The organism is Methylobacterium brachiatum (genome assembly GCF_020523825.1).
GTDB lineage: Bacteria > Pseudomonadota > Alphaproteobacteria > Rhizobiales > Beijerinckiaceae > Methylobacterium > Methylobacterium brachiatum.
The window spans coordinates 1-108,926 of the sequence record NZ_JAJALK010000011.1 but is presented as its reverse complement, the minus strand read 5'-3'; the positions used below and the strand labels follow the sequence as shown (position 1 = coordinate 108,926).

The window sequence follows — 108,926 nt, the reverse complement described above, 5'->3', positions numbered from 1 at the left end:
AGGAGATCCGCGGCGAGGGCCTGATGCTCGGCCTCAAGCTCGGCGTGCCGAACACCGATTTCGCCGCCGCCGCCCGGGCTGCCCATCTCCTGGTCATCCCGGCCGGCGACAACATCGTCCGCCTGCTGCCGCCGCTGATCGTCAGCGACAGCGAGATCGACGAGGCGGTCCGGCGGCTCGACGAGGCCGCCGCATCCTTCGAAGCCCTGCGCGGGGCCGCCGAATAGCACGTCGATCCCGCAGTTTCAGAATCACCGCCCTGCGCCGCGTTCCGGCGCAGGGCGGTGCGAAGCATTTTCGGGCGCGGTCGATCCCCGCCGCGCGTGACGAGAATGCCCCTCACCAGGAGATAGAGTGTCGTTCATGATCAGGTGATCGTGGAGCAGGCTCTAGCGAACGTGACGCGATGAAAGCCCAGATTGACGGCCGGGCGCGTGCCCCAGTCCCGCACCTGAACGGTGCCGGCCCCCGCCACTTCCTCGACCTCAAGGACTTCTCCGGGGCGGAGCTGCGCGGGGTGCTCGATGCGAGCGCCGCCATGAAGGCGCGCCGCCGCAAGGGCGAGCGCGCCGCCGAGCGCCCGCTCGTGGGCAAGACCCTCGCCATGGTGTTCGACCGGCCCTCGACCCGGACCCGCGTCTCGTTCGACGTGGCGATGCGCGAACTCGGCGGTGAGACCCTGATGCTCACCGGATCCGAGATGCAGCTCGGCCGGGGCGAGACCATCGGCGACACCGCCCAGGTGCTGTCGCGCTTCGTCGACGCGATCATGATCCGCATCCTCGACCACGGTCAGATGCTGGAGCTGGCCGAGTACGCCACCGTGCCGGTCATCAACGCCCTGACCAAGGTGTCGCATCCCTGCCAGATCATGGCCGACGTGATGACCTTCGAGGAGCATCGCGGGCCGATCAAGGGCCGCAAGGTGGCCTGGTCGGGCGATTCCAACAATGTCCTGGCGAGCTGGGTCCACGCCGCCGCGCGGCTCGATTTCAGCCTCGACATCGCCAGCCCGCCCGAACTCGCGCCCCCGCCGGCTCTGGTCGCCTGGGCCAAGCGCGAGGGCGCGAAGATCAACGTCACCACAGACGCCTTCGCGGCCGTCCAGGGCGCCGATGCCGTGGTGACGGATTGCTGGGTCTCGATGGGCGACGACGACGAGGGCCACCGCCACAACCTGCTGAGCCCCTACCAGGTGAACGCCAAGCTGATGGCGGCCGCCAACCCGGACGCGATCTTCATGCACTGCCTGCCCGCCCATCGCGGCGAGGAGGTCACGGCCGACGTCATGGACGGGCCGCGCTCCGTGGTGTTCGACGAGGCCGAGAACCGCCTGCACGCGCAGAAGGGGATCCTGGCCTGGTGCCTGAGCGCGGGCACGCCCTGATCCCGGGCTCGCGCTTTTCGGGACCGCGCCCCATATGGGGGTGAGCGGGCGGCTCTCGCGGCCCGCCTCCCCATCACGGCTGCCGGACGGCAGCACCCCGGCGACGGATGTGGCGCGACGCGCCTCCTCTCCCGTGCGGGCGCGGGCGGGGTGAGGGATCAGATCGTTCCGAACGGGCCCTGTTCCTCACGCCATCCCGCTCCTCGCCGGAGCGGGATCTGCGCCCCGGCACGTCGGAGCGGCCGCCGCCGGAGCCGGGCGTATCGATCGGAGCGGGCATGACCTCAGGACCAGAGTCGCAATCCCAGATGCAGGCCGGGCAACCTGTCGGCAACGGCCATGGCGGTACGGATGACGCCGTGCTGCCCTTCGCGGTCGAGGCGCTCGACGTGCGCGGGCGCCTGGTCCGGCTGGGGCCCTCGGTGGACACGATCCTGCGCCGCCACGGCTACCCGGATTCCGTCGCCCGGCTCCTGGGCGAGGCCGCCGCGCTGACGGTGCTGCTCGGCTCGTCGCTCAAGTTCGAGGGCCGGTTCCAGCTCCAGACCAAGACCGACGGCCCGGTGGCGATGATCGTGGTCGATTTCGAGGCGCCCGACCGCCTGCGCGCCACCGCGCGGTTCGACGCGGAAAAGGTGGCCGCCCTGGGCGCGCGTCCGCTGAAGGATGCCGACCTGATCGGTGCCGGCCATCTGGCCATGACCATCGACCAGGGCTCCGCCGCCAGCCGCTACCAGGGCGTCGTCGCCCTGGAAGGCCAGAGCCTGGAGGAGGCCGCGCACCAGTATTTCCGCCAGTCGGAGCAGATCCCCACGCAGGTGCGCCTCGCGGTCGCCGAGGCCGTGGAGGAGGGCGCCGGGCATTGGCGCGCCGGCGGCTTGATCGTGCAGTTCCTGCCCCAGTCGACCGACCGGGCTCGCCTCGCCGACCTGCCGCCGGGCGACATCCCGGAGGGCCACACGCACCTGTCCGGGCAGGCGGTCGAGGACGATGCCTGGGTCGAGGCGCGCTCGCTCGTCGGCACCGTTGAGGATCACGAGTTGGTCGATCCGAGCGTGTCGAGCGAGCGCCTGCTCTACCGGCTGTTCCACGAACGCGGCGTGCGGGTGTTCGACCGCCAGTCGGTGCACGAGGCCTGCCGCTGCTCGCGGGAGCGCGTCATGGGCATGATCCGCTCGTTCTCGCCCGAGGAGCGGCGCGACATCGTGGCGGATGACGGGCGCATCGTCATCACCTGCGAATTCTGCTCCCGCCGCTACGATCTCGACCCGCAGGAGGTCGAGGCCGAGATCGGCGCGCAGCCGAACCAGTAGAAGCCCGGGCCGCGCGCGATCGGCCCGGTTCCTCAGCCAACAATGGCTAAGCTTCTGCACGCGAAACGCGGATGCATCAGTATTCGTTGCGTGAATTTTTGAGGATTGCGAACCGAACCGTTTCCGGACCTTCGACGTTGCGTGGCTGCTTCAATATCGGAGGAGACGCCATGCGAACGTTGTCGATCGGGTTGGCCGCGCTGCTGATCAGCACCTCGGCCTATGCGCAGCAATCGGCGGGAGCCGATCGCGGTGGCGGGATGGCCGGCCGGGCCGGGGCGGGCGGCTCGGAATCGAGCATGCGGAGCGGGGCCGACCGGAGCGGATCGCAGAATGGCGACCAAGCTGCCTCGGGTCGCGCCGGCGCCGAAACCGGACGGGCCGCGCAGGGCCGGGATGACGGGCGGGAATCCGGCGACCGGATGGCCCAGGATCGCGGCCGAGCCGGCCCGGAAGCCGGCGAGCGCCGCGGCGACCGCGCCGAGCGGGATGCGCGCGGTGACCGGGATGGCGCGCGCGCCGAACGGGGCGACCGCGCCGATATCCGTGGCCGGACGGAGAGCCGTACGGAGCGCCGGACCGATATCCGGTCGGACCGAGTCGAAGGCGGTCTGCGCCGCGAGGGCCGGTTCGTGTTCATCGGCGGTCGCCGGGTCGTGTACGGCTCGCCCGAGTACCGGCGCCTCGTCGTCACCGAGAATCGCGGCCCCCGGGTCCGCTACGTCGTGATCCGCGGCCAGCGGGTCCTCTACGGCTCACCCGAGTACCGCCGCCTTGTCAGCACCCGTGAGAGCCGACCGCGCGAGCGCTTCGTGACCATCCGGGGCCAGCGCGTCGTCTACGGCTCGCCCGAATACCGCCGTCTGGTATCGGTGCGCGAGGAGCGCTTCGTGACGATCCGCGGCCAGCGGGTGCGCTACGGTTCGGATGAATATCGCCGGCTGAGCGGCGGCGGCACGGTCAATGCCAGCTTCCGGACCGAGACCCGCGCCGGCATCCGCAGCGACCGCCGCGACTTGCGCGACGGCACCCGCAACGCGGTGCGCAATGAGGGGCGCGACACGGACCGGGCCGCCAACCGCGAAGGTCGGAACGACGGTACCCGCAACAGCGACATGCGGGGCGGCCAGCAGGACGGTATCCGCAACGCCTCGGAGCGCGGTGACCCGCAGGGCGGCGCGCGGCCGGCCGGCACCGACAGCGGCCGGATGGGCGGCGCCGAGCGCGGCGGCCTGAATGCCGGCCCGTCTCAGGGCGGCGCAGCGCAGGGCGCCGGCAAGGCCGGCCGCAACTGAGCACGAATGGGGAGGGGCCTCGGTGGCCCCTCCCGCATCGGCGGGTCAGACCTTCAGCACCGGCTCGGCGATGTCGCCGCCGCCGCGGGCCTTCAGATAATCCGGCTGGAACAGGCACATCCGCACGGCGTCGCGATAGCGGCCGTTCACGAAGAACTCGTCCTTCAGCACGCCCTCGGGCCGGAAGCCGCAGCGCTCGTAGATGCGCACCGCCCGGGCATTGTCCCGGTCCACATGCAGGTACAGCTTGTGGATGTTGAGCACGCTGAACGCGTAATCCATGGCGATCCGGGTCGCCTGCCAGGCATAGCCCCGGCCCTGGAAGCTCGGGTGGATCGCGATCTGGAACTCGCAGCGCCGGTGCAGGTGGTTGATCTCGACGAGCTCGATCAGCCCTGCGGGCTCGCCGGTCGGATCGGCCACGATGAAGCGGCGCTCGGTCTGGTTGTGGATGTTGCGCTCGTAGAGCTGCTGCAGTTCGGCGAAGGACTCGTAGGCCTCCTCGAACCAGTAGCGCATGATGCTGTCGTTGTTGTTGAGCTGGTGGACGAAGCGCAGGTCCTCGCGTTCCAGCGGTCGCAGCTTGATGGTGATGCCGGTAAGCGCGTTCATGACGCGGAAGCCTCGATCAGGGCCCTCAGGAACCGCTCGCCCTTGCCGAGCGCGTCGAGGGTGATGAATTCGTCGGGTTGGTGGGCCTGGGCGATGTCGCCGGGTCCGCACACGACCGTCGGGATCCCGGCCCGCTGGAACCGCCCGGCCTCGGTGGCGTAGGGCACAGCGATGGTGCGGTTGCGCCCCGCGAGCCGCAGGCACAGCCGCTCGGCCTCGGAGCCGGGTTCGGGTGCGAGCCCGGGAATGTCGACCTCCTCGATCGTCTCGATTCGCCCGTAATCACCGTACCGGTTCAGGCGCTCCCGCGTCACCCGTTCGACCTCCTCGGCGAACAGGCGCGGGATCTCGCCCGGGTCGAGGTCGGGCAGGCCGCGATACTCCCAGTGGAAGCGACACTCCTTGGCGAGGATGTTGCGCGCCGTGCCGCCCTGGATCGTGCCGACATGGATTGTGGTGGCGGCCGGATCGAACCGCCCCGAAGCGTCGCCGCGCTCGACCATCCGGTCGGCGATCCGGCTGAGGCCGGCGACCAGCTCGCAGGCCGCCGCCACCGCGTTCGCCCCGAGCGCCGGCCGGGCCGAATGGGCCTCGTGGCCGTGCACGATGGTCAGGCAGGTGACGATGCTCTTGTGCGCGTCGGCAACCTCCATCCCGGTCGGCTCGCCGACGATCACCGCATTAGGCCGCGGCAGGTCGGCGCCGAACCGCGTGATCGCATCCATCGAGCCGAGGCAGGTGGTCTCCTCGTCGTAGGAGAGCAGGATGTGGATCGGCCGCCTGAGATCGGCGGCCAGCATGTCGGGCACCAGAGCCAGAGCCAGGGCATCGAACGCCTTCATGTCGACGGCGCCGCGCCCATAGGCCCGGCCGTCGGCGACGCGCAGGGTGAAGGGGTCGCTGGTCCAGGCCTGGCCCGCCACCGGGACCACGTCGGTATGGCCGGAGAGGACGACGCCGCCGTCGACCATCGGGCCGATCGTGGCGAACAGGGCCGCCTTGTCGCCGGCGGCGTTCGGCAGGCGGAGATACGGGACACCCCAGCCGTCGAGATAGGCGCAGACGGAATCGATCAGGGCGAGGTTCGACTTGTCGCTCTCGGTATCGAACGACACGAGGCGGGCGAGCATGTCGAGCGGGCTGAGCCGCTCGCCGATCCCAGACATAAATCCCTCCGGAGCGAAGCCCCGGGCTCGGGACCTCAGTGCAGGCTGCGGCGGACGTGCGGACTGTCGAGGGAGAAGGCGGGAATCTCGGCCTCGAAGCTTTCGCCGGCCACCGTCGCCATGGTGTAGCTGCCGGCCATCAGGCCATCGGGCGTGTTGAGCGGGCAGCCGCTGGTGTAGCAGAAGGACTCGCCCGGCTCCAGCACGGGCTGCTTGCCGACCACGCCGGTCCCGCGCACTTCCTGGCAGGCCCCGTGCCCGTCGATGATGCGCCAATGGCGGGAGCGCAGCTGGACCTGCTCGCTGCCGGTGTTCACGATCTCGACCGTGTAGGCAAAGAAATACCGGCTCTCATTCGGCGAGGATTCCTCCTCGACGAAGCGAGGCTGAACGGTCACTCGAATTCCTCGCGTCTCGGCCTTGTACATCGCCCTATAAGGCCCTTCTTCGAACGGTGCGATCCGATGAACACGGATTGAACACGCTTCACTGGCGGTGGTAGTGGGCGGTGAAATCGCCGTCAATTGCGGCGGACTACCTCGCGCGGATGATGCCGCAGGCCGGTTGGACGGGGACGGAGCGCGGTACCGGGCGTGTCGCGCACCCGGTTAAGCCGGCATTAGCCAGTCCCGGCGGAGAACGTTTCCGGACGCGGATCCACCCGGAGGCGCGCGAAGGAGTCGAGGCGCGATGAACGCGGGCGCAGGCATGGATGCCGCCGATTCGCAGGCCGCCGATTCGGCCGTAGAGACCCGCTCCGGCATCCTGCCGGCCGAGGCGATCGCGGCCCTGGCCCAGGCGGGCGGCATCCGCGCGGCCGAGCCCTTCGCGGGCGACCAGATCCAGCCGGCCAGTCTCGACCTGCGCCTCGGCGCCACGGCCTACCGGGTCCGGACCAGCTTCCTTCCCGGCGCCGCCCGCACGGTCCAGGCCTGCGTCGAGCGCCTGTCGCTGCACCGGATCGACCTGCGGCCGGGCGCGGTGCTGGAGACGGGCTGCGTCTACATTGCCGAGTTGCAGGAAAGCCTGGCGCTGCCGGGCGACCTGGCCGCGGCCGCGAACCCGAAGAGCTCCACCGGACGCATCGACGTGTTCACCCGGGTGATCACCGACCGCGGCGAGGCGTTCGACCAGGTCGAGCCGGGCTATACCGGGCCCCTCTACGCCGAGATCTCGCCGCGCACCTTCCCGGTCCTGGTCCGGACCGGCTCACGCCTGTCGCAGATTCGGTTCCGCCAGGGTTCGCCGCGCCTCAACGAGGCGGAACTCGGCCAGCTGCATCTGCGCTCGCCGCTGGTCGATTCCGACGCCCCGTCCTTCCAGGGCGGCGTCGCGGTCTCGGTGGACCTGTCCGGGTTCGACGGGCTGATCGGCTACCGGGCCAAGCGCCATACCGGGCTGGTCGATGTCGACGCCCCGGGTCGCCACCGGGCCGTGGATTTCTGGGAGCCGCTGCCGGCCGACGGCTCGGGCGCCCTGATCCTCGATCCCGGCCAGTTCTACATCCTGGCCTCGAAGGAATCGGTGCAGGTCCCCCCGGACCACGCCGCCGAGATGGTGCCGTTCGATCCCCTGGTCGGCGAGTTCCGGGTCCATTACGCCGGCTTCTTCGATCCCGGCTTCGGCCATGCCGGGGCCGGCGGCGCGGGCGCCCGCGCGGTGCTCGAGGTCCGATCACGCGACGTGCCGTTCCTGCTGGAAGACGGCCAGATCGTCGGCCGGCTCGTCTACGAGCGGATGCTGGCCATCCCCGGCACGCTCTACGGCGCCGGGGCCGGCTCGAACTACCAGGCCCAGGGGCTGAAGCTCTCGAAGCACTTCTTCCTGTAGCCCCGGCAGCCTGGACCCCGCGCGGGAGCAGCTTTCGCATGGACGCGGTGGACCGAAAGATTCTCGACGTCCTTCAGCAGGACGCGACGCTGCCGGTCGCCGAGCTGGCCGAGCGGGTCGGGGTGAGCGCCGCCCCGTGCTGGCGCCGGGTCAAGAAGCTGGAGGCGTCGGGGGTGATCCGGGGCCGGGTCGCCCTGGTGGATCGCCGGAAGGTCAACGTCCCGACGACGGTGTTCGTGGCGGTGAAGGCGCCGCGCCACGCGGCCGACTGGTCCGACGCGTTCCGCCGGGTCGTCGCGGGCTTCCCGGAAATCGTCGAGGCCTGGCGCCTGACCGGCGAGATCGACTACCTGCTGCGCATCGTCGTGCCCGATATCGAGGCCTACGACGCCGTCTACCAGCGGCTCATCGCCAAGCTCGAATTCTCGAACCTGTCCTCGTCCATCGCCATGGAGGAGATGAAGTACACGACCGCCGTGCCGACGATCTACATGGATTGACGGTTTCGACTTGGAGCGTCGGCGCCATCGCGAGCGCGACGCGGCACCCCGGCGCTCTGAAACCGCGCGCTGCGCCGGCCATGACGGCGCGGGTCTCACATCACCCCGGCGCGACCTCGTAGGTCCGGTGGATCGACGAGGCCTGCTCCCGGTGATCGTAGCCGTAGACGTGGATCGAGATCGCCGTGTCTGGACCCGCGTTGGCGATCCGGTGCAGGTTCGGGCCGGTGGGCATCATGCAGGCCACGTAGCCGGGGACCCGGACCGCATCCAGGGTCGCGACCGCGTGGGTGTCGCTGATCGGGCGATACCACGTTTCCCGCAGGCTGCCGCTGAGCAGGCCGAAGCAGCAGGAGCAATGGTGATCGTGGACCGGCGTGACCGCTCCCGGGCTCCACACCATGGCCCAGACGCTGATCGCCCGCGTGCCGAACAACAGGTTGCGGCCGAGCCCTCCCGGCGGCGCGACCAGTCGCGTCCGGTCCAGCAGATCGGGCCGCGCCAGGATTTTCAGCAGGGTCGCCCGGGCCGAGGCCAGATAGGCGTCCGCCGAGCTTTCAGCCGAGAGAGCGAGATCCGCCATCATGGCTTCGACGTCAGCCGGCTGGGTCAGCGGGGTCATGCGCGGCCTCCTCAAATGCCCTCCGTCAGGCTGGGCGAAGCCTAGCGCGGCGGGGCCGGAGACGGATTGCGAAGTTCAGGCTCGGATCGCTCGGGCGAGCAATGACATTTCGTCAGATCGCGGAAGAGCCGAAAGCTGTTTCCCGACGGTCGACAAACCCGCTGTCTGCTGGCGCGAGGGGGCTAACCGACGCAACGATGGCGCGGACGAGTCGACGGGGTGACCGGTCGATCCGTTCGCGGCCCGTCGTTGCGCGCGCAGCGCGATCGATCCGTCGGCGCGCCCCGGGGCAGCGCCGCCGGATCAGACCGGAATGTGCGGTCGGGGGCTCAGCCGGCGGCGGCCTCGTCGAGCAGCCAGGCCACGTCGCCCTGGCTGGTCACCCGGCCGGCGGGCAATGCCTCGCCCGCGGCAAGCCGGGCCAAGGCGCGGCGCTTGCCGGCACCGGTCACCAGGAACAGCACGTGCCGGGAGGAGGCCAGGGCCGGGAAGGTCAGGGTGATGCGCGGCACGAACGGCTCCAGGCCGGCCTCGGGCACCGGAGTGACCAGCCGGTCCGTCTCGCCGAGCGCCGGCTTGCCGGGGAACAGCGACGCGGTGTGCCCGTCCTCGCCGATGCCGAGCAGGACGAGATCGAACAGCGGACGGGCGGGATCGAGCCTGTCGGCTCCGTAGAAGTCGAGCAGGATCCGCTCGTAGGCCCGCGCCCCGGCTTCGGCGCCCGCGTCGGAGGGGATGAAATGCAGGTGGGTCGCGGGGATCCGGGATCCGTGGCCGAACGCCTCGCGGACCATCCGGACATTGCTGCGCTCATCATCCCAGGGGACCACCCGGTCGTCGCCGAAGAACCAGTGGATCCGCTCCCACGGCACCCGGGCGGCGTAGTCCGGCCCGGCGAGCAGGCCGTAGAGCACTTTCGGGGTCGAGCCGCCGGCCAGGCAGATCGCGATCCGCTCGGATCCGGTCTCGCTGCAGGCCACGATCAGCCGCTCGGCCGCCTCGCGGGCGACCGCCTGCGGATCGGGCAGGACATGGGTTCCGGTGGGAAGGCTCATCGGCGAATCTCGGCGTGTCCCGGCCTCATGACTTCTTCGGTTCCTGGTGGCCGCCGAACCCCTTGCGCATGGCCGAGAGCAGCTTGTCGGCGTAGCTCTCCTGCTCGCGGGAGCGGAAGCGCCGGTACAGGGCGGCGGACAGCACCGTCGCCGGGACGCTCTCCTCGATGGCGGCGTTGATCGTCCAGCGGCCCTCGCCGGAATCCTCCACGTAGCCGGAGAAATCGTGGAGGCTCTCGTCGCCGGCCAGGGCCTGGGCGGTCAGGTCGAGGAGCCAGGAGGAGACGACGCTGCCGCGCCGCCAGACCTCCGCGATGTCGCCCATGTTCAGGTCGAACCGCCGCTCGGCCGGGAGCGCCTCCGAATTGGCGTGCTTCAGGATGTCGAAGCCCTCGGCATAGGCCTGCATCAGGCCGTACTCGATGCCGTTATGGACCATCTTGACGAAGTGGCCGGCCCCGGTCGGCCCGGCATGGATGTAGCCCTGCTCGGCGCGCGGGTCGCGGCCCTCGCGGCCGGGCGTCTTCGGGATGTCGCCGATGCCCGGCGCCAGGGTCTTGAAGATCGGATCGAGGCGGTCGACGGTCTCGGTGTCGCCGCCGATCATCATGCAATAGCCGCGCTCCAGCCCCCAGACGCCGCCCGAGGTGCCGACATCGACGTAGTGCAGACCCTTGGCCTTGAGTTCGATGCCCCGGCGCACGTCGTCGCCGTAGAAGGAATTGCCGCCGTCGATGATGCAATCGCCCGCCTGCATCAGGCCGCCCAAAGTGGTGACCGCCTCCTCAGTGATCGCGCCCGCCGGCAGCATCACCCAGGCGGTGCGGGGGGCTTCGAGCTTGGAGACCAGATCCTCCAGGCTCGACGCGCCGATTGCCCCGGCCTCGACCAGTCCGGCCACCGCCGCCGGGTTCTGGTCGAACACCACGGCCGTGTGCCCGTCGCGCAGGAGGCGCCGGACGATATTGCCGCCCATCCGGCCGAGGCCGATCATGCCGAGTTGCATCTTTGATCTCCTCAGGATTGCCCCACGCCGTCGCGGCGCGGGGCGGGTGCCGTCGCCTAGGCCACCGCGGCCTTGAGCGCCGCCGCAATGCGCTTCAGCCCGGTATCGAGATCACCCTTGATATGGACCCGCAGCGCCCGGCGGCCGCGCTCGGCCAGCACCGCGAAGTCGCCGCGCGCCTGCGCGGCCACCACGGTGCTGAAGCCCAGAGCCCGGCCGGGGATCGGCAGGTCCTCGGATGGGGCCGAGGTGATCTGAAGGAACACGCCGGTGTTCGGGCCGCCCTTGTAGGCCTGCCCGGTCGAGTGGAGGAACCGCGGCCCGAATTCCAGGCAGGTCGCGACCTTGCGGGCATCGCGCACCGCAAGCCGGGCCTCCTGGAGGATGCCGGCCGTCTTCGGGTCGCGGGGGACGTAGGCGAGGAGCCCGAGATAGTCGCCATCCTTCAGGCGGGCGACCTGAGCCTTCAACGCCGCTTCCAGGCCGTCGGAAGCCTGGGGCAGGGCCTCGGCGTTCTTCGGGTCGGCGAACAGGGCGATGGCGTCGTCCTCGAACAGCGGCGTCTCGGCGGGGAGGGCGCCGTTGCGCTCGGCCTCCGAGAACAGCTTCTTCGTCTCGATCTTGCTGGCCTCGACATCGGGCTGGTCGAACGGGTTGATGCCGAGCACCGCGCCGGCCACCGCGGTGGCCATTTCCAGGCGGTAGAATTCCTGCGGCAGCTGCTCGATCGAGTCGAGGGTGATGCGGGCGATCGGATGGCCGTCGCGCTCCAGGGCGCGCAGGGCCTCGTCCTGGGCCTCCTGCGCCTGGCCGTCGAGGCGCAGGTAGATGAAGAACCGGTCGCGGCCGTAGACCGCCGGGACGCTCGCCGGCTCACCGTCCACGGGCACGAGGCCCTTGCCCTGCTTGCCGGTCGATTCGGCGATGAGCTGCTCCGCCCAGGCGCCGAAGCTGTCGATGCCCGGCGAGGCGATGACCGTGACCTTGTCGCGTCCGGCGAGACCGGCCGCGCCCATCGCGGTGCCGAGCAGCACGCCCGGGTTCTGGGCCGGCGGCACCACCGGCCCGCAGGAGCGGACCATGATCCGGGCCGTCTCCAGAAGCGCCTTCACGTCGAGGCCGAGGGCGGCCGCCGGTACGAGGCCGAAGGCCGACAGCACCGAGTAGCGGCCGCCGATCTGCTTCACGCCGTAAAAGATCGTTTTGAATTTATCGGATTGCGCGGCGCGCTCCATGTCGGAGCCGGGGTCCGTCACGGCGACGAAATGGTCGCCCGCCCGGTCACCCAGCGTCTCCTTCACGCGTCCCAAAAAGTAGTCGCGAAAGACGTTGGGCTCCAGCGTCGAGCCGGACTTGGACGAGACGATGAACAGGGTCCGGCCGAGATCGATGCTCGCCTCCAGGGCGCGCACCTGATCCGGATGGGTCGAGTCCAGGATCTGAAGCTTCGGGAAGCCCTCGCGCTGGCCGTAGGTCAGGCTCAGCACCTCGGGACCGAGGCTGGAGCCGCCCATGCCCAGCACGACCGCATCGGTGAAGCCTTCCTGCTTCACCCAGTCGGAGAAGGCGGCGTAGTCCGCGGCCTTCTTGAGCTCGTCCTCGACGATGTGCAGCCAGCCGAGCCAGTTCGCCTCGTCGTGGCCGGACCAGACCGTGGCATCGCCGGCCCAAAGCCGGCGGATCGCGCCGCTCGCCCGCCAGGCTTCGACGGTCTTCTTCGCCTCGGCCGCGAGGGTGTCGTCCATGACGAGGCTCTGGCCGTCGAGGCGCTGGCCGAGGAGCGCGGCGCGCTTGCCGGCGACCGCACCGAGCAGGTTATCGGCGGCGTCGATGAAGAGCTGCACGCCCTCCTTCACCAGCTGCTCGGCCACCGCCTCGATATCGATGCCGGCGCGGGCGAGCCGGGCCATGACGGCCTCGGCGCCGGGCACGTCCTCCTCGATCGTCGCCCGCACAGTGCCGTGGTCGCGGAACGCGTCCATGGTGGCGGGCGGCATGGTGTTGACGGTGTTCGGCCCGATCAGCTCCTCGACATAGAGCACGTCGGAATAGGCCTTGTTCTTCACCCCCGTGGAGGCCCAGAGCAGCCGCTGAGCCTTGGCGCCCTTCTCCGATAGCGACGTCCACTTCGCCTCGGAAAAGATCTTCCGGTAGCGCTGGTAGGCGAGCTTGGCGTTGGCGATCGCCACCTTGCCCTTGAGCTGGCCGAGCGCCGCCTTCTCGTCGGGGTCGTTGGCCTCGGCGATCTTCTCGTCGAGCAGCTTGTCGACCAGCACGTCGATCCGGCTGATGAAGAAGCTCGCGACGCTCGCCACCTTCGCTACGTCGTGGCCGGCCTTCGCCCGTTCGTCGAGCCCGTCGATGAAGGCGCGGGCGACCGCCTCGTAGGCCTCCTGCGAGAACAGGAGCGTCACGTTGATCGAGATGCCCTCGCTGGTCAGCTGGCGGATCGCCGGGATGCCCTCGGGGGTGGCCGGCACCTTCACCATCAGGTTGTCGCGGGCCACCGCCTTGTGCAGCCGTCGCGCCTCGACGAGGGTCGCCTCGGTGTCGAGCGCCAGGTAGGGCGACACTTCGAGGCTGACATAGCCGTCCGCTCCGTCGCTCGCCTCGTAGACCGGGCGGAGCACGTCGGCGGCGGCCTGGATGTCGGCGATGGCCAGGCCCTCGTAGAGGTCGATGACGCGGCTGTCGCCGGTCTCCTGCACGGCCTTCAGGCTGGCATCGTACTCGTCCGAGTGGCCGATCGCCTTCTCGAAGATCGACGGGTTGGACGTCACCCCGCGCAGGCCATCCTCCTCGACGAGGCGCTTCAGCTCACCCTTCTGGATGAAGCCCCGGGCCACGAAGTCCAGCCAAACCGCCTGATCCTGTTCGTCGTGCAGGGCCTTGAGCGCGTTCATGTCGGTTCCTCGTTGTCCCGTACCGCGTTCTCTCGTCCGGAACGCTCTGATTCGCCGATAGGCAGGCCTTGGTTCCTACCGATCAGGGCCACGGCCGGCAGAACCGGCCGCGACAGGCCCCTCTCCCGTGTGGGAGTGGGTTGGGGTGAGCGTCGAGACCTTTCCGCGAAAGTCCCATCCCTCACCCTGTCCCCCTCCCTCCAGGAGAGGGGACCCGGACATGGTGCGACGATCACCGCCCAAGCCCCGATCGGGGCAACGGATCACGCCGCGCACGGCCCGTTATGCCTTATGCTTGGCCAGCTGCGCCCGGGCGGCTTCCAGAACCTTGTCGGGGGTAAAGCCGAACTTGGTCTGGAGGTCCTTGATCGGCGCGGAGGCCCCGAACGTGTTCATGCCGATGACCGTACCCTCGGTGCCGGCGTAGCGGTCCCAGCCGATCATGCTGCCCTGCTCGACGGTGACCCGCGCCTTGACGGCGGGGGGCAGGACGGAATGCCGGTAGGCCTCGTCCTGTCGCTCGAACAGGTCCCAGGACGGCATCGAGACGACGCGCGCCTTCACGCCCTCGGCCTTCAAGGCCTCGTAGGCGCTGACGCAGAGCTGCACCTCCGACCCGGTGCCGATCAGGATCACCTCCGGGGTGCCGTCGCAATCGCCCAGGATGTACCCGCCCTTGGCGGTGCCGGCGGCGGCGCCGTACTTGGTGCGGTCCAACGTCGGCAGCGGCTGGCGGGACAGCGCCAGCACCGCCGGCTGGTTCTTCAGCGAGAAGATCACCCGATAGGCCTCGGCGACCTCGTTGGCGTCGGCCGGGCGCAGGGTGACGAGGCCCGGGATGCAGCGCAGCGACAGGAGCTGCTCCACCGGCTGGTGGGTCGGCCCATCCTCGCCCACGCCGATCGAGTCGTGGGTGAAGATGTGGAAGATCGGCAGCTCCATCAGCGAGGCCAGCCGGATCGGGGGGCGCATGTAGTCGGCAAACACCAGGAAGGTGGCGCCGTAGGCCCGCAGACCGGAGAGGCCGAGCCCGTTCACGATCGAGCCCATCGCGTGCTCGCGCACGCCGAAATGCAGGTTGCGCCCGCCCGGCGAGAACGGCCCGAACGAGCCGGCGCCCTCGAAGGTGAGGTTCGACTTGTTGGACGGCGCCAGATCGGCCGAGCCGCCGAGCATGAACGGCACGTGCTGCGCGATGGCGTTGAGCACCTTCCCGGAGGATTCCCGGGTGGCCATGCCCTTGGCGTCGGGCTCGAAGAACGGGATGTCCTTGTCCCAGCCGTCGGGCAGGCGGCCTTCCAGCAGGGCGGCGAGATCCTCGGCATGGTCGGCATCGGCCGCCCGCGCCTTGGCGAGCAGTTCCTGCCAGGTATCGTAGAGGGCGGCGCCGCGCTTGCCGATGCCGTCGCGGAAATTCTCGTGCACGCCGTCCGGCACCAGGAATTGCGCGTCCTCGGGCCAGCCATAGGCGCGCTTGGCGCCCTTGACCTCGTCCTCGCCCAGCGCGTCCGAATGCGCCTTCGGGGTCCCCTGCTTCTTCGGGGCGCCGTAGCCGATCACCGACTTGACGACGATCAGGGTCGGCCGGTCGTTGGTGGCCAGGAACGTCTCGAGGGCGCCCGAGATCGCGTGCAGGTCGTTGGCGTCGGCCACCCGCAGCACCTGCCAGCCATAGGCCAGGAACCGGGTCGCGACCTCCTCGCCGAAGGCCAGCTCGGTGTGGCCCTCGATGGTGATGGTGTTGTCGTCGTAGATCCAGCAGAGGTTGGCGAGCCGCAGGTGGCCGGCCAGCGAGGCGGCCTCGGAGGCCACGCCTTCCATCAGGTCGCCGTCCGAGCAGATCGCGTAGACGTTGTAGTCGAACAGCGGCAGCTCGGGCCGGTTGAGGCGCGAGCCGAGGAAGCGGCCGCCGATCGCCATGCCGACCGAGTTCGCCACGCCCTGGCCGAGCGGGCCCGTGGTGGTCTCGACGCCGGTGGTGAAATGATACTCCGGATGGCCCGGGGTCCGGCTGTCGAGCTGCCGGAACTTCTTGATCTCCTCCAGGGTCACCGCGGGCGCGTTGCCGCCGTCGCTCTCGGCCACATTCGCGAGGTGCAGGAGCGCGTAGAGCAGCATCGAGGCGTGGCCGCAGGACAGCACGAAGCGGTCGCGGTTCGGCCAGTGCGGATGGGCCGGATCGTAGCGGAGGTAGTGGTTCCACAACGTGTAGGCGACCGGGGCGAGGCCCATCGGCGCGCCGGCATGGCCGGAATTGGCCTTCTGCACCGCGTCGATCGCGAGCGTCCGGATGGTGTTGATGCTGAGCGTGTCGATCTCAGCGAAATCCGCCTTGGTGGGGGTGTCTGCGCCGCTCATGATGTCGCGTCTTCCAGTTCGCCTCTTGCGTGCCGCTTGTCGGCTTCACGCTGCCGAAGGACGGCGGGAGGGGCTCCGTTGGCCTTACCACCCTGCCGATCCGCCGGCCCTTCGCCGCGCGTATAGCTGAGCAGCGTGTTGACGAGCGCGACATGGGTGAACGCCTGGGGGAAGTTACCCACAAGGCGCTTGGCTTGCACGTCGTATTCCTCGCTGACCAGGCCGAGATCGGTGCAAATGCCGAGCAAGCGCTCGATCAGCGCCCGCGCCTCGTCCCGCCGGCCGAGGCCGATCAGGTTGTCGGCATACCAGAACGTGCAGGGCAGGAACGCCCCCTCGTTGCCGGACAGGCCGTCGGTGGTCTGGCCCTCGGTCTCGTAGCGGAGGATGAAGCCGTCGCGCATCAAGCCTTTGCCGATCGCCTCGACGGTGCCGACCACCCGGGGATCGTCCTGCGGCAGGAAGCCGGTATGGGCGATGAGCAGCAGGCTCGCGTCGAGCGCCTTCAACCCGTAGGATTGGACGAAGCTGTTGAGCGCGGGATCGAAGCCCTTGGCGCAGACCTCGGCGTGGATCTCGTCCCGGACGGCGCGCCAGCGCGCAGCCTGTTCCTCGGTGGCGCCCGATTCGTGCATCTCGTGCATGCGCAGCGCCCGGTCGAACGCGACCCAGGCCATCACCTTCGAATGGGTGAAGTGGCGCCGCCCGCCGCGGACCTCCCAGATGCCTTCATCCGGATCCCGCCAGGCCTTCTCGAGATGGCCGAGGATCGCCAGCCCGACCCGCAACCCGTCCTTGCTGATCGGCAGGCCCCGGGCATGGGCCTGGTAGAGCGCGTCGAACAGCTCGCCGTAGACGTCAATCTGGAACTGCGAGGCGGCGGCGTTGCCGATCCGGACGGGCCGCGAGTTCTCGTAGCCGGGCAACCAGTCGAGCTCGATCTCCGGCAGCAGCCGCTCGCCGGCGATGCCGTAGAGGATGTGCGCCTGTTCCGGGTTGCCGGCCACCGCCCGCAACAGCCAGCCCAGCCAGTCGCGCGCCTCGTCGATGTAGCCACCGTCCATCAGGGCGATCAGCGTCAGGGTCGAGTCGCGCAGCCAGCAGAACCGGTAATCCCAGTTGCGCTCGCCGCCGAGCCCCTCGGGCAGGGACGCGGTCGGCGCCGCGACGATGCCGCCGGTGGGCTCGTAGATCAGCGCCTTCAGGGTCAGGAGCGAGCGCTGCAGCATCCGGTCCCAGGCCGTGCCGCCGGCGCAGCGCGCCGACCATTCGCGCCAGGCCTGGTCGGTCGCCTCGAGCGTCTTGCGCGGCTCGATCGGGTGCGGGTCGTCCTCGTGGGAGGCGCCGTAGCTCAGGACGAAGCGGTGCCGCTCGCCGGCATGGACGGTGAACTCGGACACGGTGGTCTGCGCGTCCGACCCCTTCAGGTGGACGTCCGTGCGCAGGACGACCTTGTGCGGGCCCGAGACCGCGCGCAGGTCGCCCAGCTCCGAGCGCGAGACCCAGGGCACCGCGGAGCCGTAATCGAACCGCACCGCCATCTCCATGCGCATGGCGACGCGCCCGTGCACGCCCTCGACCAGGCGCACGAGATGGGAGCCGTCGCCGACCGGCATGAAATCGGTGACCAGGACCTCGCCGAGCCGGGTCTTGTGCCGGGTCTCCAGCACGAGGCTCCCCGGGCGGTAGGCCCAGCTGGTCTCGACATTCTCGGCCTCGGGGAAGATCTTCCAGAAGCCGTGCGCCTCGGTGCCGAGCAGGCTCGTGAACAGGGCGGCGGCATCGAAGCGCGGCCAGCACAGCCAATCGACGCTGCCCTGCCGGCTGATCAGCGCGGCGCTGCGGCAATCGCCGACCAGTGCGTAATCCTCGATGCGTGCAGCCATCCGGCCCCGGCTCCAGCGCGGAGCCAGGCGCCCCGGCCATCCGCTGCAACGCACCTAGGACGCCCGGTTGCGAGGTCCAGAGGCTGCGTGCGGACGGCCAAGCCTGACGTTATGCGCCGTCGGATGGCCGGTCGCGCCTCAGCGCAGGCACTCAGCCACAGCCAGGGCGACCGAGCCCTGCATGGCCGCCGCGCCGTCCCGCATCAGGCTGGCGGCATCGCCCACCGCGCGGGCGGCGGGCACCAGCTGTCCGACCACCGACGCCGCGAAGGGCAGGGCGGAGGGCGGAAGCAGCCCGGCCTCGTCCGACTCGGCGGCCTCGGCACGGCCGGCGGCGAGCGGATCGGTCACGCGCAGCGGCGTCTCGGGGCAGCGGCGACCGGGGCAGGGGTGCCGGCCCGCGACCGCGACATGCGGATTCGGCCGCCCGGCGAGCGCCGGCCGGGCCGCCGACGGGACGGGGTGCGCGGTGGACGGCGCGGCCAGCGGATAGGCCTCGGCGAAGGCGAGGGAAGCCGGACGGCGGACCGGCACCGGGATGGGCGCGGCCTTGGCGAAGGCGGTGGCCGAGGGGGCGGCGGGCGCGCTCAGGGCGGCGCGGGCCTCCGGGTTCGTCGTCTGCGACGAGGGGCAGTAGATCGAGGCGACACCCAGGATCGCCACGACCACCAGGGTCGGCAGGAACGGCATCGACACGCGTCCGGCGACAGCGTCCGTCAGGGCAAGCGGGTCTGGCCTGCGCATCCGTGTCACCGATCCCCACCGTCGTTCCGTGAGCGCCAGGATGCCCCCAGCATTGCGGCGGAAGCTAGACCGTTTGTTTGCGCGGCGGTAACGATGGGGCCGGTTGCAGGGCATACACCTTGCTTGGCCGACGAGGCCCGAGCCGGGCCGCCCCGCGAGAAGACCCGCCCGACCGGGCCACGATGACCGAATCCAATCTCACCGTCGCCGTGATCGACCCGAGCCGCGCCCGCGCGGCGATCCTGGAGGAGGGCCTGCGCGCGGCCGGCATCGGCCGGATCGTGGTGATCCCCGACACGGCCGACCTGCTGGAGCGGATCACCGCCCTCAAGCCGGACGTGGTGGTGATCCATCTGGAAAGCCCGAGCCGCGATATCCTGGAACAGATGTCGGGGGTCTCCCGGCAGGTCGAGCGGCCGGTGGCGATGTTCGTCGACCGGTCGGACACGACCATGATGCAGGCCGCGGTCGATGCCGGGATCTCGGCCTACGTGGTCGACGGGCTGCGGGCCGAGCGGATCAAGTCGATCCTCGACATCGCGATCCTGCGCTTCAACGCCTTCGCACGTCTGCAGCGGGAATTGTCGGAGGCGCGCGGCGAGCTGGCCGACCGCAAGCTGATCGAGCGGGCCAAGGGCATCCTCATGAACCTGAAGGGGCTCACCGAGGATGAGGCCTACAAGCAGCTCCGGCGCAAGGCCATGAACGAGAAGCGCAAGATCGCCGACATTGCCCGGGCCATCGTCACCACGGCGGATCTGCTCGGATGAGGCTCCAGCTCGGCTACGTCCCGCTCTGCGATGCCGCGCCGCTGATCGCGGCCCATGAATTCGGCTTCGCCCGGTCCGAGGGGCTGGAGCTCGACCTGTCCGCCGAACCGTCCTGGGCGACCCTGCGGGACCGCCTCGCCCTCGGGCATCTCGACGGCGCGCATATGCTGGCGCCGCTCGCCTTGGCGAGCCGGCTGGCTCTGTCCGGGCCGCCCTCCGACCTCATCGTGCCGCTGCAGCTCAGCGCCAACGGCAACGCCATCACGGTCTCGCGCGATCTCTGGGCGGCCATGGCACCGGCGAGCGAGGACCTGGCCGACGTCGCCCGGGCCTTCGCCCGGGTCGCGGCCGAGCGCCGGGACGCGGGCCGGCCGCTGACGCTCGGGACCGTGCATCCCTTCTCCTGCCACAGCTACCAGCTGCGGCTGTTCGCGGAGGCCGGCGGTCTCGATCCCGCAGCCTTCCGGACCGTCGTGGTTCCGCCCCAGCACAGCGTCGAGGCCTTGGCCCGCGGCTTGGTCGACGGCTACTGCGCCGGCGCGCCTTGGAACGCCGTCGCCGTGGCGGCGGGCCATGGGCGGATCGCGGCGCTCGGCTGCGACCTCGCGCCCGATGCCCCCGAGAAGGTCCTGGCCGTGTCGGCCCGCCTCGACGGCGCGACGCTGCCCCTGGTCCGGGCGGTGGCGCGCGCGGGGCACTGGTGCGCCGACCCGGATAACCGTGCCGACCTCGTCCACCGCCTCGCGCACCGGACCTATCTCAACCTGGATGTCGACCTGATCGACCGGGCGTTCCGGAGCGTCGCGGTTCTGGACGCAGCGGGCGCGACGCGGCCGATGCCGGGACCTCTGGACGTCGGCGCGCGGGTCCAGGAGCCGCGCGCCGAGGCCGTCCACTGGCTCGTGGCGCAGATGCGCGCATCGCGACAGATCCCGCAGGACAGCCGCCCGGAGGTGGAGGCGGCGGCCGTCTTCAGGCCCGACCTGTACCGTGCCGCCACGGCCGTTTAAGCCGCGGAAGACAAACCGACCCTTTCGTCATTTGCGGTCTGTATAGACTTCAGCGGGCTGGGAACGTTGCCGGGTCTCGGCCGTTACATCGCTGCCATGCCCGGATGCCGTAAACTCGATACCGAATCGTCGACATCGCATCCGCGCAGCCGGATCGAGCTTCGACGTTATGTTCGCCGCGGTGCCAAGGCGCCGCGCGCCAGCAACGATAACCGCCGTCCCGGCGGCATCCCGTCGTGGTACTGGGTCCTCGTGGCCGGCGCGATGCCGACCCTCGGCCTGCTGGCGATGCTCTCGACGTTGATCTGATCGCACCCGAGCGTCGGGCCTGACGCCGTCGCGTCGGCCGAAGCCCCGCCGTGATCCCGTCCGCCGCGAAGCATCATAGCGTCATGCGCAATCTCCGACTGAGGTGCCTCACAGGCACGCTGTGATCGCGATGAGGCCGTCACGCGATCCGGCCGCGCTCGGCGCTCAGTTCTGACCAGCGATCCACCGCCTGCCCGCGCTGACCTTTTAAGTGACCCGCCGCCTGCTTTTTGTGCAGCGCGTCTAGAGTGCTTTCGGCGCCAGCGAGCCTCAGCAGCGGCGCCGATTGATCAATGATCCCAACATTCTAGCGCCGCGTGCCGCAATTGGCACGGAACCTGCTCTACTGATCGTGTCCGTCAACGACGACGGGCAGCGCCGTCAGCGAGGCCGCTGATCCGGTTCTCCTGAGGCTTCAAGCCTGCTTCGGGGGATGACCGGCAGCGGCTTTTTCGTGGGCGGTCCGCCGACGACCCTGCACTCGAGGTCTCAGACGCGATCCAGAGATGGCGACATCCCCGCTCGACACCAGCGCACAGGATGCGCGCGCCCAAACCGGTCTGCCGCGCGAGCGGCTCGTCGTGGTCGGCAACGGCATGGCCTCGCTCCGGTTTCTGGAGCGGCTGACCGAAGGGTCGCCCGGCCGCTTCGACGTCACCTGCGTCGGCGCAGAGCCCAAGGCCGCCTATAACCGGGTCCTGCTCTCCTCGCTGCTCGGCGGCGAGGTCGATGAGGCGGCCTGCGAATTTCGCGGCCTCGATTGGTACGCGGCCCACGGCATCCGCCTGATCACCGGCGCTCCGGTCACCCAGATCGACCGCGAGAATGGCCTCGTCCTGGTCGGCGAGACCCACGTCCTGCCCTTCGACAAGCTGGTCCTCGCCGTCGGCTCCCTGCCGATCCGCCTGCCGGAGCCCGGCATGGATCTTCCCGGGGTCATCACCTTCCGCGATCTCGCCGACGTGGCTACAATCCGCCGGGCGGCCGTGCAGCACGCCCGGGCGATCGTGATCGGCGGCGGGCTGCTCGGGCTCGAGGCGGCGGTCGGCCTCGCGCGGCTGGGCGTCGACACGACCCTGCTCCACGTCATGGACCGGCTGATGGAGCGCCAGCTTGATCACCATGCAGCCGCCCTGGTGAAGCGCGCCATGGAGGCCCGCGGCGTCCGGGTGATGCTCAAGGCCGACACGTCTCGCATCGAGGGCGACGGCAAGGTCGAGCGCCTGATCCTCGCAGACGGGACCGTGCTGCCAGCCGATCTCGTGGTCATGTCGGTGGGCGTGCGCCCCTCCGTGGCCCTGGCGCAGGGGGCGGGGCTGGAGATCGGCCGGGGCATCCAGGTTGACGACCGGATGACCACCTCGGACCCGCGCATCTTCGCGCTCGGCGAATGCGCTGAGCATCGGGGCCAGATCTACGGGCTGGTCGAGCCGGCCTACGAGCAGGCCGACACCCTGGCCCGGCATCTGGCCGGCGGGAGCGCCGCCTATGCCGGCACCTCGCTCGCCACCAGCCTCAAGGTCTCCGGCCTGCCGGTTTTTTCCGCCGGCCTCGTGGACAGCCCCGAGGATGCCGAGGCCGTCGTCCTGTCCGATCCCGGGGCCGGCCTTTACCGCAAGCTGCTGGTGCGGGACGGCCGGCTGATCGGGGCCGTGTTCGTCGGCGACATCGCCGAGCAGGGCGCGTGCAAGGGCCTGATCCGCTCCGGCGATCCGGTCGAGAGCGTCGAAGATCTGATGTTCGGGCGCCCGGCGCCCGAGCCGCTGGCGGCTTAGGGAGGCGCAGATGGCCGAGACCACCACACCGCACGCCCTGGACGGCTTCAATGCCGAGCAGAAGCGCTACCTCGAAGGCTTCGCCTCGGGCATCGCGGCGGCGCGCCTGACCGGCGGCCTGGCGATCGGGCAGGGCCCGGCCGCACCGGCGGAGCCGACCGGGCCGGACGCGATCCACATCAAGGCGCAGGACCGGACCGTCAAGGACGGCGGCAAGCTCTGCGAGCAGGAGAAGTGGAAGCGCGCCGAGCACCCGTTCGACAGCCACAACCGGCTGATCGCGGACGCGACCGCCGGCAAGCAGCCCAAGCCCGAAGACAATTTCCGCTGGCGCTATCACGGCCTGTTCTGGGTCGCCCCGAACCAGGTGAGCTACATGGCCCGCCTGCGGATCCCCAACGGTATCCTGCAGCATTGGCAATTCGCGGGCGTCGCCGACCTCGCCGACCGGCACGGCGGCGGCTACGTTCACGTCACCACGCGGGCCAATCTCCAGGTGCGCGAGATCGGCCCCGAGCACGCCCAGCCGTTCCTCGACGGGCTCGTCGATATCGGCCTCACCGCCCGCGGCGCGGGGGCCGACAACATCCGCAACGTCACCGGCTCGTCCACCGCCGGCATCGACGCCCAGGAATTGCTGGATACCCGCCCGCTGGCGAAATCCTGGAACAACTGGATCATCAACGACCGCTCGCTCTACGGCCTGCCGCGCAAGTTCAACGTCGCCTTCGACGGCGGCGGCGTGATGCCGACCCTGGAGGAGACCAACGATATCGGGTTCCAGGCGATCGAGGTGCTGGACGGCGCCGCGGTGGCGCCCGGAATCTACATGCGCCTCGTGCTCGGCGGCATCTCCGGCCACCGGGACCTCGCCCGCGACACCGGCATCGTCCTCAAGCCCGAGGATTGCAACGCGGTGGCGGACGCGATCATCCGGGTGTTCATCGAGAACGGCGACCGGACCAACCGCAACAAGAGCCGGATGAAGTACGTCCTCGACGCCTGGGGCTTCGACAAGTACCTCACCGCCGTCGAGGACAAGCTCGGCCGCAAGCTCGACCGGGTCGACCCCGCCCATGTCGCGCCGCGCCGGCCCACCGACCGGTTCGCCCATGTCGGTGTGCACGCCCAGAAGCAGGCCGGCCTCAACTGGATCGGTGTCGTCCTGCCGGTGGGCAAGATGACCAGCGACCAGGTCCGGGCGCTCGCCGAGATCGCCCGGGAGTGCGGCGATGGCCAGATCCGCCTCACCGTCTGGCAGAACTTCATTTTTTCCGGTGTTCCGGACGCCAAGGTCGCTGAGGTCGAAAGCCGTGTGGACGCGCTCGGGCTCACCATCAAGGCGGCCGGCATCCGCTCCGGCCTCGTGGCCTGCACCGGCGCCCGGGGCTGCAAGTTCGCCGCCTCCGACACCAAGGGCCACGCCCTGATCATCGCCGACCATGTCGAGCGTGCCGTCACCGAGCTCGACGTGCCGGTGAACGTCCACCTCACCGGCTGCCACCATTCCTGCGCCCAGCACTACATCGGCGATATCGGGCTGATCGGCGCCAAGGTGGTCGTCTCGGAGGAGGGCGACACGGTCGAGGGCTACGACATCGTGGTCGGCGGCGGCTTCGCCGAGAACCCGAAGATCGGCACCGAGATCTGGAAGGCCGTCAGAGCCGAGGACGCGCCCTTCCGCGTCGAGGCGCTGCTGCGCACCTACCTGGCCCGCCGGCAAGGCCCGGACGAGAGCTTCCAGGCCTTCACCGCCCGCACCGGCGCCGAAGCCCTGCGGGATGCCGCCGAGGAACAGCCAGCCCTGAAGGCCGCAGCATGAGCGAGCACGTCGCGCCCCCCCTCGTCCTGATCCCCGAGACCGCGCCCTTCGACGCCGACCAGCGCTCGTGGCTCTCGGGCTACTTCGCGGCCCTGCTCGGCCCCACGGTGACGGGAGCGACCGCGCTCGCACCGGGCGAGGCGCCCCCCGGCGGCCCCAAGCTTGCCGACAACGACGACGCGCCCTGGCACGACCCCTCGGTGCCGATCGGCGACCGGATGGCCCTGGCCAAGGACCGGCCGGAGCCGCAGAAGCTGATGGCCGCCATGGCTCAGCAGGATTGCGGCCAGTGCGGCTATAACTGCGCCGACTACGCCAACGCGATCTTCCTGAAGAACGAGGAGCGCCTGAATCTTTGCCAGCCCGGCGGCAAGGAGACCCTGCGCATGCTCAAGAAGCTGGAGGAGGAGTTCGGCGCCTCGTCCGGCGCGCCCGCCGCCCCCAAGGCCGAGGGCGACGCCCCGAAGCCGGCGGCCGATCTCGGTCCCCTGGGCTTCTGCCGGGAGAACCCGGTCGAGGCGTTGTTCCTGTCCCGCCGGCGCCTCAACGACCCGGGTGGCGAGAAGGAGACCTGGCATATCGAGATCGGGCTGGACGGCACGCCGATCACCTACGAGGCCGGTGACTCCCTCGGCCTGTTCCCGGCCAACGCCCCGGCCCTGGTCGACGCGGTGATCGCCGAGCTCGGCGCCCGGCCCGAGCGGGTGATCGGCGACAAGACTTTGCGCGACCACCTGCTCAAGGATTACGCGCTCGGCGCGGCGCCCGACAACCTCTACCAGCTGCTGTCGCTGCTCACCTCGGGCGCGGCCCGCAAGAAGGCGCAGGCCCTGGCCTCCGGCGAGGACCCGGACGGCGACGCCGCCTATCTCGACGTGCTCGGCGCCCTGCACAAGTTCCCCGGCGCCCGGCCCGACGCGGAGGTCTTCCTGGAGGCGCTCGACGAGCTGCAGCCGCGGCTCTACTCGATCTCGTCCTCGCCGAAGATGGATGCCGGGATCGTGTCCCTGACCGTGGACGCGGTGCGCTACAACCACCGCTCCCGGCTGCGGCTGGGCGTGGCCTCGACCCATCTCGGCGAGCGCTTGCCCGAGCAGACCAAGGTCAAGATCTACCTGCAGAAGGCCCACGGCTTCGGACTGCCGGCGGATCTCTCCAAGGACGTGATCATGTGCGGCCCCGGCACCGGCATCGCGCCGTTCCGGTCGTTCCTGCGCGAGCGCGCCGCCACCCGGGCGCCCGGCCGCAACTGGCTGTTCTACGGCCACCAGCGCCAGGCCACCGACTTCTTCTACAAGGACGAGCTGACCAAGCTGAAGGACGACAAGATCCTGACCCGCCTGTCGCTCGCCTGGTCCCGGGACGGCAGCGAGAAGACCTACGTCCAGGACCGGATGCGCGAGAACGGCGCCGATCTCTGGGAGTGGCTCGAAGGCGGCGCGCATTTCTACGTCTGCGGCGATGCCAAGCGCATGGCCAAGGACGTCGAGCGGGCGATCATCGACGTGGCGGCCCAGTTCGGCGGCAAGAGCCCCGAGGACGCGGTCGCCTACCTCGCCGCGCTCAAGAAGACCGGCCGCTACCAGGCCGACGTGTACTAGCCGCGCCTTCTCCGTGCGGGCCGCGGCCCATGCGGAACGCGACGCGCCCCCTCTCCCGCACGGGAGAGGGGACCCGCGCCCATCCGGCAACGGGGACGATCCACGCGCTGTCAGGTGACAGGTAGCGCGGCCCACCTCTTGCGGCGGATGTCGAACAAAAACTTTCGAGGACCGAGCCATGACCCTGTCCGTGGCAGACCCGACGGTGCGGACGACCTGCCCCTATTGCGGGGTCGGGTGCGGCGTGCTCGCGACCCCGGACGGGAGCGGCGGCGTGGCCATCGCGGGCGATACCGAGCATCCGGCCAATTTCGGCCGGCTGTGCTCGAAGGGCTCGGCCCTCGGCGAGACCGTGTCGCTGGAGAACCGGCTGCTCCACCCGCATGTCGACGGGGCCCGGGTCTCCTGGGACGCCGCACTCGGCACGGTTTCGGACAAACTCCGCGTGGTGGCCGAGACCCACGGGCCGGACGCGATCGCCTTCTACCTCTCGGGGCAGCTCCTCACCGAGGATTATTACGTCGCCAACAAGCTGGCGAAGGGCTTCATCGGCACGCCGCATGTCGACACCAATTCGCGGCTGTGCATGTCGAGCGCGGTGGCGGCGCACCGGCGCGCCTTCGGCTCCGACACGGTGCCGGGCTGCTACGAGGATCTGGACGAGGCCGACCTGATCGTCATGGTCGGGTCGAACACCGCATGGTGCCACCCGATCCTGTTCCGCCGGATGGCTGACGCCAAGGCGCGGCGCGGCACCAAGTTCGTGGTGATCGACCCGCGCCGGACCCAGACCGGCCAGGAGGCCGACCTGTTCCTCGGGATCCGGCCCGGCAGCGACGTGGCGTTGTTCTCGGGGTTGCTCGTCCACTTGGCGGATAACGGGTTCCGCGACCGGGCCTTCGTGGACTCCCACACCGCCGGGCTCGACGCGGCCCTCGACCGCGCCCGCCTCATCGCGCCGAACCTCGCCGCGGTCGCGGCGGCCACCGGCGTGCCGGACTCCGACATCGCCGCCTTCTACGACCTGTTCGCCGGCACCCGCCGGGTGGTCACCGCCTTCTCGATGGGGGTGAACCAGTCGGCCCAGGGCACCGACAAGGGCAACAGCATCATCAACTGCCACCTCATCACCGGCCGCATCGGCGAGACCGGGATGGGCCCGTTCTCCCTCACCGGCCAGCCCAACGCCATGGGCGGGCGCGAGGTCGGAGGCCTGGCCAACATGCTGGCCGCGCACATGCACTTCTCCCCCGAGGAGGTGGACCGGGTGCGCCGGTTCTGGGGCGCCCCCCGGATCATCACCGGCGAGGGCATGAAGGCGGTGGCGCTGTTCGAGGCGGTCAGCCGGGGCAAAATCAAGGCCCTGTGGGTGATGGGCACCAACCCGCTGGTCTCGATGCCGCGGGCCGACCTGATCCGCCAAGGCCTCGAGGGGCTCGACCTCTACGTCGTCTCCGAGGTGATGGCCGATTCCGACACGGTGCGGGGCCTCGGCAAGACCACGGTGCTGCTCCCGGCGCTCGCCTGGGGCGAGAAGGACGGCACGGTCACCAATTCCGAGCGGCGGATCTCCCGGCAGCGCCGGTTCCTGGCCGCCCCCGGCGAGGCGCGCGCCGACTGGGCGGTGCTGTCCGAGGTCGGCCGCCGGCTCGGCCACGAGAAGGCCTTCGCGTTCCCCTCGGCCGCCGCGGTGTTCCGCGAGCATGCCGGCCTCTCGGCCTACGAGAACAACGGCACCCGCGACTTCGATCTGGGTGCCCTGACCGACATCAGCGACGCCGCCTACGACATCAACCTGCCGGTGCAATGGCCGATCCCGAAGCGCTCCGGCCCCCGGGGCGCGCCGCAGGGCAAGGCAAGGCTGTTCGGTGACGGGCGGTTCTACACCTTCGACCGGCGCGCGCGCTTCGTGGCGGTGCAGCCGCCGGGCTTGGCGCAGGCGGTCTCGGAGGATTTCCCCTTCGTGCTCAATACCGGCCGGGTGCGCGACCACTGGCACACGATGACCCGCACCGGGAAGAGCCAGCGCCTCTCGGCCCACCGCGCCGTCCCGTTCGTCGAGGTGCATCCCGACGACGCGGCCAGGCTCGGCCTGACGGAGGGCAGCATCGCGCGTCTGCGCACCGAGCACGGCGAGGCCGAGCTGGAGGTAATGATCACCGACAGCGTGGTGCCGGGCTGCCTGTTCATGCCGATGCATTGGGGCAGCGCCTACGCGTCGAAGGCCCGGGTCGGCGCCCTGGTGCGCGGCGTGCCGGATCCCGTCTCGGGCCAGCCCGAGCTGAAGGCGACCCCGGCCGCGCTGGAGCCCGTCGCGTATCGCGCCCGCGGCTACCTGTTGTCGCGCCGGCAGGTGGCGCTGCCGGAGGGCTGGTGGTGGGCGCGGGCGGCGATCACCGGCGGCTGGGGCGTGCAATTCGCCACGGCGGCGAGCTCCAGCGCCGTCGCTCTGATGGTCCGCGGGCTGATCCAGAGCGAGGCGCTGGCCGGCTTCGAGCTCGCCGAATATGCCGACCACGCCCGCGACCGCTACCGCTGCGCCGTCTATGACGGTGCGCGGCTCATTGCCTGCCTCGCCTACGCTCCCGCAGGAGCCCGCCCCGATTGGGAGGCGGCCAAAGCCCTGTTCGCCGTCGCGGAGCCCGAGGCGGCCGAGCGCCGGGCCCTGCTCTCGGGCCGCGCCGCCACGGCGCCGGCAGGCCCGGTGGTCTGCGCCTGCCACGGCGTCGGCGCCGACGTGATCGCGGCCACGATCGCGGCGGGGGCCGGCTCGGTCGAGGCGGTGGGCGCCGCCTGCAAGGCGGGCACGAATTGCGGCTCCTGCATCCCGGAGATCCGCAAGATGCTCCCCGGCCAGACCGCCCGCGCCGCGTGATTTTCTGATATGCTGGCGAGAGAAGAGTGGCTGGCTGCTCCTGCTAGATCCCCTCATCCTGAGGTGACCGCGTCAGCGGGCCTCGAAGGAGACCTCCAGACGGCCGCGCGATCTCTGGAGGCCTCCTTCGAGGCCTCCGCTGCGCTCCGGCACCTCAGGATGAGGGGGCGGACGGGACCATCCGGCTCAGGACGATCAGGACAGACTCGTGACCGATTCCCCCGTCCCCCTGCGCGCAGCCCGCGCCCCCCGCGAGACCCAATCCGCCGGCCTCGAGCCCCTGGCGGTGCTGCCCGTGTTCGTGCCCCTGCGCGGCAAGCGGGTCGTGCTCGCCGGCTCCTCGGGCGGGGCGCCCTGGAAGGTGAAGGTCCTGGCTGCGGCCGGCGCCCATGTCGACGTCTACGCGCCCGAGCCCAGCGACGAGCTGCGCGCCGTTCCGGGCGAGATCGTCGACGGCAGCGTCGCGCTGCACGCGCGCGCCTGGACGCCGGACGACCTCTGGGGCGCGGCCTTCTGCATCGGCGCCCTAGAGGACGAGGCCGACTGCGTCGCCTTCGTGGTCGCGGCCCGGGGCGCCGGCGCCATCGTCAACGCGGTCGACCGGCCGCATCTCTGCGACGTGAAGTTCGGCGCCATCGTCAACCGCTCGCCGCTGGTGGTCGGCATCTCCACGGAAGGTGCGGCCCCGGTCTTCGGCCAGACTGTGCGCGCGCGGATCGAGGCGATGCTGCCCCGCGGGTTCGCCCGCTGGGTCGGGGCCGCCCGCGACTGGCGCGACGGCGTCACCGCGCGGTTCCACGGCTTTGCCGAGCGGCGCAGCTTCTGGGAGCGCTTCACCGACCGCGCCTTCGCGGAGCCCGACCGGGCGCCGACGCAGCAGGATCTGGCCGAGCTGCTCGGCGACACGGAGGCGGCCCCGAAGGGCGGCGCGGTGACGCTGGTCGGGGCGGGCCCCGGCGACGCGGAGCTCCTGACCCTCAAGGCCCTGCGGGCGCTGCGCAACGCCGACGTGATCCTGTACGACGACCTCGTCGCCCCCGAGATCCTGGACTATGCCCGGCGCGAGGCGCGGACCATGCTGGTCGGCAAGACCGGGCACGGTCCCTCCTGCCGGCAGGACGACATCAACGCCCTGATGGTGCAGCTCGCCCGCACCGGCAAGCAGGTGGTGCGGCTGAAATCCGGCGACCCGCTGGTCTTCGGCCGGGCCGGCGAGGAGATCGAGGCCTGCCGGGCCGCCGGCATCCCGGTGACCGTGGTGCCGGGCATCTCGGCCGCACAGGGGGCTGCGGCGGCGCTGGGCCTGTCGCTGACCCATCGCGACGCCGCCCGCCGCCTGCAATTCGTCACCGGTCACGACCGCCGCGGCGCCCTGCCGGACGATTTGAACTGGGGCGCGCTCGCCGATCCGAGCGTGACCACGGTGGTCTACATGCCCAAGCGCACCCTGCGTGCGCTGCTCGCCCGGGCGGTGGACGAGGGCCTGGCGCCGACGACTCCGGCCCTGCTGGTCTTCAACGTCAGCCGCCCGAACCAGGCTTCGCTGCGCGGCACCGCCGCCGATCTCGCCGACCGGGTCGAAACCGCCGGCCTCGACGGCCCGGCGCTCCTGATGGTCGGCGAGGCGTTCTCGGAGATGCGGGCCGCGGTGCCGGCCGAGGCGGGACCGGCGCGGTTGGCGATCTGAGCGCTTCTTCGATCTCACGCTCCCGCCTGCCTGAAGCTGGTCCGGATCTCGTCAGACGTTCCGGTCCGTCATTGCGAGCGCAGCGAAGCAACCCAGGGAAGCACCACCTCCGGAGATCGCGCGCAGCACTCGATTGCTTCGCTGCGCTCGCAATGACGGGAAAGGCCGCGACGATCTGCGCCAGCGCCCGTGCCTGGGAAACCGCCAGGCCGGCCCCAGAAAAGGCCTGCGCGGCGAAAGACGTCCGCGGGATCCGGGAGGCGCTCCATGACGACAGGTTCTTGGCTCGGTGTTGCGGCCATGCTCCTCATGGCCGGGCCTGCCCTGGCCGCGGAGCACGACGCGCCCGGGATGGTGGTCAAGCCCGATGCGGCGTCGGTAGTCTACGGGCCGGGGCCGGCGAACCTGCCGAAGGGCACGCAGATCAGCCAGGTCGCCGGGGATCCGGCCAAGCCCGGGCCGTTCGTGCTGCGGCTGAAATTCCCGGCCAACACGGTGATCGCCCCGCACACGCATTCCAAGCCGGAGACGCTGACGATCCTGTCGGGCTCGATCCACCACGCGCATGGGAGGACCCTGGACAAGGCGCAGGGCGCGGCGCTGAAGGCCGGCGGCTTCGTCTACCTGCCGGAGGACATGCCCCATTCCCTCTGGACCACCGACGAGCCGGTCGAGCTGCAGGTCAACGGCTCAGGCCCGTTCGGGCTGAACTACATCAACCCGGCCGACGACCCGAGCCGGCCGAGCGGCGGAAAGGGCTGAGCCCTTGCGGCGCGATCAGGTCTCGCCGGCCACGAAGGCGCGCATCAGGTAATTGGCGATCGCCATGGGCGGCGGGGCCTGGATCCCCTCGGGATGGGTCCCGTCCAGCATGGCGGCGACGGAAGCGCGGTCGAACCAGCGGGCATCCTCCAGCTCGCTCGGATCGGTCACGATGGCGCCGTCCAGCGCCTCGGCCGCGCAGCCCAGCATCAGCGAGGAGGGGAACGGCCAGGGCTGCGAAGTCCGGTAGGTGACCGCGCCGACCCGGATCCGGGTCTCCTCGAAGACCTCCCGGCGGACCGCGTCCTCGATGGTCTCGCCGGGCTCCAGGAAGCCGGCAAGGCAGGAATACATGTTGGGCCGGAAATGCGGGCCGCGGCCGAGCAGGCAGGTCTCGCCCCGGCGCACCAGCATGATCACCACGGGATCGACCCGGGGGAAATGGTGGGCGTTGCAGGCCGGGCATTCCCGCCGGAAGCCGCCCGCCTTCGCGACGGTGGCGGTGCCGCAATTGGCACAGAAGCCGTGCCGGGTGTGCCAGTCGAGCATCGACTTGGCCACCGCCAGCAGGCCCAGCTCCTCGGCCTCCACGGCGGATTCGGTCGCGATGCTGCGCAGGTCGAGAGTGCGGGTCTCGCCGGCAGCAAACCCCTCCGCGGCTTCGGCCGGTGCGGAGGCCGCGAAGACCGGCCGGCCGTCCCGGTGCCCCAGGAAGATCCGCGTCCCGGAAAGCTCGGATGCGTCGGCGGGGGTGATCAGCGCGGTCGGCCCGCGCAGCACGATCCGGTCGCCGCAGATCAGGACGAGGCGGGCATCCGGCGCGTCGAAGGCGGGCACGGCCTCCTCGGGCTGCTCGGCCGAGTGCCGGTCGAGGCGATTGCGGACGAAGCCGAGGGTGTCGCGGGGATCTGTCATTCGGGTTCAGGCCGCGGAGAACAGGGCGCCGGCGCGCTCGATCAGCTGGGCGCGGGCATGGAACGGGTAGGGTTTGCGGGTCTCGAAGCCCCAGACCGGCCCCGGCCAGGCCGGGTCGGAGCGGAAGCGGCCGATTACGTGGACGTGGAGCTGCGCCACGACGTTGCCGAGCGCGCCCACATTGACCTTGTCGGGCTTCGACAGGCCCTGCATCACCCCGGTGGCGATGCGGGTCTCGCGCCACAGATCCGCGGCATCGGCCTCGGACAAGTCGGTGATCTCGGAGACGTCCGGCCGGCGCGGCACCAGGATCAGCCAGGGGAACCGGGCATCGTCCATCAGCAGCACGCGGCAGAGGGCGAGGTCGCCCACCTCGACGGTGTCGGCGGCCAGACGCGGATCGAGGGCGAAGGCGGACTCGGTCATGGACAGACGATGTAGCGCAGCTTGCGCTGCGGCGCGCCTCCCTTGGCCGCGGATCGATGACGCAAGGTGGGTGGTCTTCCGTTCCGTCAGAACGAGGGAACGGCGCCCTGACGGCCCGCCGCGATCGTGCCGACCGAGAGGGCGCCGTCCGGCCCGGATTGGGCGAACAGCGTGACGGCGGCCCCCGGCTCGAGCAGGGCCTTCTCGCCCGGCGCGATCGCGGTGACCGGGGTCCCGGCCGGGATCTCGAAGCTCGACTGGCCGCCGCCATAGCCCAGGGTCAGCCGGAGCGGGCGGCCGCCCTTCAGGTCGGCAACCCAGCCCGCCGTCAACGTCGCGCCCGGATCGGTATCCCAGGGCTGGGTGCCGGCCTCGAAGCCGCGCTCGGAGGGGGAGTACAGGGTCACCGCCTTGGCGCGGCGCGGCTCGGGCCCGGACGCGGCCAGCACGCTGACGTAGCTCTCGGGCTTGATGTTGCGCAGGGCCGCCTCGGTCACCGCGAAGACGCGGGTCCGCGGGTTCATCCGCAGGGTCAGGGTGCTGCCGCCGGGGCGGCGGATCTGGATGCGGTCGGCCTCCGCCCATTCCACGATGCCGCGGAACCGGGCGGTGGTCGGCTGCGCCCGGACAGCGGTCGCGGCAACGACCGTCAGCAGGGCGGCGAGGAGGAAGCGGCTTACGGATGTCGTCACGGGGATCCTGGTCCGGCTGCGGGGGCCGAACGCCAGGGGCGGGCGACGGTTCCCGCCGCGCTCAGTGCGCGAGCAGAACCGGCATGTCGGCATGGGCGAGGACGTGGCTGGTGACGCCGCCGAAGATCATCTGCCGCAGGCGGCTCTGGGTGTAGGCGCCCTTTATCAGCAGATCGCAGCCGAACGCCTTGGCCTCGGCGAGGAAGGTCTCGCCCGGCGCCCGCCGGCCGGCCGGGAGGGCCCGGTGCGAGGCCGCCACGCCCTCGCAGGCCAGGGCCTGGGCGAGGTCCTGGGCGCTCGGCCCCGGCACCATGCCGCCCTCGACGCTGAGCACCAGCACCCGCTCGGCCCGGCGCAGGAACGGCATCGCGAAGGCCACCGCCCGGGCGGTCTCGGTGGAGCCGTTCCAGGCGATCAGGATCGCGTCGCCGAGCGTGGTGGGGACGGTCGGTGGCGCCAGCAGGATTGGGCGGCCGCCCTCGAACACGGCGGTCTCGAAGGTGGTCATGCGCGGGGCGTTGTCGGTCGTCCCGGGCCGGCCGACCACGGTGGCCGAGAACAGCCGGGCATATTGGCCGAGGAACGCGTCACCGGTGGGCACGTCCTGCCGCCAACGGTAGCGCGGCCCGGCATCCGCGACCTTCTCGGGGATGCACAGCCCGTCGCGGGCGTGCCGCGGGATGCCGGCTCCGTCCATGAAGGCGACGAAGCGCCCGCCCGCCTCCTCGGCCTCGGCCCGGTCGGCCTCCTCGTCGCGCAGCCAGGTCATGCCGCCGACCATGTCGACCGGCACGTACTCGGCGAGGGCCGGGCGCAGGGACACACCCTCGATCAGGCTGCCGAAGCGGGTCGCGGCGAGCCGCGTCGTCTCGAACACGGAGGTCAAGCCGTCGTGCATCGCGACGGGAACGAGCAGGGTCTTCATCGCGGCTTCCTCCTCCGGTGCGTGAGGCTAATCCGCCCGGCGCCCGGGGGGAACCGGGGTCGGGGCCGCGCGCACACGGTTTTGCGCGCCCCGCGGTTCGAGGATGGCTCTCGCCCATCGGGTCAGCGGCCGCTCGACGAAGCGGTGCACCAGCAGAGCGGCCACGACGCTGGCGGCGACCATCACGACGAGGCCGCCCCACGGATGCAGGGCCGGGGCGAGGCCGAGCCGCACGAGCGCTTCGCGCCCGAGCCGCAGGGCGAAAGGATGCACGAGGTAGAGGGCGTAGGAGGCGTTGCCGAGGACCACGAGACCGCGCACCGGTGCCGGCAACGCCGCGACCTGCGCCGGAGCGCGTTCCGGGCCGAGGGCCGCGGCCACCAGCAGACAGGCCGGCACACCGACGAGCAGCGGGCGCAGGACGCCGTCGCCCGCGCCCTCGCCGACGAGCAGGCGGGCGGCCAGGGCCAGCCCCACGAGCCCGGCGAAGGCGAGGCCGAGACGGAGCGTCCCGCTCGGCCGAAATCCCTCCCGGTAGGCGAGGGCGAGGCCGGCCCCCAGCAGAAACTCCAGCACGATCGGGTTCGCCCAGAACCGGATCGGCACCGGCAGCCCGGGTACCAGCAGGCCGATGGTCACCAAGGTCACCAGGGCGAGGGCGAGCCAGGCCACGGCGCCGCGCCGGCCGAAGCCGAGCCCGATCGCGAAGAGCCCGTAGAAGAACGCCTCGTAATTGAGGGTCCAGCCGAGCCCGTAGAGGGGCTGGATGGTGCCGTCCGGCCGGGCCGCCGGCCAGAACAGGAACCCGGCCAGGATGGTGCCGGGCGCCCTCAGCAACGCCGCCGCATCCCCGAGAAGATCGGGTCGAACCACGGCGACGGCCAGGAACACCAGGCTCACCAGCCAGTAGAGCGGCACCACCCGGGCGGCCCGGTGGGCCAGGAAGCGGGCGCGTCCGCCCGGCGCGCCGAACAGCCGTCCGCTCGCGTGCACGATGACGAAGCCCGAGATCACGAAGAACAGGTCGACCCCGCCCCACCACGGCAGCGCCGTACCGGGATCGAGGGCCGGCCCCGCGCCGCGGGCGGCCATCAGCCCGGTCTCGTGGCGCGCATGGTGCCAGACCACCATCAGGGCGGCCGCGGCGCGCAGGATCTGAACTTCGAACAGGATCACGGCGCTGCCGGCATCAGTAGAATCCCCTCAATCCCGCTGGCTAAGCAAAAAATCAGCAGGAACCATAAGTCCATAGCCCCGTTGACGAACCAATTCGCGAGCATGTCGCCGCATGGTCTCGGCTGCGAGGTCTTGGCCCTCGGGAGAGGTCTAGGCTCCACCATCCGGCCCAGCGTGCCGGCTCGCGTTCCCATCACGTACTGAGGTCACAATGCTGAAGAATTACGCTGCCGCGTCCGCGCTCGTCCTGGCTGTGTCGACCCCGGCCTTCGCGCAAGACGCGAACGATTTCCGCCTCCAGTCGATGCAGGCGAATTCCTTCGAGATCCAGTCCTCGCAGATCGCCCTGTCGAAGTCGCGCAACCCGAAGGTGCGGTCCTACGCCCAGGAGGCGATCCGCGATCACCGCGCCGCCAACGTGGCGCTGGCCGGCGGCGAGACCAATGCCATGGCGGGCCGTGACCCGGGCCTCGGCGGCCTCGTGACGGCGCCGCTGTCGGTGGCCGGGAGCGCTGTCGGCGCCGGTGTCGGCGCGGCGACCGGCGTGGTCGGCGGCACCCTGGCGGGCGGCCCGGTCGGCGGCCTCGAGGGCATCGGATCCGGCGCCGCAAACGGCGCGCAGGCGGGCAGCCGCCTCGGCCGCGGTGATGCCACCGCCACCGGCGCCTCCACGCTCGTCCCGCCGAACGCGCAGCAGCAGGCGATGCTCGCCGAGCTGTCGGCGACCCCGGCCGGCCCGCGCTTCGATCGCCTCTATGCCAGCCAGCAGATCCAGGCGCATCAGATGTCGATCGCGATGACCCAGGCCTATGCCCAGGGCGGCCCGAACCCGGCCCTGCGCAACTACGCCCAGCAGGCCCTGCCGGCCCTGCAGATGCATTACGACCACGCTCAGCGTCTGCCGGGCGCCATGTAAGTTCGCGTATCGCCCGGCCTCGGCCGGGCGGCATAGGAAGAGGCGGCGGGTGCGAGCCCGCCGCCTTTTTCGTGTCTGGTCGCGACACCGCCGCGCCGGAGGGTCTCGAAGGATGAGGTGGAGGTTCGGCGCGCGGATAGGTCGTCCCGCGGAGCCCCGTCTCGTCAAATTGGCCCATGAGCCGGGCTCGACCGGATCGCGATCGAGCCCGGCGCTTCGCCTTGGGGCCGTCCCTCAGTCGCAGGCCACCGCGGTCGGCAGGACCTTGCGGCCGGCCTGGTCCACGGCGGGGTGGAAATCGCCGGTCTCGGGATCGCGCACCAGCAGCACGCCGTTGGCGACGCCGAAATGCGCCCCGTGGATGTTGAGCCGGCCGTCCTCGACCCGCTCCTTGATGAACGGGAAGGTCAGCAGGTTCTCCATGCTCTGGCTGACCATGGCGTGCTCCATCCGGGTCAGGTAGTCGGGCGCGCTCGAATCCCCGGCCTTGGCCTCGGCGGGAGCCACGAGCGAGACCCACTTGCCGATGAAGTTGCTGCTCGAGAGCGGCGCGGCCTTGTTGGCGAAGGCCTTGATGCCGCCGCAGGTGGCGTGGCCAAGCACGACGATGTGCTTCACTTGCAGCGCCTGGACCGCGAACTCGATGGCCGCCGAGGTGCCGTGATAGGCGCCGTCCGGCTCGTAGGTCGGCACGATGTTGGCGACGTTGCGGATCACGAACAGCTCGCCCGGGCCCGCATCGAAGATCGCCTCGGGGGCCACGCGGCTGTCGCAGCAGCTGATCACCAGGATCTGAGGCTCCTGGCTCTGGGCGAGCTGCGCGAAGCGCCGGCGCTCGGTCGGGAACCGGTCCGCCAGGAACGCGCGGTAGCCCTCGGTCAGGAATTCAGGGAACATGCAGTCTCCTCGAGTTTGGGCGATCTCGCAGGTGCGAGATCCGGGTCAGTGATCGTGCCAAGTCAGAACGTGCGGCCGGGTCGGAATAGTCCCTGCGGCAAGATCGGCCGCCAGGTCGGCGAGACCGGCCGGCTCGACGCGCTCGCCGCTGGCGCGGAGCTCGGCGAGGGGCCACCAGCGCGTCCCGATCACCGGGTTGTCCTCGGTCTCGGCGAGCCGGCTGGTATCGATCCGGTCGTCGGGCAGGCGGACCAGGAAGTAGCGCTCGCGCGCGTCGCGTGACTGGCGGAACAGGTGGAACGGGCCGTCGCAAACCGCGACCTGGGGGCCGATCTCGACATCGTCGCGGCCGATCTCCTCGCCCAGCTCGCGCCGGCAGGCGGTGACGTGATCCTCGCCGGGCTCCAGCCCGCCGCCGGGCATGAACCAGAACCGCAGCGGCTCGCCATCCGGCCCCTTGGCGTGGACCGACGCGTAGGCGATCAGCAGGATGCGGTCCTGCGGGTCGAGGACGATCGCCCGGGCGATGTGGCGGATCGGGGGGGGATTCGGTTGGTTCATGAGACTGAGCTAGAGCGCACCGGCCCGAACGGACACCGGTCACGGTCGATCAGCAAGATGTGATCGGTTACAAGAGCTTGAGGCGACCGATGACGCCACCCGCACGGCCGGCGCCCAGATCACCACCGGCAGCCCGTGGGCATCCCGCTCCGGCAGGTCCGGCAGGGGCACCGCGCGCCCGTCGAGGATGTCCCAGGCCACCACCAGGGCGGCCAGCGCGTCGAGATGATCGTCGGCGGGCACGCCCTTCGCCCGGGCATCGAGCAGGGCGGCCGGCAGGCCCGCCGCCGCGAGCAGGCTCCGGCGCAGGGCCAGGCCCTCCCGGGCCCGGGCGCCCTTCTTCGGCAGCCCGAGGGGGCGCAGACCGTTGAGGGCGTGGAAGGCCACTTCCGGGTGGACCTCGTACACCCGCGCCAGCGCGTCCGGCCGCGCCCGCAGCAGCTCGTCCACGGCCCGGACATATCGGAAGATGTTGTAGCCCTGGATCGAGGGCGCGAAGGGCGGCTCGCTCGCCGCCCGCGAGGCGGCCTTGGCGGCGTCGTAATCCGGCGCGTAGACCGCCGCCCGGGGCGGCATCGGGAAGACCGAGGACCGCGCGGGTCCGAGGCGGGCGCGGGCGGCCCGGTCGGCGGCCCGGCCGCCGCCGAGGATCCGGTCCGGCAGGCCGATCGGCACGTCGATGCCGACGATCAGGGGCTGCTCCGGCGCGTCGAGCAGCGCCGCCACGTCGGGAAACAGCCCGCAGCGGTGCCGGCCGGGATCGTCGAGATCCAGCAAGGCCCCCGCCCAGGCGCCCCGGCTGCCATCGAGCCCCGCGACCCAGCGCGCCATCCCGTCCCCGTATCGATCTCGCCCCGCGATGCGTTCTTGCCCGGGACGCGGCGGAAAGCTATCGGCGACCCGAAGGGCGTCCCGCCGGCCCCGGGAGAAGCGTGATGAGCGAGATCCGTCCCCGCCGCAGCGTGCTGGCGATGCCCGGCTCGAATGCCCGCGCCCTGGAGAAGGCGCGCACGCTCCCCGCCGACGTGATCCTGATCGACCTGGAAGACGGCGTCGCCCCGGGGAAGAAGGCCGAGGCCCGGGCGATGGTGGCCGCCGCCGTCTCGGGAGCCGGCTTCGGCCCGCGCGAGGTGGTGGTGCGGATCAATCCGCCCGAGACGGAGGACGGCGAGGCCGATCTCGCGGCGCTCGCGGGGGCGGGGGCCGCCGCGATCCTGGTGCCGAAGGTGCGCAGCTCCGACACGCTGATCGCGGTGGGCTCGCGGCTGCGCCGGCTCGGGGCGCCGCTGGCGACGCGGATCTGGGCGATGATCGAGACCCCGATGGCGGTGGTCAACGCCGCCGAGATCGCCGGCGCCGCCCGGGACGTGGACGGACGGCTCGCCGCCCTGGTGATCGGCCCCAACGACCTGGTGAAGGCGAGCCGGATCCGCCCGCCGGGACGGGCCGCCCTGCGTCCCTGGCTGATGACCGTCCTGGCCGCCGCACGGGCCTACGAGATCGAGGCGATCGACGGCGTCTTCACGGACCTGCGGGATGCCGCCGGCTTCGCGGCGGAATGCGCCGAAGGCCGCGATCTCGGCTTCGACGGCAAGATGCTGATCCATCCGAGCCAGATCGGCCCGGCCAACGCCGCCTTCGGGCCGGACCCGGCGGACATCGCCGAAGCACGCCGGGTGGTGGCGGCCTTCGACGCCCCCGAGACTCAGGCGCATGGGGTGATCGCGCTGGACGGGCGCATGGTCGAGCGCCTGCATGTCGAGGCCGCCCGGCGCACCTTGGCGTTGGCCGAGGCGATCGCGCGGCTCGGCGCGTGAGCGCGCTGCCGGAAGTCGGGCTGCGCCTCCTCGACCCCCGGCTGCCGGGCTGGGGGTTTCCGCGCTGGGGCTCCGCGGCCGCCGCCGGCCTCGACCTCCATGCCTGCCTCGACGCCCCGCTGGTCCTGCCGCCGCGGAACGCCCCGGTCCTGATCCCGGCGGGCTTCTGCGTCTTGATCGGCAACCCCGACTGGTGCGGCCTGATCTTCCCCCGCTCCGGCCGCGGCCACCGCGACGGGCTGGTGCTCGGCAACGGCACCGGGGTGATCGACGCCGATTACGAGGGCCCCCTGATGGTCTCGGCCTGGAATCGCGACGACGCCAATCCGGTCCGGATCGAGCCCGGCGACCGGATCGCGCAGCTGGTCTTCACCCGGGTGACCCGGCCGGTCCTGACGGTGCTGGAGGACGAGTCCGCTTCGGGCTCGGGCCGAGGCGCGGGCGGGTTCGGGTCCAGCGGCCGTTAGGCGACGCGCGTCGAGTCCGGGACCGAGCGAGGCCACCAGCATATCCGGATCGCCGCCCCATCCCGCGTCTCCGCCGGTCCCATCCTCACGCCCGAGGATGCGGGTGAGGACTGAAGTTTATCCAACGATCATGTCAGATATTTCGTTTCGATAAATCAATACAGATCTGCAATACCTTCCATCATCGAACACGCAACTCTATAATTGATCATTCCTCTAGCTTGTAATTTATAAAAACTAGGTTTTATTTCTTGCTCCAACATTCCGGCGCTGCTAGCGGCGATGTGTTGGCCCAACGATGATTCCCATGCCGATCCGCTCTGCGGAGAGAAGAATCGACCGCCGACATGGTTTCACGACTTGATCGGCGTCCGCTTCGTCATGACCTGCACGCATGTCCGCCACGTTGCACCTCTGGCAACGCTTCTCCTTCTGACGCACCACGCCGCTCTGGCGCAGGAAAGCTCGGGCCAGCCCGCGACAACCGCGGTCCAACTCGAAACGCTGTCGGTCGAGTCGCGCAATCCGGCCGCAGGCCGGGTCGGGCAGGGGGAGGCCGGCGGCCTGCCGAAAGCGTTTTCCGGCGGCCAGGTCGCCCGCGGCAGCCGGCTCGGCATTCTCGGCAACCGGGATTACATGCGCACGCCGTTCAGCACGGCGAGCTACACCGAGAAGACGATCCGCGATCTCCAGGCGGTCAGCGTCGGCGATGTCCTGACGCGCACGGACCCGTCGGTGCGCGCCTCGATCGGCAGCGGCAACCGCTACGACGCGCTGACGATCCGCGGCTTCCGGGTCGACAACCGCGAGTTCGCCCTGAACGGCCTGTACGGGCTCGTGCCGGATTACCGGATCGACCCCGCCCCCCTCGAACGGATCGAGGTGCTCAAGGGTCCGGCGGCGTTCCTGTTCGGGACCTCGATCTCCGGCAGCATCGCCGGCACGGTGAACGTCGTCACCAAGCGCGCGGGCGACGAGCCGCTGAACCGGGCGACGGTCGACTACGCCTCCACGACGCGGGGCGGGGCCGAGCTCGACGTGGCGCGGCGCTACGGCGACGCGAAGCAGATCGGCGTGCGGATCAACGGCGCGGGCCTGGGCGGTGCGACGCCGATCGACCGCACGGCCCAGCGCAACGGGGTCGGTTCGCTGGCCCTCGACTACGACGGCGACCGGTTCCGGCTGTTCCTCGACGTCATCTATCAGCACGACGCCTATGACGCCCAGACCCGCGGCGGCAATCCGGTGGAGGGCCTGCGCGTGCCCCGGGCGCCCGACCCGCGCCGGAACATGTCCCAGACCTTCGATTTCTCCCGGTCCGACAGCCTCACCACCCTCGGGCGGGCGGAGTTCGACCTGACCTCGGACATCACGCTGTTCGCGGCCCTCGGCGGCAACCGCTTCACCTACGACAAGCAGGAGAACCCCGCCTTCACCCTCCTGGACCGGACCGGGCGGACCAGGGTGAACTCGATCTTCCAGACCGGCGACACCGCGACGCTGTCGGGCGAGACGGGGGCCCGGGCGCGCTTCGACACGGGCTGGATCAAGCACGAGGCCGTGTTCACCGCGACGTATCTCGACCAGGATCTGACGCTCGGACAGATCACCTACCCGGACTATGACTCCAACCTCTACGCGCCGGTCCGCCTGGCCTGGCCGGGGCAACCGAAGGCTGCCTTCCCCCGGGGTCGGTCGAGCTACAACCGGATGACGAGCTACGCCGTCGCCGACACGATGTCGGTCGCCGACGGGCTGGTCGAGCTGATGGTCGGCGCGCGCCGGCAGGAGATCGAGCTCGGGAGTTACGCCCCGGTCACGGGTCTCCTGAGCAGCACCTACGACAAGAGCGCGACGACTCCGGCCTTCGGCCTGGTGGTGCGGCCCACCGAGGTGCTGTCGCTCTACGCCAACGCGGTCCAGGGCCTCACGGCGCTGAAGCCGCCCGGCTCCGCGGTCAACGTCGCGCAGACCTTCCCGCCGGCCCGGTCGCGGCAATACGAGATCGGGACGAAGCTCGACTTCAAGACCTTCGGGGCGACGCTCGCCGCCTTCCAGATCACCCAGCCGGCCGGCAACGTCGATCCCGTGACCCACGTCTTCAGCGTCGGCGGCACGCAGCGGAACCGCGGCTTCGAGGGGACGATCTTCGGCGAGGTCGTCCCGGACCTGCGCGTCATCGCCGGCGCGACCCTGCTCGACGCCCGCTGGCGCCGGACCCGGGGCGGTCTCTACGACGGCAATCCCGCCACCGGCGCGCCGCGCTTCCAGGCCACCGCGGGCCTCGAATGGGACACGCCGATCCTGCGCGGCCTCACGGCGATCGCCACAGTCGTCTATACCGGCGCGTCCTATGCCGGCACGACGTTCACCAACCTGCCCTTCTCGAAGATCCCGGACTGGACGACCCTGGATCTCGGCCTGCGCTACGCCACGCTCGTGCAGGACAGGCCGGTCACGCTGCGGGCGACGATGAGCAACGTCACCGACAACCACTTTTGGATCGCCAACCCGAACGGCGCCCTCATCCTGGGCGCCCCGCGCACGGTTTGGCTGTCGGCTTCCATCGACTTTTGAGAGGCCAAGCCGTCATCGCGAGCGGAGCGAAGCGACCCAGCGCAGCGCGCGATTCGAGGAGGGTGCGTAGCCCTGGGTTGCTTCGCTCGGCTCGCAATGACGGGGGCGCGCGCGGGCCGGATGCTTCAGGCGCCGGACCGTCTCAATCCAGCACCTTCCCCATCCGCCCGGCGAGATCCTGGATGAACTGGAAGGCGGTGCGGCCGGAGCGCGAGCCGCGGGTGGTGGCCCATTCCAGCGCCTCGGCGCGCAGGCGCTCGGGCGGCAGGTCGAGGCCGTAGCGCTCCGCATAGGCCCGGATCATCGCCAGGAACTCGTCCTGGCTGCATTTGTGGAAGCCGAGCCAGAGACCGAACCGGTCCGAGAGGGAGACCTTCTCCTCCACGGCCTCGCCGGGATTGATCGCCGTCGAGCGCTCGTTCTCGACCATGTCGCGGGCGAGCAGGTGCCGGCGGTTGGAGGTGGCGTAGAACAGCACGTTGCCGGGCCGGCCCTCGATGCCGCCGTCGAGCGCGGTCTTGAGCGACTTGTACGAGGTGTCGTCGCCGTCGAAGGAGAGGTCGTCGCAATAGACCAGCCAGCGATGCGGATCGGGCCGCAGCAGCGCCATCAGGTCGGGCAGGGCCTCGATATCCTCCCGGTGGATCTCGACGAGCTTCATCGGCCGCGCCCCCGCGGGCCGGCGGGCGTTGATCTCGGCATGGGCCGCCTTGACCAGCGAGGACTTGCCCATGCCGCGGGCGCCCCACAGCAGGGCGTTGTTGGCCGGCAGGCCGCGGGCGAAGCGCTCGGTGTTCTCGATCAGCGTGTCGCGGGCCCGGTCGATGCCGGTGAGGAGGCCGATCTCCACCCGGGCCACCTGCGGCACCGGGGTCAGCCGCCGCTCGGGCCCCCACAGGAAGGCGTCGGCGGCGTTCGGGTCGAAGGCCGGCGCCGCGGGCGGCGCGGCCCGCTCCAGCGCGGTGGCGATCCGCTCCAGGAGCGGCATCAGGGTCTCGAGGCTCGTCATCGGATCGGGGGGTTTGGCTGCCGGATCGGTCGAGCAACCGTACTACGGCGTTCGGTTACGGAAATCATCCGTCTCGGGGCGTTCCGAACGCGAACCCGAATCGGGCGTTGGATCTTCCGCGAGGGCGGCCCGGGTCGGCCCCGGGAGGGCGCGGATGGAAGCGGGACCGACGATCCGGATCGCCCAGGTCGGGGCTTACGTCTTCACCGTCGATTTCGGCGCCGCTCTGCCCGGCCTCCTCACCGACGAGGCGCCCCCGATCGGCGGCGGCACCGGTCCGGTCCCGGAGCAGATGCTGATTGCCGGGGTGGCGAACTGCCTGTGCGCCAGCCTGGTCTTCGCCCTGGGCAAGTTCCGGCAGGACGCTCAGGGCGTCGCCGCCGAGGCCAGTTGCCGGGTGGCGCGCAACCCGGAAGGCCGGCTGCGGATCATCGGGATCGACGTGCGCATCCTGCTCGGCGCGGAATCCGACGCGATGCCCCGGATCGACCGGGTGCTGGAGCAGTTTCAGCGCTTCTGCACGGTGTCGGAGAGCGTGCAGGCCGGGATCCCGGTCGCCGTCACGGTCGAGGATGGCGGCGGGCGGCGCCTCGCATGACCGGCCCCGGGCCGGATCTCGCATGTCCCGCGGGCGAAGACCGCCGCGCCGCGTTTCTGCGGACGGGATGATCCGCACTTCGCCCCGAGACCGTTACCCCCTAGCCTGCACAGGAGCGACGCATGGCCCAAGACAATCGGGACGCCGCAACCGAGCCGGGGGCGCTGGCCCAGCTCTTCAACCAACGCGCCAATGCCGGCGATGTCGAGGGGCTGGTGGCCCTCTACGAGCCGGGGGCGGTCCTGGCCGCCGGGCGGGTGGTCGCCACCGGGCATGACGAGATCCGGGCCTTCTACGCCAACCTGCTGGGGCGCAAGTCCGACTTCCCGGCCCCCGAGACACTCGAGCCCGTGCGCAACGGCGATCTCGCCCTGACCTTCGCCCGTCTGCCCAACGGCGCGCTCTCGGTGGAGGTCGCCCGGGCGCAGCCGGACGGCACCTGGCTCTGGGCGATCGACCAGCTGAAGATCGCGCCGCCGAAAGCCTGAGGGCGGCCCCGCGCTTGTCCCACCGGACGCGATGCGGCAAAGCGGGGGCCGCGCGCCCCGAGCCTGCGCGCCGATCCGAGCCGACACGATGCACGACATCCGCGCCATCCGGGACAACCCGGACGCCTTCGACCGCGACCTCGCCCGCCGGGGCCTCGCGCCACTCTCGGCCGAGCTGATCGCCCTCGACGAGGCGCGGAAATCGTCGGTGTCGGCGGCCCAGGCCAACCAGGAGCGGCGCAACGCGGTGGCCAAGGAGATCGGCGGCGCCAAGAAGGCCAAGGACGAGGCCCGGGCCGCCGCCCTGATGGCGGAGGTCGCCGCCCTCAAGGCCGCCGAGCCGGCGCTGAAGGCAGCGGAAGGCGAGGCCGACAGGGCGCTCGCGGAAAAGCTCGCCGCGATCCCGAACCGGCCCAAGCCCGACGTGCCGGACGGCGCCGACGAGCACGGCAACGTGCTCTACCGCAGCCACGCCTCGACCCGGGAGCGCCTGACCGAGGGCAAGGAGCATTTCGAGCTCGGCGAGGCCTGCGGGCTGATGGATTTCGAATCCGCCGCGAAGCTCTCCGGCTCGCGCTTCGTGGTGCTCAAGGGCCAGCTCGCCCGGCTGGAGCGGGCGCTCGGCCAGTTCATGCTCGACCTGCACACGCAGGAGCACGGGTATCTGGAAGTCGCGCCGCCGGTGCTCGTCAAGGACGACGCCATGTTCGGCACGGCGCAGCTGCCGAAATTCGAGGACGATCAGTTCGCCATCGTCGACGGCTCGTCCCTGAGGAAAGTCTACGACGCTCTGTCCGTCACTAAGCCCACGGAAGCGGACCGTCATGGCGACGCCCTCGGCGAGGATGTCCGCGTCGGAATGGAGCAGGGGCGGCGCTGGCTCATCCCCACGGCGGAGGTGCCGCTGACCAACCTCGTGCGCGAGTCGATCCTGCGCGAAGAAGAGCTGCCCCTGCGCTTCACCGCGCTCACCCCCTGTTTCCGGGCCGAGGCTGGGGCGGCGGGGCGGGATACGCGGGGCATGCTGCGCCAACACCAGTTCAACAAGGTCGAGATGGTCTCGATCACGACGCCAGAGGAATCGGCCAACGAGCACGAGCGCATGCTCACCTGTGCGGAGGCGGTCCTCAAGAAGCTCGATCTGCCCTACCGGGTGATGACGCTCTGCACCGGCGACATGGGCTTCGCCTCCCAGAAGACCTACGACATCGAGGTCTGGGTGCCGGGCCAGCGCACGCACCGGGAGATTTCCTCCTGCTCGGTCTGCGGTGAGTTCCAGGCCCGCCGGATGAACGCCCGCTACCGGGGCAAGGACGGCAAGCCGGCCTATGTCCATACGCTGAACGGCTCGGGCGTCGCGGTCGGCCGCGCCCTGATCGCCGTGATGGAGAACTACCAGAACCCGGACGGGAGCATCACGATCCCGTCGGTGCTCCACCCCTATATGGGCGGGCTCAACCGGATCGAAGGGGCCCGCTGATGCGCATCCTAGTCACCAACGACGACGGCATCCACGCGCCGGGGCTCGCCACCCTGGAGGAGATCGCCCGGGAGCTGTCCGACGACGTCTGGGTGGTGGCGCCGGAGAGCGACCAGTCCGGCGTGTCGCACTCGCTCTCGTTGAACGACCCGCTGCGCCTGCGGCAGGTCTCCGAGACGCGCTTCGCCGTGAAGGGCACGCCCTCCGATTGCGTGATCCTCGGCGTGCGCCACATCCTGGGCGAGCACGGGCCGGACCTGATCCTGTCGGGGGTCAATCGCGGCCAGAACGTCGCCGAGGACGTGACCTATTCGGGCACGATCGCGGCCGCCATGGAGGGCACGATCCTCGGCATCCGCTCGATCGCCCTGAGCCAGGCCTACGGGGCCGGCGGGCGCAGCGCGCTCAAATGGGATTGCGCCCGCGAGCACGGCCCGAAGGTCGTCCGCAAGATCCTGGAGACCGGGATCGAGCCCGGCATCCTGATCAACGTGAACTTCCCGGATTGCAAGCCGGCCGACGTGCAGGGCGTCGCGGTGGCGGCGCAGGGTTTCCGCAACCAGGCGCTGCTGTCGATCGATGCCCGGGTGGACGGGCGCGGCAACCCGTATTTCTGGCTGGCCTTCGCCAAGGCCCGGTTCGAGCCGGGCCACGGTTCGGACCTGAAGGCGATCGCCGAGAAGCGGATCTCGGTGACGCCGCTGCGCCTCGACCTCACGGACGAGCCGACCCTGACCCGCTTCGCGCAGGCCTTCTCGGCGTGATCGACCTGGGCGGCCTCGAGGAGGCTGCCGGCAACGCGGCCTTCGTCATGGCGCTCCGCGGCCGGGGGATGCGGGACACCGCGATCCTGCGGGCCATGGAGCAGGTCCCGCGGGAGCCCTTCGCCCCGCCCGCCCATCGCGCCCAGGCCCGGCGCGACATCGCCCTGCCGCTGCCCTGCGGCGCCTCGATGACCGCGCCCACCTTGGTGGCGCAGATGCTGGCGCTGCTGCGGGTCGAGCCCGGGCACCGGGTGCTGGAGATCGGCACCGGCTCGGGCTACGCCACGGCGCTGCTGGCCAAGCTCGGGGCCGGCGCGGTCCTGAGCCTCGAGCGCTACGCGACGCTCGCCCGGGAGGCCGCCGCCCGGCTCACCGCCCAGTCGGAGGTCCATGTCGTCCAGGCCGACGGCCTCGCGCCCGAACTGCCGGATGGCGGCTTCGACCGGATCCTGGTCCATGGCAGCGTCGACGCGATCCCGCCGCACTGGCGCGCGGCCCTCGAACCGGGCGGCCGCCTGGTGACCGGGCTCATCCAGAACGGCCGCTGCCGGATCGCGACCCTGGCGACCCCCGAGGCCGAGCCGGACCTCGGCCCACCCACCCGCCTGGCGGCGCTGGTGCCGGGGTTGGCGCGGGTGCTGTGACGTCCCCGTTCCACGCCGTCATTGCGAGCGCAGCGAAGCAACCCAGTGTAGCGCCACGTTTTGTGATCGCGTGCTGCCCTGGCTTGCTTCGCTGCGCGCGCAATGACGATGCGGGTCCTTCGACAGGAGGCGAGAACGGATCACCCGATCCGGCGCGAGGCCCGCCACAGCCGCCACAGCCTCCGCCAGCGCGGCAGGTCGGTGATCGTGTTGAGCGGGTCGTAGCTCGCCCGCTCCATCGTCGCGAGATAGGGCTCCACCAGGGCGACCGGCAGGAACGCCGTGCCGGCGAGCGGCGCGATGGTCGGGCGAGCGGCCTCGAAGGCCTTGAGATGGGTCCGGGCGAGGTCGCGCAGGTCGGCGCAGGCCCGGCGCAGGCCCGGGCCGCCGCGGCCGCTGGTGATGTCCTCGCGGGTGACGCCGTAGCGACCGAGCACGTCGGCCGGCAGGTAGACTTGGCCCGAGCGGGCGTGCCAGGGCAGGGCCCGGAGCAGGCCGGTGAGGCCGTAGGCCACGCCGGCATGGCCGGCGGCCCCGGCGCCGCCCGGCTCGGTGCCGTTGCCGATCACCAGGCTCGCCAGACGGAACAGGGCCGAGGCGGTCTCGCCGCAATAGCCCTCCAGGTCGTTCACCCGGGGCATCGGGTCCTCGTAGAGATCGAACACCCGTGCGTCGATCAGGTCCACAAAGGGCTGGCGCAGCAGGCGGTTGACGCGGATCGCCTCCTCGAGGGCCGCCGCCACCGGGTTGGCGCGGACATCGCCCCTTGCCTCGCCCTGGAGCGCGTCGCGCCACCATTGCAGGCGGATCTCGCCGGCCATCGGGTTCGAGGCGGCCTCGCGCACCCGCGCGATGGTCAGGCTGAAGGCGTAGAGGGCGAACAGGTGGGGGCGGGCGGCGGCCGGGGCGAACAGGGTCGCGTAGTAGCGGTCGGGGTCGCCATCCCGGACCAATTGCTCGCAATGGGCCTGCGCGAAGGGCAGGCCGGTCTCGGCGGGCTTGTCGTCGACCTCCGGCATCAATCGACCACGATCAGGGCGGCCGCGACCTTGCGGTTCTCGGCCACCAGGATGTTGTAGGTCCGCGCCGCCGCCCCGGTCTGCATCACGTCGAGGCCGACGCCGGCATCCTTGAGCCAGCCGCGCAGGGACGGGTCGATCGCCGCGATGTCGAGGCCGGTGCCGACCAGCAGCAGCTCGATCCCCGCCGCCTCGGCCTGGACCGGCCGCAACGCAGTCCGGTCGATCGCCTTCGGGGAGGTCACGTCCCAGGCGCGCACCCCCGAGGGCAGGAGCAGGAGCGAGCCGCGATGCGACATCCCGGCGAAGCGGAAGCCGCCATTGCCGTAGGTGTCGATGATGTGGCGCCCCGGCACGAAGCCGGACTCGAAGCTTTTCGGACTCGGCTGCTCGGCCATCTCGGGAAAAAACTACTCCGCGGGTTGCGGGACGCCGGAGCGCTCGGCCGCCGCCCGGGCGCCCGAGAGCATCAGCCCCAGATAGATCAACACCGGAGTCGAGACGAAGATCGCCGAGTAGGTGCAGATCACGACGCCGCAGAGCATCACGATGGCGAAGCCCTTGATCGCCTCGCCGCCGAACAGGACCAGCGCCAGGAGCGACAGGCCCGACGAGATCGAGGTCATCACGGTGCGCGACATGGTCGAGTTGATCGACAGGTTCAGCAGGTCGACCGTGGGGATCGTCTTGTAGCGCCGCATCAGCTCGCGGGTCCGGTCGAACACCACCACGGTCTCGTTGAGCGAGTAGCCGACGATGGTCAGGATCGCGGCGATCGAGGTCATGTTGAACTCGATGCGGGTGATGATGAACACGCCGACCGTCAGCACGATGTCGTGGAGCGTGCCGACGATGGCGCCGAGCGCCAGTTCCCGCTCGAACCGGAACCAGAGGTAGAGCAGCACCGCGACCACCGAGAGCACGACGCCGAGCGTGCCGGACTGGACCAGCTCGCCCGAGACGCGCGGGCCGACGGTCTCGGTGCGGCGGAAGTCGTAATCGGCGTCGAAGGCGGCGTGCGCCTTGTTCATCACCGCGGTCTGGCCCTGCTCGCCGGGCTGGAGCGGCAGGCGCACCAGCACGGTGCCCTGGTTGCCGAGTTCCTGCACCTCCGGCTCGCCGAAGCCGAAGCCCACCGCGGTGTGCCGGATCGCGGCCACGTCGGCGGTGCCGGACTTGGCTTGCAGCTCCACCAGGGTGCCGCCCTTGAAGTCGATGCCGAAGTTCAGCCCGATGGTGAGGAACAGCACCACGGTCGCGAGCGACAGCACCGCCGAGAGCGGAAAGGTCAGCCGCCGGAAGCGCATGAAGTCGAAATGCGATTCATCGGGCCAGAGGCGGAGCAGGCGCATTTTTTTCGGACCTAACGTGTGGGAGATGTCAGCACCGGCACGATCCCGTCCCACCCGCGACCTCATCCTGAGGTGCTTGCGCCCCGCGCAAGCCTCGAAGGAGGCCTCCAGGCTGCGCGCGGTCCCTGGATCCCTCCTTCGAGGCCCGCTGGCGCGGGCACCTCAGGATGAGGTTCGGGGTTTGGAGCGGCGGATCACACCGGCGGCGATGCATCTCCCGAAAGGAAGTTCATTCAGAACGGCAGGGCCTTCGGCCTGAACGTCTTATACCACACCGCGATCATCATCCGGGTCAGCGTCACGGCGGTGATGACGGTGGTCAGGATGCCGAGGATGAACACCACGGCGAAGCCCTTCACCGGACCGGAGCCGAGGAAGAACAGGATCAGCGCGGCGATCGCCATGGTCGAGTTCGAGTCGATGATCGTCGCGAAGGCGCGGTCAAAGCCGGCCTGGAGCGCGGAGATCAGCGAGCGGCCGGCATGGCTCTCCTCGCGCATGCGCTCGTAGATCAGCACGTTGGAATCCACCGCGGTGCCGATGGTGAGCACGATGCCGGCGATGCCCGGCAGGGTCATGGTCGCCTCCAGCACCGACATCAGGCCCAGGATCAGCCCGACATGGACCATGAGGGCGATGTTGGCGATGAAGCCGAAGGTCCCGTAGGTGGCGAACATGAAGCAGACGACGAGGCCCGCCGCCACCAGGGTCGCGAGCTTGCCGGCCTGGATCGAGTCCCGGCCGAGGCCGGGGCCGACGACGCGGCGCTCGACCACGGTGAACTTCGCCGGCAGGGCGCCAGCCCGGAGCAGGACCGACAGGTCGTTGGCCTGCTGAACCGTGAAGTTGCCGGTGATCTGGCCGGAACCGCCAGTGATCGCCGAGCGGATCACCGGGGCCGAGACCACCTCGTTGTCGAGCACGATCGCCATGCGGCGGCCGACATTCTCCGAGGTCGCCTGGCCGAAGCGCTGGGCGCCGCGCAGGTTGAATTTGAAGCTGACCATCGGCTCATGCGACTGCTGGTCGAAGGCCGGCTGGGCGTCGGTCAGCTCGCCGCCATCCGCCATGACCCGACGCTCGACCGGCACCTTGGCGCCCTTCTCGTCCTTGGAGGGCAGCATGTCGACATCGCCCGAGGGGCTGTCGGCGAGCATGCGGAACTCGAGCTTGGCGGTGGAGCCCAGCAGCTTCTCCAGCCGCTCCGGGTTCTGCTCGCCCGGCACCTGGATCAGGATCCGGTCGGCGCCCTGCTGCTGGATCGAGGGCTCGGTGGTGCCGGTGGAATCGAGCCGGCGCCGGATGACCTCGATGCCCTGGCTGACCGCCCGGCGGGTGCGGTCGGTGATGCCGGCATCGGTGAGCGTCAGGCGGATCACGCCGCCGGGCTGCTCGGTGATGTCGAGGGTGCGGGCAGCAGTCTGGCCGATCGCGCTGGTGATCGGCAGCGACAATTCCTGCAGCTTGGGCAGGACCTTGGCCCGGGCCGCGTCGTCCGCGACCTTCACCTGGACGCCGCGCTGGAGCAGGCCGATGCCGCCATCGGCGCGGACATTCTCCTGCTGCAGGGTGCGACGCACGTCGTCGCGCAGGGCCTTGGCCTGGGAGGCGATCAGCTCGTTCTGATCGACCTCCAGCAGCAGCTGCGAGCCGCCCTGGAGATCGAGGCCGAGCACGATGCCCCGGGTCGGGACGATCCAGGTCGGGAACCAGGACGGCAGGCTCGCCACGAAGCCCTTGCGCTGCTCGGGCGTGAAGAAGCTCGGCACCGCCAGCATCAGGCCGATCAGGATCGCCGCGAGGGTCGTGATGATCTTCGCACGGGAGAAGCGCAGCATCGGCCGGAATTTTCTCTTTCGGGCCGGCGGGTTACGCCGGCCGCTTCACGGGGGGTGTCAGGCGGCCTTGGCCGGGCCGCCCTTGGCGCGGACCTCGGAGATCATCGTCCGCACGACCCGCACGCGGACGTTCGGGGCGATCTCGACCTCGATCTCGGGCTGGTCGTCCACGGCCTTCACCACGCGCCCGACCAGGCCGCCATTGGTGACGATCGTGTCGTCCCGGCGCACCGCCCGGATCAGCGCCTGGTGGTCCTTGACCCGCTTCTGCTGCGGTCGCAGGATCAGGAAATACATGATCACGAAGATCAGGACGAACGGGATCACCTGAAAGGCGATCTCCGCTCCGCCAGCGGCCGAAGCGGCCCCTTGCGCGAAGGCGGGGGTGATCAACGAGCGTCTCCTGCGATTGGCACGCAGGCCTGCCGCCGGATACGGCGTCCGCAGACCTGTCTGAAAGCGCGCGGACTATAGCCAGGGGCTTCCCGAAAGCAACGCCCCGCGCTCAGGCCGTCACAGCAGGCCGAGCACGGCCTCCGCGAAGGCGTCCGGCGCCTCCTGGGGAACGTTGTGGCCGACCCCCGCGACGATGGCGCGCCGGTAGGGCCCGGTGAAGTGCCGGGCATCGGTATCCTCAGCCGGGGGCGGGCCGACGCCGTCATCGGCGCCGAGCAGCACGACCGATGGGACCGTGATCTCCGGCTGGGCCGCCAGGAGGGCCTCGATCTCGACGAGCGCCGGGTCACCGGGGACCAATCCGAAGCGGTGGCGGTAGGAATGGACCACCACCTCCACGAAATCCGGGTTCTCTTCGAAGGATCGGGCGGTCCGGGCGTAGGTCTCTTCGGAGAATGGCCAGGTCGGGGACCAGAGCCGCCACAACAGGGCGCAGAATGACGCGCGGTTGGCCGCCAGGCCGGCGCGGCCGCGCTCGCCGTGGAGATAGTACTGGTACCACAACCTGTGCTCGACGTCCGGCGGAGCCGGATTGCCCGCGGCCGGGATATTCTGGATGTTGTAGGCCACGCCGCCGCTGACCAGCCCGGCCGCCCGGGCCGGCCAGAGCGCGGCCACCACGCAGGCCGCCCGGCCGCCCCAATCGTAGCCGGCAAGCACGGCCCGCTCGATCCCGAGGGCGTCCAGGAAGGCCAGGAGGTCGGCGCCGAGGGCCGCCTGCTCGCCGGAGCGCAGGGTGGCGTCGTCGCGGAACCGGGTCGGCCCGTAGCCCCGCAGATACGGGATCAGGCAGCGTACGCCGTCCGCGGCAAGGCGCTCGGCCACCGCGTCGTAGGCGTGGATGTCGTAGGGGAAGCCGTGGAGCAGCACGGCCGGCTTGCCGTCCGGCGGGCCGACCTCCCGGTAGGCGACGTCGAGTACACCGGCCTGCACGCGCTTCATGGATCACGCCCTCGATGACGACGGCATCCTATACGACCCCCGCGCAATTGCCGCATGCGCTCTTGCCGGCGGCCCGATCCGCCCGACCTTGGGCGCGGTGACGGAACCGGGGGACACGACGCGATGGGCCTGCTCGACGGTGTGAAGACCATGATCGGCGACGTGGTCGCGGCGGCCGACCGGGCGGTCGTGAGCACCGGCAGCGGCAAGCTCGCTTTGGCGCTGGCCAAGTTCTACCCGGGCGGCCTCGTCGCCTTCCTGGACCGGCTGCGCGAGACCGGCCACGGCGAGGCCGTCGAATCCTGGATCGGCCCCGGGGAGAACCGCCCGGTCCCGGTCGAGGCTGTGGCGCGATGCCTGCCGGATGCGGTCACCGAGCGGCTGGCCTACGACCTCAACCTGCCCGCCGGGCGGGTGGCGACGGCGCTCGCCGAGTTCCTGCCGGCCGCGGTCGCGGCCCAGAGCGAGGATGGCCGCCTGAAACCGCAGCCGAACTTCAGCACGCAGGTGCGCTGACGAAAAAAGCGGCGGCCCCTCCCGGGACCGCCGCCTCAAACCGCGTCGTGTCGTCTCAGTTGCTGGCGAGCTGGGACATCGGGTCCACGGGCGAGCCGCCCTTGCGGATCTCGAAGTGCAGCTGCGGCGAGGTCACGTTGCCGGAGGCGCCGGACTTGGCGATGGTCTGGCCGCGCTTGACCTTGTCGCCGGGCTTCACGTCGATCTCGCCGTTATGGGCGTAGGCCGAGACGAAGCCGTTGGCGTGGCGCACCAGAACCAGCTTGCCGTAGCCCTTCACGTCCGAGCCGGCATAGGCCACGGTGCCTTCCTCGGCGGCCTTGACCGGCGTGCCTTCCGGCACCGCGATGTTGATGCCCTCGTTGCCGGAGGTGCCGTAGCCCGAGATCACCCGGCCCTTGGCGGGCCAGCGGAAGCTCTCGGACGGGGTCGCGTCGGCGACCGACCCGGTGGCGGCGGGCTCGGGCTTGGCGGGCGCCGCGGCGGCGACCGGCTTCGGCGTCTCCTTGACGGCGACCTTCTCGGGCTTCTCGGCGGCGGCGGCCTTCTGGGCCGCCTCCTTGGCGGCCTTCGCCTCGGCGAGCTTCTGGGCGGCCTCGGCCTTCGCGGCCGCCTTGGCCTCGGCCTTGGCTTCCTGGGCCTTCGCCTCGGCCTTGGCCTTCGCGTCGGCCTTCGGATCGGTCTTCTTCTCGTCCGCCTTGGCGACCTGGCCGGGGCGGACATGCTGCTTCTTGTCGGCCTCCTTCACGGACGCCTCCTTGCGGGACTTCTCCTCCGCGGCCTTGCGGGCGGCGGTATCCCGGGCGAGCGCCTCCTTGCGGTCCGCTTCCTTCTCGGCAGCGGCGCGCTTGGCGGTCTCCTTGGCTTCCTCGCGCTTGGCCTCCTCACGCTTGGCGGCCTCCTTGGCCTCCTCGCGCTTCGAGGCGACCTTGGCCTCCACCTGGCGCGCATCCTCGCGCTTCTCCTCGGCGGCCCGGGCCGGACGCGCGGTCATCGGGGCGGCGGCCGGGTTCAGACCGGAGGCGTTGTAGACCGGGATCACGATCTGCCGGCCGGGGGTGATCTGGCTGGCATTGGACAGGCCGTTGGCCGACAGGATCGCGGAGGCGGGCACCCCGAAGCGCGTCGACATCTGGTTCAGGCTGTCGTTCTTCGACACGGTGATCTGCGTGCCGCCCTGCGCGCTCCAGCCGGGGGTGCCGGTGGAGGCGACGCGGGTGGCCGGCGCGGCCGCCGGGGTCGGGGCCGGGATCGCCGTGGCGGCCGGGCGGGGAGCCGCACCGGGGGCGCCGAGGGCCTCGGACTGGATCCGGCCCGTGCGGATCGCCGGGGCCGGCTTGAGGCCACCCTCCGGCAGGCTGCCGGTGGCGGCAGGCTCCGACGAGAAGGGGTTGGAGAATGGGTTGCTCAGGCGCGATGCGTCCGAGGAACAGGCGGCGGCACCGCCGCCGATGATGCCGATGAGGGCGACGCGCGACAGCGTCCGTAACCCTCGACCCGTACCACGCACCCGCATCGACGCACCCGTTTGCCTGACGCAACTTGATGCCCCAATGAAGACGGATTCAGGTTAAGCAACCGTTCCCGTCCGGCATATCCGTGACGCTGCCGCGCTCTGTTCGACAGGTCGTCAAAGTCTTCGCGGGATGAAACGCGGGGGTATGACCGTGCCTTTCCCGGCCCGGCCGCGACCCCACATCGCAACGATGTTTACCATTCGCGCCACCCGCGACAGCCTCGCCGACCTGCCCCGGATCGAGACCGCGCGCCTGTCGATCGCGGCGTTGCGGCCCGAGGATGCCCAGGATCTGCGCCGGCTCACCGACGACCCGGCGATCACCGCGGCGGTCGATTTCCTGCCGGCCCCGTTCACGGTGCGCGATGCCGAGCAGCTGATCCGCAGCGGCGCGCGCGGCGAGGACCGTTTCCTCGGGGCCTGGACGCGCCCCGCGGGGGTGCCGCAGACGGGCGCGGGGACCTCCCCGGACCCGGTCGGGCCCGACCTCGTCGGCGTGGTCGGCACCCATTTGCGCGGCCCCGGGGCGATCGAGATCGGCTACTGGATCGGCGGAGCGGCGCGCGGGCGCGGCTACGCCTTCGAGGCGGTCTCGGCGATCATCGGGCTTCTCGCCCGGCGTTTCCCGGCGCGGATCATCGTGGCGGAATGCCGCCCCGGCAACGTCGCCTCCTGGGGGCTGCTGCAGAAGCTCGGCTTCCGCGACACCGGGGAGGAGGGGCATCGTCCCGGCCGACGCCTGCTCCGGAGGGGCTGAGCGGCACCGGGCGCGATCACGCCGGCCCGGCGGGCAGCCTCCCGGCCGGTGCCGTCAATTCGCAGCCTGCGCCGCCTCGGCGGGCGCCGCCTCGAGGGGCTTTTGCCGACGCTTCTTCTTGTGGCCGTCGACCCTGATCGTCCGCTCATCCTCGGACACGCGCTCGACCAGGGCGAAGCCGTGCAGCTCGGCGAGGCAGGCCAGATCCTTCGAGTGCTCCTCGGTCAAGGCATAGAAGGCGGCCCGCACGATATCCTTCTTGGTCGCATCGGGATGCTTCTCGCGGACGGCCGCGCGCAACGCCTTCGGCGTCATGCCGGGCGCGGCGACACTCCGCAACGTGTCCGACAAAGCCTTGATCTGCGGCATTTCCAGATGTCCTCAACCCACTCATGCACAATAGGCAAAGGACAATACGTGACTCCGCGCCCGCATCGCAAGTTCCGCGCGCTCAGCGACGCGGATGAACCGTTCGGTTATCGGAGATCTACGTCACAAAATCTATCAGGATAGAGATATTCTATACTAGAACTTACAGAAGAAGCCGGAATTCGACCCGGTCCGCGCGATGCATGCGCATTTGTCTTTGCGCATGAAAAAACCCCCGGGCGGCTGCCCGGGGGTCGTCGAAAAGCCCGGCCCGGAGGCCGGTCCGGAGAATCGGATCAGAACGTGATGCCGGTCTCGACCATGTAGCGGTCCTGCGAGGTGCGGTTGCCGTAGCGGCCGAAGCCGGTACCGGGCGCGATCGTCCCGCCGTCCAGGACGGACGCGCGCGTGATGCCGCCGAGCTCGACATGGGCGTATTCGACCCGGAAGAAGTAGCGGTCGAACGTGAAGGTCGGCGTGACGGTTACCGAGAAGGCGTTGCTGCCGGGGCCGAAGCCGAGCAGGTTGGGGGTGGTCCCGCCGCGCACGCCGGTCTGCTCGGTGTACTCGACGCGCCCGGCCAGGGAGAAGATGTCGTTGAAGGAGTAGGCGGCCAGAAGGGCGCCGCCGTAGGTCGACGCGCTGCTCGTGATCCCGACGCGCTCATCCCGCTCGACATTGGTGAACTGGAAGTAGGGCGAGACGATCCACGGGCCGTTCGCGTAGGTGTAGTTGATGTTGAAGATGCCGCTATTCTGCTGGAAGTTCGGGGTGGCGAACTGGTAGCGCGGGCTGCGGTCGAGGGCGTTGGTGCGGCCGAGGTTGAGGCCGCCGTTCACGCCGATCGTGTTGTAGTCGTCGAGCTTGTAGGCGACGTTGCCGGTCAGCCAGCTGATCTCGTTGGAGAAGAAGCCGTCGGTGCCGGCGAGCGAGACCGAGAGCGGGCCGCTGCTGTAATTGACCTGCACGCCGTGATTGATGAAGTTCTCCTGCACGAACAGGAGGCCGCGGTTGATGTTCAGGTTCTGGTAGGTGAACAGCAGCTCCGTGCCGATCAGGGTGAACATCCGCCCGCCCTGGACCGACCATTCATCGTTGATCTGGATCCGGCCGAAGGCCACCGGGACCGGCCCGAACAGCAGATCGGTCTGGGTGAACGTCCCGAGGGTCGGGAAGCCGAGCTGCGGGATCGAGTAGGCGCCCGCCTGAACGTAGAACTGGAACGCGCCTTCGGGCTTCTGGATGATGCCCTGGAGATTCGAGAAGTCGACCCGCGCCGAGCGGTCCCGGTCGTTCGGGGCGGCGGGCGTCGAGAACGACGCGAACGGGTTGGTCTGGGTGTAGGCGTAGCCGGTGACGGCGCCGCCGACATAGAGATCCCCCAGCGGGCCGGCCGAGAAGCAGGTCGGATTCGGGTTGGCCTTGATCACGCCGCCATAGGCCGGGCCGATCAGCGTGGCCTTGCAGGGCTCGACCGGGGGCGGCACCGGCACGGGGGCGGGGGCTTGCAGGTCGGCCGCGAGGATGCCGGTCGAGGAGAGCAGCACGGTGGCCAAGCCGGCCAGGGTGGATCGCTTCAGCATGGTGTCGCAGCTCGCTGGAATTGGTTCCCGGTCAAGCTGACACCGGCCCGCCGATGACACAAAAGCAAACAAATGGCACTTGCCTAGTTTTTAGTCATTCTTGCAGGGCCGCCGCGGGTCTGCAGAGAAATGTGGCTTTGTCGCCACAACAGCTTGTCCGGCGGCTGCGCGAAACTTCTTAAGGAAGTGCGACGCCGGCGCGAACTCGGCCCAATAGTGACGAATCAATCCTGCGGGCCGATCGGATCGCAGCGAAACCCGCCGAACTCCCCGCGGGCCAGGCGCTGAGCTAGAGCCGGCAAGAACAGCAGCGCCTCCTCGGCGAGGCGCCAGGGCGGATTGACCACGATCAACCCGCTGCCGCACAGCCGCGTCGGGTCGTCTGGCCGGTCGATCAGCAGGTCGAGGCGCAGGGCCGGGCGGGGCAGGGCGGCGTCGAGGTCCCGGACCATGCGGTCGATCGCGGCCACATCCTTGATCGGGTACCAGGCCAGGAACAGGCCGGTCGGCCATTTCGCCACCGCCCGGGCGAGGTGGGTCCCGAGCCGCTCGATCTCGCCCGGCACCTCGTAGGGCGGGTCGATCAGAACCAGACCGCGCCGCTCCGGGGGCGGGATCTGGGCGTTCACCGCCGTCCAGCCGTCGAGGCTCAGGACTTTGGTGCGCCCGTCGCGCTCGTAGCGCTCCCGCAGGGTCGCGGCATCCTCCGGGTGGAGTTCGACGAACACGCCCTTGTCGCCGGGCCGCAGGGCCTCGCGGATCACCGCGGGCGAGCCGGGATAGGCGGTGGCGCCGTAGCGGGCCTGCACCGCCGCCACCGCCTCCCGGTAGGGCGCGAGCAGCGCCTCGATTTCGGGCGCGAAGGGTTCGTCCATCCGCCCCCAGCCCTCCCGCCACTCGCCGGTGCGGGAGGCCTCGTCGGCGGTCAGGTCGTAGACGCCCAGGCCCGCGAAGGCGTCGAGCGCCCGGAACGGCTTGTCCTTGAGGCGGAGATGGGCGAGCACCCGCGCCAGGACGAGGTGCTTGAGCACGTCGGCATGGTTGCCGGCGTGGAAGGCGTGCCGATAGTTCATGGCGTCGCCCTCAAGCGGATCCCGCGGCCCGGGTCCAGCCTCGAACCGCGAAAACGGTCAAAAAAGTCAGCGGGCGGCGTCGAGGGTGATTTCGGGCGCGCGGCAATTGCCGCGGGCGACCTCGGGGCAGGGGGTGAAGCCGCGCAGGTCCTTGGAGAAGCAGATCCGCACCTCCTGCAGCTGCCCGCGGGTGCAGGTCACCGCCATCATGTCCGGGCGCAGGCCGCGATTGGCGGCGACGAATTGCCGGGCGATCTCGATCGGCGCCAGGCTTTGCGGGGCGCCGCCGCCCTTCAGGCCGTCGGGAATCGTCACGGCGAGGCGCGCGTCGCGGGCGGCCTGAAAGTAGCGGGCCGGGTCGAGGCCGGAGCAGGTGCCGTGGGTGCGCCACTCGTGCCGCGCGAGGCCCTCGCTCGGATAGACCTGGCCGGCCACCTCGAGCGCCTGCCGGGTCGGCGCCCGCTCCACCGCCGAGCAGTTCTGCGGGTAGCCGCGGGTGTATTGCGGCCAGAGCCCGTGCACCACGAAGCCGAGGCCGCGGCCGGGGGTGCATTGCACGTCGTTCCGGCGCTCGCCGACGCCGGCGCAGTAGGTCGGCGACCATGACAGGGCCAGCACGTAGAAATCGAACGCGCCCGGCTCGCCCCGGCGGCTGAAGCCGCCATAATCCTGGGCGGCGGCCGGCCCCGCGAGCAGCAGGCCGGCCAGGCAGGCGGCGCGGACGCGCATGATCAGGGCCGCGCCATCCGGCAGGCGGTGGCGTAGGCGTAGGCCAGGTCGCGGTCGAGGCCGTGGACGCAGAACTCGACGCCCCAGGTCGCCCCGATGATGCCGAGGCTCTCGCGGACCGAGTAATCGACCTTGCGGCGCACGCCGTCCGAGGTGGTGACGGTGGCCGAGCAGAACCGGCGCGGATAGGTGTCCAGCCCCCAGGGCCGCCAGGCGGTGCGCTCGATCGTGTCGAAGGACCGGATCGTCATCGACGAATTCCAGTACTTCGCCTCCTTCTCGGCGAAGTTGGTCGAGACCCGCTCCAGGACGCTCGGGTCCTGGCAGCCCGGGATCTGGGCGTCGAACGGGAAGATCCGCTCCTCGGCGGGCTCGATATCCTCCCGGGCCGAGCGGGCCAGGGCTGGCTGCGCGACGGAGAGGAGGGCCAGCCCGAGGGCCAGGCTGTGAAGGATCGGGCGCATGGCGCGTGCCTCGGCGGGGGTGCTGTCCTGCATGCGCGAGACGATGGCCCCGCCGGGGCGCCAGTCAAGCTCCCGCATGCAAACAGGCACGCTTTAGCCGATCTGTGCGGCTCGGCCGCTACAGGTCCGGTCCTCTTTTCGAGTCGCCGAAGACCGACCGTCTCAGTAGATCGGCCCCGTGCTCGGCGGCGGCGCGCCGAGCTGCAGCGGCTCGTCGTAATCCTGTGCCGGCTCCTCGGGGGTGGCGGCGACCCGGGGGGCGGGGCGGACCGGCGGCGCGGCGGTGTAGGCCGAGGCCGCGGGCAGGCGGGCCGGGGCGCGGGCGACCTGGGTCGGGCTCGGGGCCTTCGACATCGGCGCGACGCCGTAGGGATCGTCCTCCTCGATATCCACCGGGGCCTGCGGGGCGGCCGGCTGGCGCGGCGGCGGCAGCGGGCGCGACAGGGGCCGCTCGGCCCCGGTCCCGAGCTGGGGCGTGAACTTGATCAGCGGCTGGCAGATCCGCTTGAGGCCGCGCGGGTCGTGCCGGGCGAGGTCGACATGGATGTGATCGTAGTGGAACACGTTCGAGCCCGGGGCCAGCACCGTGGTGAAGCGCTGGCAGGCGCCCAGGAAGATCTCGCGCAGGAAGCCCTGCTCGGCCTCCGTCCCGCGCCAGCCGCCCTTGATCGTGATGACGTGGCCGTCGGCCAGCTTGATCGACATGACGTCGATCGCGTTGCCGAAGCCGTGCTCGGAGAGCTTGGCGCCGGGCTGGTTGTTGCGCCCCCGGCAGGAATAGGAGCCGGCGTTGATCTCGGCCACCGGCACGCCGAAATACAGGTTCGCGGCGGGCTGGATCGTGTCGGCGAGCCAGGCCTCGGCCTCGGCGAGCGCCGGGCAGCCCAGCGTCATCCGCTGCTTCATCACCACCGTGCCGCCGGCCAGCCGCGTCACCCGGAAGGGCTGCTGCATGCCGCAGGGGCCTGGCCCGTCCATCGCCGCGATCGGCGTGATGAACTCGGTCGGCTCGACCAGTTTCTTCGCCAGGCAGACTTGCTCCGCCTGGTCGCGCCACGGGTCGCGCCGCTCGAACCGGTTGATCGAGCAAGCGGTGAGCCCCGCGCCGAACAGCGCCAGGGCGGAGAACAGGGATACGCCACGCCACATGACCCAGACGATGCGCACGGTCGCGTAAAGCGTTCGTCAACGCCGATTCGCGAATGGCCCGGCCTGTGGCCTTCGAGAACCGCCCCCGATGTCACGCGCTCGCCGCCGAACAAGCCTCCACTTCGGCGGCGAGCGCTTGAGTTGACAGCGACCCGGCCCGGGGACTGAATACAGTATGCTGTCAATCCTCGATCTCCGCGCCCGCATCGAAGCCGGCACCCTGACGCCCGCGGGCGCGATCGACCTGTGCCGCGCGGCCCTCGCCGCGCGGGAGCCGGAGCTGCGGGCGCTGGTCACCCTGGACGACGACCCGGCCATCCCGGATTCCGGGCCGCTCGCCGGCATCGCGGTCGGCGTGAAGGACATCATCGACAGCGCCGGCCTGCCGACCCAGATGGGCTCCGCGCTCTATGAAGGCTGGCGGCCCCGGGGCGATTCCGCGGTGGTGGCGCGCTTGAAGGGCCTCGGCGCGGTGGCCCTGGCCAAGACCACCACCACGGCGTTTGCCAGCAGCGACCCGACCGAGACGGTCAACCCGCACGATCCCGGCCACAGCCCGGGCGGATCCTCGGCGGGCTCGGCCGCCGCGGTGGGGGCGGGGCTGCTGCCCCTCGCGCTCGGCACCCAGACGGCGGGCTCGGTGATCCGGCCCGCGAGCTATTGCGGCTGCGCGGCGGTGAAGCCGTCCTTCCGGCTGATCCCGACGGTCGGGGTGAAGACCTATTCCTGGGCGCTCGACACGGTCGGGCTGTTCGCCGCCGGGGTCGCGGACGTCGCCCACGCCCTGGCGCTGGTCACCGGCCGCCCGGAGATCGCCCGGGCCGAGCCCGGCTCGGCGCCGCGCATCGGCCTGGTGCGGCAGGATTTCGCCGAGGCGCCGGAGCCGGAAGCCGAGGCCGCCCTGGCCCGCGCCCGGCAGGCGGCCGAGCGGTCGGGGGCGCAGGTCACCGACCTCGCGCTGCCGCCGGAGCTGGCGCTCGCCTGGGAGCGCCACCGGATCATCCAGAACTACGAGGGCCGGCTGGCTTTGGCCTGGGAGTACGATTCGCATCGCGACGCGCTGCCGCCCCGGGTCCGGGAGCATCTCGATGCCGGCGCGGCGATCGCGGCCGCGGAATACGACGATGCCCGCCGCCATGCCCACCGGGCCCGCCGCGTGCTCAAGGGCCTGTTCTCCGAGTACGACGCGATCCTGACCTTCTCGGCCCCGGGCCCGGCCCCCGCGACCCTGGCCTCCACGGGCGATCCGCGCTTCAACCAGCTCTGGACCCTGATGGGCGTGCCCTGCGTGAACGTGCCGGTGCCGGGCGAGCGCCTGCCGGTGGGCGTCCAGGTGATCGGCCGCTTCGGCGACGACGGACGGGCGCTGGCGGTGGCCCGGATGATCGAGGACGCCCTGCGCGGCTGACGGGTCGCCGGCGCCGCGCGCACGCCCGAAACCCGCCTCCGCTCACAGCTCGGGAAACTCCTTGGCGACGTGGTCGATGAGGGCCCGTACGGCGGGCGGCAGGCCGCGCCGGGTCGTGAAGACGAGATGGACGATGCCGTCCTTGCTCCGCCAGTCCCGGAAGATGCGGACCAGCTTGCCGGAGGCCACATGCGCCGCGCAGGCATGGTCGGGCAGGAAGGCGACGCCCAGCCCGTCCGCGGCCGCGTCGCAGAGGACGGCGTAATCGGCGCAGGTCATGCGCGGCTCGTGGCGCAGCACATGCACGGCCCCGTCGTCGCGCTCGAGGGTCCAGGTGACTTCGCCCGCCTCGTCGTTGGTGCCGAGCGTCGCAAAGGACGCGAGATCCGCGATGTCGGCGCCGAGCTGGCTCGCGGTCTGGGGGCTGGCGACGAGTATCCAGCGCGAGTTGCCGAGCACGCGCAGGGTGAGGGAGGCATCGCTCGTCAGCGCGCGGCGAACGCGCAGGGCGAGGTCGACCCGCTCCTCGATGAGATCGACGGCCCGATCCGTCACGACGAGCTGGAGCTGGACCTTCGGGTAACGGGCGAGGAAGCCGCGCGCGATCGCGGATATCACCTTCGCCAGATTCGCCGGGCAGCTCATCCGGATGCGGCCATGCGGCTCGGCCTGCGCTTCGGCGACCAGCGCCTCAGCCCGCTCCGCCTCCAGCATCATCGCGCGGCAGCGCTCGTAGAAGCTCTGCCCGACCTCGGTGACGCGGAAGCGCCGGCTGGAGCGCTCGATCAGACGCACACCGAGCCGCGCCTCCAGCGCCGAGATGCGGCGGCTGAGCTTCGATTTGGGCTCGCGAAGCGCTCGGCCGGCCGCGGCATAGCCGCCATGGGCCACCACCTCCGCGAAGTAGACGTAGTCGTTGAGATTGTGGCGCATCATCGTTCCTTGAATGGAACGCTAAGTGCCGGATTTGCCCTCTGCAAGGATCATCGTTGTCGGCGCATCTCTCTCGGCATCGGCCGCCGCGCCGCTGAACCCGAGGGAACGACGATGACCAACCGATTTGAGAACAAGGTGGTGGTGGTGACCGGCGCCACGAGCGGCATCGGTCTCGCGACCGCCAAGGCCTTCTCGCAGGAAGGCGCGTCCGTCTTCATCACCGGACGCCGTCAGGATGCGCTGGACGCGGCCGTGACGGCGATCGGCGGTCGCGTGACGGGCGTGCGCGGCGACATGGCGACCTTCGCCGATATCGACCGCCTCTACGATGCGGTCCAGCAGAAGCACGCGCAGATCGATGTCGTCTTCGCCAATGCGGGTGGCGGCGGGTTCGCCCCGCTCGGTGCCATCACCGAGGAACAGTTCGACCAGACCTTCGACACCAACGTGAAGGGCACGCTCTTCACCGTTCAGAAAGCCCTTCCGCTCCTGAAGGATGGCGGCGCGATCGTGCTGACCGGCTCGACCGCGGGGATCGAGGGGACGCCCGCCTTCAGCGTCTACTCGGCCAGCAAGGCGGCGGTGCGCAACTTCGCCCGCAGCTGGATCCTCGACCTCAAGGATCGCGGCATCCGCGTCAACGTCGTCAGCCCCGGCGCGACGCGCACGCCAGGCCTCGTCGGCCTGGCCGGCGAGGATGCGGAAAAGCAGCAGGGCCTTCTCGACGCCCTGGGCTCACGGATCCCGCTCGGGCGGGTCGGTGAGCCGGAGGAGATCGCCAAGGTGGTTCTCTTCCTGGCTTCGGACGCGGCGAGCTTCGTCAACGGCGCCGAGTTCTTCGTCGACGGCGGCCAAGCGCAGGTCTGACCGAACCGGGCGAGGCCCGGGGCGATCGCGCTCACGGGTCCGGTCGCCGGCTCCACCGAGCGGCTCCAACCCACGCCGGGCCTCCCGGAAGGGGTCCTGGCGCGGCCGCTGCCCGCGTCCCCGCCCGAGGGCTGGGCCGACATTCCGGTTGACGAGGCAGGCGGGCAGCAACATGCTCGCGCGCCATGCCCAGGAACCGGACCCTCTGTGACCGACGCCGACGTCGCTGCCCCCAAGCGGCGGCTTCTCGGGCTGCGCGTCGATCCGTGTCCTTCCGCGTCGTGACGGCCTCACCGTAGGCCTCGCCCGCCGGACCGGCCCAGGCCCGCGTTCCTGAACCTCCGCAGCCCTCGGCTCCGGGGGTTTTCTTTTGCCCGAACTCCAGAAGGACACCACCATGAGCCTCCGCGTCGGCATTGTCGGGATCAGCGGGTTTGGCGGCGGCGAGGCGATGCGCCTGATCGCGAGCCACCCGTCCTTCGAGTTGGTCTACGCCGCGGGCGAGGGCAGCGCCGGCAGCCGCTTGGTGGAGCGCTTTCCCGGTGTCCCGGCCAAGCTGGCGGAGCTGAGGATCGAGCCATGGGACCCCGAGGCCCTGCCGAAGCTCGGCGTGCTGTTCGCGTCGCTGCCCACGGGCATGTCGGAAGCGGCGCTGGCGCGCGTCCCCACGGACGTGAAGATCGTCGATATCGGCGGCGACCACCGCTATGTCGCGCATTGGGCCTACGGCCTGGCCGATGTCTGGCCAGCCCAGATCGCGGGCCGGACCCGCGTCGCCAACCCGGGCTGCTTCCCCGCGGCGACGCTGACCGCGCTGGCCCCGCTGCTGGCCGACAGGCTGATCGAGCCCGGCAACATCGTGATCGACGCCAAGACCGGCCTCTCCGGAGCCGGCCGGGGCGGCGCCGACAGCCGGTTCGGCTACGCCGAGACCAACGAGAACCTCGTGCCCTACGGCCTGCTCGAGCATGTCCACATGCCCGAGATCGCCGAGACGATCGAGCGGCTGAGCGGCGGCAGCGCGGCCGGCCTGGTGTTCACGCCCCATCTGGTGCCGATGACCCGCGGCATCCTCGTCACGATCTATGGCCGCGGCCAGGCCACCACGAGCCAGTGCCTGGACGCGGCCCGGCGCTTCTATGCCGGGCGGGCCTTCGTGCGCGTGACCGACAGGCCGCCGCAGACCAAATGGGCGACCGGCTCGAACCTGGCTTTCGTCAGCTATGCGGCCGATCCCGCGCGCAACCTGGTGATCGCGATGGGCGTGGTCGACAATCTCGGCAAGGGCGCCGCCGGTCAGGCGGTGCAGAACGCGAACCTGATCTGCGGCCTGCCGGAAACCGCGGGGCTGGACGGCGCGCCGATCTGGCCGTGACGGCGACGCGCCGCGCGCCTCAACTGCTCGGCTGCTCGTGCAGCGTGTCCTCGACGTAGAGCTGCTCCAGCAGGACCTTGATCACCGCCATCAGGGGCAGCGCCAGGGCGATGCCCCAGAGGCCGAAGATCACGCCCAGGATCAGCTGGCCGGCGAATATCGTGGCCGGCGGGATGTCCAGCGCCCGCTTCTGGATGAACGGCGTCAGCCCGTAGCTCTCCAGGCACTGCACCGCCAGGTAGACGCCGATCGAGCCGATGACCGCCTTCAGGCCCGAGGCCAGGGCCGCCAGGATGATCACGAGACCCGCCACCAGCGGGCCCACGGTCGGCACGAAGGCCAGCAGCCCGGCCTGGAGGCCGAGGATCAGCGCGCCGCCGATCCCCAGGAAGGCCAGCCCGGCCCAGGTGCAGACGAAGATCACCGCCATGATGATCAGCTGGCCGAACAGCCAGTGCCGCAGGGTCTCGCCGGCACCGTCGAGGACCTTGGCCGCGCGGCGGCGCTTCTGCGGGGGCACGAAGCGCAGCACCCCGTCGCGGTAGGCCTCCGGGTCGGCCGCGAAGGCGAGCCCCAGGAAGGCGATCACCAGCAGGTTTCCGAGCGCGTCGAACAGCCCGAGGATCACGGCCGCCGCCGGCCCGAGGACGCTGCCCGCATCGGACACGATCGAGCTGCTGCCCTTGAGCAGGCCGTTGGCGAGGCCGCCGAGACCGCCCTCCCGCTGGCTCGCGTCGGTGGAGCCGTCCTTGCCGCCGCCCTGCGGCGCGAGGCTCGGCACGTCGATGCCGCGCTCGGACAGCCAGCTCGACACAGTGCCGGCCTGGTCCTTGATCGTGGTGCCGAGGTCGCGCCCCTGCTGCACGATGGTGGCGCCGCCATAGGTCCCGAAGCCGATCGCCGCGACCGCGACCGCGAGGCTCGCGATGGTCAGGCGCACGCCCCGGGGCAGGGGCAGGACGCGGCCGAGCCCCCGGGTCAGGCCGTCGAGGAACACGCCGAGCAGCACGCCCGCGAAGATCAGCAGCAGCGTGCCCACCGACATCCAGGCGAGCGCCAGCGCCGCCGTGAAGCAGACGACGGCGATGCCGGAGGCCGCCAGCGGCAAGGCGCCCTGCCAGGGCCCGACCGGGCCGTCCAAGTCCCGAGATTGACCGTCCGTCATCACCGCTCCCGTACCGCGGGCTCACGAACGCCGCGGGCCGGCCATGGTCAAGTGTGGCTCTCTATCAGCTTGTGTGCGGTGCGCCGAGACCGGACGGCGTTTCGCGCGTTGTCCGCCCGCGCAGCCGCCCCCGCAGGGGGCCGGGCGCCCCCAGGAGAGACCGCGTGAGCAGCAACGAGCCCCATACCCGTTCCCTCGGCCCCGGCCGGACCGTGGATACGGGGGACCAGCTCAGCAGCGTGGTTCTCCTCGGCCTGGCGATCGCGGGCGGCCTCGCGGCCGTGCTGCTCAACGCGATCCTGTAGGCCGGATCAGCGCCAGCGCTCGGCCGCCGCGTCGTCGTGGGCGGCGGCCTCGACCCAGCCGCCGGTGGTGCCGTCGGCCAGGTGCTCGCGCTTCCAGAACGGCGCGCGGGTCTTGAGATAATCCATCAGGAAATCCGCCGCCTCGAAGGCCGCGACCCGGTGGCTCGAGGCGGTCACCACCAGCACGATGCCGTCGCCCGGCGACACCAAGCCGTGCCGGTGGATCACCCGCAGGGCCTGGAGCGGCCAGCGGGCAACGGCCGCCTCGGCGACCCGGAGGATCTCGGCCTCGGCCATGCCGGGGTAATGTTCGAGCTCCAGGGCGGCGAGGCGCCCGCCCTCGTCCCGGCACAGGCCCGTGAAGGTGACGATCGCGCCGGCCCGTCCGCCGAGCTCGGCGCCGATCCGGGCGATCTCGGCGGCGGTGTCGAAGGGCTCGGCCTGGATGGCGACGCTCGGGGCGGGGGCACTCATGGTCGGGTCCAACGATCCTCGTCCGGCGGTCTTCGGGCGGCGCGGGACGCTCCCGCGCCTGTCACACCCGGCCGCGCCTCTATATGGCACGCTGAGCCGCATTCGCCCGCGGGCGTGATCGGTTGGCAACCGGCGGAGAAGGATAACCGTGTGACCCCCGACCTGATCCTGCCCTACGCGGGCGTCCTGCCGGATTTCGCGAGCCGCCCGGTCTGGTGCGGGCGCGGCAGCACGGTGATCGGCGCCGCCCGCATCGGCACGCAGGCCTGGATCGGCGACGAGGCGGTGATCCGCGCCGACGGGCAGGCCATCACCCTCGGGGACCGGTTCTGGCTGGGCCACCGCTCGACGGTGCATATCGCCACGCTCACCCACGGGACGCAGGTCGGCGACCGGGTCACGGTCGGGCGCAACAGCGTCGTGCATGCCTGCACGGTGGGCTCCGACGTCGTGATCGAGGACGACGTGGTGATCCTCGACGGGGCCGAGATCGGCGACCACACGGTGATCGAGGCCGGCGCGACCGTGTTCCCCCGCATGAAGCTCGAAGGCGGCCACGCCTATGCCGGCAGCCCGGCGCGGCCGAGCCGGCCGGTGGGCCCGGACGAGGTCGCCGAGCGGGCCGAGCGCCTGCGCGAGCGGATGGGCGACGGCGCGGCCGCAGATCCCGGGCGGCCGCCCGAGGTCGAGGACAGCGTGTTCGTCGCCCGCACCGCGCGCCTGCGCGGCCGGGTCAGCCTCGGGGCCGGCGCCAGCGTGCTGTTCTGCTGCGACCTGAACGCCGAGGTCGGGCCGATCGTGGTCGGGGCCGACACCAACATCCAGGACAACACCACGATCCGCACCCGGGCCGAGGGCGTGGTGATCGGGCGCGACACGACCATCGCGCACAACGTCCGGATCGCCGATTGCCGGATCGGCGCCCGGGCGCTGATCGGGATCGGCGCCACGGTGGCGCCCGGCACGCTGATCGCCGACGACGTCATGCTGGCGGCCGGCGCCACCACGGATCCCGGCCAGATCCTGGAGGCCGGCTATCTCTGGGGCGGCCGCCCGGCCCGGATCCTGTCCCCCCTCGACGCCGAGAAACGCGCGATGATGATCCGCATCGTCGAGGGCTATTGCCAGCACGGGCGCGAGTATCGGGCCGCGCAGGCGGGGGTGGGTTAGACGCGCGGATGCGTCGCCGGCCGTGAAAAAGCGCGCCGCTTTCCTATTGCCGCAGTGACGACGATCTTCAGATTTTGGCGCGCGCAGATCGCGACGTGCCCCCTCTCCCGTGCGGGAGAGGGTTGGGGTGAGGGATCAGACTTTTCCGGAAGGGTCGCACCCCTCACCCTGTCCCTCTCCCGCACGGGAGAGGGAACCTGCGCCTCCTCCGAGGGTCGGTGAATTCAGAAATCCGCAGCGGAAAGAGGGAAGCGCTCGATCTTGCGCGAACGCCAAATCCCAAAACAATCAGTGCTGCAGGATCTTCGACAGGAAGGTCTGGGCGCGCTCGGAGCGGGGGCTGCCGAAGAAGTCCTCCTTCTTGGCATCCTCGACGATCTCGCCGCGATCCATGAAGATCACCCGATCGGCGACCTTGCGGGCGAAGCCCATCTCGTGGGTCACGACCATCATGGTCATGCCCTCCTTGGCGAGTTCCACCATCACGTCGAGCACCTCGCCGACCATCTCGGGGTCCAGCGCCGAGGTCGGCTCGTCGAACAGCATCACCACCGGGTTCATGGCGAGCGCCCGGGCGATCGCCACGCGCTGCTGCTGGCCGCCCGAGAGCTGGCCGGGGAACTTGTCGGCATGGGCGCTCAGGCCCACCCGGGCCAGCAGGTCGAGGCCGCGCTTCTTCGCGTCCTCGGCGCTGCGCCCCAGGACCTTGCGCTGGGCGATGGTCAGGTTGTCGGTGATCGACAGGTGCGGGAACAGCTCGAAATGCTGGAACACCATGCCGACCCGGGAGCGGAGCTTGGGCAGGTTGGTCGCCTTGTCGGCGACCTTGGTGCCGGCGACCGTGATCTGGCCCTTCTGGAACGGCTCGAGGGCGTTGACGCACTTGATCAGGGTCGACTTGCCCGAGCCCGACGGGCCGCAGACCACCACGACCTCGCCCTTGGCGACCTTGGTGGTGCAATTCGTCAGCACCTGGAAGTCGCCGTACCATTTGCTGATGTTGTCGATGGAAATCATCGTCTCGCCGGGCGCAGCATCCGGCACGCCGGCGACGAGGGTGCCGGGCTGGAGCCCGGCATCCCGGGGGGCGTGGGCGGCGTCGGCGACGGGTTCCTTGACGGACGGGGCCGGCATCGGGGTCGAGGTCATGGCGCGGACTCCAGTGTCGGTCAGCGGATGATGGCGACGCGGCGCTGCAGGCGACGCACCAGGAACGAGGCCGTGAAGCAGATCACGAAGTAGACGATGGCCGCGAAGATATACATCTCGACGAGGCGGCCGTCGCGCTGGGCGACCTTCGAGGCGGCGCCCATGAAGTCGGTGAGCGAGAGCACGTAGACCAGCGAGGTGTCCTGGAACAGCACCACGGTCTGGGTCAGCAGCAGCGGCAGCATGTTGCGGAAGGCCTGGGGCAGCACGACGTTGGCCATGGTCTGCCAGTAGTTCATGCCGAGCGCCAAGGCCGCCCCGGTCTGCCCCTTGGGGATCGACTGGATGCCCGCGCGCATGATCTCGGAGAAGTAGGCCGCCTCGAAGGCCATGAAGGTAATCAGCGCCGACGGGAAGGCGCCGACCTGGATCGGGGTCGAGGCGCCGGTCACGTAGGCGCCGATATACGGCACCAGGAAGTAGAACCAGAAGATCACCAGCACCAGCGGCAGCGAGCGGCACAGCTCGACATAGCCCTTGGCGATGTGGCTGAGCCCCGGCACGCTCGACAGCCGGGCCATCGCCAGCAACGTGCCGATGATCACGCCGCCGACGGCCGCCATGGCGGTGAGCGTCACCGTGAAGACCATGCCCTGACCGAAGAGGTAGGGCAGGGACGAGAGGATGACGTTGAAGTCGAAATTCGAGAGCATCGGGGCCTGTTCGCGGTGGCCGTGCGCCGGCGGAGCGGGAAGGTCGGGGGGCGGGCCGGCGCCTCAGCGCTGGCCCGGGATCGTGACGGCGCGCTCCAGGAAGGTCGCGGCGGTGACAACCACGAGGTTGATGATCACGTAGAGCAGTGTCGCCGCCGTGAACGCCTCGAACACCTGGAACGAGAATTCCTGCATCGAGCGGGCCCGGGCGGTCAGCTCCAGGAGGCCGATGGTTAGGGCCACGGAAGTGTTCTTCAGGTTGTTCAGGAATTCGGAGGTCATCGGCGGCAGGATGATCCGGTAGGCGTTCGGCAGCAGGACGTACCGGTAGGTCTGGTAGACCGTGAAGCCCATCGCGGTGCCGGCCATGCGCTGTCCGCGCGGCAGCGACTGGATGCCCGCCCGGACTTGCTCGGCCACCCGCGAGGCGGTGAAGAAGCCCAGGCACACCACCGCGGTGTAGAACGGCGCGTCGGGCAATTGCTTGATCGCGTCGCCGACCTGCGTCGGCACCACCTCGGGCAGCACGAAGTACCAGAGGAACATCTGCACCAGCAGCGGCACGTTGCGGAACAGCTCGACATAGGCTGTCCCGATCGCGTTGGCGGTCTTGGACGGCAGGGTCCGCATCACCCCGATCAACGAGCCGAGGAAGAACGCGATGAACCACGAGCACAGGGCGGTGGCGATCGTCCACATGAGCCCGGAGAGCAGCATGTCGAGATAGGTGCCGGTGCCCTCCGGCGAGGCGTCGAAGAAGATCCGCCAGTTCCAGTTGTAGTTCATCGCGCCGGTTCTATCCTGATCTTGCAAACACGCACCGCGGGATCGGTCCCGCGGTGCGCATCATTCGCGGCGAACGCTCAGTAGGCCGCCGGATCGGGGCTGGCGATCGGCGTGGTGAACTGCTTCTTCATCTCCGCGCTCATCGGCAGGTTGAGGTTGATGTTGCGCGGCGGGATCGGCTTGGTGAACCACTTGTCGTAGAGCGCCTTGCCCTCGGGGCTCGTGTAGAGCTTGGCGGTGGCCTCGTCCGCGACCTTCTTGAAGGCCGGGTCGTCCTTGCGCACCATGATGCCGTAGGGCTCGGGCTTCGACAGGGCCTCGGTGGAGATCTCGTAGGCCGAGGGGTCCTTGGCGGAGGCCGCCAGCGAGGCGAGCAGCACGTCGTCCATCACGAAGGCCACGGCGCGGCCGGTCTCGACCATCAGGAACGCCTCGGCATGGTCCTTGGCGGGCAGGATCGTCAGGCCGAGCTTGCGCTCGGTGTTGGCCTCGTTGATCTGCTTGATGTTCGTGGTGCCCGAGGTCGACACGACGGTCTTGCCCTTCAGGTCGTCGATCGTGTGCAGGTTGGCCGACTTCTTCGAGACGTAGCGGGTCGCGGTCAGGAAGTGCGAGTTGGTGAAGTTCACCTGCTTCTCGCGCTCGGCGTTGTTGGTGGTCGAGCCGCATTCGAGGTCGATCGTGCCGTTCGCCATCAGCGGGATGCGGGTGGCGGAGGTGACCGGGTTGAGCTTCACCTCGAGGTTCGGCAGGCCGAGATTGGCCTTCACGGCGTCGGCGATCTTGAAGCAGATGTCGAGGGCGTAGCCGATCGGCTTCTGGTCGCCGCCGAGATAGGAGAACGGCACCGAGGCGTCGCGGTAGCCGATGACGATGGCCCCGCTATCCTTCACCTTCTTGAGGGTACCGGTCAGTTCCTCGGCCCGCAGGCTGAGGGGGGCCAGGGCGAGGCTCAGGCCGAGCGCCGCGGCAAGGCCGCGGCGAGCGATATCAGACTGCATCGGTACGGAACTCCTGGATCAGGCCGAACGGGATCGGCTGGCGGCTCGGCGCTCGGGCCCGCCCGCTCGGGCGAGGCCTTTGCAATGATGGTGCCGGGAGGCCGGCCGCGGTGCCGCGCGGGACCGTGGCAGACGACGCAGGACCAGCCGCCGCCGCGCGAGCGTCCACGGTTGCGTGCCCCTCCGCCGTCATTCGGCCTCCTCCGGCCCGTCGAGACACCCTGCTCCCCGTGCCGCCGGCATCATGCACAATTCTTGGGCGTACGCACGCGGCGGTGCGGCCGCAATAACGATTAAGGCTGACGAATCCACCGCGCCGAACACAGAGACGCCGCCCCGCATAGCGATGCAGGACGGCGTCGGCCCGGAATGCGGGTCGGACTACTTGGTCAGTTCGTTGCCGGTGTAGTCGATCTTGCCGTCGGCGCCCTTCTTCCACTCGTACAGGACGTAGTCCGGCCGGGTGATGTCGCCCTTCTTGTCGTAGGCGATCGGGCCGACCACCGTGTCGACCGGCTTGCCCTGGTGCAGCCATTCGGCGAGCTTCTTGCCGTCGCTGGAGCCCGTCTCGGCCATCGCCTTGGCCAGAACCTGCACGGCCGCGTAGGAGTAGAGCGTGTAGCCCTCAGGATCGATGTTCTTGGCCTTGAACGCCGCCAGCGCCGCCTTGGCGTTCGGGTTCTTGCGGGCATCCGGCGGGAAGGTGGTCAGCGTGCCCTCGGCGGCCGGGCCGGCGATCGCCACCAGCTCGCGGTCGACCATGCCGTCGCCGCCCATCATCGGGGCCTTGAGGCCCTGGTCACGCATCTGGCGCAGGATCAGGCCGGCCTCGGTGTAGTAGCCGCCGAAATAGACCACGTCGACATTGGCCGATTTCAGCTTCGAGACCAGCGCCGAGTAATCCTTCTCGCCCGGGTTGATGCCCTCGAACATCACCGGCTTCACGCCCTTGGCCTTGAGCACCATCAGGGTCTCGTCGACCAGGCCCTTGCCGTAGGGGGTCTTGTCGTGGACGAAGGCGATCTTCTTGTCCTTGAAGTTCGCCACGAGATAGGCGCCCGCCACCGCGCCCTGCTGGTCGTCGCGGCCGCAGGTGCGGAACGTGTTCCACATCCCGCGCTCGGTGAACTTCACGTTCGTGGAAGCCGGGGTGACCTGGATGATGCCGGCGTCGAGATAGACGTCGGAGGCCGGGATCGACACGCCGGAATTATAGTCGCCGACCACCACCTTCACGCCGTCGCTGGCGAACTTGTTGGCCACCGAGACGCCCTGCTTGGGGTCGGAGGCGTCGTCGCCGACCGTGACGGTCAGGGTCGTGCCCTTCAGGGTGCCGGCCTTGTTGAGGTCCTCGACCGCCTGGCTGGCGCCGTTCTTGATCTGCGCCCCGATGGCGGCGCTGTTGCCGGTGATCGGCGCGGCGATGCCGAGCTTCACCTCAGCCGCCTGTGCCGCAGCGATCATCGTGCCGAGGGCGAGCCCGGCCAGCAGAATCGATCTCATCGCGAACATCCCCTTCGATCGTTAGTCCGGTCCGGTGGATCCGGCCGAACTCACCCGACCCCGCCGGAGACGGGCGTGCGTTCGCGCCACGTCAGCGGAGAGGTCTTCTCGTAGAGCCAGCGGTACTGGCTCGTCATCTGGCGCGTGCGCGTGAACCGAAAGCCCACCGTGCCGATGATCATGACCACGATCGCGTCGATCGCATAGTAGTGCAGCGAGACCAGCGTGCCCGAAAACAGCGCGAAATGGATGAAGCGCACGGAAGCGGCCACGAGGAGCAGGGCCCCCAGGCATTGCCAGAACGGCCGCCAGCCCCGGGCGATCGCGCGGGCGGCCATCCAGCCGGCCCAGCCGCCCATCACTACGGTGACGAGCAGGAACAGCCAGGCCGATTGCTCCTCGTACAGGATCCCCTGAAGCATGCTCATGCCCCGACCGGGCCGGTATGGCCCCCCTCCAGATAGGCGGCCTTGACGTTCGGATCGTCGAGCAGGGCCCGCCCGGTCCCGCTCATCGTCACCCGGCCGTTGACCAGCACGTAGCCGCGATGGGCGAGCTTGAGGGCGTGGTAGGCGTTCTGCTCGACCAGGAAGATCGTCATGCCGTCCGTGCGGTTCAGCTCGCGGATCGCGTCGAAGATGCCCTTCACCACGAGCGGCGCCAGGCCGAGCGACGGCTCGTCGAGGAGCAGCAGGCGCGGCCGGCTCATCAGGGCGCGGGCGATGGCGAGCATCTGCTGCTCGCCGCCCGACATCGTGCCGGCGCGCTGGTGCAGGCGCTCCTTCACCCGCGGGAACAGGGTGCAGACCTTCTCGAGATCCTCCTGGAAGTAGCGCTCGCCGTGGAGCGAGGCGCCCATCTGGAGGTTCTCGAACACGCTCATGCGCGCGAAGACCCGGCGGCCCTCCGGCGACTGGGCGACGCCGAGCCGGGCGATGGCGTGGGTCGGCATCCGGGTGATGTCGCGCCCGTCATAGGTGATCGTCCCGGTGCGCGCCTGCGGGCTGCCGAAGATCGTCATCATCAGGGTCGACTTCCCGGCGCCGTTGGCGCCGATCAGGGTCACGATCTCGCCCTCGGCGACGTCGATATCGACGCCCCGGAGGGCGGCGACGCTGCCGTAATAGGTCGAGACGTCGCGCACCGCGAGGAGCGGGGGCTTGCCCCCCGCCTGGATCGCCCGGGTCTCCTCGACCAGGACGTTGATGCCGGCCACGCTCATAGCGACGCCTCCGAGCGGTTCACGTCCGGAAGGGTCGGGTCCCCGTGCGGCACGGTGATGCCGACCTCGGCCTCCACGGCTTCCACCTCGTCATCCTCGACGCCCAGATAGGCGGCGATCACCTTCGGGTCCGCCCGCACCTCGGTCGGGGTGCCGTCGGCGATCTTCTGGCCGTAATCCAGCACGACCACGTGGTCCGAGATCTCCATCACCACCGACATGTCGTGCTCGATCAGCAGCACGGAGGTGTCGTGCGCGTCGCGGATATGGCGCAGCAGCGCGTTGAGCTCGGCCGATTCGCGCGGGTTGAGGCCCGCGGCCGGCTCGTCGAGGCAGAGCAGCACCGGATCGGTGCACATCGCCCGGGCGATCTCCAGCCGGCGCTGGGCACCGTAGGGCAGGGCGCCGGCCGGGTCGTCGGCCCGCGCCATCAGATCGATCCGGTCGAGCCAGGCCTTGGCCCGCTCGATCGCCTCCCCTTGCGCATCCCGGTAGCCCTTGAGGCCGAGCAGCCCGAACAGGGTGTAGCCGGAGGCGCGCATCAGCGGCTTGTGCTGGGCGACCAGCAGGTTCTCCAGCACCGTCATGCCCTGGAACAGGCGGATGTTCTGGAAGGTCCGGGCCACCCGGGCGGTGCTGTTGACCGCGTGGTTGGGCAGCCGTTCCAGCAGGTGCGTGGTGCCGTCGGCATGGGCGAGCCGCAGCATGCCCTCGGTCGGCTTGTAGAAGCCGGTGATGCAGTTGAACACCGTGGTCTTGCCGGCCCCGTTGGGGCCGATCAGGGCGGTGATGTCCCCGCGCCTGGCCTCGAAGGACAGGTCGGAGACGGCGGTGAGCCCGCCGAACCGCATGGTCAGGTGCTCGACGGCGAGCACCGGCGGGGCGGAGGCCTGCGCCTGCGCCCGGGGTTCCGGATGAAGCGCCATCAGCCGTGCCCCTCGCTCACATGCGCGCCCGAGACGGCGCGGCGCTCGCCCAGCGACACCGAGGGCAGGCGCACCGAGATCAGCCCCCGCGGCCGCCAGACCATCATCGCCACCATGGCGAGGCCGAACAGCAGCAGGCGGTACTCGTTGGGGTCGAAGCCCTCGCCGAACACGGCTTTCAGGAAGCCGAGATTGCGCAGCATCTCCGGGCCGCCGACCATGGCCACCGCCGCGATGGCGACGCCGACCTGGCTGCCCATGCCGCCCAGCACCACGATCGCCAGGATGATCGCGCTCTCCAGGAAGTTGAAGCTCTCCGGGCTGATGAAACCCTGGCGCACCGCGAAGAACGAGCCGGCGATGCCGCCGAACGCCGCCCCCAGGGCGAAGGCCGTGAGCTTGGTCGCCGTCGTGTCGATCCCGAGCGACCGGCACGCGATCTCGTCCTCGCGCAACGCCTCCCAGGCCCGCCCGATCGGCAGGCGGCGCAGGCGTAAGGTGACGAAGTTGGTGAACAGGGCCAGCGCCAGGATGAGGTAGTAGAGGAACACCAGCCGGTGCATCGAATCGTAGGGGATGCCGAACCGGGCGGCGAAGCCGTCCTCGCCGGCGCTGAACGGGATGCCGAAGAAGGTCGCCCGCGGGATCGACGAGATGCCGGCGCCGCCCCCGGTGACGTCCGTCCAGTTGATCAGCACCAGGCGGATGATCTCGCCGAAGGCCAGCGTCACGATGGCGAGGTAATCGCCGCGCAGGCGCAGCACGGGGAAGCCGAGCAGCATCCCCCACAGGCCGGCGAACACACCCGCCAGCGGCAGGCAGATCCAGAACGACAGGCCGAAGGTGGTCGAAAGGAGCGCGTAGGAATAGGCGCCGACCGCGTAGAAGGCGACGTAGCCGAGGTCGAGCAGGCCGGCGAGGCCGACCACGATATTCAGGCCCCAACCGAGCATCACGTAGGTCAGGATCAGGATGCCGAGATCGATCCAGTAGCGGGCCGAGGAGAGGCCGCCGGTGGCCGCCGCGGCGATCGCCGGCAGGGTCAGGGCGATGCCGACGAACAGCCAGAGGCCGAGCTTCGACGTCTTCTGGCCGGCATCGGGCTCGCCGTGGACCGCCTCGGTGGCCTGGGCCGGGGAGGGGGTCAGGGCGCGCCGCGCGTCCCGGCGCAGGAGCACCAGGCGCTGGAGGATGCGGGCGACGAAGATCGCCGCGCACAGGCACGCCACGAGGCCCCAGCGCGGGGTCAGCAGCAGGTCGCTGCCCGGGCCGGGATCGGTCCGGTAGGCGATGATCGGGACGCAGAGGCCGAAGGCGACGAGCGCGTAGAGCGCGGCGTCGCGCAGGATGCCGGCCATCGCCGATTCGGGGATGGCGGCTTGGGTCGCGGGCTTGGAGTTCGCCATCAGACCTTCTCGACCTCCGGCCGGCCCAGGATGCCAGACGGCATGAAGATCAGCACGATGGCCAGGATCGAGAACGCGGCGACGTCCTTGTACTCGATGGAGAAATAGGCCGACCAGAAGGTCTCGATCAGCCCGATGATCAGCCCGCCGAGCACGGCGCCGGGCAGCGAGCCGATGCCGCCGAGCACCGCCGCGGTGAAGGCCTTCACGCCGGGCACGAACCCGTCCGAGAAGGACACGACGCCGTAATACATCAGGTAGAGGACGCCCGCGACGGCGGCCAGGGCGGCGCCGAGCACGAAGGTCAGCGAGATCGTCCGGTCGACGTCGATGCCCAGCAGTGCGGCCATCTTGCGGTCCTGCTCGCAGGCGCGCTGCGCCCGGCCGAACGGGGTCCGCTGCACGAGGTACCAGAAGCCGGTGAGCAGCACGGCCGTGACCGCCATGATCAGGCACTGCTTGTAGGCCAGGAACACCGCGTAGCCGTCGCGCTCGAACAGCGTGATGCCGCCCGAGAGCATCGGCGGCGTCGGCTTGTTGCGCGCGCCCTGCACCACCTGGACGAAGTTCGAGAGGAAGATCGAGACGCCGATCGCCGAGATCAGCGGCGCCAGCCGGAACGAGCCGCGCAGCGGCCGGTACGCGATGCGCTCGATCGCCCAGCCCCACAGGGCGGTCAGAATCATGGCGACCACGAGGACGACCAGGAACGCCAGGGCGATCGAACTAACGCCCAGCCAGGTCGTTAGAAGAAGGAAGGTGATCAGCGCGATGAAGCACGACACCATGAACACATCGCCGTGGGCGAAGTTCACCATTCCAATAATGCCGAACACCATCGTGTAACCGATCGCGATCAGACCGTATATCGAGCCGAGCGTGAGCCCGTTTATCAGCTGTTGTACGAAGACGTCCATGTATTCTCGCGGGCGCAGGTTTTTCGTCCAGCCTGCAGAGACGGCAGGCGAGCTGGGAGAGCAAGTCCCGTACCGCAGCTGCGTCGTTCCGGCCACAGGTTTCAACCCCGGGCGAACGTCCCGAGAAAACAGTCGGGCAGGTCAGTAACAAGCCCCGAATGGGCTTGCGCCTGGCGTAGTTCGTGCTTCACGTTAACGAAAATCAATGCTGGTCCATCCCGGGCGGCGACGAGGAGCAGTACCGATGTCGGGTTCACGGCTCACCACGTTGATTTTCATCGGTATGCTGCTCGGGATCGCGGTGGGCTACGCCTGCAGCATCACCTGGCCGGATCCGCAGACCGCCAAGGAGATCGCCGGCTACATCGCCCTCGTGTCGGACATCTTCCTGCGCCTCATCAAGATGATCATCGCGCCGCTGGTGTTCTCGACCCTGGTGGTCGGCATCGCGCATCTCGGGGACACCGCCGCGGTCGGCCGGGTCGGCGGCAAGGCGCTCCTGTGGTTCGTCGGCGCCTCGTTCTGCTCGCTGATGCTGGGGCTGATCCTGGTCAACCTGATGCAGCCGGGCCACAACCTGAACCTGCCGCTGCCCGATGTCGGCGCCGGCACCGGCCTCAAGACCGCCTCGCTGTCGCTGAAGGAATTCGTCACCCACCTGGTGCCCAAGAGCGCCGTGGAGGCGATGGCCAACAACGAGATCCTGCAGATCGTGGTGTTCTCGATCTTCTTCGGCGTCGCCCTGGCGGCGCTGGGCGAGAAGGGGCACTTCCTGGCCCAGGGCATCGAGGGCCTGGCCGACGTCATGCTCAAGGTGACCGGCTACGTGATGCTGTTCGCCCCCGTGGCGGTGTTCGCCGCCATCGCGGCGACGATCACGACGCAGGGGATCGGCGTCCTGGTCACCTACGGCAAGTTCCTGGTCGAGTTCTATGCCGGGCTCGCGGTGCTCTGGGCGCTGCTGATGGGCGTCGGCTTCCTGATGCTCGGGGGCGGCGGCATCATGCGGCTGTTCAACCTGATCAAGGAGCCGTTCGTGCTCGCCTTCTCGACCGCGTCGAGCGAGGCGGCCTACCCGAAGATGCTGACCAACCTCGAGAAGTTCGGCGTGCCCAACCGCATCACCTCGTTCGTGCTGCCGATGGGCTACTCGTTCAACCTCGACGGCTCGATGATGTACTGCACCTTCGCAGTGATGTTCATCGCCCAGGCCTACAACATCCCGCTCTCCTGGGGGCAGCAGCTCACGATGCTGTTCCTGCTGATGGTCACCTCGAAGGGCATGGCCGGCGTGCCGCGCGCCTCGCTGGTGGTGATCTCGGCGACGCTGGCGCAGTTCAACATCCCCGAGGCCGGCCTGCTGCTGATCATCGGCATCGACCAGTTCCTGGATATGGGCCGCTCGGCGACCAACGTGCTCGGCAACAGCATCGCCACCGTGGCGGTGGCCAAGTGGGAGGGCCAGCTCACCGCCACCGACCAGCGCCTCGACCATGTCGGCACGGTCCCCTCACCGGCCGAGTAGGACGGCACGGGGTCACGGGGAGGGCACGGGATGTCGGCGATGCGGTGCGGCTCGGTCCTGGCGGGCGTCCTCGCCCTGGCGCTGGCGGGGCTCCCGCGCCCCGCCGCCGCCATCGAGGTGCTCACCGGCACGCTCAAGCGCGTGGCCGAGCGGGGCGAGATCGTGCTCGGCTACCGGGAGAGCTCGGTGCCGTTCTCCTTCGTGGAGGGCAAGCACCGGGACGGCAGCCCCCGGGTGATCGGCTACGCCATCGACCTGTGCGGCGAGATCGCCGACGACATCCAGGCCGCGATCGGCCGGAAAGTGGCCGTCCGGTACGAGCCGGTCACCGCAGAGACGCGCATTCCGGCCCTGACCTCGGGGAAGATCGACCTCGAATGCGGCTCGACCACCGCAAATGCCGAGCGGCGCCGGAGCGTCGCCTTCTCGCCGGTCGACTACATCAGCGCCACGCAGCTGCTGGTGAAGAAGGGCTCCGGCATCGCCTCCTATCGGGACCTCGGCGGCAAGACCGTCGTGGTCACGGCCGGCACCACCAACGAGAAGGCGGTGCGCGACCTGCTGGCCAAGCTCAAGATCCAGGCGCAGATCGTGACGGCGCCCGACCATGCCGCGTCCTACGCGATGGTGAAGGCCGGCCAGGCGGACGCCTTCGCCACCGACGACGTGCTGCTCTACGGGCTGATCGCCACCGACAGCCAGGACGGGGCGACCTACACGGTGCTGCCCGACAAGCTCTCCTACGAGCCCTACGGCATCATGTTCCGCAAGGACGATCCCGAGCTCGCCGGGATCGTCACCCAGACCTTCACCCGGCTCGCCGAATCGCGCGAACTGCGCTGGACCTACGAGCGCTGGTTCCTGAAGCGCCTGCCCAACGGCGAGCGCCTCGACATCCCGATGTCGAACGACCTGCGCACGAGCTTCCAGTTGATGGGGCTGGACGCGCAGGAGTGATCGTTTCGGGCCGCCACCCGCGCCCGGTGCCTCGCTTTCGCCCAACCAGCGGATGAGGAAGGGGCCGCGTTTCTCGTGGTCCCCCCTCTGCAGCGAGCGTGCCGCCGCCCCATGCCGATCGCCGCGCCTTTCCCCAAGACGGCCGCCCTGGTCCTGGCCGCCGGCCTCGCCTGCGCGGCCACCGCCGCGTCCGCCCATCCCCATGTCTGGGTCACCGCGAAGGCGCAGCTCGTCTACCAGGACGGCAAGCTCGTCGGCGTGCGCGACACCTGGAGCTTCGACCCGGAATACACGGCCTTCGTCACCCAGGGCCTCGACGCCAACAAGGACGGCAGGCTGGCGCCCGACGAGCTAGCCGGGCTCGCCGCCGAGAACACCGCGAATCTCGCCGAATTCGGCTACTTCACGAAGCTGAAGGTCGGCGGCAAGGACCAGGCCTTCGCCGACCCGAAGGAGCCGGCGATGCGCCTGGACGGCAAGGCCCTGGTGCTGAGCTTCCTGCTGCCGCTCAAGGTGCCGATCCAGCAGGGACGGGGCGTGGCCGCCCTGGAGGTCTACGACCCGACCTACTTCGTCGCCTTCTCGTTCGCGGAAGGCTCGGACGCCGCCACCCTCGCGGGCGCGCCGCAGGGCTGCGCCGCCACCGTGACCCGGCCGAAGACGGAGCAGCCCAAGACCGCCGAGGCGGGCTCTCCGGGCATGACCGAGGCGTTCTTCGAGGCGCTCACGGCGGCCTCGTCCTACGGCGTCCAGTTCGCCAGCCGGGTCCTGGTCGCGTGTCCGTAGGGATCGGCATCGCGGCGCCGCCCCGGTTCGGGCGGCTCGGGCTGCGGCTGGGGCTGATGGCCGGCGCCGTCGTGCTGGCCGCCGGCGTGGCCGCCGGGCTGGCCTGGCTCATCGCTCCCGGGATTGCGGCGCCGCCGCCGCGCTCGCCCTTCGGCATCGGCTTCCGTGAGGCGGCCCCGGCCGCCACCGGCCTCGGCGGCGTGATCCTGGCCCTGCAGGCGAGTTTTTCCCGCAACCTCAACGCCGCTGTCGTGGCGCTGAAGGGCGGCGGCGACTGGACGCCGCTGGTCGGCCTGGCCTTCGCGTATGGCGTGTTCCACGCCGCCGGTCCCGGCCACGGCAAGGCGGTGATCGCCGGCTACATCCTGGCCGGGGAGCGGGCCCTGCGCCGGGGCTGCGCGCTCAGCGCCTGCGCGGCCCTGCTCCAGGCCCTCGTCGCGGGGGCGATCGTCGGGATCGGCACCGTGGTGCTCAATGCCACCGCGGCGAGCGTGACCCGGGCCGGAACCCTGATCGAGACCGTCAGCTTCGCCCTCGTCGCCCTGGTCGGGCTGGCGCTGACCTGGCGCAAGGCCGGGCAGCTCGTCCAGCTCGGGACGCCCTGCGGCCCCGGCTGCGCCCACCTGCCCGATGCCCGGACCATCGACGCCCTCGATGGCTGGCGCGCGCGGGCCGGCGTGGTCCTGGCGGCGGGATCGCGCCCCTGCGCCGGGGCGGTGCTCGTCCTGGTCTTCGCGGTCTCGCAGGGGGTACCGGGGGCGGGGGTCCTGGCGGTCCTGGCCATGGCTCTGGGCACGGCTCTGACCACCACGGCCCTGGCCTGCCTGGCGGTCTTCGCCAAGCGCGCGGCCCTGCGGCTCGCGGGCGGCCGCGGCCAGGGGGGCGTGCTGGCGATCGGCGGCCTGGAATTGCTGGCCGCCGCCTTCGTGCTGGTGCTGGGCGTGGCGATGCTGTCCGGCCTCGCGCTGAATCTCGGCGGCTGAATCCCGGATTCAAAAGGCCGAGACCTCTTGCGGGTCCAGGGCAGAGCCCTGGCATCTGGGGGACCGGACGCGAAATCGCGTCTCGCCAACGGGACTTGCGCGTGTCACGCTGCATTCTTGCGGTGGAGGAGCGCGGATGCACGCCGACTTCCAGACGATCCTGAACTGGCGCCTGCTGGCCGGATCGCATCCCTTCCCAGGCCCCGATGGCGGGACCTGCATCAACGAGGCGGCGATCGTGGCCGCGGGGCTGCCCTACCGGGCGATCCGCTCCAGCGCCGATTGCCCGCCCTGCTTCTCGAGGCCGATCGCGGCCTACGCGCTCGGCCTCAACGACGCGATGCCGGACGAGGCCCGAACGCAGCTCATCGCCTTCGTGCTGCGGCTGTCGGGCAGCGCCGACCGGCCGGAGGTCGAGGCCGCCCGCACCCGGCGCCTTGCGCTGGAGAGCATCCGGCGGATCCTGGCGCCGCTCTGCGCCCGGGCCGGCATGGCCGAGCATGAGGAGGCCTGCGCCGGCGCGCCGGACTTGCCCCTGGCTCTGGCGGCGGCGCGGTCGGCCGCGTGGCAGGGCGGCGCGCTCGCGCAGGAGGCGGCCCGGGCGCGGCGCTGGCGGGACGGCGCCCTGCAATCCGCGGTCGCCCGCACCGCGACGGCGGCCCAGCGCGCCGCCGAGGATGCTCGCTGCGCCGCCGAGGTCGCCGAGGGCGCGGCCCCGTTCGTGCCGGACGTCTGGGCGCGGGCCTGCGCGATCCTCGACGATGCCCTGGCGATCGGCCGGCAGGCGCCGGAGATCGACCTCCGCGGCGCCCGCGCGCGCCTCGATGCCGCCCGGGGCCGGGTCCCGGCCTGATCAGGCCAGGACGGGTTCGGCGGCGAGGTCCAGCTCGACGGAGGCGCAGTTCTCCAGGAACGTGCCGGTGAGGTGGTAGAAGAACGTCCCGTGGCCGACCACCGCGATGGTCGTCTCGGGGCGCGCCCGCAGCCAGTCCCGGAATCCGGCGACGCGGGCATCGAACAGGTGCCGCGGCTCCACCGGGTAGCCGCCGACCTCGCAGCCGGGCTCGGCATGCCACCACACTTCGGGCAGGTGCCCGACATCGATATGCGGGAACTCGGCGGCGATCTCGGAGGCCGCCCGGCCGACGTCGCAGCTGCTCTCCTGGCATTCCCGGTGCAGCACCTCGACCAGCACGCGCGGCCGGCTCGGGTGCTCGCCGAACAGGATCGCGGCGGTCTCGATCGCCCGGGTCAGCGGCGAGACCACCACCAGCTCGAACGGGATGTCCCTCAGGCGCTCCCGCGCCTCAGAGGCCTGGGCCTGGCCCCGTGGGGTCAGCCGGGCGTCGAGGAGGCCGGGATCGCTGCCGCCCTGCCGGCGGGCGGCGTTGAAGGTCGATTCGCCGTGGCGGATGCAGATGATGCGGGTGGTCTCGGGCATGAGGCTCGGCTGTGGCGTGTGGCGGGAGGGCGGAACGCTCAGGCGAAGCGGCCGCCGCGCTGGATGACCTCGATCTTGTAGCCGTCCGGGTCCGTGGCGAAGAAGAACCGCGCCAGCACGGTCTCGCCGTGCTTGAGCGTCTTCACGTCGGTGGCCGGAAAGCCTTCGCGGACGTGCCGGGCGTGCTCGGCCTCGACGTCGTCGACCACGACGGCGATGTGGCCGTAGCCGTCGCCGAGATCGTAGGGCTTGTCGCGGCCCTTGTTGACCGTGAGCTCGAGCTCGAACGGCGAGGCCGGGTCGCGCAGGTAGATCAGGGTGAAGTCGTCGAAATCGTAGCGGTCCGCGACTTCGAAGCCGAAGGCGCGCGCGTAGTAATCCCGCGCGCGCGCTTCGTCGCGGACGCGGATCATGGCGTGGACAGGCTTGGACATGCGGCGGCGGTTCCGGATCGTGCGAAGAATGTCGGACGTGGCCTATGTGGCGCCGGCCCGCGGCCGCGGAAAGGGCCGGCCCGCCGCCATTCCCATCGGATCGGCGGCTGCACAGCGCCACGGCAGCGACCGCCCATGTCCGGCTGCGGTTACCAAGACAGATCCGCCCAATATCGGACGATCTCTCATATAAACCCACGATTTCCTTCATGACTTAATTATGGAATGTATTCATTCCGAACTTCATGTATTCATACGCAAATTTCGGACGCTACCCTGCCATATCAGACGGTTGAATGGGGATTCCGAAGCATCCGACATTGCCTTCGCGGCAAGAATTGACCATCCTCACGCGTGACATGCAGATTTTAGCGCACGCTTAACGCGTTTGCTGTAACGTTGGTAGACATCAATGCCGTGCTGCCCGGCCGGGCCAAACAAAACGGAAGCTCCATGCTGCGCCTGTCCAACATCCGGATCTTCACCAAGCTGATGGTGATCCTCACGTTGATCGGCGTCATCGTCGGCGGCTGCGTCTGGTACGCCCAGTCGCGGATGCGCCAGATCGATCAGGATTACAGCGCCTTCATCAACAACGAGGCGGCCGCGACCGCCGAGGCCCGGCGGCTCAACCGGCTGGTGTTCGAGCTCAATTACTGGGTCTACCGAATCATCGCCGAGACCGAAGAGGCGCAGATGCAGAGCGCCAATCGCGGCTTCGAGGCCGCCGTGCTCAAGGTGAAGCCGACCCTCGAAACCCTGCGCAAGAGCGCTCCCACCTTCACCGCCCGGATCGACCAGCAGAACGGGCGTATCGAGCGGTTCATGCGCGATGTCGGCGAGGTGCGCCGGCTCGGCACCAGCAACCAGAACGACAAGGCCATCGCGCTGGTCCACACCGCGCTGGATCCGGTCTTCTCCGAGCTGGTGGAGAACGGCAACACGCTCGCCGACGACATCGCCACCTACATGGGGAAAGGCTCGGACGACCTCACGGACCAGACCAACGCGACCTGCTTCAGCCTGATCCTGTTCAGCGCCCTGGGGATGCTGGCCGGCCTGCTCGCGGCCGTGTTCATCTCCGCCATCGGCATCACCCGCCCGCTCGACCGCCTCGTCTCCGTGCTGCAGCGGATGGCCCGGGGCGAGATCGACGCCGAGATCGCGGAGGCCGCCCGCAAGGACGAGATCGGCGCGGTCGGCAAGGCGGTCGAGGGCATCAAGGCGATGGTGGCCCGGAAGGCCGCCGAGGAGGCCGAGATCCGGCGCGCCGCCGACGCCGCTGCCGCTGCCGAGCGGACCCGGACGATGCTGGAGCTCGCCGACGGGTTCGAGCGCGCCGTGGGCGGCATCGTCGGCCTGGTCTCGTCCTCGGCCACCGAGCTGCAGGCGACCGCCCAGACCATGACGGCGAGCGCCACCGAGACCGCCAGCCAGTCGACCACGGTGGCCGCCGCCGCCGAGGAGGCCGCCGCCAATGTCGAGACCGTCGCGGCCGCCGCCGAGGAGCTCGGCTCGTCGGTCCAGGAGATCGGCCGGCAGGTCCTCGGCTCGGCCAACCTCGCCCAGGCTGCGGTGGGCGAGGCGGACGAGACGCACCATCTCGTCCAGGCGCTCAGCCAGGCGGCCACCCGTATCGGCGACATGGTCGGGCTGATCTCGAACATCGCCGGCCAGACCAACCTGCTGGCCCTGAACGCCACCATCGAGGCGGCCCGCGCCGGGGAGGCGGGTCGGGGCTTCGCCGTGGTGGCGTCCGAGGTGAAGGAGCTGGCCGCGCAGACCGCCAGGGCGACGGAGGAGATCAGCCAGCAGATCGGCCAGATCCAGGGCGTGACCGGCCAGGCCGTCTCGGCCATCGAAGGGATCACGGCCCGCATCCGGGAGATCGATTCGGTGGCGACCTCGATCGCCGCGGCCGTCGAGGAGCAGGGGGCGGCGACCCAGGAGATCGTCCGCAACGTCGCCCAGGCGGCCATCGGGACCAACGAGGTCACGACCAACATCGCCGGCGTCGCCCAGGCCTCCGAGGAGACCGGCTCCGCGGCCAGCCAGGTGCTCGATGCGGCCGGCGAGCTGTCGCGCCAGTCGGAGCATCTCGGCGCCGAGGTCTCGCGCTTCCTCGCCACCGTGCGGGCGGCGTGAGCCGAAGATCCGCCTTCTACGCCGGCAGGACGACCACCTTCGTCTTGACCGGCGTGCGCGCGTAGAGGTGGATCATGTCCTGACTGAGCAGGCCGACACAGCCGCTCGTGATTCCCGAGCCGATCGATTCGGGGTCGCTGCTGGCGTAGATCGTGTAGAGCGTATAGGCGCCGTTCTGGTAGAGATGGAGGGTGCGGGCGCCCAGCGGGTTGTCGAGGCCGCCCGGCATACCGCGGGCGTATTTCGCCGCCTCGGGCTGGCGCTTGATCATCTCCTTGGGCGGCGTCCAGGTCGCCCATTCGGACTTGCGCCCGACATAGGCGTCGCCGCTCCACAGGAACCCGTCGCGGCCGACATTGGCGCCGTACCGGGTGGCGGATCCGTCGCCCTCGACGCGGTAGACGTAGTAGTTGCTGGGATCGACGATGATCGTGCCGGCGGCTTCCTTCGTGTCGTAGCGGACCGTCCGGCGATAATATTTCGGATTGACCTTACTGATGTCGACCGCCGGGATCGGGAACTTCTCGTCGGGCATCGGCCCGTAGACCTTCGCCGCCTCGGCGAGGAGCAGGCCGTCGGATGTCGCGCAGCCGGCCAGTCCCAGCGCGCCGAGACCGGCGGCCGATCCGGCCAGAAACGACCGGCGGCTGAGAAGCCCCGCCGGGCGCCCGCGCAGAGCCGCCTCGTCCCTGTCGCCGGCACCGGCGTTCCAACCGTCCCTGATCATCATCCCGGACTTCCTATGACCCGCGGCCCGATGCGGTAAGGCTTCGGGCGACATCAGTCGCGCATACGGCTAAGCTTAGATTGGCAAGGCCGATCTCTCTAGGCAAGCTCGGCCTTTACGTCGCGAGTGTGGCCGAAACCGTGCGGCGTCCGGATCGGGCGGCGGATCCGAATGGGCCCGCAGATCCCCGGGATCGCGGCACGCTTTGCCTTCGGGTCGTCGCCCGGTCCATGTAGCGGCCCATGATCCGCCTCATCCCCAGCCTGCCCGCTCTCTACGTCATCGCGCGGGGGGCGTGGCCCCTGCCATGGCCGCTCGCGCTCAAGCTGGGCTTGGCCGGCGTCTTGCTGGTCGCGTCCCAGTACCACCTGTGGAGCCGGATCTCCTCGGGCTCGGTCTTCGCGCCCGAATTCCCCCGCCCGGTGGTGGTGCTGTTCAACTGGGCGTTCGGCGCGATCGCGTTGGTGGCCCTGATGCTGCTCGCCCTCGACATCGTGGCGCTGGCATCCCTGGCCCTCCCCGGGGGTGGTTGGGCGATCCCCGCCGCCTGGCGCTACGCGGCTGCCCTCGCGGCGGCGCTCCTCGCGGCGATCGCGGTGCGGCAGGCCGTGCGCGTGCCGCCGTTGAAGGACCTCACCGTCGCGATCGCGGACCTGCCCCCCGGCTTCGACGGCTACACGATGCTGCACCTCACCGACCTGCATATCAGCCGGCTGTTCCCGGCCGCTTGGGCGCGGGCCGTCGTCGCGCGCGCCAACGATCTCGGGGTCGACCTGATCGCGGTGACGGGCGACTTCATCGACGGCTCGCTTGCGGCCCGGCGGGACGATGTCGAGCCCCTGCGCGCCTTGCGGGCGCGGGACGGCGTCTGGGCCGTGCCGGGCAACCACGAATACTTCTTCGATCACGATGCCTGGATGCGCCACCTCGCGGGGCTGGGGATCCGCATCCTCGCCAACGCCCACACGGTCCTGCGGCGCGACGACCATGCGCTGGTGCTGGCGGGCGTCACCGATCGCTCGGCCCCCGCCACCGGCCATCCGGGGCCCGACCTGGAGGCCGCCCTAGCAGGGGCCCCGGCGGGCGCGCCGATCGTGCTGCTCGATCACCAGCCGGCCCGGGCGGCGCGGGCCGCGGCGCGCGGGGTGGCGCTGCAGCTGTCGGGGCATACCCATGGCGGCATGATCCGCGGCCTGGACCGGCTGGTGGCGCGCGGCAATGCCGGGTTCGTCTCCGGCGCGTACCGGGTCGGGGGCATGCTGCTTTACGTCAGCAACGGCACAGCGCTGTGGCCCGGCTTCGCCCTTCGGCTGGGTAGCCCGTCCGAGCTGACGCGGATCACCCTGCGGCGGGCGTCGTGACGCGGATCCGAAGCTGACGGTCGGGTGAGGCGGCCGATTGCCCGGTCGCCTCCCGTTACCCCCCGATCCGCAGCACCTCGGTCCGGTCGCCCGCCTGCGCGAAGGCGGCCGGGTCGGCGCCGGTCATCCAGACCTGGCCGGGCAGCGCGTCGAGGGCCTCGAACAGGCCGGCCCGGCGGCGCGGGTCGAGATGCGCCGCGACCTCGTCGAGCAGGATCATCGGGGCGATGCCGCTCATCGCCCGCACCAGGCGGGCATGGGCCAGGACCAGGCCGATCAGCAGGGCCTTCTGCTCGCCCGTCGAGGCGGTGCCGGCCGGGACGTCCTTGGGGCCGTGCCGGACCACGAGATCGGTGGTCTGCGGCCCCGTGAGGGTGCGGCCGGCGGCGCGGTCGCGGTTGCGGCCGTTGCGCAGGGCCAGCCGGAAGCGGTCCTCCGCCTCGATCGCCGGCCAGACCGCCACGAGGTCGTCGAGGTCGCCCTCCAGCCGGATCGACGCCCAGGGGAAGGGCTGCGCGTCGTCGCGGGTCTCGGCGATCAGACGGTCCAGGCGCTCGGCGGTCTCCCGGCGGGCGAGCGCCACCGCGACCCCGAGCTCGGCCACCTCCCGCTCGACCGCATCGAGCCAGCGCCCGTCGTCGGGCCGGTCCTCGAGCAGCCGGTTGCGCGAGCGCAGGGCCCGCTCCATCGCGGAGACCCGTGCCCCGTGGCCGGCATCCACCGCCAGGACCAGCCGGTCGAGGAACCGGCGCCGGTCGCCGGCGGCGCCGCGGAACAGGCCGTCGAGATCCGGGGTCAGCCAGACCACACGGACGAACTCGCTGAACGCCACCGGCGAGGGGGCGGGGGCGCCGTCGATCCGGCACAGCCGGCTCGAGCGCCCGTCCGGCCCCGGCGGCTCAAGGCCGGTGCCGAGGCGATGCTCGGCGCCGTCCCGGTCCAGGGTGAGCGACACGGCGAAGCCCCCCGGGCCGTCCGCGCGCGCCATGGCGGCGAACTCGGCCCGGCGCAGGCCCCGCCCCGGCACGAACAGGGAGATCGCTTCGAGCAGGTTGGTCTTGCCGGCGCCGTTCTCGCCGACCAGGGCCACGAAGCGGGCGCCGGGGTTGAGTTCGAGATCGGCGTGATTGCGGAAGTCGCGGGCGATCAACCGGGTGATGCGCTGGGTCGGCCCGCTGGTCTCGATCTCCGCATCAAGAATATCGGTCATCGGTGGATCCGGGGTGCGAGCCGGACGATGCTCACCGCCCCCCTTGGTTCGACCATCCTGCCCAATCGCCTCGTTCTGAGGCGCCCGCGTCGGCGCCCCGCGCAGGAGGCCGCCAGAACTTCTTTGCGCGATCCGGAAGCCACCTGAGAGGCCGCCGCTGCGCTCCGGCACCTCGGGATGAAGTGGCCGGGTTCGGATGAATATTGTGCCGCCGGCCGTTTCGCCAGCGGCCGGGCCTGCTTCCAATCGCCTAAGAGCCCGTTGTGGTCTGAGGCCTTCCACCCCTCGACCTCATCCTGAGGTGCTTCCGCACAGCGGAAGCCTCGAAGGAGCCCTCCAGAAGCCGTTACGATCCCTGGAGGCCTCCTTCGAGGCCTACGCTGCGCTCCAGCACCTCAGGATGAGGGGGTGATTGGGAGATCCGCGGTTTCAGAAACGCGTCCTTCTGCTTGGTATGGCAGAAGAACATCCCGGCATGGCGGCCTACGACTACACCCGCATCGGCATCAGCACGTACAGGGCCGGCGCGCCCTCGCGATCCTGGATCAGGGTCGGCGAGCCCGGGTCGGCGAGCTTGAACAGGGCGGTGTCGCCCTCGAGCTGCGCGGTGATGTCGAGCAGGTAGCGGGCGTTGAAGCCGATATCGAGGCCCGCCGCCTCGTAATCGACGTCGAGCTCTTCCGTGGCGCTGCCGGAATCCGGGTTGTTGACCGAGAGCGCCAGGCGCCCCTCGGTGAGCCCGAGCTTCACGGCGCGGCCGCGCTCGGACGAGATCGTCGAGACCCGGTCCACCGCCTTGGCGAAGGCGTCGCGCTCCACGGTCAGCCGCTTGTCGTTGTTGGCCGGGATCACCCGCTGGTAGTCGGGGAAGGTGCCGTCGATCAGCTTGGAGATCAGGGTCAGGCCGCCGGCAAAGCGCAGGCGGATCTTGGCGGGCGACAGGTCGACCGCGACGGTCTCGCCGCCGTCGTCGAGGAGCTTCTGGATCTCGGCGACCGCCTTGCGGGGCACGATCACGCCGGGCATGCCGACGCTGCCCTGCGGGGCCGGGATCTCGACCCGGGCGAGCCGGTGACCGTCGGTGGCGACCGCGCGCATCACCGGGCCGCTCTCGGTCTCCAGCGTGTGCAGGTAGATGCCGTTGAGGTAGTAGCGCGTCTCCTCGGTGGAGATCGCGAACTGCGTCTTGTCGATCAGCCGCTTGAGGTCGGCGGCGGCGACCTCGAAGCCGTGCGGCATCTCGCCGGCGGCGAGATCCGGGAAATCGCCCTCCGGCAGCGCGCCGAGCGCGAAGCGCGACCGGCCCGAGCGGATCGTCATCTGGCCGGATTCGCCGCCGGTCTCCAGCGAGACCTGGGCGCCGTCGGGCAGCTTGCGCACGATGTCGTAGATCACGTGCGCCGGCACCGTGGTCGCGCCGGGATCGGCGACGTCGGCCGGCACGCTCTCGGTGACCTCGATATCGAGGTCGGTCGCGCGCAGCTGCAGGCTCGAGCCGTCCGAACGCAGGAGCACGTTCGACAGGATCGGGATCGTGTTGCGGCGCTCGACGACCCGGTGCACGTGGCCGAGCGACCTGAGCAGGGCCGCGCGCTCGACGGTGACTCTCATCGCAGTACTCAAGTGATGGGGGAGGGCGCCGCGGCCGGCATCCCTCACGAAAACAGGCCGATCAGCTTGGCGAACGGGGCGGGCGAACGCAAGGCCGCTGCGCGGGCCTCACACAGCTACGCCGTCCGCGGGACGGATTCAGGGTTCCCGCCGGGGCCGCCCCGTGCGAAAGCGCCGCGTTCAATCTGAAGCGGCACCGTACCGCCCGAGCACCAACAGATCATGCTGCAGACTGTCGAGACCGCAGGCCCGGGCGGCGCCGCACCGAGTGCCAGCCCCGGTCGCATCCTGGCCGCGAGCTTCGTCGGCACGGCGATCGAGTTCTTCGATTTCTACATCTACGCCACGGCCACCGCCCTGGTGATCGGCCCGGTCTTCTTCCCGCCGGGCGCCCCCGGGGTGCAGCAGCTCAGCGCGTTCGCGACCTTCGCGATCGCGTTCATCGCCCGGCCGTTCGGGGCGGCCCTGTTCGGGCATTTCGGCGACCGCGTCGGCCGCAAGGCGACCCTGGTGGCGTCGCTGCTGATCATGGGCGTGTCCACCGTCCTGATCGGCTGCCTGCCGACCTACGCCACCGCCGGCTGGTGGGCGCCCGCCGCCCTGTGCGTCCTGCGCTGCGGCCAGGGCATCGGGTTCGGCGGCGAATGGGGCGGGGCGGCCCTGCTGGCGGTGGAGAACGCGCCGCCGGGCAAGCGCGCCTGGTACGGCATCTTCCCGCAGCTCGGCGCACCGGTCGGCTTCATCCTGGCCAATCTCGGCTTCCTGTGCCTCAGCTTCGGCCTGACGCCCGAGAGCTTCCAGGCCTGGGGCTGGCGCCTGCCGTTCCTGGCCTCGGCCGCCCTGGTCGGCGTCGGGCTCTATGTCCGCCTCAAGCTCACCGAGACGCCGGCCTTCAAGGCGGCGCTGACGGAGGCGCGGCCCGAGCGCGTGCCCTTCGCGACGATGCTGACCCATCACGGCCGCGCGGTCCTGATCGGCACCTTCGCCATGGTGGCGGTCTACGCGGTGTTCTACCTCTCGACGGTCTTCGCCCTGGGCTACGGCACGGGGACGCTGGGCTACACCCGGCCGACCTTCCTGCTGTTCGAGTGCATCGCGGTCTGCTTCATGGCGATCGGGACCGTGATCTCCGGGGCGGCGGCCGACCGGTTCGGGCGCAAGCCGGTGCTGCTCTCGGGCATGGTCGCGGTCTTCCTGCTCGGCTTCCTGATGGGGCCGATGCTCGGGAACGCGGCCGCCGCCGGGACCTGGCCACCGGTGCTGGGCTTCCTGTGCCTCAGCCTCCTGACCATGGGCTGGGTGTTCGGCCCGATGGGCGCCGTGCTGCCCGAGCTGTTCCCGACCCGGGTCCGCTACACGGGCGCGTCGGTGACCTACAACCTCGCCGGGATCCTGGGCGCCTCGGGCGCGCCCTACATCGCCCAGGAGCTGGCCTCCTATGGCGGTATCGGGTTCGTCGGCCTGTACCTGGCGGTTGCCGCGGTGCTGAGCTTCGTTGCCGTCCTGGCAATGCGCGAGACCGCGCACGACTGACGGTCCCGGCCGGCAGGGACGGATCAGTCAGGCGCGGATCGGGGCGGCCGGCTCGTAGCGGCCGAGGAACCGGGTCCGGTCCCACAGCTCGATCGCCTCGTCCGTGGCCATGGCCCGGGCGCGGCGGCGCGCCTGGGTGTCGTCCTGGGCCGGGACGACCTCGGCCGAGAATACGCGTCCGGCGCGGTCGAGCTTGAACGCCCGATAGGCGCGGCTTCGCTGAGCGGTCTGTGCATCCAGGTTGAGCATCGGATCCTCCTCTGAGGTCCGAGCCTTCCGGCATTCGGTTAACCGTCCGTAAACGGCCGCTGTCAGCTCCGCTTGTCGAGAGGCCGGCCCAGCAGGCGCGCGAACTCGGCCTCGATCTCCTCCACGGAAAACGGGTTGCCGGCGGCCTTCGGCTCCGGCCGCGGAGCCGGCGCGGGCTCGGCGGGCGGTTCGGCCGGGGGCGGCGGGGCGGGCGGCGTCACGCGCGCGGAGGTCCGGGGGGCCGGCGGCTTGAGCACCGGCGGCGCGACCGGAGACGGCTCGGCCGATGCCGCCGGCGGGGATGACGGCGCCGGGCGCGGCGACGGGGCCGGGGGCACGGGGGCAGGGGGCACTGGCGCGGGCGCGGGCACGGGCGGCGGAGTGGGCGGAAGCGGCGGCGCGGAGGCCATCATCGCCGCCACCGGGTCCACCGGCTCGGGCCCGGGCGTGGGTCCAGGCGCGGGTGCGGGGGCAGAGGCGGGGGGCGGCGCGGGCGTCACCGCCGAGGATGGGCGCGACAGGGCGGCCTGAAGCTGCCTTGCCATGTCGGAGAGCACCGCCGGATCGACGGACCGACGTTCGGACGGCACGGTCAGGCTCGGCGCCGCGCGGGCGGGCTCGTCGCGCTCGGGCACGGGGTCCGGCTTGCGCTCCGAGGCCGGATTGTGCCGCGGCTCGGCCAGCGGCGGTGCGGTGCGGCTCAGGATCCGCCGGGGCGAGAGCGTCTCCCGCAGCGGCGGCGGAGGCGGCGGTGGGGCCGGCGGTGGCTCGGCAGGGCGGGGCTCGGCGGCGCGGGGCTGCGGAGCGGCGGGGGTCGAGACCTCCTGTCCCGGCTCGTCGCCGCCCAGCAGGTTGACGTCGAGCGGGAAGGTCACCGGCGGGGCGGCGGCCGAGCGCGGGACCGGCGGCGGCACGACGACCGGCATCTCGAAGCCCGGATCGAACAGCGGCTCGGAGCGACGGCCCGCGATCTCGGCCAGGGCCCGGGGCGGCTCGGCCAGGCGTCCGCCCTGCGCCAGCGGGTCCGGCAGCGGCTCGGCCATCGGCTCCGGCCCGGCGTCGGAGCGCAGGGTCGCCTCGGGCAGGGGGCGCTGAGTGCGCTGGATGTTGCGCTCGACCACCACGTCGTTCGGGCCGCCGACCAGCAGCAGGTGCTCGACATTGTCCCGGCGCAGCAGGATCAGCTGCCGGGCGCGGTCGAGCTCGTACACGTCGACGATCCCGAGCCGGGGCTGGCGTCCGCGGGCGGGCGTGCGCCCGGGCAGGGCCAGGCTGCGACCGGTCAGGCGGCGCACCGTGAACACGATCGCGGCCAACGCCGTGAAGATGACGGCGAAGATCACGACATACTGGACGATGGGGGAGCCCTCAGAACCGAACACGGATTGCAGCCATTGCAAGGTTACGCACTCGCACGTTTCGGCCGCCGCAGGGCCGCGCCCGGCACGAGCCTCGCTCATACCACGCCGGCGGGCCTGCAAGGCAAACGACGTTAAGACTTCGTTAACAGGCCCTTAAGTTTAGCGCCATCAAGACAAGAGGTTGTGAAGCACCGTCCGCCGCCATCCCCAGGAACATGGCCGGCGCGCCGCACGGTGGCGGCCCGGGCCTGGGCCGGCCTCGCCCGCGCTTAACCATGCATTAACCAAGCAGGCGGCAGATTTTGCCGAGCCCGCCCGATCCCGCGCGGCGTCGCGAGACCGGAGGCGAACGTGGCCCTGACCGACCTGCCCGTCCTGGGGATGCTGCGCACCCGGATGCAGTGGGCGCAGGCACGCCAGGGCCTGATCGCCGAGAACGTCGCCAACGCCGACATGCCGGGCTTCAAGCCGCGCGACCTGGCGGAGCTGCGCTTCGACCGGGCCACCGGCACCGCAATCAACGCCTCGCCGGGCCTGGCGCTGACCAGCCCTGCCCATCTCGCGCCCCCCGGCCAATCCGAGGCGGGGGCCGATGCCAAGGGCGCCAAGCGCTTCGAGATCCGCCCGAACGGCAATGCGGTGAACCTCGAGGACGAGATGATGAAGGCCGGCGACAACCAGTCGGACTACCAGCTCGCCGCCTCGCTCTACCAGCACAGCCTGACCACCCTGAAGATCGCCATCGGCAAGAGCTGACCGCGCCGGAACCGAACCGGACGTGTCGTCGACAAGCGGCGGAGGAGGGCCCTGAGCCATGGAATTCAGCAAGTCGCTCACCGTGGCGGCCGCCGGCCTCAAGGCGCAGTCCGGCCGGATGCGGATCATCGCCGAGAACATCGCCAACGCGGATTCCGCCCCGGCCTCGCCCGGGACCGAGCCCTATCGCCGCAAGATCCCGTCCTTCACCAGCCACATGGATCCGGAGACCGGGGCCAAGCTGGTTGAGGCGGGCCGCGTCCGGCGCGACCCCTCCGCGTTCCGGACCAAGTTCGAGCCCGGCAACCCCGCGGCCAACGCCCGGGGCGAGGTGCAGATGCCCAACGTCAACGCGCTGATCGAGAACATGGACCTGCGCGAGGCTCAGCGCTCCTACGAGGCGAACCTCAACATGGTGACGTCCACGCGCAAGATGCTGTCGCAGACGCTGTCGATCCTCAAGTGAGCGCGCAAGTGAACGCGAAGGAAGCCTAGTCGATGGCGACGAGCAATTTCGCGGCCGGTGCCTACGCCGCCGTCCAGGGCATGGCCAACGGCCGCCCGGCCCCCAAGGTCCAGTCGACCGGCGAGGCCGGCGGCAACTTCATGCAGCTCCTCGGCAACGCCCTCGACAATGTCGGGGATGCCGGGCGGCGGGCCGACGGCCAGGCGATCTCGGCGGCCTCCGGCAAGGCCAACGTCGTGGACGTGGTCACCGCCGTGGCCGAGAGCGAGACCGCCCTGCAGACCATGGTGGCGGTGCGCGACCGCATGATCTCTGCCTACGAAGAGATCATGCGGATGCAGATTTGAGCATGGGCCAGCCGGATCCCGGATTTCCCCTGCCTCCCCTTTGAGCAACACGCCCCATGACCGGCCTGGCCATCCTCGACGTCGCGCGCGACGGCATCTTCGTCTTCCTCAAGGTCGCCGGGCCGCTGATGCTGGTCGCCCTCGCGGTCGGTCTGATCGTCTCGCTGATCCAGGCGCTGACGCAGGTCCAGGAGCAGACCCTGATCTACGTGCCCAAGATCGTGTCGGTCTTCGCCGCGCTGCTGCTGATGCTGCCGTTCATCGGCGACGCCATGGCCGGCTACATGACCCGCATCGCCGCCCGCATCGCGGCCGGCGGCTGATGGCGACCGGCGGCGGGACAGGGGCGGCGCGCGCATGCCATAGGGGCGGCGATGAACCTGCTCCTGCCCGGCATCGCCTCGGCCTATCTGATCACCTTCGCGCGGGTCGGCACGCTGATCATGCTGATGCCCGGCGTCGGCGAGCAGATGGTGTCGCCGCGGATGCGGCTGGCGTTCGCGCTGCTGACCACGTTGGTGCTGTTCCCCAGCGTGCGGCCGCTGCTCGGCGGCACCGAGGGCCTGGCCGGCCCCCGGCTGATCGGGCTGCTATTCGCCGAGACGATCGTCGGGCTGGTGCTCGGCCTGTCGGTCCGGATGGTGCTGGCCGCCCTGCAGACCGCCGGCCTGATCATCTCGCAGCAGCTCGGCCTGGCCTACGCCATGACGGTGGATCCGAGCTACGGCGGGCAGCAGGCCGCGCTGGGCAACTTCCTGTCGTTGCTCGGCGTCACGCTGATCTTCGCCGCCGACCTGCACCATCTCGCCATCAAGGGCCTGGCGCAGAGCTACGTGGTGCTGCCGCCGGACGGGGTCCCGGCCTTCTCGGACGCGCTGATGCTGGCGCTCAAGGCGCTGACCCGGGGTTTCACCCTGGCGGTGCAGATCTCCGGGCCGTTCATCGCCTTCGGGCTGCTGTTCAACCTCGGGCTGGGCGTGCTGTCGCGGCTGATGCCGCAATTGCAGGTGTTCTTCCTCGCGGTCCCGGCCTCGGTGCTCGTCGGCATGCTGATCCTGATGGGCTCGCTCGGCGTCATGATGGGCGTCTTCCTGGACGATCTCGGCCGGTATCTCGGCGAGTTCGTCGGGCGCTGAGCGTCCCTGTGCACTGAGGTCGAGCAGACAAGATGGCCGAGGGCGCGGAGCAGGAAGACAAGACCGAAGAGCCGACCCAGCGGCGGCTCGATCAGGCGATCGAGCGCGGCGACGTCGCGACGAGTGCCGAGATCAACACCTTCGCGATCCTCGGCGCCTTCACGCTGGCCCTGGTGATCGCGGCCCCCAGCATCGCCCAGAGCCTGACCCAGGGCCTCAAGGCCTACCTCGCCAACGCCCACACCCTGCCGGACGACGCCACCGCCATGAGGCAGGCGGCGACCCGCGGCCTCTGGCTGTGGCTGCAGGCCGTGGCGGTGCCGGTCGGGATGGCGGCGGCGGCCGGCCTCGCCGCCGGGCTGCTCCAGCACCCGCTGGTGCTCACCACCGAAACCCTGATGCCGAAATTCGACCGGATCTCGCCGATGGCCGGGGTCAAGCGGCTCATGGGGATCGAGGCCCTGTTCCAGTTCGGCAAGGGTCTCGCCAAGATCGGCGCGGTCGGCATCGTCGGTGCCGTGCTGCTCTGGAACGACCGCGACCGGCTCGAGGTGTTCGCCCGGCTCGACCCGGCCGGGAGCCTGTCGGCGATCCTCTCCCTCAGCCTCCGGCTGCTCGCCGGCATGCTGTGCATGCACCTCGCCATCACCCTCGGCGACGCGTTCTACGCGCGCTTCCGCTGGCGCAAGCGCCACCGCATGTCGAAGGAGGAGATGAAGCAGGAGATGAAGGAGGCGGACGGCAACCCGGAGGTCAAGGGCCGCATGAAGCAGCTCCGCATGGCCCGGGTGAAGAAGCGGATGATGGCCGCCGTCCCGACCGCCACCGTGGTGGTGACCAACCCGACCCACTACGCGGTGGCCCTGCGCTACGAGGCCGGCATGGCCGCGCCGATCTGCGTCGCCAAGGGCGTCGACGCCCTAGCTCTGCGCATCCGCACCGTGGCGGCCGAGCACGGCGTCGCGGTGATCGAGAACCCGCCGCTCGCCCGCGCCCTGCACGCCACCGTGGAGATCGACCGCGAGATCCCGGCCGAGCATTACCGGGCGGTGGCGGAAGTCATCGGCTTCGTCCTGCGCCTGCGCCGACGGGCGGCGTAACAGCAAGGGCTGGTATTCAGCGCGCCGATCGCATGACACAGCGCGGAAAAGCCACGCTTCCTCCACCTTTTTTTGCGAGGCTGCACCACGGCTTGGCGCGACACGACCGACGCGACGAGAGTGATGCCGTGCTGCCCGAGCCCTGCTATGGCCGGCGGGCCTAACCGGGTGATTGTTCTGGAATGATGCCGATGGCCGACGTCACTGGACCTCCGGCGCCCGCGACGGGCACGCAGATCTCGGGTTCTCACGGGAACGGCGCGATCGACCGCTCGGAGCAGCCGGGCCGGGTCGGGCTGCTGCTCGTGCTCGCGGGTCTGCTGGTCGGAGCCGCCATCGGCCTGTCCTTCGTGGCCAACGAGCAGGCCCAGTCGCTGATCGTCTGGCTGCTCGCCCTGCTGGCGATGGCCGGCGTGTTCTTCCTGTTCGCGCTCGCCATCGGGGCGCTCCAGCTCAGCGGCACCGCCACCCGGGACGACATCACCAAGGGCATCGTCGACGCCTCGCCGGACGGGGCGCTGGTGGTGGAGGATGGCGGGAGGCTGATCTACGCCAACGAGGCCTATCTGCGGGTGGCCGGCGGCGACGCCTTCTCGAACCTCGTGCCCGTGGAGCGCATCCTGGTCGGCTCGCCGGAGGTCTCGGAGGCAGTCTACCGCCTGTCGCAAGCCTCGCGCGACGGCCGGGCGCACACCGAAGAGATCCGGATGTCGCCGCCGCTCGGGCCGCAGGCGCATGAGCGCGGCTTCGGCTGGTACCGGGTCTCGGTGCGCCCCCTGGCGCGCCCGCGCCGGGCCGCCTCGCTCTGGACCGTGGCCGACATCACCGCCGAGCGCGAGCGCCAGGAAAACGTCTTCCAGGAGCTTCAGCACGCGATCGACTATCTCGACCACGCCCCGGCGGGGTTCCTGTCGATCGATCCGGCCGGTGCGATCGTCTACATGAACGCGACGCTGGCGGCCTGGCTCGGCTACGACCTGGCGAGCGTCGGCCCCGGCGGCCCGCACCTCACCGAGATCGCCCCGGAGGCCGACGTCCTGGTCCGTACCGCGGGCCTGCCCGGCGAGGTCCGCACCGACCGGTTCGACCTCGACCTGCGCCGCCGCAACGGCCACACCCTGCCGGTGCGGCTCTACCACCGGGTCGCCTTCGGCAAGGACGGCAAGCCCGGCTCCTCGCGGACCTTCGTGATCAACCGCTCGGCCGGGGCCGAGACCGACGAGCCGCAGCGCGCCGCCGAGGTGCGGCTCGCCCGCTTCCTCAACAATTCGCCGATCGCCATCGCGACCCTCGACCGGTCCGGCCGGATCGCCCGGGCCAACACCTCGTTCACCCGGCTGTTCGGCACGGTGCCGCGCCAGGCCGACGAGGGCGGCCCCGAGGGGGAGGGCAACCAGGGCGCCGAGCCCAACGTCGCCGACTCGGTGGTCGACCGCGCCTCCCTAGAGGCCGGCCTCGCCCGGGCGGCGAGCGGCCTGTCCGACCCGGAGCCGATCGAGGTCCAGCTCAGCGGTCCGGGCGGGCGCTCCGCGCGGCTCTGGCTCAGCCCAGCCGACAGCAGCGACGCCACCCACCAGGCCGACGAGGCCGAACGCGTGATCCTGTACGCCCTCGACACCACGGCGCAGCGCCAGCTGGAGCAGCAGGTCGCCCAGGCGCAGAAGATGAACGCGGTCGGCCAGCTCGCCGGCGGCATCGCGCACGACTTCAACAACGTGCTGCAGGCGATCATCGGCTACTCGGACCTGCTGCTGGCGAGCCACCGGCCGACCGATCCGGCCTTTCAAGACATCATGCAGATCAAGCAGAACGCCAACCGGGCGGCGGGCCTCGTCCGCCAGCTCCTGGCGTTCTCCCGCCGCCAGACCCTGCGCCCGGAGGTGATGAATGTCGGGGAGGGGCTCTCGGAGCTGACCCTGCTGCTCAAGCGGCTGCTGGGCGAGCGCGTCGCCCTGGAGCTGAAGCACGGCCGCGACGTCTGGCCGGTCAAGGCCGACGTGAACCAGTTCGAGCAGGTGATCGTGAACCTCGCGGTCAATGCCCGCGACGCGATGCCGGACGGCGGCAAGCTGATGATCCGCACCGAGAACGTCACCGATCCGGGCCCGGCCGCGACCGTGGACGGGCGGGGCGGGGCGCCCGCGGGCGACCACGTGCTGATCGAGGTGCGCGACACCGGCCAGGGCATCCCCCCCGAGCTGATGGAGAAGATCTTCGAGCCGTTCTTCACCACCAAGGAGATCGGCAAGGGCACGGGCCTCGGGCTCTCGACGGTGTTCGGCATCGTCAAGCAATCCGGCGGCACCATCGACGTGCAGTCGAAGATCGGGGAGGGGACCGCCTTCCGCATCTACCTGCCGCGGCACGTGCCCGTGGCGGAGCCCGAGGAGGCCGCCCCCGCGATCCCGGCCCTGCCGCGGGCCGACATGCCGGCGCCCGGCCAGGCGCCGGCCAAGCCCACCGGAACCGGCGAGGCCGCCGAACGGGCCGCCAAGACGAAGGCTCCGGAGAAGCCGGCCCCGCGCAAGCCCGCGGCCGACCATACCGGGCAGGGGACGATCCTGCTGGTCGAGGACGAGGATCCCGTCCGGGCGGTCAACAGCCGGGCGCTCTCGGCCCGGGGCTACACGGTGCTGGAGGCCGCCTCGGGCCTGGAGGCCCTGGCGATCGTGCGCGAGGGCAGCCAGCCGATCGACCTCGTCGTCTCCGACGTCGTGATGCCCGAGATGGACGGCCCGACCCTCCTGCGCGAGGTGCGCAAGCACCAGCCGGACCTGAAGGTGATCTTCGTCTCCGGCTACGCCGAGGACGCGTTCCGCAAGAACCTGCCCGAGGGCGAGGCCTTCAACTTCTTGCCCAAGCCCTTCAGCCTCAAGCAGCTGGTCGAGACCGTAAAGAAGACCATGGCGGCCGACTGACGCCGCGACCGCGACCGACCCGGTGGAGAACCTGCGCGCCGCCCCCACGGGGCGGCGTTCTCGTATCCGGCACCCTTGCCGAAATAGAACAAAACAGGTACATAGACGCGGTGTTGCCGCGCGTTGTGAATGGCGCGCAACCCCTTCATAAGGAGCCCGCCAGATGGCCCAGCCTGCATTGAAAGTGGTCGACATGCCCCCGGTGGACAAGGACAAGTCCAAGGCGATCGACGCCGCCCTGTCCCAGATCGAGCGCGCCTTCGGCAAGGGCTCGATCATGCGTCTGGGCAAGAACGACAAGGTGCAGGAGGTCGAGACGATCTCCACCGGCTCGCTCGGCCTCGACATCGCCCTCGGCGTCGGCGGCCTGCCCCGCGGCCGGGTCGTGGAGATCTACGGCCCCGAATCCTCCGGCAAGACGACGCTGGCGCTGCACACCATCGCCGAGGCCCAGAAGAAGGGCGGCGTCTGCGCCTTCGTGGATGCCGAGCACGCGCTCGATCCGGTCTATGCCCGCAAGCTCGGCGTCAATCTCGACGACCTGCTGATCTCGCAGCCCGATACCGGCGAACAGGCCCTGGAGATCACCGACACGCTGGTGCGCTCCGGCGCCATCGACGTGCTGGTGGTCGATTCGGTCGCCGCGCTGACCCCGCGGGCCGAGATCGAGGGCGAGATGGGCGAGAGCCAGCCCGGCCTCCAGGCCCGCCTGATGAGCCAGGCCCTGCGCAAGCTCACCGGTTCGATCTCGCGCTCGAACTGCATGGTAATCTTCATCAACCAGATCCGGATGAAGATCGGCGTGATGTACGGCAGCCCGGAGACCACCACGGGCGGCAACGCGCTGAAGTTCTACGCCTCGGTGCGCCTCGACATCCGCCGCATCTCGACCCTGAAGGATCGGGACGAGGCGATCGGCAACCAGGTCCGCGTCAAGGTCGTGAAGAACAAGGTCGCGCCGCCGTTCAAGCAGGTCGAGTTCGACATCATGTTCGGCGAGGGCGTGTCGAAGGTGGGCGAGCTGATCGATCTCGGCGTGAAGGCCGGCATCGTCGAGAAGTCCGGCGCCTGGTTCTCCTACAACAGCCAGCGCCTCGGCCAGGGCCGCGAGAACTCGAAGGGCTTCCTGCGGGACAACCCCGAGATCGCCGGCAAGATCGAAGCCTCGATCCGCCAGAATTCCGGACTCGTGGCCGAGAAGATCCTGGAAAACGCCAAGCCGACCGACGACGAGCTCGACGAGGGCGAGGCCTGAGAGCTTCGGCCCATCGCAAGCCTCCAAAGGGCGTCATGCCCTTTGGAGGCTTCGGGGAAGCCTCCTGATCCGTCGGGGAAACCCAGCAGGAGGGCCTGCCTCGAACCCGCAGAAGCCACGACCCTCCCGGGTCTGAATCCAACCCGACGCGTCCGCTTCACGACCGACCTCAGAAACGACAACGCCCGGCACGAATCCGGCCCAGTAAGGGTCGAACTTCGTCCGGGCATTCGTCGTTCTGGAGGTCCCAAAGGTCGGGACGGCACCGTCAACAGTGCATCAGCCCAAGCTCAAGACATCCAGCTACGTTGAGGCGGACGCGGAAACCCGCAGCCGCCGTTTCCCGTGTATCAGGCGGCTTCGCCGGTCTCGGCGACCGCGGCAGCCTGGTCCTCGACCAGCTTCCAGGTCTTGGTCTTCGAGAAGGGACGGCACTCCTCGATGAACACCGTCTGCCCGACCTTGGCGACATTCGCCTCGTCGTGGGCATGGTAGTTCTTCGAGCGGCGCACGGTCTTCTTCATCACCGGGTGGGTGAAGCGACGCTCCACCTTCACCACGATGGTCTTCTCGCCCTTGTCGCTGACGACGGTGCCCTGCAGGACGCGCTTCGGCATGGTGTTCTCCTAAGCCCTTCGTCAGCTCTTGGACGCCTGCAGCGTCTTCGAACGCTGCAGGGTGCGGACGCGGGCGATGTCGCGGCGGACCTCACGGACGCGGGCGACGTTCTCGAGCTGGCCGGTGGCCCCCTGGAAGCGCAGGTTGAACTGCTCCTTCTTGAGGTTCAGCAACTCGTCACTGAGCTGATCCGGCGACAACGCCTTCAGATCAGACACTCTCTGGGTCGACTTCACGATAGCCTCCGTTCAGTCGGCGATGCGTTGGACGACCCGCGTGCGGATCGGGAGCTTGGCGGCGCCGAGGCGCAGGGCCTCCTTGGCGATGTCTTCGGCAACGCCGTCGACCTCGAACATGATCCGGCCGGGATGGACGCGAGCGGCCCAGTAATCCGGGGCGCCCTTACCGGAGCCCATGCGGACTTCGGTCGGCTTCGAGGAGACCGGAACGTCCGGGAACACCCGGATCCAGACGCGGCCCTGGCGCTTCATCTCGCGGGTGATCGCGCGGCGGGCCGCCTCGATCTGCCGGGCGGTGACGCGCTCGGGCTCCACCGCCTTCAGGCCGAACTGGCCGAAGTTCAGCTCGAAGCCGCCCTTGGCCGCACCGTGGATGCGGCCCTTGAACTGCTTACGGAAGCGAGTCTTTTTCGGTTGCAGCATGGCTTCCTACCTTACGCGTGCTCGCGCTCGCGGCGTCCGCGCTCGCGGCCGCCCTCGCCATCGCGCTCACGGCGTCCGCCGGAGCGGCCGCCCTCTTCCTGGGCCTTCTTGTCCTGGGCCATCGGGTCGTGCTCAAGGATCTCGCCCTTGAACACCCACACCTTGATGCCGCAGGTGCCGTAGGTCGTGAACGCCGTGGCGGTGCCGTAATCCACGTCCGCACGCAGCGTATGCAGCGGGACACGGCCCTCACGATACCATTCCTGGCGGGCGATCTCGGCACCGCCGAGGCGGCCCGAGCAGTTGATGCGGATGCCCTCGGCGCCGAGACGCATCGCCGACTGCACGGCGCGCTTCATGGCGCGACGGAAGGCGACGCGGCGCTCGAGCTGCTGCGCGATCGAGTCGGCCACCAGGGTGGCGTCGATCTCGGGCTTGCGCACCTCGACGATGTTGATCGTGACGTCGGCCTTGGTCATCGTGCCGACGAGCTTGCGCAGCTTCTCGATATCCGCGCCCTTCTTGCCGATCACCACGCCCGGACGACCCGAGTGGATGGTGACGCGGCACTTCCGGTGCGGACGCTCGATGACGATCTTCGAGACGGCGGCCTGCTTCAGCTGCTTCATGAGGGCGGCGCGGATCGCGACGTCCTCGTGCATCAGCTTGGCGTACTCGCCCTTGCCGGCGAACCAGCGGGAGTCCCAGGTCCGGTTGATACCGAGACGGAGACCGATCGGATTGACTTTCTGGCCCATGAGATCCTCCTTAAGCCGCTTCGGCCTGGCGGACTTCACGAACCACGATGGTGAGGTTCGAGAAGGGCTTCAGGATACGGGCGCCGCGACCGCGGGCGCGGGCGTGGAAGCGCTTGAGCACGAGGGCCTTGCCCACGAACGCCTGGGACACGACGAGGTCGTCGACGTCCAGGTCATGGTTGTTCTCGGCGTTGGCGATCGCGCTCTCGAGGCACTTCTTGACCTCGGTCGAGATGCGCTTGCGCGAGAACTCCAGGTCGGCCAACGCGGTGTCGACCTTCTTGCCGCGGATCATCTGCGCCACGAGGTTCAGCTTCTGCGGGCTCACGCGCAGCATGCGCGCGACCGCCTTGGCCTCGTTCTCGGGGAGCGCGCGGGGGGTGGCTTGCTTGCCCATCTCAGCGCCTCTTCGCCTTCTTGTCGGCCGCGTGCCCGTGGAAGGTGCGGGTCGGCGAGAACTCGCCGAACTTGTGCCCCACCATCTCCTCGGAGACGTAGACCGGGATGTGCTTCTGCCCGTTGTGCACACCGAAGGTGAGCCCGACGAACTGCGGGAGAATCGTGGAGCGGCGGCTCCAGATCTTGATGACCTCTGAGCGCGAGGAGCCCCGCGCCGCTTCGGCCTTCTTGAAGAGGTAGCCGTCGACGAACGGCCCCTTCCAGAGAGAGCGTGCCATAGCGATTACTTCTTGCGGTTGTGGCGGCTGGACAGGATGAACACGTCGGTCCGCTTGTTGGACCGGGTCTTCTTCCCCTTGGTGGGCACGCCCCACGGCGTGACCGGGTTGCGGCCGCCCGAGGTACGGCCCTCGCCGCCGCCGTGCGGGTGATCCACCGGGTTCATGGCCACGCCGCGGTTGTGCGGGCGCTTGCCGAGCCACCGGTTGCGCCCGGCCTTGCCGAGCGAGATGTTCATGTGGTCGGGGTTCGAGACCGCGCCGACGGTCGCGAAGCACTGACCGTGCACGAGGCGCTGCTCGCCGGAGTTCAGGCGCAGCGTCACGTAGCCCTGGTCGCGCCCGACGATCTGGGCGTAGTTCCCGGCCGAGCGGGCGATCGCGCCGCCCTTGCCGATCTTCAGCTCGACGTTGTGGACGATCGTGCCCACCGGCATCGAGCCGACCGGACCGGCATTGCCCGGCTTGATGTCGACGTTCTCGCCGGTCACCACCTTGTCGCCCGGCTGCAGGCGCTGCGGAGCCAGGATGTAGCTCTGCTTCCCGTCGGGGAAGTTGATCAGGGCGATGAACGCGGTGCGGTTCGGATCGTACTCGATCCGCTCGACCGTCGCGGCGACACCCGGCTGCTCGCGGCGCTTGAAGTCCACGTTGCGCAGGACGCGCTTGTGGCCACCGCCGCGGAAGCGGACCGTGATGCGACCCAGGTTGTTACGGCCGCCGGAGGAGCTCTTGCCCTCCGTCAGCGCCTTCACCGGCTTGCCCTTGTAGAGCTCACGGCGGTCGACGAGCACGAGCTGGCGCAGGCTCGGCGTGACCGGTTTGAATGTCTTCAAGGCCATCGGCTTGGATCCCTAAAACCCGTCCTCAGAGCCCGGTCGTGACGTCGATCGTGTGGCCCTCGGCCAGGGTCACGATCGCCTTCTTCACGTCGGAGCGCTGTCCGCGGAGACCGCGGAAAATCTTCTTCTTGCCCTTGGTCACGAGGGTGTTCACCGCCGTGACCTTCACGTCGAACAGCTTCTCGACCGCCTCCTTGATCTGAGGCTTGGTCGCCTTGGGGCCGACCCGGAAGACGACCTTGTTCTGCTCGGTCAGGTTCGTCGCCTTCTCGGTGATGACCGGGGAGACGATGATGTCGTAGTGGCGCGGATCGGCACTCATTTGAAACGCTCCTCCAGCGCGTCGACGGCGGCCTTGGTCAGGACGAGCGTGTTACGGCGCAGGATGTCGTAGACGTTGATGCCCTGCACGGGAAGCACGTCGATCTGCGGGATGGCACGCGCGGCGCGGCCGAAATTCACGTCGACCTCGGCACCGCCGATGATCAGCGCGTTGGAGAGGCCCATCTTGCCGAAGCGCTCGATGAGACCCTTGGTCTTGTGATCCTCGATCTTGATGTCGTCGACGACGATCAGGGTCGAGGCCTTGGCCTTGGCCGACAGGGCGTGGCGCAGGGCCAGCGCACGGACCTTCTTGGGAAGGTCGTGGCTGTGGTCGCGCACGACCGGGCCGAAGGCGCGTCCGCCGCCGCGGAACTGCGGGGCCGAGGCCGCGCCGTGACGCGCGTTGCCGGTGCCCTTCTGCTTGTAGAGCTTCTTGCGGGTCCGGTTCACGTCCGAGCGGTTCTGCACGGCGTGGGTGCCGGCGCGCCGCTTGGCGAGCTGCCAGCGGACCATGCGCTGCAGGAGATCGGCCCGCGGCTCGAGGCCGAAGATCGTCTCGTTCAGCTCGACCGAGCCGGCGCCGGCGCCGTCGAGGGTGGTGACATCGAGCTTCATCACACGGTCTCCTCAGACGCGGCGGCTTCGGGGGCCGAGGTCGAAGCGCCGTTCTCACGGAACTTGCCCGGCAGCGGAACGTCGGCGGGAAGCTTGCGCTTCACCGCATCGCGGATCTGGATCCAGCCGCCGGCGACGCCCGGCACCGCGCCCTCGACCAGGATCAGGCCGCGCTCGGGATCGGTGCGCACGACGCGCAGGTTCTGGGTGGTGACCCGCTCGACGCCGAGGTGACCCGGCATCTTCTTGTTCTTGAAGGTCTTGCCCGGGTCCTGACGGCCGCCGGTCGAACCGATCGAACGGTGCGAGATCGACACGCCGTGGGTGGCGCGCAGACCGCCGAAGTTCCAGCGCTTGATACCGCCGGCGAAGCCCTTACCCGTGGTCGTGCCCGTCACGTCGACGAACTGGCCCGGGATGAAGTGGTCCGCGGTGATCTCGGCGCCGACCGGGATCAGCGCGTCCTCGGACACGCGGAACTCGGCGAGCTTCTTCTTGGGCTCGACCTTGGCGATCGCGAAGCGGCCGCGCTCGGCAGCCGACACGTTCTTCACCTTGGCCTTGCCGACGCCAACCTGGAGGGCGACGTAGCCATTCTTCTCAACGGTGCGGTGGGCCACCACCTGGCACTGATCGATCTTAAGCACTGTGACGGGGACATGCTCCCCCGCGTCTGTGAAGACGCGGGTCATGCCGACCTTCTGTGCGATGACGCCTGAGCGCATAGGTCTCTCCCTCGCGCGATGAAACGGTAAGCTCTAAGTCCCAGCGGGACTCAGAGCTTGATCTCCACGTCCACGCCGGCGGCGAGGTCGAGCTTCATCAGCGCGTCCACGGTCTGCGGCGTCGGATCGACGATATCGAGCACTCGCTTATGCGTGCGCATCTCGAACTGCTCGCGCGACTTCTTGTCGATGTGAGGCGAGCGGTTCACGGTGAACTTCGCGATATGCGTCGGCAGCGGGATCGGACCCCGGATGGTCGCGCCGGTGCGCTTGGCCGTGGAGACGATCTCCTTGGTCGACGCATCGAGGATGCGGTGATCGAACGCCTTGAGGCGGATGCGGATGTTCTGACCGTTCATAATCCTGAAACCTTGAGAGGGACGGCGGGGAGTGCGAGGACAGGTCCCCGCCGCGCCCTGCTAAGGATGCTGTCCTGGCTTAGTCGTTGATGGCGGCGACGACGCCGGCGCCGACGGTGCGGCCGCCTTCACGGATGGCGAAGCGCAGCTTCTCCTCCATGGCCACCGGCACGATCAGCGTGACGTCCATGGTCACGTTGTCGCCCGGCATCACCATCTCGGTGCCTTCCGGCAGCTCGCACACCCCGGTCACGTCCGTGGTCCGGAAGTAGAATTGCGGCCGGTAGTTGGTGAAGAACGGCGTGTGGCGGCCGCCCTC

General features: G+C 70.3%; 111 protein-coding genes (1 of these 111 running past the window's edge). 47 read left to right on the top strand and 64 right to left on the bottom strand.

Translation table 11 applies throughout. The features are described 5' to 3' along the window. The 4 genes from LGR69_RS22145 to LGR69_RS22130 form a co-directional block, all read left to right on the top strand. Window positions 1–227 carry the end of an aspartate aminotransferase family protein gene (locus LGR69_RS22145; RefSeq protein ID WP_122159544.1) on the top strand. It extends 964 nt beyond the left edge of the window, so the window shows 227 of its 1,191 coding nt (coding positions 965–1,191); its start codon lies off the left edge, out of view; the stop codon is at window positions 225–227. A 179-nt stretch (window positions 228–406) separates the two neighbouring features. After that, complete coding sequence (gene argF / locus LGR69_RS22140; RefSeq protein ID WP_230367347.1) at window positions 407–1,387, top strand: ornithine carbamoyltransferase; 981 nt, start codon at window positions 407–409, stop codon at window positions 1,385–1,387. 308 nt (window positions 1,388–1,695) lie between these two features. Beyond that, a complete protein-coding gene (locus LGR69_RS22135; RefSeq protein WP_230367418.1) occupies window positions 1,696–2,700 on the top strand; it encodes an Hsp33 family molecular chaperone in 1,005 nt (334 codons plus the stop codon). Window positions 2,701–2,870: 170 nt separating this feature from the next. Beyond that, window positions 2,871–3,995, top strand: coding sequence for a hypothetical protein (locus LGR69_RS22130; protein ID WP_230367346.1), 1,125 nt, complete (start codon window positions 2,871–2,873; stop codon window positions 3,993–3,995). Window positions 3,996–4,040: 45 nt separating this feature from the next. Here the strand turns inward: LGR69_RS22130 and speG are convergent, their stop codons facing one another. Genes speG through apaG form a run of 3 tightly spaced genes read right to left on the bottom strand, consistent with a single transcriptional unit; the run spans window position 4,041 to window position 6,201 of the window. Further along, complete coding sequence (gene speG / locus LGR69_RS22125) at window positions 4,041–4,607, bottom strand: spermidine N1-acetyltransferase (RefSeq protein ID WP_050732848.1); 567 nt, start codon at window positions 4,605–4,607, stop codon at window positions 4,041–4,043. After that, on the bottom strand, window positions 4,604–5,773 hold the full coding sequence (gene argE, locus LGR69_RS22120) for an acetylornithine deacetylase (RefSeq protein ID WP_230367345.1): 1,170 nt from the start codon (window positions 5,771–5,773) through the stop codon (window positions 4,604–4,606). Before argE ends, speG begins: the two co-directional genes overlap by 4 nt. A gap of 35 nt (window positions 5,774–5,808) precedes the next feature. Beyond that, window positions 5,809–6,201: a Co2+/Mg2+ efflux protein ApaG gene (gene apaG, locus LGR69_RS22115; protein WP_007562424.1), complete on the bottom strand. Its 393-nt coding sequence runs from the start codon at window positions 6,199–6,201 to the stop codon at window positions 5,809–5,811. 262 nt (window positions 6,202–6,463) lie between these two features. On the opposite strand from apaG, the gene LGR69_RS22110 reads away from it, so the two are divergent. Beyond that, on the top strand, window positions 6,464–7,603 hold the full coding sequence (locus tag LGR69_RS22110) for a 2'-deoxycytidine 5'-triphosphate deaminase (RefSeq protein WP_230367344.1): 1,140 nt from the start codon (window positions 6,464–6,466) through the stop codon (window positions 7,601–7,603). Window positions 7,604–7,641: 38 nt separating this feature from the next. After that, window positions 7,642–8,103, top strand: coding sequence for an Lrp/AsnC family transcriptional regulator (locus LGR69_RS22105; protein WP_007562427.1), 462 nt, complete (start codon window positions 7,642–7,644; stop codon window positions 8,101–8,103). A 100-nt stretch (window positions 8,104–8,203) separates the two neighbouring features. Here the strand turns inward: LGR69_RS22105 and LGR69_RS22100 are convergent, their stop codons facing one another. The 7 genes from LGR69_RS22100 to LGR69_RS22070 form a co-directional block, all read right to left on the bottom strand. Further along, window positions 8,204–8,725 (bottom strand): cysteine dioxygenase family protein, encoded by a 522-nt coding sequence (locus LGR69_RS22100; protein ID WP_230367343.1) that lies wholly within the window; start codon window positions 8,723–8,725, stop codon window positions 8,204–8,206. Between the two features lie 329 nt (window positions 8,726–9,054). After that, window positions 9,055–9,780: a 6-phosphogluconolactonase gene (gene pgl / locus LGR69_RS22095; protein WP_230367342.1), complete on the bottom strand. Its 726-nt coding sequence runs from the start codon at window positions 9,778–9,780 to the stop codon at window positions 9,055–9,057. Window positions 9,781–9,805: 25 nt separating this feature from the next. Further along, complete coding sequence (gene gnd / locus LGR69_RS22090) at window positions 9,806–10,786, bottom strand: phosphogluconate dehydrogenase (NAD(+)-dependent, decarboxylating) (protein ID WP_007562434.1); 981 nt, start codon at window positions 10,784–10,786, stop codon at window positions 9,806–9,808. Window positions 10,787–10,842: 56 nt separating this feature from the next. Continuing rightward, a complete protein-coding gene (locus LGR69_RS22085; RefSeq protein ID WP_230367341.1) occupies window positions 10,843–13,689 on the bottom strand; it encodes a bifunctional transaldolase/phosoglucose isomerase in 2,847 nt (948 codons plus the stop codon). A gap of 282 nt (window positions 13,690–13,971) precedes the next feature. Then, entirely contained in the window at window positions 13,972–16,047 is a 2,076-nt protein-coding gene (tkt, locus tag LGR69_RS22080) for a transketolase (RefSeq protein ID WP_230367340.1), read from the bottom strand. After that, window positions 16,044–17,960 (bottom strand): glycoside hydrolase family 15 protein, encoded by a 1,917-nt coding sequence (locus tag LGR69_RS22075; protein ID WP_268868737.1) that lies wholly within the window; start codon window positions 17,958–17,960, stop codon window positions 16,044–16,046. The genes tkt and LGR69_RS22075 overlap by 4 nt, the downstream gene beginning before the upstream one ends. A 111-nt stretch (window positions 17,961–18,071) precedes the next feature. Further along, window positions 18,072–18,623 carry a hypothetical protein gene (locus LGR69_RS22070; protein ID WP_230367338.1) on the bottom strand — a complete coding sequence of 184 codons (552 nt, stop codon included), beginning with the start codon at window positions 18,621–18,623 and terminating at the stop codon, window positions 18,072–18,074. 236 nt (window positions 18,624–18,859) lie between these two features. On the opposite strand from LGR69_RS22070, the gene LGR69_RS22065 reads away from it, so the two are divergent. From LGR69_RS22065 to LGR69_RS22025, 9 genes are all read left to right on the top strand, one after another. Beyond that, the gene (locus LGR69_RS22065; protein WP_007562443.1) at window positions 18,860–19,447 is read left to right on the top strand and encodes an ANTAR domain-containing response regulator; all 588 of its coding nucleotides are present in this window, start codon (window positions 18,860–18,862) and stop codon (window positions 19,445–19,447) included. Continuing rightward, complete coding sequence (locus LGR69_RS22060) at window positions 19,444–20,457, top strand: CmpA/NrtA family ABC transporter substrate-binding protein (protein WP_230367337.1); 1,014 nt, start codon at window positions 19,444–19,446, stop codon at window positions 20,455–20,457. The genes LGR69_RS22065 and LGR69_RS22060 overlap by 4 nt, the downstream gene beginning before the upstream one ends. A gap of 66 nt (window positions 20,458–20,523) precedes the next feature. Further along, window positions 20,524–20,766 carry a hypothetical protein gene (locus LGR69_RS22055; protein ID WP_128754983.1) on the top strand — a complete coding sequence of 81 codons (243 nt, stop codon included), beginning with the start codon at window positions 20,524–20,526 and terminating at the stop codon, window positions 20,764–20,766. 506 nt (window positions 20,767–21,272) lie between these two features. Beyond that, the gene (locus LGR69_RS22050) at window positions 21,273–22,541 is read left to right on the top strand and encodes an NAD(P)/FAD-dependent oxidoreductase (protein ID WP_230367336.1); all 1,269 of its coding nucleotides are present in this window, start codon (window positions 21,273–21,275) and stop codon (window positions 22,539–22,541) included. A gap of 10 nt (window positions 22,542–22,551) precedes the next feature. Beyond that, window positions 22,552–24,363: a NirA family protein gene (locus LGR69_RS22045; RefSeq protein ID WP_230367335.1), complete on the top strand. Its 1,812-nt coding sequence runs from the start codon at window positions 22,552–22,554 to the stop codon at window positions 24,361–24,363. Beyond that, window positions 24,360–25,964, top strand: coding sequence for a sulfite reductase subunit alpha (locus LGR69_RS22040; RefSeq protein WP_230367334.1), 1,605 nt, complete (start codon window positions 24,360–24,362; stop codon window positions 25,962–25,964). Before LGR69_RS22045 ends, LGR69_RS22040 begins: the two co-directional genes overlap by 4 nt. 178 nt (window positions 25,965–26,142) lie before the next feature. Further along, window positions 26,143–28,839, top strand: a complete 2,697-nt coding sequence (locus LGR69_RS22035) for a nitrate reductase (RefSeq protein ID WP_230367333.1) — start codon at window positions 26,143–26,145, stop codon at window positions 28,837–28,839. A gap of 208 nt (window positions 28,840–29,047) precedes the next feature. Beyond that, the gene (cysG, locus tag LGR69_RS22030; RefSeq protein WP_370881392.1) at window positions 29,048–30,526 is read left to right on the top strand and encodes a siroheme synthase CysG; all 1,479 of its coding nucleotides are present in this window, start codon (window positions 29,048–29,050) and stop codon (window positions 30,524–30,526) included. Between the two features lie 267 nt (window positions 30,527–30,793). Beyond that, complete coding sequence (locus LGR69_RS22025; RefSeq protein ID WP_230367332.1) at window positions 30,794–31,288, top strand: cupin domain-containing protein; 495 nt, start codon at window positions 30,794–30,796, stop codon at window positions 31,286–31,288. A gap of 15 nt (window positions 31,289–31,303) precedes the next feature. Here LGR69_RS22025 and nudC read toward each other — a convergent pair whose 3' ends face one another. The 5 genes from nudC to LGR69_RS22000 form a co-directional block, all read right to left on the bottom strand. Next, window positions 31,304–32,203, bottom strand: coding sequence for an NAD(+) diphosphatase (gene nudC, locus LGR69_RS22020; protein ID WP_230367331.1), 900 nt, complete (start codon window positions 32,201–32,203; stop codon window positions 31,304–31,306). A 6-nt stretch (window positions 32,204–32,209) separates the two neighbouring features. After that, on the bottom strand, window positions 32,210–32,629 hold the full coding sequence (locus LGR69_RS22015) for an HIT domain-containing protein (protein WP_230367330.1): 420 nt from the start codon (window positions 32,627–32,629) through the stop codon (window positions 32,210–32,212). Between the two features lie 86 nt (window positions 32,630–32,715). Continuing rightward, window positions 32,716–33,321, bottom strand: coding sequence for a hypothetical protein (locus tag LGR69_RS22010; RefSeq protein WP_230367329.1), 606 nt, complete (start codon window positions 33,319–33,321; stop codon window positions 32,716–32,718). A 61-nt stretch (window positions 33,322–33,382) separates the two neighbouring features. Further along, on the bottom strand, window positions 33,383–34,246 hold the full coding sequence (locus LGR69_RS22005; protein ID WP_230367328.1) for a universal stress protein: 864 nt from the start codon (window positions 34,244–34,246) through the stop codon (window positions 33,383–33,385). 27 nt (window positions 34,247–34,273) lie between these two features. Further along, complete coding sequence (locus LGR69_RS22000; protein ID WP_230367327.1) at window positions 34,274–35,422, bottom strand: acyltransferase family protein; 1,149 nt, start codon at window positions 35,420–35,422, stop codon at window positions 34,274–34,276. A 211-nt stretch (window positions 35,423–35,633) separates the two neighbouring features. On the opposite strand from LGR69_RS22000, the gene LGR69_RS21995 reads away from it, so the two are divergent. Then, entirely contained in the window at window positions 35,634–36,338 is a 705-nt protein-coding gene (locus tag LGR69_RS21995) for a DUF4142 domain-containing protein (protein WP_230367326.1), read from the top strand. Window positions 36,339–36,572: 234 nt separating this feature from the next. Here the strand turns inward: LGR69_RS21995 and LGR69_RS21990 are convergent, their stop codons facing one another. From LGR69_RS21990 to LGR69_RS21980, 3 genes are read right to left on the bottom strand one after another with little or no spacing between them, the layout of a single operon-like run. Continuing rightward, a complete protein-coding gene (locus LGR69_RS21990) occupies window positions 36,573–37,235 on the bottom strand; it encodes a carbonic anhydrase (RefSeq protein ID WP_230367325.1) in 663 nt (220 codons plus the stop codon). 45 nt (window positions 37,236–37,280) lie between these two features. Beyond that, window positions 37,281–37,796 (bottom strand): NUDIX hydrolase, encoded by a 516-nt coding sequence (locus tag LGR69_RS21985; RefSeq protein WP_230367324.1) that lies wholly within the window; start codon window positions 37,794–37,796, stop codon window positions 37,281–37,283. A gap of 39 nt (window positions 37,797–37,835) precedes the next feature. Next, window positions 37,836–38,627 (bottom strand): DUF429 domain-containing protein, encoded by a 792-nt coding sequence (locus tag LGR69_RS21980; RefSeq protein WP_230367323.1) that lies wholly within the window; start codon window positions 38,625–38,627, stop codon window positions 37,836–37,838. A 104-nt stretch (window positions 38,628–38,731) separates the two neighbouring features. Here LGR69_RS21980 and LGR69_RS21975 point away from each other — a divergent pair, with 104 nt between their 5' ends. From LGR69_RS21975 to LGR69_RS21965, 3 genes are all read left to right on the top strand, one after another. Next, entirely contained in the window at window positions 38,732–39,613 is an 882-nt protein-coding gene (locus LGR69_RS21975; protein WP_230367322.1) for an HpcH/HpaI aldolase/citrate lyase family protein, read from the top strand. Next, complete coding sequence (dut, locus tag LGR69_RS21970; RefSeq protein WP_230367321.1) at window positions 39,610–40,080, top strand: dUTP diphosphatase; 471 nt, start codon at window positions 39,610–39,612, stop codon at window positions 40,078–40,080. The genes LGR69_RS21975 and dut overlap by 4 nt, the downstream gene beginning before the upstream one ends. A 360-nt stretch (window positions 40,081–40,440) precedes the next feature. After that, window positions 40,441–42,657 (top strand): TonB-dependent receptor, encoded by a 2,217-nt coding sequence (locus tag LGR69_RS21965; RefSeq protein ID WP_230367320.1) that lies wholly within the window; start codon window positions 40,441–40,443, stop codon window positions 42,655–42,657. A gap of 142 nt (window positions 42,658–42,799) precedes the next feature. On the opposite strand, the gene LGR69_RS21960 is transcribed toward LGR69_RS21965, so the two are convergent. Next, on the bottom strand, window positions 42,800–43,666 hold the full coding sequence (locus tag LGR69_RS21960; RefSeq protein WP_007562479.1) for an ATP-binding protein: 867 nt from the start codon (window positions 43,664–43,666) through the stop codon (window positions 42,800–42,802). 154 nt (window positions 43,667–43,820) lie between these two features. Here LGR69_RS21960 and LGR69_RS21955 point away from each other — a divergent pair, with 154 nt between their 5' ends. The 5 genes from LGR69_RS21955 to LGR69_RS21935 all read left to right on the top strand — a co-directional run bounded on the left by LGR69_RS21955 (window position 43,821) and on the right by LGR69_RS21935 (window position 47,640). Continuing rightward, on the top strand, window positions 43,821–44,264 hold the full coding sequence (locus tag LGR69_RS21955) for an OsmC family protein (RefSeq protein WP_122160352.1): 444 nt from the start codon (window positions 43,821–43,823) through the stop codon (window positions 44,262–44,264). Window positions 44,265–44,386: 122 nt separating this feature from the next. Next, complete coding sequence (locus LGR69_RS21950; RefSeq protein WP_122160351.1) at window positions 44,387–44,752, top strand: YybH family protein; 366 nt, start codon at window positions 44,387–44,389, stop codon at window positions 44,750–44,752. A gap of 88 nt (window positions 44,753–44,840) precedes the next feature. Continuing rightward, the gene (gene serS, locus LGR69_RS21945) at window positions 44,841–46,232 is read left to right on the top strand and encodes a serine--tRNA ligase (RefSeq protein WP_230367319.1); all 1,392 of its coding nucleotides are present in this window, start codon (window positions 44,841–44,843) and stop codon (window positions 46,230–46,232) included. After that, window positions 46,232–46,996 (top strand): 5'/3'-nucleotidase SurE, encoded by a 765-nt coding sequence (gene surE, locus LGR69_RS21940; protein ID WP_230367318.1) that lies wholly within the window; start codon window positions 46,232–46,234, stop codon window positions 46,994–46,996. Before serS ends, surE begins: the two co-directional genes overlap by 1 nt. After that, on the top strand, window positions 46,993–47,640 hold the full coding sequence (locus LGR69_RS21935; RefSeq protein ID WP_230367317.1) for a protein-L-isoaspartate O-methyltransferase family protein: 648 nt from the start codon (window positions 46,993–46,995) through the stop codon (window positions 47,638–47,640). The genes surE and LGR69_RS21935 overlap by 4 nt, the downstream gene beginning before the upstream one ends. A 140-nt stretch (window positions 47,641–47,780) precedes the next feature. Here the strand turns inward: LGR69_RS21935 and LGR69_RS21930 are convergent, their stop codons facing one another. The 6 genes from LGR69_RS21930 to LGR69_RS21905 all read right to left on the bottom strand — a co-directional run bounded on the left by LGR69_RS21930 (window position 47,781) and on the right by LGR69_RS21905 (window position 53,247). Continuing rightward, on the bottom strand, window positions 47,781–48,659 hold the full coding sequence (locus tag LGR69_RS21930) for a phytoene/squalene synthase family protein (protein ID WP_230367316.1): 879 nt from the start codon (window positions 48,657–48,659) through the stop codon (window positions 47,781–47,783). Further along, a complete protein-coding gene (locus LGR69_RS21925; protein ID WP_122160348.1) occupies window positions 48,659–49,057 on the bottom strand; it encodes an Mth938-like domain-containing protein in 399 nt (132 codons plus the stop codon). Before LGR69_RS21925 ends, LGR69_RS21930 begins: the two co-directional genes overlap by 1 nt. A 12-nt stretch (window positions 49,058–49,069) precedes the next feature. Continuing rightward, complete coding sequence (secF, locus tag LGR69_RS21920) at window positions 49,070–50,011, bottom strand: protein translocase subunit SecF (RefSeq protein ID WP_091863710.1); 942 nt, start codon at window positions 50,009–50,011, stop codon at window positions 49,070–49,072. Window positions 50,012–50,244: 233 nt separating this feature from the next. Further along, complete coding sequence (secD, locus tag LGR69_RS21915; RefSeq protein WP_007562492.1) at window positions 50,245–51,849, bottom strand: protein translocase subunit SecD; 1,605 nt, start codon at window positions 51,847–51,849, stop codon at window positions 50,245–50,247. A gap of 57 nt (window positions 51,850–51,906) precedes the next feature. Further along, complete coding sequence (gene yajC / locus LGR69_RS21910) at window positions 51,907–52,242, bottom strand: preprotein translocase subunit YajC (protein ID WP_007562493.1); 336 nt, start codon at window positions 52,240–52,242, stop codon at window positions 51,907–51,909. Window positions 52,243–52,362: 120 nt separating this feature from the next. Next, complete coding sequence (locus LGR69_RS21905) at window positions 52,363–53,247, bottom strand: alpha/beta fold hydrolase (RefSeq protein WP_230367315.1); 885 nt, start codon at window positions 53,245–53,247, stop codon at window positions 52,363–52,365. A 123-nt stretch (window positions 53,248–53,370) separates the two neighbouring features. Between LGR69_RS21905 and LGR69_RS21900 the strand changes: the two genes are divergently transcribed. Continuing rightward, window positions 53,371–53,763 carry a YidB family protein gene (locus LGR69_RS21900; protein WP_007562498.1) on the top strand — a complete coding sequence of 131 codons (393 nt, stop codon included), beginning with the start codon at window positions 53,371–53,373 and terminating at the stop codon, window positions 53,761–53,763. Window positions 53,764–53,818: 55 nt separating this feature from the next. Here LGR69_RS21900 and LGR69_RS21895 read toward each other — a convergent pair whose 3' ends face one another. After that, a complete protein-coding gene (locus tag LGR69_RS21895; RefSeq protein ID WP_230367314.1) occupies window positions 53,819–55,279 on the bottom strand; it encodes a peptidoglycan DD-metalloendopeptidase family protein in 1,461 nt (486 codons plus the stop codon). Between the two features lie 190 nt (window positions 55,280–55,469). On the opposite strand from LGR69_RS21895, the gene LGR69_RS21890 reads away from it, so the two are divergent. After that, complete coding sequence (locus LGR69_RS21890; RefSeq protein WP_230367313.1) at window positions 55,470–56,036, top strand: GNAT family N-acetyltransferase; 567 nt, start codon at window positions 55,470–55,472, stop codon at window positions 56,034–56,036. Window positions 56,037–56,090: 54 nt separating this feature from the next. Here LGR69_RS21890 and LGR69_RS21885 read toward each other — a convergent pair whose 3' ends face one another. From LGR69_RS21885 to LGR69_RS21860, 6 genes are all read right to left on the bottom strand, one after another. Further along, entirely contained in the window at window positions 56,091–56,405 is a 315-nt protein-coding gene (locus tag LGR69_RS21885; protein ID WP_230367312.1) for a hypothetical protein, read from the bottom strand. A gap of 296 nt (window positions 56,406–56,701) precedes the next feature. After that, a complete protein-coding gene (locus LGR69_RS21880; protein ID WP_230367311.1) occupies window positions 56,702–57,988 on the bottom strand; it encodes a porin in 1,287 nt (428 codons plus the stop codon). 224 nt (window positions 57,989–58,212) lie between these two features. Beyond that, window positions 58,213–59,061: a 23S rRNA (adenine(2030)-N(6))-methyltransferase RlmJ gene (locus LGR69_RS21875; protein WP_230367310.1), complete on the bottom strand. Its 849-nt coding sequence runs from the start codon at window positions 59,059–59,061 to the stop codon at window positions 58,213–58,215. Between the two features lie 66 nt (window positions 59,062–59,127). Further along, entirely contained in the window at window positions 59,128–59,790 is a 663-nt protein-coding gene (locus LGR69_RS21870; RefSeq protein WP_230367309.1) for a ribonuclease T2, read from the bottom strand. A 2-nt stretch (window positions 59,791–59,792) separates the two neighbouring features. Beyond that, window positions 59,793–60,254 carry a hypothetical protein gene (locus LGR69_RS21865; protein WP_007562510.1) on the bottom strand — a complete coding sequence of 154 codons (462 nt, stop codon included), beginning with the start codon at window positions 60,252–60,254 and terminating at the stop codon, window positions 59,793–59,795. Window positions 60,255–60,416: 162 nt separating this feature from the next. Then, the gene (locus tag LGR69_RS21860) at window positions 60,417–61,403 is read right to left on the bottom strand and encodes an extensin-like domain-containing protein (protein ID WP_230367417.1); all 987 of its coding nucleotides are present in this window, start codon (window positions 61,401–61,403) and stop codon (window positions 60,417–60,419) included. Between the two features lie 175 nt (window positions 61,404–61,578). On the opposite strand from LGR69_RS21860, the gene LGR69_RS21855 reads away from it, so the two are divergent. Further along, window positions 61,579–62,811, top strand: coding sequence for an amidase (locus LGR69_RS21855; RefSeq protein ID WP_230367308.1), 1,233 nt, complete (start codon window positions 61,579–61,581; stop codon window positions 62,809–62,811). Window positions 62,812–62,853: 42 nt separating this feature from the next. Here the strand turns inward: LGR69_RS21855 and LGR69_RS21850 are convergent, their stop codons facing one another. Next, entirely contained in the window at window positions 62,854–63,747 is an 894-nt protein-coding gene (locus LGR69_RS21850) for a LysR substrate-binding domain-containing protein (protein WP_230367307.1), read from the bottom strand. Window positions 63,748–63,858: 111 nt separating this feature from the next. Here LGR69_RS21850 and LGR69_RS21845 point away from each other — a divergent pair, with 111 nt between their 5' ends. Beyond that, window positions 63,859–64,614 (top strand): SDR family NAD(P)-dependent oxidoreductase, encoded by a 756-nt coding sequence (locus LGR69_RS21845; protein ID WP_091863717.1) that lies wholly within the window; start codon window positions 63,859–63,861, stop codon window positions 64,612–64,614. A gap of 397 nt (window positions 64,615–65,011) precedes the next feature. Continuing rightward, entirely contained in the window at window positions 65,012–65,989 is a 978-nt protein-coding gene (argC, locus tag LGR69_RS21840) for an N-acetyl-gamma-glutamyl-phosphate reductase (RefSeq protein WP_230367306.1), read from the top strand. A gap of 19 nt (window positions 65,990–66,008) precedes the next feature. Here argC and LGR69_RS21835 read toward each other — a convergent pair whose 3' ends face one another. Beyond that, window positions 66,009–67,154 (bottom strand): AI-2E family transporter, encoded by a 1,146-nt coding sequence (locus LGR69_RS21835; protein WP_007562528.1) that lies wholly within the window; start codon window positions 67,152–67,154, stop codon window positions 66,009–66,011. Between the two features lie 164 nt (window positions 67,155–67,318). Between LGR69_RS21835 and LGR69_RS21830 the strand changes: the two genes are divergently transcribed. After that, window positions 67,319–67,459, top strand: coding sequence for a hypothetical protein (locus tag LGR69_RS21830; protein WP_007562530.1), 141 nt, complete (start codon window positions 67,319–67,321; stop codon window positions 67,457–67,459). Window positions 67,460–67,465: 6 nt separating this feature from the next. Here LGR69_RS21830 and LGR69_RS21825 read toward each other — a convergent pair whose 3' ends face one another. After that, window positions 67,466–67,933: a molybdenum cofactor biosynthesis protein MoaE gene (locus LGR69_RS21825; protein WP_122160339.1), complete on the bottom strand. Its 468-nt coding sequence runs from the start codon at window positions 67,931–67,933 to the stop codon at window positions 67,466–67,468. 150 nt (window positions 67,934–68,083) lie between these two features. On the opposite strand from LGR69_RS21825, the gene LGR69_RS21820 reads away from it, so the two are divergent. Further along, a complete protein-coding gene (locus tag LGR69_RS21820; RefSeq protein ID WP_230367305.1) occupies window positions 68,084–69,103 on the top strand; it encodes a gamma carbonic anhydrase family protein in 1,020 nt (339 codons plus the stop codon). Window positions 69,104–69,391: 288 nt separating this feature from the next. On the opposite strand, the gene LGR69_RS21815 is transcribed toward LGR69_RS21820, so the two are convergent. From LGR69_RS21815 to LGR69_RS21770, 10 genes are all read right to left on the bottom strand, one after another. After that, complete coding sequence (locus LGR69_RS21815) at window positions 69,392–70,120, bottom strand: amino acid ABC transporter ATP-binding protein (RefSeq protein WP_230367416.1); 729 nt, start codon at window positions 70,118–70,120, stop codon at window positions 69,392–69,394. A gap of 152 nt (window positions 70,121–70,272) precedes the next feature. After that, the gene (locus LGR69_RS21810) at window positions 70,273–70,965 is read right to left on the bottom strand and encodes an amino acid ABC transporter permease (RefSeq protein WP_007562543.1); all 693 of its coding nucleotides are present in this window, start codon (window positions 70,963–70,965) and stop codon (window positions 70,273–70,275) included. A 63-nt stretch (window positions 70,966–71,028) separates the two neighbouring features. Continuing rightward, window positions 71,029–71,751 (bottom strand): amino acid ABC transporter permease, encoded by a 723-nt coding sequence (locus LGR69_RS21805; protein WP_122160336.1) that lies wholly within the window; start codon window positions 71,749–71,751, stop codon window positions 71,029–71,031. A gap of 77 nt (window positions 71,752–71,828) precedes the next feature. Next, window positions 71,829–72,752, bottom strand: coding sequence for an amino acid ABC transporter substrate-binding protein (locus tag LGR69_RS21800; protein ID WP_007562547.1), 924 nt, complete (start codon window positions 72,750–72,752; stop codon window positions 71,829–71,831). 381 nt (window positions 72,753–73,133) lie between these two features. Next, entirely contained in the window at window positions 73,134–74,255 is a 1,122-nt protein-coding gene (locus LGR69_RS21795) for a branched-chain amino acid ABC transporter substrate-binding protein (protein WP_230367304.1), read from the bottom strand. Between the two features lie 50 nt (window positions 74,256–74,305). Further along, a complete protein-coding gene (locus tag LGR69_RS21790; protein WP_007562551.1) occupies window positions 74,306–74,683 on the bottom strand; it encodes a DUF6867 family protein in 378 nt (125 codons plus the stop codon). Then, window positions 74,680–75,477, bottom strand: coding sequence for an ABC transporter ATP-binding protein (locus LGR69_RS21785; protein ID WP_007562552.1), 798 nt, complete (start codon window positions 75,475–75,477; stop codon window positions 74,680–74,682). Before LGR69_RS21785 ends, LGR69_RS21790 begins: the two co-directional genes overlap by 4 nt. After that, complete coding sequence (locus LGR69_RS21780; protein ID WP_230367303.1) at window positions 75,474–76,403, bottom strand: ABC transporter ATP-binding protein; 930 nt, start codon at window positions 76,401–76,403, stop codon at window positions 75,474–75,476. Before LGR69_RS21780 ends, LGR69_RS21785 begins: the two co-directional genes overlap by 4 nt. Beyond that, window positions 76,403–77,809 carry a high-affinity branched-chain amino acid ABC transporter permease LivM gene (gene livM, locus LGR69_RS21775; RefSeq protein WP_091863725.1) on the bottom strand — a complete coding sequence of 469 codons (1,407 nt, stop codon included), beginning with the start codon at window positions 77,807–77,809 and terminating at the stop codon, window positions 76,403–76,405. The genes LGR69_RS21780 and livM overlap by 1 nt, the downstream gene beginning before the upstream one ends. Further along, a complete protein-coding gene (locus LGR69_RS21770; protein WP_007562557.1) occupies window positions 77,809–78,726 on the bottom strand; it encodes a branched-chain amino acid ABC transporter permease in 918 nt (305 codons plus the stop codon). The genes livM and LGR69_RS21770 overlap by 1 nt, the downstream gene beginning before the upstream one ends. A 244-nt stretch (window positions 78,727–78,970) precedes the next feature. Here LGR69_RS21770 and LGR69_RS21765 point away from each other — a divergent pair, with 244 nt between their 5' ends. The 5 genes from LGR69_RS21765 to LGR69_RS21745 all read left to right on the top strand — a co-directional run bounded on the left by LGR69_RS21765 (window position 78,971) and on the right by LGR69_RS21745 (window position 83,830). Continuing rightward, window positions 78,971–80,251, top strand: a complete 1,281-nt coding sequence (locus tag LGR69_RS21765) for a dicarboxylate/amino acid:cation symporter (RefSeq protein WP_122160335.1) — start codon at window positions 78,971–78,973, stop codon at window positions 80,249–80,251. A 30-nt stretch (window positions 80,252–80,281) separates the two neighbouring features. Further along, entirely contained in the window at window positions 80,282–81,208 is a 927-nt protein-coding gene (locus LGR69_RS21760; protein WP_230367302.1) for an amino acid ABC transporter substrate-binding protein, read from the top strand. A 111-nt stretch (window positions 81,209–81,319) separates the two neighbouring features. Then, the gene (locus LGR69_RS21755) at window positions 81,320–81,994 is read left to right on the top strand and encodes a DUF1007 family protein (RefSeq protein ID WP_230367301.1); all 675 of its coding nucleotides are present in this window, start codon (window positions 81,320–81,322) and stop codon (window positions 81,992–81,994) included. After that, window positions 81,985–82,977: a nickel/cobalt transporter gene (locus tag LGR69_RS21750; protein ID WP_230367300.1), complete on the top strand. Its 993-nt coding sequence runs from the start codon at window positions 81,985–81,987 to the stop codon at window positions 82,975–82,977. The genes LGR69_RS21755 and LGR69_RS21750 overlap by 10 nt, the downstream gene beginning before the upstream one ends. A 136-nt stretch (window positions 82,978–83,113) precedes the next feature. After that, entirely contained in the window at window positions 83,114–83,830 is a 717-nt protein-coding gene (locus tag LGR69_RS21745) for a hypothetical protein (RefSeq protein WP_091863728.1), read from the top strand. Here the strand turns inward: LGR69_RS21745 and LGR69_RS21740 are convergent, their stop codons facing one another. Both LGR69_RS21740 and LGR69_RS21735 read right to left on the bottom strand, forming a co-directional pair. Further along, window positions 83,831–84,418 carry a histidine phosphatase family protein gene (locus LGR69_RS21740; protein ID WP_230367299.1) on the bottom strand — a complete coding sequence of 196 codons (588 nt, stop codon included), beginning with the start codon at window positions 84,416–84,418 and terminating at the stop codon, window positions 83,831–83,833. A gap of 38 nt (window positions 84,419–84,456) precedes the next feature. Then, window positions 84,457–84,852, bottom strand: coding sequence for a VOC family protein (locus tag LGR69_RS21735; RefSeq protein ID WP_007562573.1), 396 nt, complete (start codon window positions 84,850–84,852; stop codon window positions 84,457–84,459). A gap of 453 nt (window positions 84,853–85,305) precedes the next feature. Here LGR69_RS21735 and LGR69_RS21730 point away from each other — a divergent pair, with 453 nt between their 5' ends. Beyond that, the gene (locus LGR69_RS21730; RefSeq protein WP_230367298.1) at window positions 85,306–86,997 is read left to right on the top strand and encodes a methyl-accepting chemotaxis protein; all 1,692 of its coding nucleotides are present in this window, start codon (window positions 85,306–85,308) and stop codon (window positions 86,995–86,997) included. A gap of 16 nt (window positions 86,998–87,013) precedes the next feature. Here LGR69_RS21730 and LGR69_RS21725 read toward each other — a convergent pair whose 3' ends face one another. Further along, a complete protein-coding gene (locus tag LGR69_RS21725) occupies window positions 87,014–87,724 on the bottom strand; it encodes a L,D-transpeptidase (RefSeq protein WP_039902777.1) in 711 nt (236 codons plus the stop codon). Window positions 87,725–87,966: 242 nt separating this feature from the next. On the opposite strand from LGR69_RS21725, the gene LGR69_RS21720 reads away from it, so the two are divergent. Continuing rightward, a complete protein-coding gene (locus LGR69_RS21720) occupies window positions 87,967–89,085 on the top strand; it encodes a metallophosphoesterase (RefSeq protein ID WP_230367297.1) in 1,119 nt (372 codons plus the stop codon). Window positions 89,086–89,140: 55 nt separating this feature from the next. On the opposite strand, the gene recF is transcribed toward LGR69_RS21720, so the two are convergent. Together recF and dnaN are read right to left on the bottom strand one after the other, a co-directional pair. After that, window positions 89,141–90,295 (bottom strand): DNA replication/repair protein RecF, encoded by a 1,155-nt coding sequence (gene recF / locus LGR69_RS21715; protein ID WP_230367296.1) that lies wholly within the window; start codon window positions 90,293–90,295, stop codon window positions 89,141–89,143. Between the two features lie 489 nt (window positions 90,296–90,784). Further along, window positions 90,785–91,906, bottom strand: a complete 1,122-nt coding sequence (dnaN, locus tag LGR69_RS21710; RefSeq protein ID WP_007562586.1) for a DNA polymerase III subunit beta — start codon at window positions 91,904–91,906, stop codon at window positions 90,785–90,787. Window positions 91,907–92,128: 222 nt separating this feature from the next. Between dnaN and LGR69_RS21705 the strand changes: the two genes are divergently transcribed. After that, window positions 92,129–93,439, top strand: coding sequence for an MFS transporter (locus LGR69_RS21705; RefSeq protein ID WP_091863735.1), 1,311 nt, complete (start codon window positions 92,129–92,131; stop codon window positions 93,437–93,439). 27 nt (window positions 93,440–93,466) lie between these two features. On the opposite strand, the gene LGR69_RS21700 is transcribed toward LGR69_RS21705, so the two are convergent. Together LGR69_RS21700 and LGR69_RS21695 are read right to left on the bottom strand one after the other, a co-directional pair. Then, window positions 93,467–93,688, bottom strand: coding sequence for a hypothetical protein (locus tag LGR69_RS21700; RefSeq protein ID WP_007562590.1), 222 nt, complete (start codon window positions 93,686–93,688; stop codon window positions 93,467–93,469). Window positions 93,689–93,750: 62 nt separating this feature from the next. Further along, window positions 93,751–95,070: a hypothetical protein gene (locus LGR69_RS21695; protein WP_230367295.1), complete on the bottom strand. Its 1,320-nt coding sequence runs from the start codon at window positions 95,068–95,070 to the stop codon at window positions 93,751–93,753. Window positions 95,071–95,400: 330 nt separating this feature from the next. Between LGR69_RS21695 and flgB the strand changes: the two genes are divergently transcribed. The 8 genes from flgB (at window position 95,401) to recA (ending at window position 103,027) form a co-directional block, all read left to right on the top strand. Further along, window positions 95,401–95,805: a flagellar basal body rod protein FlgB gene (gene flgB, locus LGR69_RS21690; RefSeq protein WP_007569297.1), complete on the top strand. Its 405-nt coding sequence runs from the start codon at window positions 95,401–95,403 to the stop codon at window positions 95,803–95,805. Between the two features lie 58 nt (window positions 95,806–95,863). After that, window positions 95,864–96,271 carry a flagellar basal body rod protein FlgC gene (gene flgC, locus LGR69_RS21685; protein ID WP_007569295.1) on the top strand — a complete coding sequence of 136 codons (408 nt, stop codon included), beginning with the start codon at window positions 95,864–95,866 and terminating at the stop codon, window positions 96,269–96,271. 32 nt (window positions 96,272–96,303) lie between these two features. Then, window positions 96,304–96,618 carry a flagellar hook-basal body complex protein FliE gene (gene fliE / locus LGR69_RS21680; RefSeq protein WP_007569293.1) on the top strand — a complete coding sequence of 105 codons (315 nt, stop codon included), beginning with the start codon at window positions 96,304–96,306 and terminating at the stop codon, window positions 96,616–96,618. Between the two features lie 56 nt (window positions 96,619–96,674). Further along, window positions 96,675–96,941: a flagellar biosynthesis protein FliQ gene (gene fliQ, locus LGR69_RS21675; RefSeq protein ID WP_007569292.1), complete on the top strand. Its 267-nt coding sequence runs from the start codon at window positions 96,675–96,677 to the stop codon at window positions 96,939–96,941. Window positions 96,942–96,992: 51 nt separating this feature from the next. After that, complete coding sequence (gene fliR / locus LGR69_RS21670; protein ID WP_230367294.1) at window positions 96,993–97,754, top strand: flagellar biosynthetic protein FliR; 762 nt, start codon at window positions 96,993–96,995, stop codon at window positions 97,752–97,754. A gap of 32 nt (window positions 97,755–97,786) precedes the next feature. Beyond that, window positions 97,787–98,854 (top strand): flagellar biosynthesis protein FlhB, encoded by a 1,068-nt coding sequence (flhB, locus tag LGR69_RS21665; RefSeq protein ID WP_230367293.1) that lies wholly within the window; start codon window positions 97,787–97,789, stop codon window positions 98,852–98,854. Between the two features lie 191 nt (window positions 98,855–99,045). Beyond that, entirely contained in the window at window positions 99,046–101,772 is a 2,727-nt protein-coding gene (gene cckA, locus LGR69_RS21660) for a cell cycle histidine kinase CckA (RefSeq protein WP_230367292.1), read from the top strand. Window positions 101,773–101,965: 193 nt separating this feature from the next. Further along, the gene (gene recA, locus LGR69_RS21655) at window positions 101,966–103,027 is read left to right on the top strand and encodes a recombinase RecA (RefSeq protein WP_370881393.1); all 1,062 of its coding nucleotides are present in this window, start codon (window positions 101,966–101,968) and stop codon (window positions 103,025–103,027) included. Window positions 103,028–103,377: 350 nt separating this feature from the next. Here the strand turns inward: recA and rpsQ are convergent, their stop codons facing one another. The 12 genes from rpsQ to LGR69_RS21595 form a co-directional block, all read right to left on the bottom strand. Beyond that, complete coding sequence (rpsQ, locus tag LGR69_RS21650) at window positions 103,378–103,644, bottom strand: 30S ribosomal protein S17 (protein ID WP_007569283.1); 267 nt, start codon at window positions 103,642–103,644, stop codon at window positions 103,378–103,380. Window positions 103,645–103,665: 21 nt separating this feature from the next. Further along, window positions 103,666–103,881 carry a 50S ribosomal protein L29 gene (gene rpmC, locus LGR69_RS21645; RefSeq protein ID WP_050732915.1) on the bottom strand — a complete coding sequence of 72 codons (216 nt, stop codon included), beginning with the start codon at window positions 103,879–103,881 and terminating at the stop codon, window positions 103,666–103,668. 12 nt (window positions 103,882–103,893) lie between these two features. After that, on the bottom strand, window positions 103,894–104,307 hold the full coding sequence (rplP, locus tag LGR69_RS21640) for a 50S ribosomal protein L16 (RefSeq protein WP_007569280.1): 414 nt from the start codon (window positions 104,305–104,307) through the stop codon (window positions 103,894–103,896). A gap of 11 nt (window positions 104,308–104,318) precedes the next feature. Next, a complete protein-coding gene (gene rpsC / locus LGR69_RS21635) occupies window positions 104,319–105,065 on the bottom strand; it encodes a 30S ribosomal protein S3 (RefSeq protein WP_007569278.1) in 747 nt (248 codons plus the stop codon). Window positions 105,066–105,075: 10 nt separating this feature from the next. Beyond that, complete coding sequence (rplV, locus tag LGR69_RS21630) at window positions 105,076–105,462, bottom strand: 50S ribosomal protein L22 (protein ID WP_007569277.1); 387 nt, start codon at window positions 105,460–105,462, stop codon at window positions 105,076–105,078. 1 nt (window position 105,463) lies between these two features. Beyond that, on the bottom strand, window positions 105,464–105,742 hold the full coding sequence (gene rpsS / locus LGR69_RS21625) for a 30S ribosomal protein S19 (protein ID WP_007569276.1): 279 nt from the start codon (window positions 105,740–105,742) through the stop codon (window positions 105,464–105,466). A gap of 5 nt (window positions 105,743–105,747) precedes the next feature. Then, window positions 105,748–106,584, bottom strand: a complete 837-nt coding sequence (gene rplB / locus LGR69_RS21620) for a 50S ribosomal protein L2 (RefSeq protein ID WP_007569274.1) — start codon at window positions 106,582–106,584, stop codon at window positions 105,748–105,750. Between the two features lie 25 nt (window positions 106,585–106,609). Continuing rightward, entirely contained in the window at window positions 106,610–106,906 is a 297-nt protein-coding gene (locus tag LGR69_RS21615) for a 50S ribosomal protein L23 (protein WP_007569272.1), read from the bottom strand. Further along, window positions 106,903–107,523, bottom strand: a complete 621-nt coding sequence (gene rplD, locus LGR69_RS21610; RefSeq protein ID WP_007569271.1) for a 50S ribosomal protein L4 — start codon at window positions 107,521–107,523, stop codon at window positions 106,903–106,905. Before rplD ends, LGR69_RS21615 begins: the two co-directional genes overlap by 4 nt. Continuing rightward, window positions 107,523–108,248, bottom strand: coding sequence for a 50S ribosomal protein L3 (gene rplC, locus LGR69_RS21605; protein ID WP_007569270.1), 726 nt, complete (start codon window positions 108,246–108,248; stop codon window positions 107,523–107,525). The genes rplD and rplC overlap by 1 nt, the downstream gene beginning before the upstream one ends. Before the next feature lie 50 nt (window positions 108,249–108,298). After that, window positions 108,299–108,607: a 30S ribosomal protein S10 gene (gene rpsJ, locus LGR69_RS21600; RefSeq protein WP_007569268.1), complete on the bottom strand. Its 309-nt coding sequence runs from the start codon at window positions 108,605–108,607 to the stop codon at window positions 108,299–108,301. A 79-nt stretch (window positions 108,608–108,686) separates the two neighbouring features. Then, a partial coding sequence (locus LGR69_RS21595) for an EF-Tu C-terminal domain-related protein (protein WP_459560864.1) occupies window positions 108,687–108,926 on the bottom strand: 240 nt, incomplete at its 5' end.

What these genes read in the sequence shown, in the direction of transcription:
- LGR69_RS21615 (WP_007569272.1), bottom strand. Translation starts at nt 106,906, where the DNA reads ATGAGTGCCGATCCGCGCCACTACGACATCATCGTCTCCCCGGTCATC.
- LGR69_RS21860 (WP_230367417.1), bottom strand. Translation starts at nt 61,403, where the DNA reads ATGTGGCGTGGCGTATCCCTGTTCTCCGCCCTGGCGCTGTTCGGCGCG.
- tkt (WP_230367340.1), bottom strand. Translation starts at nt 16,047, where the DNA reads ATGAGCGGCGCAGACACCCCCACCAAGGCGGATTTCGCTGAGATCGAC.
- LGR69_RS21900 (WP_007562498.1), top strand. Translation starts at nt 53,371, where the DNA reads ATGGGCCTGCTCGACGGTGTGAAGACCATGATCGGCGACGTGGTCGCG.
- LGR69_RS21785 (WP_007562552.1), bottom strand. Translation starts at nt 75,477, where the DNA reads ATGAGCGTGGCCGGCATCAACGTCCTGGTCGAGGAGACCCGGGCGATC.
- LGR69_RS21980 (WP_230367323.1), bottom strand. Translation starts at nt 38,627, where the DNA reads ATGGCGCGCTGGGTCGCGGGGCTCGATGGCAGCCGGGGCGCCTGGGCG.
- LGR69_RS22100 (WP_230367343.1), bottom strand. Translation starts at nt 8,725, where the DNA reads ATGACCCCGCTGACCCAGCCGGCTGACGTCGAAGCCATGATGGCGGAT.
- LGR69_RS21855 (WP_230367308.1), top strand. Translation starts at nt 61,579, where the DNA reads ATGCTGTCAATCCTCGATCTCCGCGCCCGCATCGAAGCCGGCACCCTG.
- argE (WP_230367345.1), bottom strand. Translation starts at nt 5,773, where the DNA reads ATGTCTGGGATCGGCGAGCGGCTCAGCCCGCTCGACATGCTCGCCCGC.
- secF (WP_091863710.1), bottom strand. Translation starts at nt 50,011, where the DNA reads ATGCGCCTGCTCCGCCTCTGGCCCGATGAATCGCATTTCGACTTCATG.
- rplV (WP_007569277.1), bottom strand. Translation starts at nt 105,462, where the DNA reads ATGGGCAAGCAAGCCACCCCCCGCGCGCTCCCCGAGAACGAGGCCAAG.
- LGR69_RS21805 (WP_122160336.1), bottom strand. Translation starts at nt 71,751, where the DNA reads ATGAACTACAACTGGAACTGGCGGATCTTCTTCGACGCCTCGCCGGAG.
- LGR69_RS21720 (WP_230367297.1), top strand. Translation starts at nt 87,967, where the DNA reads ATGATCCGCCTCATCCCCAGCCTGCCCGCTCTCTACGTCATCGCGCGG.
- LGR69_RS21700 (WP_007562590.1), bottom strand. Translation starts at nt 93,688, where the DNA reads ATGCTCAACCTGGATGCACAGACCGCTCAGCGAAGCCGCGCCTATCGG.
- rplD (WP_007569271.1), bottom strand. Translation starts at nt 107,523, where the DNA reads ATGAAGCTCGATGTCACCACCCTCGACGGCGCCGGCGCCGGCTCGGTC.
- apaG (WP_007562424.1), bottom strand. Translation starts at nt 6,201, where the DNA reads ATGTACAAGGCCGAGACGCGAGGAATTCGAGTGACCGTTCAGCCTCGC.
- fliE (WP_007569293.1), top strand. Translation starts at nt 96,304, where the DNA reads ATGGCGACGAGCAATTTCGCGGCCGGTGCCTACGCCGCCGTCCAGGGC.
- fliQ (WP_007569292.1), top strand. Translation starts at nt 96,675, where the DNA reads ATGACCGGCCTGGCCATCCTCGACGTCGCGCGCGACGGCATCTTCGTC.
- dnaN (WP_007562586.1), bottom strand. Translation starts at nt 91,906, where the DNA reads ATGAGAGTCACCGTCGAGCGCGCGGCCCTGCTCAGGTCGCTCGGCCAC.
- rplP (WP_007569280.1), bottom strand. Translation starts at nt 104,307, where the DNA reads ATGCTGCAACCGAAAAAGACTCGCTTCCGTAAGCAGTTCAAGGGCCGC.
- nudC (WP_230367331.1), bottom strand. Translation starts at nt 32,203, where the DNA reads ATGACAGATCCCCGCGACACCCTCGGCTTCGTCCGCAATCGCCTCGAC.
- LGR69_RS21800 (WP_007562547.1), bottom strand. Translation starts at nt 72,752, where the DNA reads ATGCAGTCTGATATCGCTCGCCGCGGCCTTGCCGCGGCGCTCGGCCTG.
- LGR69_RS21885 (WP_230367312.1), bottom strand. Translation starts at nt 56,405, where the DNA reads ATGCCGCAGATCAAGGCTTTGTCGGACACGTTGCGGAGTGTCGCCGCG.
- LGR69_RS22040 (WP_230367334.1), top strand. Translation starts at nt 24,360, where the DNA reads ATGAGCGAGCACGTCGCGCCCCCCCTCGTCCTGATCCCCGAGACCGCG.
- flgC (WP_007569295.1), top strand. Translation starts at nt 95,864, where the DNA reads ATGGAATTCAGCAAGTCGCTCACCGTGGCGGCCGCCGGCCTCAAGGCG.
- LGR69_RS21795 (WP_230367304.1), bottom strand. Translation starts at nt 74,255, where the DNA reads ATGAGATCGATTCTGCTGGCCGGGCTCGCCCTCGGCACGATGATCGCT.
- LGR69_RS21985 (WP_230367324.1), bottom strand. Translation starts at nt 37,796, where the DNA reads ATGAACCAACCGAATCCCCCCCCGATCCGCCACATCGCCCGGGCGATC.
- LGR69_RS21735 (WP_007562573.1), bottom strand. Translation starts at nt 84,852, where the DNA reads ATGTCCAAGCCTGTCCACGCCATGATCCGCGTCCGCGACGAAGCGCGC.
- serS (WP_230367319.1), top strand. Translation starts at nt 44,841, where the DNA reads ATGCACGACATCCGCGCCATCCGGGACAACCCGGACGCCTTCGACCGC.
- LGR69_RS22110 (WP_230367344.1), top strand. Translation starts at nt 6,464, where the DNA reads ATGAACGCGGGCGCAGGCATGGATGCCGCCGATTCGCAGGCCGCCGAT.
- LGR69_RS21815 (WP_230367416.1), bottom strand. Translation starts at nt 70,120, where the DNA reads ATGATTTCCATCGACAACATCAGCAAATGGTACGGCGACTTCCAGGTG.
- flhB (WP_230367293.1), top strand. Translation starts at nt 97,787, where the DNA reads ATGGCCGAGGGCGCGGAGCAGGAAGACAAGACCGAAGAGCCGACCCAG.
- LGR69_RS21770 (WP_007562557.1), bottom strand. Translation starts at nt 78,726, where the DNA reads ATGGACGTCTTCGTACAACAGCTGATAAACGGGCTCACGCTCGGCTCG.
- LGR69_RS21925 (WP_122160348.1), bottom strand. Translation starts at nt 49,057, where the DNA reads ATGGCCGAGCAGCCGAGTCCGAAAAGCTTCGAGTCCGGCTTCGTGCCG.
- LGR69_RS21890 (WP_230367313.1), top strand. Translation starts at nt 55,470, where the DNA reads ATGTTTACCATTCGCGCCACCCGCGACAGCCTCGCCGACCTGCCCCGG.
- LGR69_RS22060 (WP_230367337.1), top strand. Translation starts at nt 19,444, where the DNA reads ATGAGGCTCCAGCTCGGCTACGTCCCGCTCTGCGATGCCGCGCCGCTG.
- LGR69_RS22025 (WP_230367332.1), top strand. Translation starts at nt 30,794, where the DNA reads ATGACGACAGGTTCTTGGCTCGGTGTTGCGGCCATGCTCCTCATGGCC.
- LGR69_RS21755 (WP_230367301.1), top strand. Translation starts at nt 81,320, where the DNA reads ATGCCGATCGCCGCGCCTTTCCCCAAGACGGCCGCCCTGGTCCTGGCC.
- LGR69_RS21950 (WP_122160351.1), top strand. Translation starts at nt 44,387, where the DNA reads ATGGCCCAAGACAATCGGGACGCCGCAACCGAGCCGGGGGCGCTGGCC.
- LGR69_RS21850 (WP_230367307.1), bottom strand. Translation starts at nt 63,747, where the DNA reads ATGATGCGCCACAATCTCAACGACTACGTCTACTTCGCGGAGGTGGTG.
- recF (WP_230367296.1), bottom strand. Translation starts at nt 90,295, where the DNA reads ATGACCGATATTCTTGATGCGGAGATCGAGACCAGCGGGCCGACCCAG.
- LGR69_RS21725 (WP_039902777.1), bottom strand. Translation starts at nt 87,724, where the DNA reads ATGATCAGGGACGGTTGGAACGCCGGTGCCGGCGACAGGGACGAGGCG.
- LGR69_RS22005 (WP_230367328.1), bottom strand. Translation starts at nt 34,246, where the DNA reads ATGAAGACCCTGCTCGTTCCCGTCGCGATGCACGACGGCTTGACCTCC.
- recA (WP_370881393.1), top strand. Translation starts at nt 101,966, where the DNA reads ATGCCCCCGGTGGACAAGGACAAGTCCAAGGCGATCGACGCCGCCCTG.
- LGR69_RS21730 (WP_230367298.1), top strand. Translation starts at nt 85,306, where the DNA reads ATGCTGCGCCTGTCCAACATCCGGATCTTCACCAAGCTGATGGTGATC.
- pgl (WP_230367342.1), bottom strand. Translation starts at nt 9,780, where the DNA reads ATGAGCCTTCCCACCGGAACCCATGTCCTGCCCGATCCGCAGGCGGTC.
- LGR69_RS21765 (WP_122160335.1), top strand. Translation starts at nt 78,971, where the DNA reads ATGTCGGGTTCACGGCTCACCACGTTGATTTTCATCGGTATGCTGCTC.
- LGR69_RS21810 (WP_007562543.1), bottom strand. Translation starts at nt 70,965, where the DNA reads ATGCTCTCGAATTTCGACTTCAACGTCATCCTCTCGTCCCTGCCCTAC.
- LGR69_RS21740 (WP_230367299.1), bottom strand. Translation starts at nt 84,418, where the DNA reads ATGCCCGAGACCACCCGCATCATCTGCATCCGCCACGGCGAATCGACC.
- argC (WP_230367306.1), top strand. Translation starts at nt 65,012, where the DNA reads ATGAGCCTCCGCGTCGGCATTGTCGGGATCAGCGGGTTTGGCGGCGGC.
- LGR69_RS22085 (WP_230367341.1), bottom strand. Translation starts at nt 13,689, where the DNA reads ATGAACGCGCTCAAGGCCCTGCACGACGAACAGGATCAGGCGGTTTGG.
- argF (WP_230367347.1), top strand. Translation starts at nt 407, where the DNA reads ATGAAAGCCCAGATTGACGGCCGGGCGCGTGCCCCAGTCCCGCACCTG.
- speG (WP_050732848.1), bottom strand. Translation starts at nt 4,607, where the DNA reads ATGAACGCGCTTACCGGCATCACCATCAAGCTGCGACCGCTGGAACGC.
- LGR69_RS21960 (WP_007562479.1), bottom strand. Translation starts at nt 43,666, where the DNA reads ATGACGAGCCTCGAGACCCTGATGCCGCTCCTGGAGCGGATCGCCACC.
- LGR69_RS21895 (WP_230367314.1), bottom strand. Translation starts at nt 55,279, where the DNA reads ATGCGGGTGCGTGGTACGGGTCGAGGGTTACGGACGCTGTCGCGCGTC.
- rplC (WP_007569270.1), bottom strand. Translation starts at nt 108,248, where the DNA reads ATGCGCTCAGGCGTCATCGCACAGAAGGTCGGCATGACCCGCGTCTTC.
- LGR69_RS21745 (WP_091863728.1), top strand. Translation starts at nt 83,114, where the DNA reads ATGCACGCCGACTTCCAGACGATCCTGAACTGGCGCCTGCTGGCCGGA.
- LGR69_RS21990 (WP_230367325.1), bottom strand. Translation starts at nt 37,235, where the DNA reads ATGTTCCCTGAATTCCTGACCGAGGGCTACCGCGCGTTCCTGGCGGAC.
- LGR69_RS22105 (WP_007562427.1), top strand. Translation starts at nt 7,642, where the DNA reads ATGGACGCGGTGGACCGAAAGATTCTCGACGTCCTTCAGCAGGACGCG.
- LGR69_RS22050 (WP_230367336.1), top strand. Translation starts at nt 21,273, where the DNA reads ATGGCGACATCCCCGCTCGACACCAGCGCACAGGATGCGCGCGCCCAA.
- secD (WP_007562492.1), bottom strand. Translation starts at nt 51,849, where the DNA reads ATGCTGCGCTTCTCCCGTGCGAAGATCATCACGACCCTCGCGGCGATC.
- LGR69_RS22065 (WP_007562443.1), top strand. Translation starts at nt 18,860, where the DNA reads ATGACCGAATCCAATCTCACCGTCGCCGTGATCGACCCGAGCCGCGCC.
- LGR69_RS21870 (WP_230367309.1), bottom strand. Translation starts at nt 59,790, where the DNA reads ATGCGCGTCCGCGCCGCCTGCCTGGCCGGCCTGCTGCTCGCGGGGCCG.
- LGR69_RS22070 (WP_230367338.1), bottom strand. Translation starts at nt 18,623, where the DNA reads ATGCCGTTCCTGCCGACCCTGGTGGTCGTGGCGATCCTGGGTGTCGCC.
- LGR69_RS21865 (WP_007562510.1), bottom strand. Translation starts at nt 60,254, where the DNA reads ATGCGCCCGATCCTTCACAGCCTGGCCCTCGGGCTGGCCCTCCTCTCC.
- cckA (WP_230367292.1), top strand. Translation starts at nt 99,046, where the DNA reads ATGGCCGACGTCACTGGACCTCCGGCGCCCGCGACGGGCACGCAGATC.
- LGR69_RS21880 (WP_230367311.1), bottom strand. Translation starts at nt 57,988, where the DNA reads ATGCTGAAGCGATCCACCCTGGCCGGCTTGGCCACCGTGCTGCTCTCC.
- LGR69_RS22135 (WP_230367418.1), top strand. Translation starts at nt 1,696, where the DNA reads ATGCAGGCCGGGCAACCTGTCGGCAACGGCCATGGCGGTACGGATGAC.
- LGR69_RS21955 (WP_122160352.1), top strand. Translation starts at nt 43,821, where the DNA reads ATGGAAGCGGGACCGACGATCCGGATCGCCCAGGTCGGGGCTTACGTC.
- surE (WP_230367318.1), top strand. Translation starts at nt 46,232, where the DNA reads ATGCGCATCCTAGTCACCAACGACGACGGCATCCACGCGCCGGGGCTC.
- rpsS (WP_007569276.1), bottom strand. Translation starts at nt 105,742, where the DNA reads ATGGCACGCTCTCTCTGGAAGGGGCCGTTCGTCGACGGCTACCTCTTC.
- LGR69_RS21930 (WP_230367316.1), bottom strand. Translation starts at nt 48,659, where the DNA reads ATGCCGGAGGTCGACGACAAGCCCGCCGAGACCGGCCTGCCCTTCGCG.
- LGR69_RS21780 (WP_230367303.1), bottom strand. Translation starts at nt 76,403, where the DNA reads ATGGCGCTTCATCCGGAACCCCGGGCGCAGGCGCAGGCCTCCGCCCCG.
- LGR69_RS21995 (WP_230367326.1), top strand. Translation starts at nt 35,634, where the DNA reads ATGCTGAAGAATTACGCTGCCGCGTCCGCGCTCGTCCTGGCTGTGTCG.
- rpsJ (WP_007569268.1), bottom strand. Translation starts at nt 108,607, where the DNA reads ATGAACGGTCAGAACATCCGCATCCGCCTCAAGGCGTTCGATCACCGC.
- LGR69_RS21790 (WP_007562551.1), bottom strand. Translation starts at nt 74,683, where the DNA reads ATGAGCATGCTTCAGGGGATCCTGTACGAGGAGCAATCGGCCTGGCTG.
- LGR69_RS22035 (WP_230367333.1), top strand. Translation starts at nt 26,143, where the DNA reads ATGACCCTGTCCGTGGCAGACCCGACGGTGCGGACGACCTGCCCCTAT.
- LGR69_RS21975 (WP_230367322.1), top strand. Translation starts at nt 38,732, where the DNA reads ATGAGCGAGATCCGTCCCCGCCGCAGCGTGCTGGCGATGCCCGGCTCG.
- LGR69_RS21825 (WP_122160339.1), bottom strand. Translation starts at nt 67,933, where the DNA reads ATGAGTGCCCCCGCCCCGAGCGTCGCCATCCAGGCCGAGCCCTTCGAC.
- LGR69_RS22015 (WP_230367330.1), bottom strand. Translation starts at nt 32,629, where the DNA reads ATGACCGAGTCCGCCTTCGCCCTCGATCCGCGTCTGGCCGCCGACACC.
- LGR69_RS21875 (WP_230367310.1), bottom strand. Translation starts at nt 59,061, where the DNA reads ATGAACTATCGGCACGCCTTCCACGCCGGCAACCATGCCGACGTGCTC.
- livM (WP_091863725.1), bottom strand. Translation starts at nt 77,809, where the DNA reads ATGGCGAACTCCAAGCCCGCGACCCAAGCCGCCATCCCCGAATCGGCG.
- gnd (WP_007562434.1), bottom strand. Translation starts at nt 10,786, where the DNA reads ATGCAACTCGGCATGATCGGCCTCGGCCGGATGGGCGGCAATATCGTC.
- LGR69_RS21835 (WP_007562528.1), bottom strand. Translation starts at nt 67,154, where the DNA reads ATGACGGACGGTCAATCTCGGGACTTGGACGGCCCGGTCGGGCCCTGG.
- LGR69_RS21905 (WP_230367315.1), bottom strand. Translation starts at nt 53,247, where the DNA reads ATGAAGCGCGTGCAGGCCGGTGTACTCGACGTCGCCTACCGGGAGGTC.
- fliR (WP_230367294.1), top strand. Translation starts at nt 96,993, where the DNA reads ATGAACCTGCTCCTGCCCGGCATCGCCTCGGCCTATCTGATCACCTTC.
- rpsC (WP_007569278.1), bottom strand. Translation starts at nt 105,065, where the DNA reads ATGGGCCAGAAAGTCAATCCGATCGGTCTCCGTCTCGGTATCAACCGG.
- LGR69_RS21845 (WP_091863717.1), top strand. Translation starts at nt 63,859, where the DNA reads ATGACCAACCGATTTGAGAACAAGGTGGTGGTGGTGACCGGCGCCACG.
- LGR69_RS22130 (WP_230367346.1), top strand. Translation starts at nt 2,871, where the DNA reads ATGCGAACGTTGTCGATCGGGTTGGCCGCGCTGCTGATCAGCACCTCG.
- LGR69_RS21705 (WP_091863735.1), top strand. Translation starts at nt 92,129, where the DNA reads ATGCTGCAGACTGTCGAGACCGCAGGCCCGGGCGGCGCCGCACCGAGT.
- rplB (WP_007569274.1), bottom strand. Translation starts at nt 106,584, where the DNA reads ATGGCCTTGAAGACATTCAAACCGGTCACGCCGAGCCTGCGCCAGCTC.
- LGR69_RS21760 (WP_230367302.1), top strand. Translation starts at nt 80,282, where the DNA reads ATGTCGGCGATGCGGTGCGGCTCGGTCCTGGCGGGCGTCCTCGCCCTG.
- rpsQ (WP_007569283.1), bottom strand. Translation starts at nt 103,644, where the DNA reads ATGCCGAAGCGCGTCCTGCAGGGCACCGTCGTCAGCGACAAGGGCGAG.
- LGR69_RS22045 (WP_230367335.1), top strand. Translation starts at nt 22,552, where the DNA reads ATGGCCGAGACCACCACACCGCACGCCCTGGACGGCTTCAATGCCGAG.